Below are 115,343 nucleotides of genomic sequence, written 5' to 3' on the forward strand. Positions count from 1 at the left end.
ATAGTGGCTCAAAACTCGAAGCCCATGCCAAAACATTGAACTCATTTATTTTACATATTCCTCTCAATGTCGGCGGACGTTTTTCCGTTTTAAGTGCCGCAGGTCTTGCACCATTGCTTTTGGTGGGTGTGGATATTCAACGCTTACTAGATGGTGCCAAAGCGATTAAAAAAAGCTTCTTTGAAGATGGTTACATCAAAGAGACACTGTTGAAAAAAGCGACCTACTACGCTAAAAATTCGATGCACTACAACATCAACACCCTTTTTGCGTACTCCGAGAGTTTGGACAGTTTTACCGACTGGTATGTGCAACTTTGGGGAGAGAGTTTGGGTAAAAAACAAAAACACAGCAGCTTTAACGTGGGTCTTACCCCTGTTGGGCTTATTGGCCCCAAAGATCAACACTCTTTTTTACAGCTCATTGTTGAAGGGCTTCGCGATAAAAGTGTGACCGTGCTTAAAATCGAAAACTTTGATGACAAAATCAAGATTCCTTCCATTACACTCAAAGAGCTTGAGAGCTTGGATTTGATGAATGGTATTGCGTTTTGTGACCTCATTAACATGCAAGCTGATTCAACGATTGAGGCACTTTTGGATAAAAAAGATATTCCAATCGACACCATTACCCTTCAACACATTGATGAAGCAAACATTGGAAAGTTAATTTTCTACTATGAGCTTTTAACCTCGCTTGTTGGTCAAATGATGAATGTCAATACCTACGATCAACCCGGTGTTGAGAGTGGTAAGAAGATATTGGAAGGTAAATTGATCGAAGAGAGAAAGAGTTTTCCTAAAAAAGGAAAATAATAGTGCAAGTCCCGTGTAAACGCCCAAAGGCGTTTACACTTAATCTGCTGTAAAAACCATCGCTTGTTCGTATAGCGCTGAGCCCATTTTCCCCCACATCGAAAAAAGGTGCATCTCTCTTTCTGAAATGTTGAAAATATGTGCGATTTTATCCATTGTTTTATGCTCATAAATGCCAAATTTGTCATCAACATGCACCAACACCATTAACGCTAGAATGGTGATTTTTCGGCTTTGCATCGATCTAAAGGTCTCCAACGTCTCTTCTAAATTGAAGGATTCTAAATTAATTTCCATATTTTCAATGCCCATCTCGGTACAGTATTCATCGACCAATTCGCGCTCTTTGAGCCCATATTCCCCATCGAGTTTCGCAACATACTGTGCGAGTTGTAAAAAAGCAAATTTTTCTTCAGCTTTTAGTTTCATAAGTAACAATTCGTACTCCTTTGAGATTCAATCAGAGAAATTATAGTCAAACATTTTAAATGAATATTAATAAAGATGGTAAAATAAGCAAAACGACACTTTGGAAGGATCACACACGTGGATAAAAAATTACGCAAAAGTGAAAAGATTTTAGATGCGGCGTTAATGCTCTTTTCAACACGAGGTTTTTATGCCACAACGATTCCCGACATCGCCAAAGCAATGGGCATGAGTGTGGGGAATATGTATAACTATTTTTCCTCCAAAGAGATGCTTGCCAAAGAGATCATCAAATACTCTTCCGATATTTTAGGCGCTGAGATCCGCCTCGTTAATGAAGAAGAGGGAAACGCGAAGGAGAAGATTCGAAAGATTGTGGCACTCTATTTTGAGATGGCTTCTTCAAAACCACAACACATCAACTACTTTTTACGTGTCTACCTTGCCAATAGGGAAGTCTTCAAAGAGGGATGCGAAGGGATGCTGTGCGTCTCATCGTTTGTGACCGAACTGATGATCTTTTTTGAAGAGGGAGTGGCGCGTGGGGAACTTCGCAATCAAGATTTTTTCTCTGCATTTGGGCTGTTTATGGGCTATTTGGGTGGGTTTGTTTTTTTAAGTGGGGAAGGTGTTTTGGAAAAAGATCTTAACCATTATGTCGATGAGATTGCGCTCAATATCTACAACGCGCTCAAACACTAATGTCTCAAAAATCCACTATTATCTGGCTTCAAGGTCTTACATGTAATGGTAACAGCCACTCCTTTTTTAACTACCCACAGATGCCAAGTTTCGCCGCTTCCTTTGAAATGCTGTATCATCCGCTTTTATGCGGTGCAGAGGATTTTCTAAGCTTCCTTAAGAGCGATACAAAGTTTGATTTTTTGATATTAGAGGGTGCTTTGAGCCACGATGAGAGGCTTATTGAGCGCTTTGGGATTCCGTTTCATGAAATCCTCGACACTCTTGCCTCTCGTGCCACGCATATCATCTGCGCAGGTAGTTGTGCGAGTTTTGGCGGTGTTTTTAGACTACGTGATCCACAAAAGATTACAGGCGCACTGTTTAGCGGTAAAGAAAAAGGCGGTTATTGGCTGGAGAAAAACAATGTCATTAACATCTCCGGCTGTCCCGTACATCCACGCTGGTTGGTGGAGACACTTTTAGCGTTGCATGTGGGTGAAAAAGTACTTCTAGATGGCTTCTTGCGCCCCAAAGAGGTCTTCTCTTATCTTGCCCATCATGGGTGTTTGCGCAACGAATATTTTGAATGGAAGGTCGATAGCAAACAGCTTGGAGAGAGAGAAGGGTGTTTGTTTTACGAACACGGCTGTTTGGGGCCAATGAGCCATGCCAATTGCAATAAGATTTTATGGAATGGGGTGAGCTCCAAAACAAGAGCAGGTTCGCCCTGTTTAGGGTGTACAGAGTTTGACTTTCCTAGAGTTGCATTGTATGAAACCCAAAAAAATATGTCTTTGCCTCAAACGCCTTTTGGCATCTCAAAGCGTGCGTATTACAGCCTTGCAGGTGTGGCAAAAAGTTTTAAAATCGAGAGACTTGAAAAGAAGCTGATAGATGAAGATAACTAAAGAGATTATACAGCGCATAGAGGGCGAAGCGACCTTGGAGTTGGAGTGGGAAGAGCAGAGAGTCAGCTTTGCTCGCATTAAATTTTTTAATTACCGTGGCATTGAAGAGATTTTGCAAAAGCGCCCTATTTTAGATGCGTTGGCTTTAACGCCCAGAGTGTGTGGTATCTGTTCTCATTCGCACGCCATCGCCTCTGTACATGCCATTGAAGCGTGTTATAAAAATGCAGGCGAGCGTTTACATGTAAGCCAAAAAGCCAAAGATATTCGTGAAATCGCCCTCAATGCTGAGAAGATTCACAACCACATCAAATGGTATTTTTTCACTATTTTACCAGAGCTTAAACGCGTTTCTAACCCAACCTATCACGGCAATGCTTTTAAAGAGAAGCAGTGGTTCCACGCACAAAATGCGATTATGGAGACGCTTAAAATGAGTGCTCATTTTACAGGGCAGTGGCCGCATGGCTCGTTTGTGATGGCAGGAGGCGTGACGTGTGATCCCCTTAAAAGTGATGTTCTCAGTGCACTTGGCTGTTTAGATGCGGTGATTGCTTTTTGCGAAGAGCATTTTTACGGGATGCGTTTGGAAGAGTTATTGGAGTTTGATTCTGCCTTGCAGGTGATGTCGGCACCTTCAGCGCTCTCTCACGGCATTGATGAGATGCTCAAACACGGTTTTGATCGTTTAGGACGTAGTTTTGATCGCTTTTTAGCGTTAGGTGAGTCTTACATGTACGAAGGAAGTCTCAAAGCCTCCAAAACAACCGTACTGAGTGCGGATGTCAAATACGTACATGAGAGTTTGGAACACACTTTTTTTGAAGACAAACACAAAGGCTATACCTATTCCAAAAGTGCGATGTACAAAAAGAGTTTTTGTGAAGTAGGCCCAATGGCACGTTTAATGGTGGCAAAAGAGCCGCTGATGCGTGATTTTCACCGCAGATTTAAAGACGCATCACTCACACGCGTGGTGGCACGTGCCGTTGAATGTGCCCATTTGCTCTGGCGCACCAAGCATCTTTTAGAGCGTTTAAACCTCAAAGAGCCCTCTTTTATTCCACCCAAAAAAGAGATTCACAGTTTAAGTGGCGAGGGAATGGGCGTGGTCGAAGCACCACGTGGATCACTCATCCATCATGTAAAAGTGCATCAAGGGATGATTCAATCGTATGATATTATCACGCCAACGGTTTGGAATTTAGGTAACGGTGATAAGCAAAATCCATCCACGGCACAAAAAGCACTTATTGGTCTACATTCGTTTACCAAAGCCGACTTTATCCTCAAAAGTTTTGACGTTTGTTCGGTCTGTACCACCCAATAGCAAGATGGTTCCATGTGTGACAATTTAGCCATTTTTAATACAATACACTTTTTATCTTCTTTTTTTGTTACCTTTCTACTCCGTTGATTTAAAATCTCCTGAATAATGTGCCTTACTAGCATAATATGAAATATTTTTTGATTTAATACTAAATGAATACTCATTCAGGTAAAGAAAATTTGTCTATTATCTGAATGATACCTTAATGTTTTGATCTTGGAAAATTTACACAGGAGAAATTTATGGAACACGCGAAACTGTACGAAAGGCTTGCTGAGAGACTGAGCAATCTTGAGAAGTTCCCCCGTATTAAGGAGGAAAAATCTATTGCGGCACTGATGGAAGAACATGGCATCAACCGTAGAGATTTTATGAAGTGGGCAGCAGGCGTTACTGCTATGTTGTCGTTACCTTCAACATTTACACCATTGATGGCACAAGCGGCTGAATTGACGGATCGTTTGCCAGTTATTTGGTTGCATATGGCTGAGTGTACGGGCTGTAGTGAGAGTTTGCTTAGAACGGATGCTCCTACCATTGATAGTTTGATTTTTGATCACATTTCACTCGAGTACCATGAGACATTGATGGTCGCCTGTGGATGGCAAGCAGAGCACAATTTAGAGAGTGCGATTGAGAAATACAAGGGCAAATATATTTTAATGGTTGAAGGTGGTATTCCTGCGGGCAGTAGTGAATTCTTCTTAACCGTTGGACCTCATGGTCAAACAGGACAAGCAAGCGCTAAAAAAGCTTCTGAATCAGCGGCAGCTATTTTTGCCATTGGCTCCTGTTCAAGTTTTGGTGGTATCCAAGCGGCTCATCCAAACCCAACCAATGCACAACCACTGAGCAAAATTACCAATAAACCCGTTATTAACGTTCCAGGTTGTCCTCCAAGTGAGAAAAATATCGTCGGTAACGTGCTTCATTACATTCTTTTTGGCACACTTCCAGCACTCGATGCGTATAACCGTCCAAAATGGGCTTACGGTCTTAGAATTCATGATCTTTGCGAAAGACGCGGTCACTTTGACGCGGGCGAATTCGTTCAAGAATTCGGTGATGCCGGTGCTAAAAAAGGCTTCTGTCTTTATAAAGTGGGTTGTAAAGGCCCTTATACGTTTAACAACTGTTCACGTGAGAGATTTAACCAACATACTTCTTGGCCCGTTCAAGCAGGTCATGGCTGTATCGGTTGTTCCGAACCAGGATTTTGGGATAACATGGGACCATTTGAAGAACCTCTAGGGGATAGACTCTATCATACCGTTTATGGTGAAGGTGCTGATAAAACTGCTGATAAAGTAGGCGTAGCGCTTTTGACAGTAACTGCGGTAGGTATTGCGGCTCATGCGGCGATTGCTGCGGTTAAGGGCAGTGGAAAAACTGAAGAATAAGAGAAGGATAAGTAAATGAGTAAAAGAATCGTAGTCGATCCAATAACCAGAATCGAAGGGCATTTAAGGGTTGAAGTTATCGTTGATGATAACAATGTTGTAACAGAAGCATACTCTTCTTCAACACTTTGGAGAGGTATCGAAACCATTTTAAAAGGTAGAGATCCAAGAGATGCTGGTTTTATGACCCAAAGAATTTGTGGTGTTTGTACCTACTCACACTACAAAGCAGGCATTGTGGCGGTTGAAGATGCGCTTGGAATTGAGCCTCCACTTAATGCAAAATTGACACGCACGTTGATGAACTGTGCGCTTTTTTTACATGACCATCCTGTTCATTTTTATCATCTCCATGGACTTGACTGGGTCGATGTTGTCTCAGCACTTAAAGCCGATCCACACAAAGCAGCCGCTGAGTCATTTAAATACACCGATGCGCCTATTGCATGTGGTGCTGATGATCTTGTTGCAACCCAAAAGAGAGTAGCGGAATTTGTTAAAAAAGGTCACCTTGGACCATTCGCAAATGCGTACTGGGGACATGCAACCTATAAATTAACACCGGAACAAAATCTTATTGCCGTTTCTCATTACTTAAAAGCACTCGAAATGCAACGTGTTGCGGCACAAATGATGGCAGTATTTGGTGCCAAACAACCGCATCCACAAAGCTTAACTGTTGGTGGTGTTACCTGTGTTATGGACCTTCAAACCCCTTCACGTTTAGGTGAATTTATGACGAAATTCAAAGAAATTGCGGATTTTGTGAATCGTGCGTACTATCCTGATCTTGTTATGGCGGGACTTGCCTATGCAGGTGAGCCAAGTGTTACTGGTGGTCTTGGTGTTGCAAACCTTTGGACGCATCAAGAATTCCAAATTAATGCAAAAGAGTTTTTGTTTGAGAGCGGACTGATGATGGCTGAAGATGTGGTCAATTTAATTACAGGGAAACCTTTCAAAGTTCAAACACTTGATGAAAGCAAAATTACCGAAGAAGCAACCCACGCATGGTACAAAGACAATGCCGCTTATCATCCGTATGAAGGTCGTCAAGAGCCTAACTATACAGGCTTTAAAGATGCTCAAACCATTAATGACAAAGGTGTTTTGGCTCCGACTAAAGTTATTGATGAAAAGGGTAAATACACATGGGTGAAAGCACCTCGTTATGATGGTAAACCACTTCAAGTAGGACCATTGGCAAACATTGTTATCAATTATGCGCTTGGCAACAAACGTGTTAAAGCCGTTGTTGATAAGTTCTTAAAAGATACAGGTCTTCCTATTACTGCCGTTGCATCAACACTCGGTCGTACAGCGTGTCGTATGCTTGAAGCCAAAGTAATTGCAGATCATGGCTTGGAAGCATTTACCGCATTGATTCAAAACCTTAAAGTCGATGATTCTACATGTACAAGTTACAAGATTGATAAAAACAAAGAGTACAAAGGTCGTTACATTGGCAACGTGCCAAGAGGTGTTTTGAGTCACTGGGTCAAAATCAAAAATGGTGTGATCGAAAACTATCAAGCCGTTGTTCCAACCACATGGAATGCAAGTCCAAAAGATGCAAAAGGTGTTAGAGGTTCATACGAAGAGTCTTTGATCGGCTTAAAGATCACCGATCTTTCTCAACCACTTGAAATCGTAAGGATTATCCACTCTTATGATCCATGTCTTGCATGTGCAGTACACGTCATGGATACCAAAGGGAATGAGATGAGCAGTTATAAGGTCAATGTTAACGGTGCGTCTTGCTAAAGAGAAAGGGAGTCTAAGATGAAAAGAGATATAGAATTTGAGTTCTCAGCAGGGCTTCGTTGGACGCACTGGCTTAGAGCAATTGCTATTTTTGTATTAACGGTGACAGGGTTTTATTTAACCTATGTGTTCATTGCACCTGAAGCATCAGATGAGCCTATCCTCTTCTTAAATGCAAAATTCAGAATGTGGCATGAAATCGCAGGATTTTTACTCATCGCCATTACGCTATTTAAAACATACCTCTTTTTTGCTGATCGTATCAGTTCAAAGGAGAGGGTATCGTTTTTAGATTTTGTCAGTCCAAAAGTGTGGTTTGGGCAGCTTAAATATTACCTTTTTATGGGGGAACATCCTCAGTTAAGAGGTGTGTATAATCCGTTGCAGTTTATTGCATACGTAGGTCTGTATACAATGATTTTTATCATTAGCATCACAGGTCTTATTTTGTATGTGCATTCGTATCAAGCAGGCGGTATTGGGGGCTTTTTATATGACTATATGCGCCCCATTGAAGCGATGCTTGGTGGACTTGCTATGGTAAGAGAGATTCACCATATCGTTATGTGGGGTATCTTGATCTTCTTACCGATTCACATCTATATGGCGATCTTTAACTCCATCATGGGAAAAGAAGGTTCAATGGATGCGATTATTAGTGGTTATAAATTTCATAAACAACACCCAAAACACTAAGCGAGTTTTGGCTTGAAAGTGTTGATTTTAGGCATTGGCAATGTGATGTTCTCCGACGAAGGCGTCGGAGTGCATCTGTGCCGTCTTGTTGAACAAAAATATCAGTTTTCTTCGCCTGAGCACACGATCACGTTCGTTGATGGTGGCACCCTCGCAGAAAGATTAATCCCCGTTATTGCTGAATATGAATACCTTGTCGTTCTTGATTGTGTGGATGCTCATGATGGAAAGATCGGTGATGTCTACTTTTTTGATTTTGACAATGTCCCCAATACCATCACCTGGCAAGGAAGCGTACATGAAGTTGAGATGCTTCAAACACTCACGATGATGGATCTCGTTGGAGATCGCCCTACCACAAAAATCGTTGGTATTATCCCAGAAGTGGTTGATGATACAACACTGGAACTCACACCTGCTGTTTTAAAAGGAAGCGTCGTGATGGAGAGTGTTTTACTGAAACATTTGGTAGAATTAGGCTTTACGTATGAGCAAATGAGCGATATTGACATCCAAAGTGTAGCCAACCTGTCTTGTCTGGAGGATCGATGATCTTAGCCTTTGAATTTAACTATGTCTCGCATAATGGAATTTTAGAAAATTTACTCAAAAAAATCGCGAGTGATTGTGGGATTATCCATAAAATCATTCGTAAAGAATCGATTGTAACGCTTTTTGTCGAAGCCGAGGAGACAACGTTAGGCGCGTTTGCCGATACGCTCTCCGCCTCACTACCTCTTTCCATTTTCTTTAAATCCTCCAGTGTTGAAGTTGTGGACGCCATGCCAGATGAGGCAGAAATTTTACCTCCTCTATCGTACAACGTGGAATTTACCCCTAAAAATTTAGCGTCGGTTGATTCGCCAAGTTCGCCACAGTATCTCTCACCGATTTTGGGTGAAAAAGAGTTACATGTAAGCCTTTTTCAAGATGATAAAGAGCTTTTACATGTAAACACATCGGCGGGTTATAAAACGCTTTATAAAAGCGTTGCTGAATTGATTTCAAGCGGTGAAAATGTGTCGATTCAAACCAAAAATGGCTCGTTTGTCTTTGGTAAAATTGAAAACAGCACTGAGTGTAAAGCCTTTGAAGTGATCGCGACCGATTTGTCGGTTGTTGAGCGCATGGTTGTGTGTAGGGAAAATGAGATCAAAGCTTTGGCTTCGTTGGAGCGTCCTGCGATTCGTTTCAAAGTCAATGCGCTGTTTGCACAAAAAGAGATTATTTCACAAGCGCGCGTGACCTTGCGCCTTGCCGATGATCTTTTCCTTTATCAGCTTTCTAAACAGCTGTTTGCAAAAGGCATTCAGTTCCTTTTCAAAGCGTCAACCTGCAAAGCACGTTACCGTGTTACATTGAATGTAACACAACAGGCTATAGAACCACTCACCATCAGTGTGCTTGAAAATGGGGCGATTCTTATCCTCAAGGGAAGTGATTATGCTTCCACTGCCCTTAAAGCCAGTTTGAAAAAGTTTGATGAGCCTTCGCATGCAGCGTTTGCGTCCATCATGCAAGAGCATCAACTTTTTGATGCCACAACAAGCTGTTTTTACTTTAGCACCCTTCACAATGATCGCATCATGCACTACTCGAAAGAGCATGGTATGCTCAATCTTGTGGAAATTTCACTGCCTTCTTCTTTTGAAGAACTCTTTGCCGAAGTCGAGCGCAGTAGCCCAAGTGCTGAGCGTTTAGTGGCACATTATAAAGAGCAGTTTCCTGAAATTTACGCCAAAGCAGTTGAAATTACCATTCCAAGCGATACACCAAAAAGTGTCTATTCTCTTTGGAAAATGATGGCGATAGCGTTAGGATTATGCGATGATTTTGAGCGTGCAGGTGAGCAACTTTTGGAAAATGCAGAAGATTTTGGTGGACTCAAAGGACCACGCATTGACTACTTTTTGCAAAAAGAGGACGCTCTTAGTTCCGATCTTGATTACGTCAGAATGCTTCGCAGCGGCATGAGCTTTAAACTTGCAGGTACCGATAACACGACGCTGAGTTTTGGGTACATGGAGAGTCTTTCGTATTTTATCTCCGATCTTGCGGATGCGCATAAAGAAAATTTAATGAGCATGAAGATTGCATTGTGCGGTTCACTCTTTGGGTATAAACGCTTTTCAGAGATGCTCATCAAAAATCTCAAACCCAATCACACGATCTGTTTGAATAAAGAGTTGCCGATTGATCAGTAAATCGCGTCTGATTTATCGTATAGAAGGTATTGTCCAAGGGGTTGGGTTTCGCCCCTTTGTCTATACGTTAGCCTCGCGTTACGCTCTTAGCGGGTTTGTGTTGAACAACTCTTTGGGTGTTGTTATCGAGATCGAAGGATTTGAAGAGAGCCTTAAAGCGTTTGAACTGGCTTTGTTTAAAGAGCTTCCACCTCTGGCACGCATCGATATTTACACAAAAGAAATCCTTACATGTAAAGACGATACCACGTTTGAAATCCGCCACAGCGATGAAGCAAGCACAAAATCCTCACTGGTACTTCCTGATATGTCAATTTGCGAAGCATGTCTCAAAGAGTTGCACGACCCAACCAATCGACGCTACCACTACTTTTTCACCAACTGCACCAATTGTGGGCCTCGCTATTCCATCATTAAAACTGTTCCATACGACCGCCCTTACACGTCGATGCAGCCTTTTGAGATGTGTGACGCGTGCAAAGAGGAATACACCAACCCGCTAAACCGTCGTTATCACGCGCAGCCCATCAGCTGTCCAAAATGTGGCCCGACACTCTCACTGCGTTCGATGCACGGTGAATTATTGGGCGTCAATGAAGCGGCGATTCAAAAACTAGCCGAGCTGATTAACACAGGGCATATCGTTGCGATGAAAGGCATGGGTGGTTTTCATCTGATGTGCGATGCGACCAATGACGCAGTGATTGAACGTTTAAGAGAACGAAAACACAGACCTTCCAAGCCGTTTGCCGTGATGTTTAAAAGCCTTGATGCTATCAAAGAAGTGTGTGTATTAAGCCCCAAAGAAGAGGAGGGCATTGTCTCACTGCTTCGTCCAATTGTGCTCGTGAAGCGTCAAACTACCACTTCCAAAATGAGTCCACGGATTGCGCCACGTATCGATCGTCTCGGTGTTTTTTTGCCGTACACACCTTTACATGTAATCCTTTTTGAGTACCTCAAAAATCCCATCGTGGCAACCAGTGCCAATCGTTCGGGTGAGCCAATTATCAGTGAAGCGTCTCTTCTGGTGGAAAAATTAAGCGACGTGGTGGAGTATTATCTGGATTACAATCGCGAAATTGTCAATTCAAGCGATGACAGCGTTTTACAATACTTGGGCGATAAAACACTCATTATGCGCGCATCGCGAGGTATGGCACCGCAGAGTTTTCGGGTGGACTCAAAGGATGAACGCAAAATTTTAGCCGTTGGTGCGCATCAAAAAAATGCGATCGCGATTTACCACCACCATCAAATCATCGTCAGCCCCTACATCGGCGATTTGGATAACATCGCTTCGATTGAACTGTTTGAGAAAATGATAGAGAATTTCGCCCGTTTTTATGACTTTACACCCGATCTTATTGTGGGTGATCTGCATCCCAATTACGCCTCAACCCAGTGGGCAAAGAAGCAGAAAATTCCTTTTATGCAAGTGCAACACCATTATGCGCATATTCTTTCAACGATGTTTGAGCATCATCTGAGTCAACCCGTACTGGGCATTGCGTGGGATGGTACGGGGTATGGGGATGATGGTACGATTTGGGGTGGCGAGTTTTTGGTGTGTGATCAAAATAGCTATGAGCGTGCTGTCTCGTTTGAGCCTTTTTTACTCTTGGGAGGGGACGCGAGCATCAAAGAGATCAGACGCATTTTAGCCTCTTTGTTGTGGGACGTGTTAGGCGATGATGCTGATGCGCATCTGCTGGATTATTTCGATGAAAAATCACTCAAACTTCTTAAACAGGTTTATACCAAAAAGATCAATGCCCCACGCTGTTCTTCTGTAGGAAGACTCTTTGATGCGGTGGCTGTTTTGTGCGGTATGGAAGGCAATGTGAGTTATGATGGCGAGAGTGGTTTGCTTCTTGAAGCGCTGTATGATCCTTTAATTACGGAATTCTATGAAGTCGAAATTGACGATAAAATAGTCTATTATAAGCCCATGTTTGCTCAAATGCTAAGAGACCAAGAACCTCGCTTGATTGCTTCAAAATTTCTCAATACTTTGGTCAAAATTCTCTGTGAGGTGCATTCGCGCTATCCATACCCCGTGGTACTAGGTGGTGGAGTGTTTCAAAATCGCACACTTATGGAACTAATTCTTCAAAATGTCACACAAAATCTCTATTTTCCGCTACAATTAGCAATCAATGACGGCGGAATTTGTGTTGGACAGCTCTCTAAATCCCTTTTAAAATAATATTAATATTTGTACCTTTTAATATTTAAAGATTAGTAAGATTAGAATGCAGATGAAGTCTATTAAGAAAGGATATACCATGGATAAAATTATTCGTTTTAGTGTTTCATTACCCGAAAAATTGCTAGAAGAACTTGATAAAAAAGTCGATGCACAAGGGTATGCCTCACGCAGTGAATTTACCAGAGATCTTATTCGTGAAAAAATCGTTAAAGACGATTGGCAAGACGATAACAGCGATGTCATCGGCGTTTTGACAATGATTTATACCCATCATCAAAATGAGCTTGTTCAAAAGATTTTAGAGATTCAACACGATGCGAAAGTGAATATTATGTGTAACACACACGTACACGTCAGTCACGAAAACTGTTTAGAAACCGTTATGGTGACAGGAAAAGTTTCTGAAGTCAAAGACTTTGCACAAAAAATTGCAGGGCTTAAAGGGGTTAAATTCTCCAAACTTGTAGAGGCATCCATCCCCGCTTCTTAAGCTTTTTTAACGAGAGTGAGTAAACGTTTTGTTTACTCACGTATCTTTACATGTAAAGCATACTCCTACAAAATACTAATACAATTCCACTTTATAATTCAAACGAACAATGCGAGGAGACCCCGCCGCAAGGCGCGTGCCACCTGCTGCCCAATACTCTTTATCGGTGACATTATCGACATTGATTTGCCAGATGTTTTTCTTACCATAGAGTTTGGTGACATAGCGTCCGCCTACACTGAAAATAGTCACATCATCCAGCCATGCTTGGTTCAGGTCATTCACAGGACGACGACCGGTATAGTAAGCCCCTCTGTTAATCGAAAGCCCAGCAACACTGCTTAGGTCATAGCTTAGAAACAGACTCCCTGTGCGACGTGCCGCGTTTTCAGGCAATTTGCCGTTCAGTGCGGTCGCATCACCCTCCATATCTTCAAAACGAGGATCTAACCATTGTGTGGAAGCAAGCCAACTGAGTTGTTCTGTCAGTTTTCCCTGAAGCGAGAGCTCAACGCCACTGTAACGTTTATGCCCACCTGCAACATAATAGTTCGCCGCATCGGTGTAGTATCCAGGACTCTCTATATCACACACCGCCGCTGATACTAGTGTTCCCGTTGGCATCAGCCAATGCGCGCCTAACTCGTACTGCTTGCTAATGCCAGGATTTAGACGTTCGGCTTCATTTTCGCTTCCTGTTGGTGCCGCTTCGCCTTCTTCCAACCCTTCAGAATACGAAGCATACAACGATACGCTGTCCAAAGGTTTGTAGACAAGGGCTACCATCGGCGTGGTTTCGCTCGCCTCATAGCGCGTTACATCTTGATTGCTCTCATATTTGGAATGCCGCAATCCTGCGATCACTTGCCACTGCGGATCAAGTGTGACACGATCCATCGTATAAAAACCAGTATCTTTCGTGGTATACGAAACGCCTGTGGTCTGTGTGAAAACCGTTGGGGGTGATCGTATGAGGCGTATAGAGATTTTGAGCAAGTGTTGAAGAGCTACTGCTTGAAATAGGCTTTTGGTTTTTTCAGTGTAGCTGGTACCAAAGGTGATGTCATGTTGAATATCCCACGTGTTAACAACGCCATAGAGTTCCGCACGCAACAAATCAGAAGTGTATTCGTACTCTTGATGATTGACTTTGACCGTTCCAGTACCTGTATTGAGCGTGGTTGCTTGAGGGTTTGAAAAGGTAAAAGTCGCAAGGTTGCGTTCGCGTTCCGTCTTCGCTCGTCCTGCTTCAAGCCCAAGGCTCCACGTATCGCTGAGTGCATAATCGGATCTGAGTAAAACATTGGTCGTTTCCGTTTCAAACTTTGTAGAATCTGGTCCAACCAAGGTTTTTGGATCGACGGTGTGGGGTAAGGTGATGACGCCATTAACCGCTTTTGGAAGAGTAATGCCCGCTTGTTCTGTCACTTTGCGACGATCATGCTCTACATCGGCTTTGATGGTTAAGCGATCATTCACTTGCCAATCCAGCGCCATGGAGACGAAGCTACGATTTCCATTGTCCACATCATCCAGATACGATCCCAACGTTCCTCCTGCGGCATTGACGCGTACACCGACTTGTTTTTCTTCTCCAAAACGTTCACTCACATCTGCGGACGCCACGGCTGAGCCGTAATTATCCATCATCAGACCAACAGTTGCCATAGGATCATTCGTTGGGCGTTTGGTAACGTAATTAATAATGCCAGCAGGGGAAGTAAACCCATAATAGAGTGCCGATGCACCTTTAAGCACTTCCACGCGCTCTTTGTTTTCCAGTGGAACTTGGCTAAAGTTCATGAGTGGCAAGGAGCTATTGAGTCGGTAATTGGTACGGTTTTGCACTTCAATGCCCCGAATAACCAGCTGATCCCACGTCTCACCACCGTTTTGTTGTTTGGTGACACCTGCGGTATTGCGAACCGCATCATACGTGCCCGTAGCCGCTTGCAAATCCAACGCCTCTTTGGTGATGACATTCACGGTTGAGGGCACATCCATAATGTTGGTTCCTCGAAATGAACCCGCTTCAACCGTCTCAGGTCGAAGTCCTTCGGCACGTATATCTTCGACTGTAATGCCTAAGAGGACTGACGCTTCATTTTTTTCTGTTGTATTATCTATATTTTTTGCAGACTCTGCAAGTGCATTGGCTGCCATTAAGCTCAAAAACACGCTTATTAGCGCATGTTTTTTGATGCAAACACCGTTCATACGACTCCTTCATTAATACCTAAATATGCAATTTTTTAACTCGAATTAATCAGAATTTCCGAGAAGATTGTGATTAATTGAGAATCATTATATTTATTTATCGTTTAAAGTTCACGTATGTTATGACGTAAAAAAGAATATTTTTAGCTATTTAAAAGGTTTTAAACACGGAGGTAATCAAAATTTGAAGATAAAAACCTTTACATGTAAAGCGTTTAGCGCAGTACTTTCCACGCTAAAAGAGCAATGATACCAAGCACCATCCAATGCGCACTGAAAAGCATACAGGCAAAGACGATCGTTAAAAAAAGTGCAGTGTAGCGAATGGTTTTCGTTGTTGCGAGTTTGTACGCGGCAAGAAGTGCAATCGTTGCATTGGCGATAAAAAATCCATCCGCCAAGGCGACTAAGTCTTGCATTGTAAAGACGTTTAAAGAGACTAAGCCTAAAACAATGGCATTGATGGAGCACAAAAAAAGTGTTGCACCGAGAGGTGCGCCATTTTCAAGTCGCTTGTTTAAAAGACTGCGTATCCCTTTTGACTCAGCGGCCAGTCCACAGATGAGTCTTGAAACACCACCTACAAAGAGTAAAACCGTGCTCAAACACAGAAGCATCGCTAAAATACCCATAACAAATGCACTGGCTGTTCCAAACAGAGGATAGATAAGCTCAGTGATGGCGTTCGTACGGTCTAGAGAAGCACATTGGATGGCGCAGACGACTAAAAGGTAGATGAGCGAGATAATGACAGCGCTGATCTTCACCGCTTTGGGAATCGTTCGCTTTGGATCATGCACTTCGTTAGAGTAGTTACCCACTACTTCCCAGCCCACAATTGCCCAAAAAGCAAGCAGCAACGCCCGTGAAATCAGTGTCATATCAAACGGTGAATCCACAGAAAAAGTGGTTTCGTGCCCTATCAAAACAGCAATGCTCCCAAGACTTAAAATAATGCCGATGATCGTCGTGACGATTAAAGAGAGCGTTCCCAAAAAATGAACAGGCCGCAAAAGGGCAAAAAGCGTGAACAGTAACATCGAAAATGCAAGCGTGTTAACGTTGATGCCAAGAAGAGGTTGAAGAAAATGAGCGCCTATGAGATAAACGGCAACGGGCCCAAAAAAAACGGCGCTGATCAGATAGTAAGACGTCAGGAATTTGAGTTTGGTGCTAAAGGCTTCTTGTACCGCGTTCGTCACCCCTTCGTCGCCTGGAAATTTGATGCTTAAATTCCCAAGAACAAGCGCAAATGTAAATCCAAGCGCTAAGATAATAAATCAAACTAGAATGGAAAGATTGCCCGTGAGATCATAAACAATGGGTGGCAAAAGAATGATACCTGAGCCTAAAATAGGTCCTATCATCAAACCAGTGAGTGTTACGGTATTGAGCTGTTTTTTCATGGGATTCGCTTTAAAAATAGTAAAAAAAGAGTGTAGTACGCTAGAGCTTTAAGTCCGCTTTTTAGGTGCTAGATGGGGTTTTAAATGTTTACATGTAAAGAAAAAAGAGGCTATTTTTCACGAATCATCTTTTCCAAAATTAGCCTCTGTTCTTCTTGCGTATAATTAAATTTAAATTCCGCTTCTTTGAGATAATAGATAAAATTCTCTTTTTTAATCCCTTTGAAATGATCCATCCATCCTTCTAAAAAATACCAAAAATCGACTAAGGCGTTGTCAAAACTCTCGTAATGTGCCACTTTATGCTGGTTGAGATAGCGTGCATAGGTCTCTTTTTCGATGGAATCTCCTTCTAAATTTTTCAGATGGGCGAATTGATCGGGGAGCAGAAGGGTGTGAATGCGTTTGCCATAGAGCATGCCTAAAATGCCGATAGCATCGAAGAGATACGTTGGTTTTCCTCGTTTACATGTAGGCAGGAAATAGTACTCATCGTACTGTGAAAACGTATCTGTTTGCTCTGCGTAGAGGGCCTCGGAGTGTGCTATGAGCAAAAGGCGCAATTTTTGGTAGGTTTTGGTGACGGTGAGATAATTGAGCCCTAAACGTTTTGCACATTCATGGGCACTGTGATTGGCGATAAAAGAGGCGATAATGTCTCTTTTTTTCTCCTGTTTTGCATGGCTAAAGGTGTGTTTACATGTAACGCAGCGATACTGTGTGGAAGAGACTTTGTAGAGTTTCGTGTGTCCACAAAAAATGCACGATTTTTCTTCTGTTTTCATAGACGTATTTTTCCTAAAAATAACTAAGAAACTTCTTTTTTTAGCTCCCATTTAAAGAGTTGCTCTATAATAGATCAAAAATATACCCAAGGATTTCAAAATGTGTAAAGATTGCGGTTGTTCAATCACTCCTACTCAATGGTCTGCGCATGCGCACGAGCACACTCACGATGGTCATACGCATAGCCATTCACACGATCATGACGATCATACAGAGCACACGCATCCTCATGCGCATGACCACGATCATCATGAGCACAAACATCACGATGAGATTCACGCCAATCCTCAACTAAACGATAAAAAAACCATCGCAGTCATCACCAAAATATTAGATGCCAATGACAAACAAGCAGGGCACAATCGCAAACATTTTGAAGAGCATGGTGTTTTGGCGATCAATCTTATGAGCAGCCCAGGAAGCGGAAAAACCACGCTTTTGGAAGCGACGATTGACACGAAGCAAATCAAATTGGCAGTCATTGAGGGGGATCTTGAGACCAACCAAGATGCCGATCGCATCATCGCAAAAGGGGCATTGGCGCATCAAATCACCACAGGTCAAGCGTGTCATTTGGATGCGTTTATGGTGCATGAGGGACTTCATCATTTACCAATCGAAGGGCTTGATGTTGTGTTTATTGAAAATGTGGGCAATCTGGTTTGTCCCGCGAGTTATGATGTCGGTTCACACCTCAATGTCGTACTTCTCTCCGTGCCAGAAGGCGATGATAAACCCGCAAAATACCCAGTGATGTTTAGAAGTGCAGACCTCTTTTTAATCACCAAGTGCGATTTGTTGCCTCATTTTGATTTTAGTGTTGAAAAAGCGATACGCGAAGCGCGCAAACTTAACCCAAAAGTCGATGTGATCGAGATAGACAGCAAGTCTGGCAAAGGGATTGATCAGTGGATCAATTACCTTAAAATGAAAAAAGCATTGAGATAACCATGTGCCTGTCCATTCCTTCAAAAGTCATTGAAATTGACGAAAATAATTATGCAACAGTCGACACCATGGGTGTTAAGCGCAAAGTCACGCTTGATTTGATCGCCGAAAAAGTAAACATTGGCGATTATGTGTTGATTCACGTCGGATTTGCGATGAATAAGATCAGCAAAGAGCATGCCGAAGACAGCATCGCTGCGTACAATGAAATCGCAGAAGCGATGCGTGATGGTGAGATTAGCGAAGATGAGGGAAACAATAACTATGTCTGAGGTCGATCTCATCGAGGGATTTCGTGACCCTGAGCATATGAAAGCCTTGGCGGCACTGATCAAAAAAGAGTGCAAGTCTAAGATCAACATTATGGAAGTGTGTGGCGGTCATACGCATACGATTATGAAGTTTGGGCTTTCTCAAATTTTGCCAGAGCTTATTGAATTTGTGCACGGTCCTGGATGTCCTGTGTGTATTATGCCTAAAGAGCGTATTGATCATGCGATTGCTTTGGCTTCGATGCCCAATACGATTTTAGCCACTCTTGGCGATATGATCCGCGTTCCTGGAAGCAAAACCTCTTTGCAAAAGCTTCGTGCGGAAGGCAAAGATATTCGCTCGTTGTATTCGCCGCTGGATGTCATCAAAATTGCGCAGGAAAATCCCGATAAAAACGTGGTCTTTTTTGCCATTGGTTTTGAAACCACGACGCCAATGAGTGCGGTTTTAATGCAACACGCGATCGAAAATAAACTCACCAATGTCTTTTTCCACATCAACCATGTCACCGTGCCTGAAGCGGTTGAGGCGATTATGAGTAGAGGTGACGCTTTGATAGACGCTTTCTTAGGACCTTCACATGTGAGTGTCATCACCGGCTATAAAATCTATGAGCCGATTGCTGAAAAATACCATACACCGATTGTCGTCGCTGGTTTTGAGCCGACCGATGTGATGGAGTCGGTTTTGCGCATTGTGCGTCAAGTTAATGAGGGTCAAAGTGTTGTTGACAATGAATACGCCAGAGCCGTTTCGCGTGAGGGAAATCTTAAAGCACAAGCGTTGGTGAACACCTATTTTGAAAAACGAAGTCATTTTAGATGGCGTGGCATTGGCGACATCCCCAACAGTGCACTCAAACTCAAAGCCGAATATGCAGCTTATGATGCGGAAATTGTATTTGATGACGTGCTTCCTAAAACGGAGTTGAACGACCATAAAATGTGTATTTGTGGCGACATCCTCAAAGGTCGTGCTAAACCGTTTGATTGTAAAGTCTTTGGCAAAGCCTGTACCCCAACCAATCCGATGGGATCGTGCATGGTCTCAAGCGAAGGGGCGTGTTCAGCCTACTTCAAATATGGAAATTTGAACCTCAAAGGAGCCAGAGCGTGAGCAAAAAGATACTTCTCTCTCACGGAGGTGGCGGTGAAGAGACCCAAAACCTTATTAAAGAACTTTTTTTTAAACATTTTGATAATGAAATTTTACTCCGCATGGAAGATGCCGCAAGTCTGGTGATGCAGAGCACAAAAATCGCGTTTACGACCGACTCGTTTGTGGTTTCACCGCTTTTCTTTAAAGGTGGAAACATCGGAAAGCTTGCCATTGCTGGAACGGTAAATGATCTTTCGATGATGGGTGCAAAACCCAAATACTTGACCTGTTCGTTTATGATCGAAGAGGGATTTGAGTATGCAAAGTTAGAAGAGATCGTTATTAGTATGCGCGATGAGATGGCAAAAAGTGGTGTTAAAATCGTCGCAGGCGATACGAAAGTTGTACCCAGAGGTGGCGTCGATGGACTGTTTATCAACACCGCTGGCATTGGCGAAATCCAGTATGAAGGCATTTCAGCGCATAACTTAGCACAGGGTGATGTCATCATTGTCTCCAATGAAGTGGGCAATCATGGTGCGTGCATTTTAGCAACGCGTGAAGAGATAGAGTTAGAGAGCGATCTTCAAACCGATTGTGCCAGTTTATGGAAGCCCGTGGAAGCGCTTATTAACGCAGGTGTGAAGATACATGCGCTTCGCGATGCAACCAGAGGAGGGCTGAGTGCCGTTTTGAATGAATGGGCGGAGACATCCAAGGTGTGTATCGAAGTAGACGAGGCGAAAATCCCTGTGGCGCAAGAAGTCAAAGGGGTATGTGAGCTTCTGGGTTTTGAGCCTTATGAGTTTGCCAATGAAGGAACGATGGTGATTTGTTTGCCTCAAAGCGAAGCAAAAAAAGCCCTTGACGTGCTTCAAAAATTTCCTGAAACCGCCAAATGTGCGCTCATCGGGAAAGTCACCACTGCCTTTACATGTAAAGTTGTTTTACACACACCATGGGGCTCGGAGCGCTTTTTAGAGCCCCCCAAAGGTGAGTTACTTCCAAGGATCTGTTAATGCACGAATTTTCGATTGTCACGGCACTTTTAGAGATGTGTGAAAAAAATGCTAAAGAAAATAATGCCACTAAAATTACCAAAGTAGAGATCAAAATCGGCAAGCTCAGTGGCGTTGAGCCGTATCTTTTGGAAACTGCGTTTGATACGTTTAAAGAAGATGGGATTTGTGCAGGGTGTGAATTTATCGTTCATCTGCAAGAGATTGTGGTGCATTGTGAAAGCTGCCACACCGAAGCAACGCTGACACAAAATGAGTTTGTTTGCCCTACATGTAAAAGTACCGATCTTCGTGTGATTGATGGTGAAGAGATGTACCTGATGCACCTTGAGATGGAGTAAAGCGAATCTTATAAATCTGTAATGTATAATCAGTGATTACATTAAAATATGGTTAAGGATGCTAATGCTAAACGAGTTACGACGTGCAACCCTTGAAGACTTACCCGAGATCATCAAGATCTACAACGAAGCCATAAAAGACGGCATCTCCACGGCAGATAGTAAAATCGTCAGTGTTGAGGATAAATTAGAGTGGTTTCACGCCCACGACGCATCGCGTCCTATTTTGGTCAAAGAGTATCACGGGCGTATCATTGCGTGGATCAGTTTGCAACCCTTTTATGCCAACCTTTTAGCGTATGCCAACAGTGCTCGTATCAATATTTACATCGATAAAAACTTCCAAGGTAAAAAATTGGGGCAACAGTTTTTAAGTGAGGCGATTGAGCAAGCCAAAAGCTATGAGATCAAAACGCTTTTAGCGCTGATCTTCTCAGAAAATGCGCCAAGTCTGAAGCTGTTTAAGAAGCTTGGCTTTAAAGAGTGGGGCAATCTGAACCGTGTTGCGACGATTGAGGGTGTGGATAAAGACCTTTTGATTTTAGGTCTTCGCATTGGAGCGTAAGTGAGCACAAAAGCGTCGATTATTTTTGATATGGATGGCACGCTCATTGATTCGAGTGCTGCCATGACGAACAGTGTTAATTACGTGCGACACAGTTTAGGACTAGAACCCATTGGGCAAAAATATTTAGAGTATCATATCAACCAACCCGATCAGCATCTGCCGAAGATTTTTTACAATACCGAGGCGTATGACCCCGATCATCGCGCGTTGTTTAAAGAGCATTATATGCAAAATTCTCCCTCTATGATAGCGCTCTATCCCGATGTTATGGCGATGTTGCAGCTACTTTCCCAAAAGGCACATTTAGCCATTGCGACCAATGCGAGTGATTTTTTTGCGCGCCATATGTTGGAGAAAATGGGCATTTTGGACTATTTTTCTGCGATTGTGGGTGCCAATAATGTTGCTGAGCCCAAACCAAGCCCTTTAATGGTTCATCATCTTATGCAACTTTTAGAGAGTGAGCCTTCCAAAACGATTTTAGTCGGGGATAGCATCAAAGATGAGGGTGCTGCAAAGAATGCGGGCATTGCGTTTATCTTTGCTGGATGGGGTTATGGTACGAGTGAAACAGCAGAGCGAAGAGCGGGGAATATTCATGAACTTTTAGCTCTTCTGAACACGTTTATTTAAAAAGCTCAAACGGAGCTTCTAGGGTTCGTTTGATGATATTCATCGGCGTCTTGAGTGTGTCTAAAATGAGATGCGTCTCAATCTTTGGATCGCTCAGAGAGCCTGTGACATCGACATTGGTCGCAATCCGCTTATCTTCCCCTAAAATAATGCCACCCACGATCGGAATCATATCAATCGCGTTACTAAAGCTTTTGAGCGTCTTGATTTGGAGTTGAAGATTGAGGGTGTCTTTCGCCAAATCCACTCGTCCTTTGCCTAAAATGTCGGCACTTTTACCTCTGAGTTGAAGATCTGTAATGTTCATCGCCTCTTTAGTTTGGTTAAATTCCACATAGCCATTGTCCACAAAATAGCCCTCTTGATTAAAGCTAGGGTCACTAAAAACAAGCAGCGAAGGGATGGTGTTGATCGTTGCCATCAGGTTATTGAAAAATTTCAGATCTTTGATGTAGGTTTGGTGCATAATGAACGTGCCTTTCATTGTGTCCGCATCGGTACCATCAATGTTGAGTGAAAAATCGCCTTTATGAAAGTAGCGTTTGTTAAACAGCGCATTGATCATATCAGCATCAAGCGCCGTTCCATTGATACCAAGATTGCCCTTGCGTGTTTCATATTCAAATGTCGATTTGCCTCGCTTGGAAGTAAGGTGAAGCTTGTCTTTGAACAGATTCATCGTATAGCGCTCGCTCAGAAGTGTTTTGTTGCTTTCCATGTCAATAAAAGAGGAGTTTTCGCCAAAAAGAGTCACTTTAATGGGAATATCCAACGGCGCATCATTGTGGGGTATTGAGATGTTAAGATCTTTTACATGTAAGGTTATCTCTTTGTCCAAATGAAGCGAAAGTTTCGTGTTGGTGGTGCTTGCATCGAGTGTTTTCGTATTGGTCGTGAGGGCTATATCAAAATTTTGTACAGGCTCACCGTTGTCTAAAAGTGGGGTGGTAACGTTTTGGAGATTGATCTTGGCATCAAAATCTTCAAACGTTTTGGTTTGGACACTCACAGAGCCTTCAGTGAGATTGGCATCGTGCATCAAAGGTGAAAAAGGAGCGATTTTGGTAAGGTTGCTAAAGAGAAATTGGTTATTCTCTTTGGAAAATAACAGTGTGGCATCAAGGCTGGGGAGCGTCATTTTAGTGATGTTGTTTTCAATTGCAAATGAAGCGTTAAGATCAGGAAGATTGGCAATGTTTAGAAGCTGGGTACCGCTAAAATCAAGCAACAAGGCATTGATATCGACCAATCCATCAAAGCGACTCTTCCTTGCATCAAAGAGTCCTGTGGCGTTAATATCAAACAGATTTTTATACCGTAAATTTGTATTTTCAAGGGTGATTTTAAAATTATCAAGCCGAATCTCACCATAATTGGTGGACATAGGAACACCGCTGAGCGTAAAGTCACTTGGGGAGAGTTTAAAGGTTCCTGAGGCATTAAGGTCGTACGGTAAAAAACGAATGTTAAGTTTTATATTTGCATCCGTTTTACCCGAAGTTTGGGTAATGGGCACATCGATTTTAAACGCATGTAAAATATTATGTATGGGCGCATCGAGTTTGGATGTGGCGTTTAGATCAACAATGATTCCTGTACCTTTGTTGATCAAATTATAGATAAACACATCGGCTTTTTCAATGGGGCGTTTTTCATAGGTGGGCTCATGAATGTCAAACAGGAGTTTATCCTCTTTAAATTCGATGCCGACTTCTTTAACAAACCCAGGCGTCACATTGGGTGCAAAAGTGACGGTTGCATTTTTCACCGTTGCTGCCGCGTGGAGTTGCATTGGATAATAATCCAGCGTTTCTATATCGAACTTGCCTTCAATGAAATGGAGAAGATACGATTCGCCGACGATGTTTTTATCGATCCAGTCTTTGGCTATCGGGTCTAGCTCAACCTGTGTGACCACAAAATCCATCAGATCTTTAAGCTCTTTATTGGTAAAAGGTTCGCTTTGGAGATGATAGGTTAAAAGGGTCTCTTTAAGATCCAAAAGGGCAATGCCTTTGAGCCCAAATGTCTCAAAATTGCCTTCAAACGTATGGTTTTTGGTCTTAAAATCCATACGCGCTTTTCCGTTTACATGTAAAGCATAATCTTTCAAAAATGCCTCTTGAATCTCAACCTCGATATTCCACTTCTCAATAGGCGTGATGATCAGATTGACACTTAAATGTTTGCTGTCAAATTTAAAGGTGCTCTCTTCGTAATGCAAGGAGAGCGTTTCATTGGCATAATGGATCAGCTCAATGCTGATTTTACTAAAAAATTGGTTCAAATAGGGGAAGTTTTTAATAAGTTGTGCAATCTCTTCAATCGACGTATCCGTCTGTGTCTCTTTTTGAATATCAAGAGTTTGGATACTAACAATCAATTTTTTATCTAGTTTAATATATAATTGATCAATTTTTATCGTCGGTAAGCTTATTTTATCGATCGAAATGCCATTTATTAGGGTTGCCATTAATGCTACGAAAAAAAGAACCATGAACAGTAAAAATATCCAGATCTTCCTAATCGTATGTGATGTTGCTTTCATAATCATCTATTCACTTCTCTTTCACTTGAGCAGACCCATGGTTTCAAGCTCGGTTGCGTTTGTGCCACAAGGCTCAATAAGCCAAATTATATCATATATGGTTGATAAAAATTTTGACCTCCACGAGAAGGTCGATAAATACATGCTCTGGATGATTGGCAAGCCTCAATCGGGTTGGGTGAACATCAACCAAAGCCCACTGACACGGGGTGACTTCCTCTACAAGCTATCACACGCAAAGGCACCGCTTAAGGTGATTACCTATATTCCCGGTGAAACCAAAGAGCTTCTGTTTGTTCAGATCGCTTTGGCATTTGATCTCTCTTACGAAAAACTGATGCAAGAGTATGCCCTTGCCACACCGTATGTGGATGGATTTATCGTGCCTGAGACGTATTATATTCCTGTGGGGATTAGCGAAAAGCATTTGGTGCATTTTTTACTCGCGCATGCTAAAAAGTACCACAAAGATGTGTTTGAGAAGATCTTTGGCGAATTTAATGAAACAAAGTGGCAAAAATTTATCGTGATTGCTTCGATCATTCAAAAAGAGGCGGCCAATACGGATGAGATGGCTCTGGTATCCTCAGTGATCTACAATCGTTTGAAAAAAGATATGAAGCTTCAGATGGATGGCACGCTCAATTACGGGCAGTATTCGCATCTGAAAATTACCCCTCAGCGCATTCGCGAAGACACGTCACCCTATAACACGTACATGTACAAAGGGCTACCGCCCAATCCCGTGTGTAGTGTGAGTAAAGAGGCGATATTTGCCGCTATTTTTCCAAAAACAACCAATTATCTCTATTTTGTTAAAAATAAGAACGGAACGCATACGTTTTCCCAAAATTATGAGACGCATTTGGAAAATATAAAAAATTAATAACCTTTATTTAATAAAGCGAAATAAAGAAACTAACTGGTAGCATTAACAAAATCTAGTCTATCAAAAAAAGGGGTAATTATGGTTCAACAAACAAGTAAAATCATCTATACGAAAGTCGATGAAGCTCCCGCTCTTGCAACATACTCTTTATTGCCAATCGTTCAAGCCTTTACCGCAAGTTCTAACATCGAAATGGAAATCAGAGATATCTCGCTATCGGGTCGTATTTTGGCGAATTTCCCTGAAAATCTTACCGCTGAGCAAAAAGTCAATGATGATCTGACCTATTTGGGTGAGCTTGCCAATCAGCCAGAGGCGAATATTATCAAACTTCCAAACATTAGCGCTTCGTTACCACAACTTCAAGCCGCAATCAAAGAGCTTCAAGATAAGGGCTATAATATTCCAAATTATCCTGAGAACCCTACAAATGAAGCTGAAAAAGAGATCAAAACACGTTATGCCAAAGTCTTGGGAAGTGCGGTCAATCCAGTGCTTCGTGAAGGAAACTCGGACAGACGAGCACCTCTTTGTGTCAAAGAGTACGCCCGCAAAAATCCACACCGCATGGGCAAATGGACGAGTGATTCTGCATCACACGTTGCTTATATGAACGAGGGCGATTTTTACGGGAATGAAAAGGCTGTCACGGTGCCAGAAGCGACCACCGTTCGCATTGAACTTCTTGGAAAAGATGGTACAACGACGGTTTTAAAAGAAAAACTTTCCCTTTTAAAAGATGAAATCATCGATGGCACGTATATGAGCAGTAAAAAACTCTCTGCCTTCTTTGAAGCGCAAATGCAAGAGGCTCAAAAAAGTGGAATTTTACTCTCGTTACACCTCAAAGCAACGATGATGAAAGTGAGCGATCCGATTATGTTCGGATATGCTGTGAAAGTCTTTTTTAAAGATGTGTTTGAAAAATATGCAACCCTTTTTGCCGAGATTGGAGTCAATGCCAATAACGGACTAGGCGATCTTTATACTAAAATTGCCACACTTCCTGAAGCGCAAAAAGTAGCCATTGAAGCTGACATTATGAACACCTACACCAAGCGCCCTAAACTTGCGATGGTGAATTCCGATAAAGGCATCACCAATTTACATGTACCCAGTGACGTGATTATTGATGCGTCTATGCCAGCATGTATCAGAGAATCAGGCAAAATGTGGGGTGAAGATGGTGCCCTTCACGATACGAAAGCGTTGATTCCTGATCGTTGTTATGCACGTATTTATGAAGAGACAATGAACTTTTGTAAGAAAAATGGCGCTCTTGATCCTAAAACAATGGGTTCCGTTCCCAACGTAGGTTTAATGGCACAAAAAGCCGAAGAGTACGGTTCTCATGATAAAACGTTTGAGTGTGCCACCGAGGGTATTGTGCGTATTGTTGACATCAAAAGTGGTAACGTTTTGATGGAACACAGCGTTGAAAAAGGCGATATTTACCGTGCGTGCCAAGCCAAAGATGCGCCGATTCGTGACTGGGTCAAATTGGCGGTGAATCGTGCACGTTTAAGTCATACACCTGCGATTTTCTGGCTTGATCCTGCGCGTGGTCATGATGCACAGATGATTCTAAAAGTTGAAAAATACCTCAAAGAGTACGATATTTCTGATCTTGATATTAAAATCATGACACCAGAAGAGGCGATCCGCGAGTCTTTAGCGCGCATTGTTAAAGGCTTAGACACGATTGCGGTCACAGGTAACGTTTTACGTGATTACCTCACCGACCTTTTCCCTATCTTAGAAGTGGGAACGTCTGCTAAAATGCTCTCCATTGTCCCTCTTATGAATGGTGGTGGTTTGTTTGAAACAGGTGCGGGCGGATCTGCACCGAAACACGTGCAACAATTTGTCGAGGAAAATCACTTGCGTTGGGATTCTTTAGGTGAATTTATGGCACTCACAGCTTCATTAGAGCATCTTGATAACGTTGTTGGGAACAAAAAAGCTTCTGTATTAGCCAAAACACTCGACGCGGCAACGGGAAAATTCTTGGACAATAACAAATCGCCATCCTCAAAAGTAGGTGAATTAGACAACCGTGGAAGCCATTTTTATTTAGCAATGTACTGGGCAGAAGCTTTGGCAGCACAAAGTGAAGATCAAGCACTCTCTGCGCAGTTTAAGCCACTGTTTGAAACACTCAAAGCCAATGAGCAAAAAATCGTTGCAGAGCTTGCAGTGGTTCAAGGCAAAGCAGTGGATATGGGCGGATACTACATCCCTAGTTTTGAAAAAACAAACCAAGCCATGCGCCCAAGCGCGACATTTAATAAAGCGTTGGACGCGCTCAAAGCATAGTTTTTTGATTTACATGTAAAGAAGGAGTCTCTTTGTCACAAGGGAAAAAAGTTTCGATTATTGGTGCAGGAAATGTCGGTGCAACGGTCTGTTATTGGCTTGCGATGCGCAAACATTGTCGTGAAATTGTGATGATAGACCGTTATGAGGGTCTTGCCCAAGGCAAGGCTCTCGACATCCTCCAAGCGACCAGTCCTGAGGGGAGCCATACGCAAATTTCAAGCTCTTCTGATTATCACTCGATTGCCAACAGTAACATTGTGGTTATCACAGCAGGAAGTCCCAGAAAACCTGGTATGAGCCGAGACGATCTTTTGATGATTAATGCGAACATTACCAAAGAGATCATTGAAAAAATCACACACTACGCTCCCAATGCCATCATCATTATTGTCTCCAATCCACTGGATGCCATGACCTATGTTGCACTAAAAGTAGGGCATTATGCACGCAATCGTGTCATTGGTATGGCGGGAATTTTAGACAGTTCCAGAATGGAAACCTTTATCTCTCAAAAGCTTGGATTTGGTTATGGGCAGGTGACGGCAAGTGTGATGGGTGGACATGGTGATGACATGGTTCCACTTCCTCGTTACTCTTCCGTTAATGGTGTGGCGCTTACCGATTTACTCACTGATGTGGAAATTGAAGAAATTATTGAAAAAACACGTCATGGCGGAGCAGAGATTGTGAGCTATATGGGAACATCTGGGTATTATGCGCCTGCAAATTCTACGGTTAAGATGATCGAAGCCATTTTGAGTGACTCTCGCTCCATTTTCCCCTGTGCTGTTTTGTTAGAAGGCGAGTACGGTTACCATGACACGGTAAACGGTGTACCCGTTGTTTTGGGCGCTAATGGTGTGGAACAAATCGTTGAATTACCCCTCAATGAACATGAGAAAAAGCAATTTTCAAAGAGTGTCGAATCGGTCAATAAATTATTAGAAACATTGCATAAAAGTGAGTTTTTTGTTCAGTAGATGTGTTTTTTAGAAACATTTCTATTTTTTAAACTTTATATGTAAGGAATTTGAGAGAAAGTTAAGAGAAAAATTTTTTACAGTCTAAAAAATAGCATACAAAAAGGGTTTTCTTTGACAAATGCACTCTCTTGTAAACAAATGCTTTTCGTAGAAGATGATGAAGAATTATCTTACATGATGATACCCATCTTCAAAGTCTGTGTTAAAGAAGTCTTTTATGCTTCGACATTAGAACAAGCACTTACACTATATCATAATCAATCAATTGACCTTATTTTTACTGATATTCATCTTCATAATGAAAATGGACTTGATTTTGTTAAACAAGTAAGAAAAAGTAATGAAGAAATTCCTATAGTCGTTTTAAGCGGCTATAAAGATGAAACATTACTTTTAAAAGCGATTCCTCTTGGTTTAACTGATTATTTAATCAAACCAGTGAATTACACACAACTGACACTAGCATTTGAAAAATGTCTTTCAAAATTTTCTAAATCTTCAAGTCAAAGTATCCCATTAAGTAATGGTTTTTTCTATTACAGTGAGGAACAAGTACTCTTTAAAGATGGGCAATATTATGAACTCAAAAAAAAAGAGATTCTTTTTATGGAGTTATTGAGAAAAAATAAGAATCGCTTGATTACTAAAGATATGATTCAAGTATCGGTTTGGGAAAATGAAGATATGAGTGATGCAGCTTTATATAATTTTATTATGCGGATTCGTCATCGCTTTGGAAAAGATTTTGTTCATATGGTTTCAAATTTGGGGTACCGTTTGGGATAAAAGAAATCTTTACATTTAAGCCATTAGGTATCGTATTATAGAGTATTTTTCCACCATGTTTTTTTACTAACTCAATACACATATAAATGCCTAATCCCATATCGGACTCGTTAGTTAACGAAGGCATACCTCCAGCATTATCAAAAATATCAATTTCATCGTGAGAAAAAATAATTTTAAAATAGGGCAGTTTAACGTTGTTTTTCAAAGCTGCATTAATAGTATTATCAATAAGATTTAGCCAAACGTGTACCCATTGGTTTCTAATACCTATCATTTTGTGATGATTTTTGCCTTCAATTATAAAGGTCAAATGGCTTCTTTGTATTTTTGGTTCGAGGATACCTCTTGCATGGTTTACAGTTTCAATCAATAAAAATTCTTCGATATTTTTAGAGGGTTTATAAAATTCCAAAAAATCTTGCATCGTATTAGACATAAAATCAAGTAACTTTCCTATCTCTTCAGACTGATTTGTAATAAAGGCTCTATCAATTGGTTGATTGTTTTTGAGTTGAACCAATGTAAAAAGATTAAGCGCGCCGATTTTGGCTAATATACCTCGCCATTGGTGCGATATATTGGCAATAATCCTACCAATCTCGGCTTCTTTAGAGGCTTGAAAAAGTTTGTTTTGAATAGCTTGACTTTTTGCAACTTCTTGTGCAATTTTTTTTCTTAAGTAAGTATTCCATAGGACAAATGTGGTCAGAACAAAAAAGAAGAGAACGATTCCTAAAATAATGTATTGAATCACATGTTTACTAATACCTTTTTCGATAACAATGGAAATATGTTTGTTTACAATAAGTTCTTTCTCTTCCATACTGATGGTTGCGATGGCTTTATTGAGAAGGCTTAAAAGCAATGTTTCATTATTCGTAATGGAGAGTCGAATGGTATTTTCATGGTATTCAAGATTCCCAGAAATTTTAAGATTGAATAGCCTCTCTTTCTTAATAGCATAGGCAGCAGCAATCATAGGGTAGATTGTCATATCAGCTTTTTGCATAGAGACCATATTAAGAGCTTCTTCTTTATTACCTACAGGAATAACTGCTAAATTGATGTATTCTTTATTGATACGTGAAAATAAATCGGAAATGATTGGGATAACGATACTTTGATCCGTTAATGTGGACAAATTTTCAATATAAGCGTGATCTTCTCGCGTAATGATGACATTAGGTTCTGTAAAGAGTGGTTCCGAAAAGAGTAACCATTTGTTGTCTTCTTCTGAGGGTGACATAAATGTTAAGATATCACATTGACCGGATTTAGCAAGTTTTAGACTATCTTCCCATGTCAGTACGTGCTTAACTTCTAAAGAAAAGCCTATACGCTTAGCAATTTTATAAATCAAATCAGCTGTGATGCCCTTGTAAATTCCATCGGGAGTAATTTCTTCAAATGGAGCAGATCTCGGGTCAACACATAGTTTAAAAATTTTTTTTTCTTGAAGATAATGAAATTCATCGTTTGTAAGCAAAAGAGATGATCCTGCATTTACATATAAACAAAATAGAAACATGTAAAGAAAAAATTTGAACATCTACACTATCCTCTAAAATTTTTCAAGCCATATTTATTATAACATCTTCATCTATTTGTTTACTAATGCAACATCTATTTAGAAACTTTTTTTCATTGTTCTATTTTTGGCATAAAATGGCCAAGAGAATTTTATAATCCATTCTAGACAATGGGAGCAAAGATATGATTTTAAAGTTTTTATGCACATTTCTATTATTGATATTATCTTTAACCACTATCCTCCAAGCCTCTATTAATCCAAAAAAATATGTTATCGCTACTGCTAGTACTGGAGGAACATTTTATCCTGTAGGTGTTGGGCTTGCAAAGCTTTTATCTTTAAAGTTAAATGAGAAAGAGAGTATGTCTTTTTTAGCAATTAGCAGTGACGGAAGTTTTGATAACGTTAGAATGTTAGAGAATAAAGAGGTGAATTTTGCAATGATTCAAGGACTTTGTGGCATGATGGCATGGAATGGTACACATGTTTATCATAATAAACCCTACAAAAATCTTCGTTCAGTATCTTTGTTATGGCAAAATGTAGAACACTTTATGGTACGGAAAGAAATTGCTACCACAGGTAACATACTTGATCTAAAAAACCTCTATGGTCAAAATTTTTCGATGGCAGAAAATGATTCTGGTAGTAAAGTTTCAGCTGAAATTATAATGGATACATTAGGGATAGATTATACCAAAATGAATTTGTACTATTTCGGGTATAATCAAAGTGCAGTTGCATTACAACAAGGTAAAATCAAAGGTATGAATACTCCAGCAGGAGCACCTGTTGCTGCTGTGACATCAGTGTGCAATGCAATGGGTCCACTCAAAGTATCTTTGTTGGAATTTAGTGATATAGATTTAGAAAAGATTCAAAAACAATTCCCCATTTGGAAACGTTATGTTATCAAAGCGAACACCTATCCTAGGCAAACCAAAGATATTAATACGATTGCTCAATCTAATCTTCTCATTACCGATGTTGATACTCCTGAGGATATTGTCTACCTTGTGACGAAGACATTATACGAGAATCTCTCTTTTTTTAATTCTGTTAATAAAGGCACCATCTCTCTTTCACTCCAAAATGCCATAGATGGACTCAATATTCCTTTACACAAGGGAGCTATTCGTTACTATCAAGAAATGGGTATCACGATACCTTCCCATCTTTTACATGTAAGCCCATAGTCTCTTAGAATTCTCTCAAAAAAATGCTTTCTACACTCTTTTTTTAAGAGATTGTTGATAGAGCAAAACAGTAAACTTTCCTTAGATAAAATTTAACGTAGGAGGTTATGGTGTTTAGTAGAAAGAAAATGGTTTTTATACTTCTTGCTTTGGCTGCGATGCTTTCCATGATTTATCTCACTCCCGAAATGGTTGGATTGAGTTATAAAGGAAAAGTAGCGCTTGGGGTTGGCATCTTTGCCATTATAGTGTGGATTACCCAAGCACTTGATGATGCACAGAGTGGTTTTTTAATCATTACTTTCTTAGTTCTTTTTGGGGCAGGAAAAATGGGAGAAGCACTGATTGGTTACTCTTCAACGGGAGTCTGGATTGTCGTGCTTGGCATGATTATGGCTGCTTGTATGGGTGATAGTGGGCTTTCTAAAAGGCTTGCCTTAGTTGTTGTGAGTAAAATAGGTAAATCGGCGACCAATTTATATTGGGCGATTTCGCTAGTTACGCTTGTTATGACCTTTTTTATCCCTTCCCTTGCAGCGAAAACCCTTTTAGTTTTGCCAATTGTTACCTCTATGGGATTAGCTTTCGGTGCAGAAAAAGGGGAAAGTTCTTTAGTGAAAGGTTTGATTTATATTGTCACCATTGCTGGCACGATGTACTGTATGGGCATCATGACTTCTCACGCCGCAAATCCAATATCTGTAAGTCTTTTAAAGAATGCTACGGGCATTGAAGTAGGTTGGATGGAATGGTTTAAAATCGGTATGCCTCCTGCATTGCTCATGGGTTTAATTGCAACGTATATTATTATTAAGTTGTTTCCACCAGATATTATAGATATATCCGCTGGTCGTGATGTGATGAAAAAGCAATTGAGTGCTATGGGGAAAATGAGCTCCAAAGAGATTTATGCTTTTATCATTTTTATCGCAACACTTCTTTTGTGGGCTACAGATAAACTTCATGGATTAGATACTGCTCTTGTTGCTTTGCTTGCCGTTACCGCCATGATAGCACCGGTTCCTGCTCAACTGATGACATGGAAGGAAGCCGAGAGAAAAGTTCCTTGGAATGTCTTTATTGTTTACGGTGCGGGTTTATCTATGGGTTCGTTATTGGTTAAAACAGGAGCCGCTACATGGCTTGCAAGTACATTTTTTCATCCTTTGTTAAATTTGGATGTTAGACTGCAAGTTGTCATTTTCATTTGGCTTATGCTTGCTCTTCAGGTTTTATTTACTGGTGCTGGTCCAAAAACAACTGCCCTTACACCCGTGGTAATTGCCCATGCGATTGCCATTGCGGCACTTCCAGCCAATGCGGGTATGCAAGTCACAGCGTTCGTCATTCTAATCAGTATGAATATGCTACATCAATATCTACTCCCTGTCTCCAATCTCCCCAATATCATTGGTCTAGCCACAGGAGAAATCACTTCTAATGAGTTGATTAAAGTCGGTGCAGTTATGAGTTTATTTGGTGCTGTGTTTAGTACTATTATGGTCTACACCTATTGGAGTTGGATAGGTTTATTTTAAATCATAAAATGAAATTATCAATATTTGTTGCTAAAGAAGATAAAAGGCTAAAAATGTTTAAAGAATTAAGTCTATTAAGGAAGAACGCAAGACATTTTCCATTAGTTACAGAACTTAGTTTAGGTATGGATAATCTTATTCATACCTTTTTCATTAAATACAAAGAATGTATTATAACAATTTTAAATACTGAAGATAAACGACGCTTCAGTAAAACGGTGTAAATGATGTTTAAATTTAACGTAACGAGCGATGCCTGTGTCAAGTGTGGCAAGTGTATACCTGTGTGTACGATTCACGAAGTTAACCGTGATGAAGTCACGAGCCCTAGAGGTTTTTTAGACCTTTTAGGCGCGTACCAACGAGGTGAACTTGAACTCGACAAAAACGCTAAAAACATTTTTGAGAGCTGTTTTTTGTGTACTAACTGTGTCGATGTCTGTCCGAACGATCTGCCTGTGGATATGCTCATTGAGCAAGCGCGCAACGACATACGTAAAAAGTTTGGTCTCGCGTGGTATAAAAAACTCGCCTTTTTCTTACTTCGTAACCGCAACATCATGGACGTTCTCGCACGTTTTGGTTTTATGTTCCAAACCTGTGGTTTCAAAATGGTGGGAAAACAAAGCTCGATGTATCTCAGAAATTTCCCGATCATCAAGATGGACAGACTTTTCCCAAGTCTTGCCAAAAAGACCTTTTTGAACTCCCATCCCGATGTTATTCTTAACGGTGGCAAAGGCAAAGTGGGCATCTTCATCGGTTGTTTAGCCAATTACATGTACACCGACATCGGCAAGTCATTACTTGAGATATTAAAAGAGTTACAGATAGACGCATACCTCATCAAACAACAAAAATGCTGTGGCGCGCCTCAGTATTTTACGGGCGATTTTGATAGTGTGGATTTTCTTGCTAAATTTAATATCGAATACATCGAAGGTTTCGTAAACGAACTCGACGCCATCATCATTCCCGAAGCGACCTGTAGTGCTATGATCAAAGAGGACTACGCGCATTTCTTTCACGATCAACCTGAATGGAAAGGAAGAGCTGAAGCGATCAAACCACACATCTTTATGGCGACGGAATACTTAGAGAAAAAGACCAACTTAGCGCAAATCCTAGCCACAAAAGCACGTCAAAGTGAAAGCATCACCTACCACGACCCTTGCCACGCACGCAAAATGCAAGGTGTGTGGCAAGAGCCACGAAACTTACTCTCACAAAATTATGTGATGAAAGAGATGAGCGACCCGAACCGCTGTTGCGGTTTTGGTGGTGTCACCATGCAAACCGAAAAATACCGCTTCGCCAAAGCCGCAGGACTCCCAAAAGCGGCAATGATCAAAGAGACGGGTGCAGAGTACGTGAGTGCAGAATGCAGTGCGTGTCGTATGCAACTGAGCGACGCCATGCACGGACAAAAAGTTGATGTTGTGTTTAAAAACCCGATTGAATTGATTGCTAAAGCGTTGAGAGAAGGGTAATGATAACAACTTACATGATAAGAATATTGCATGGTAGGTAGCATTTAGAAATTGAAAATTCGTTTTGTTACGCGTTTCAAACATAATGAGCATTCAATCTTTAAATGTAGTGAGTGTTAAATTAGAAAAGCATCATGATTTCGTTGGAGTATTTTATAGGCTTCTAAGTAATATGAAATCTATAAATATTTACAAATTCATGTCAATGTTTTAAAATAAAAAGGATACCTTATGGAAATAAAACATATTGCCTATTTTAAAAACTTTATTGGCGCTGAGAATGTTTATGATGACAAGGCGCATTTGATTGCGTATTGCTACGATGCAACCCGCGCACGTTACGAACCCGATGCGGTTTTGTTTCCAAGAGATGAGAGCGATGTCAGTGAGATTTTGAAGTATTGCAATGAACACCGCATTATCATCACGCCTCGTGGAGCTGGAAGTGGCTTCACAGGAGGTGCTTTGCCTGCAAACGGTGGCATCATCCTAGCGTTTGAAAAACACATGAACAAAATCCTTGAGATCGACATGGAAAACATGGTCGCTGTGGTACAACCTGGCGTCATCAACATGGCATTGCAGCGAGCCGTTGAAGCACGAGGACTTTTTTATCCGCCCGATCCTGCCAGTGAAGAGTACTCAACACTGGGTGGCAATGTCAGTGAAAATGCAGGTGGTATGCGAGCAGCAAAGTATGGCATCACGAAAGATTACGTGATGGCATTGCGTGCTGTTTTACCCAATGGCGAGATCATTCGTGCGGGAAAACGTACCATTAAAGATGTCGCAGGCTACAACATCGCGGGCATTCTTATCGCCAGTGAAGGCACGCTTGCTTGCATCACCGAAATCACTTTAAAACTCATCGCTAAACCTAAAATGGCGCAAACGGCTATGGGCGTTTTCCCTAGCGTAGATGATGCAATGAATGCCGTGTATAAAACAATGGCGGCAGGCGTTACACCTGTTGCGATGGAATTTTTGGACAATCTTTCGATTAACGCGGTTGAAAAGAAGTTCAACAAAGGCTTGCCAAAAGATGCAGGGGCGATTTTAATCACCGACGTGGATGGCAACACCCAAGAAGAACTCACAGCGCAACTTGACATCATCGAGCAAGCGTTTTTGGAAAATGGCTGTAGTGGCTTAAAAAGAGCAACCACGCCTGAAGAGTCTAAAAATCTCTGGTTCGCCAGACGTAATGCCAGTCAATCCATCACCATTTACGGCAGCAAAAAACTGAACGAAGACATCACCGTTCCTCGCAGTAAACTGCCTGCCCTTCTTAAAGCCATTGGTGAAATTGCGCAAAAATACAACGTCACCGTGCCATGTTTTGGTCACACAGGTGATGGCAACGTTCACACAAACGTCATGGTCGATGGCAGTGATCCTAAACAGCTTGAGATCGGGCATCACGCGATCGAAGAGATATTTAAAGCAACTGTAGCCTTGGGTGGCACGCTCAGTGGAGAACACGGCATCGGGCTGAGTAAAGCACCGTTTATGCACCTCGCCTTTAGTGAAGGTGAAATGGAGCTTTTCCGCTCGGTCAAAAAAGCGTTTGACCCCAATAATATTTTGAATCCTGCCAAAATGGGACTCTGATGTGATCGATTGCAAAGCGTCTTGACATCTCTTCTTTTAATGACTATAGTTATCAGAGCTATTATGGGGTTTTTGATTTAATATATTTTTACTAGAATGTGAGATTTTTGGTGGATTGGAATGCTACACTATGAAACTTAAAGATGTAACAAAAAAAAGATATAGTTGATATTTTAATTGACTAAAGTATTCGTTTCTCAATACAGTCTTAAAACGCAAATAAAAAAATTCTGAAATGGAGGTTTTATGAATATTCATGAGTATCAGGCCAAAGAGATCTTTAAGAGATACAATGTTCCCACGCCAAGTGGCTATGTCGCCTTTAGTGTTGAAGAGGCTGTTGAAAATGCAAAGAAACTGGGTGGCTCTATCTGGGTGGTTAAAGCGCAAATTCACGCAGGTGGACGCGGTCTTGGTGGTGGCGTAAAACTTGCTCGAAGCTTAGATGAAGTCAAAACACTTGCAAACGAAATTCTTGGTATGACCTTGGTCACTCACCAAACTGGACCTGCGGGCAAACTGGTTCAGAAAGTCTATATCGAAGAGGGTGCTGATATTGCAGATGAGCTTTATTTGGGTATTGTTTTAGACCGCGCTCGTGAAATGCCAGTGATTATGGCATCACGTGAAGGCGGAATGGAGATTGAAAAAGTAGCCGCAGAAGCACCTGAAAAGATCATCAAAGTGGCAGTAGATCCTTTTATTGGATTTCAAGCCTTTCATGGTCGTGAGTTAGCGTACGGTCTTGGTCTTGCAAAAGAAGAGATCAGCAGTTTTATTAAATTTGCAGCAGCTTTGTATAAAGTTTATATGGAAAACGATGCTGAGATGATCGAAATCAACCCACTGGTCAAAACCAAAAGCGGCGCTTTTATAGCCCTCGATGGTAAAATGGGCTTTGATGATAACGCACTTTTCCGTCACCCAGACATCGAAGCAATGCGCGATGAGAGTGAAGAAAACCCCATTGAACGTGAAGCTTCAGGCTATGGGCTGAGCTACGTCAAACTCGATGGCAATGTTGGCTGTATGGTCAATGGCGCTGGTCTTGCGATGGGTACGATGGATACCATTAATCATGTGGGTGGGAATCCTGCAAACTTCTTAGACGTGGGCGGCGGAGCCAATGCTCAAACCGTTGCTAAAGGCTTTGAGATTATCCTCAAAGACCCCAACGTCAAATCAATCTTTGTCAATATTTTTGGTGGAATCGTACGATGTGATCGTATCGCCAATGGCATCTTAGAAGCGACAAAGCTTGTGGATGTGCATGTTCCTGTCATCGTTAGATTGGATGGAACGAACGCCAAAGAGGCCGCTGAAATTTTGAAAAATGCAAATATTAAAAATATTATTACGGCAAGTGATCTTAACGATGGTGCGATTAAAGCCGTCGCTGCTGCTAAAGGAAACTAATTATGAGCATATTGATTGACAAAAATACAAAAGTAATCGTTCAAGGTTTTACGGGCAAAGAGGGTAGTTTTCATGCGGAACAATGTTTAGCATACGGTACGAAAATAGTCGGTGGTGTAACACCAGGTAAAGGTGGCACAGAGCATTTGGGTCAACCCGTATTTAATACCGTTCGTGAAGCCGTTGTGGTAACAGGCGCAACCGTGAGTATGGTATTTGTTCCACCTGCCTTTGTGGGTGATGCTGTCTTAGAAGCAGCCGATGCGGGCATTGAATTGGCGGTAATTATTACAGAGGGTTCACCCGTACGTGACATGCAAAGAGCTAAAGCGTACGCCGTTAAAAAAGGGATGAAAACCATTGGACCTAACTGCCCAGGTATTATCACTGCAGAAGAGTGTAAGATCGGCATTATGCCAGGCTCCATCTTCAAAAAGGGCAACATCGGACTGATCAGTAAATCAGGCACATTGACCTATGAAGGTGCGAACCAAGTCTGTAACGAAGGCTTTGGCATTACGACGGCCGTTGGTATTGGAGGCGATCCTATTATTGGACTCTCTTACATTCAACTTCTTGGCATGTTTGAAGCAGACTCTGAGACTGAAGCGATTGTCATGATCGGTGAAATCGGAGGTGATCTTGAAATCCAAGCTGCCAAATATATTCAAGAGCACATCAAAAAACCTGTTGTTGCCTTTATCGCAGGTCAAAGTGCGCCCAAAGGTAAACGTATGGGCCATGCAGGTGCAATTGTGAGTGGCAGTGCAGGAACAGCAGCGGAGAAGATGGAAGCGCTGAGCAATGCAGGCGTACACGTTGTAAAATCTCCTGCTGAAATTGGAAAAAAGATAGCTGAAGTTTTGAAAAAATAATAATGATTAAGTGAGCTAGATGGTGCTCTATTGTACAATCTAGCCACTATTAAAAGATAATTGCAACGAAAAGATTTAGGATAAGGAGAGAGAAGAATGGGTTTAATTACCGCTCCAAGTAATACACCAGTATGGGTTAATGTCTCCAGGTGTAAAGCTTGTGATATTTGTGTCAGTATGTGTCCAGCAGGTGTTTTAGCAATGGTTCAAGCACCCAATTCGACACTGGGTTCGATGATAGAGGTTGTTGTTCCAGATGCCTGTATTGGATGTCGGGATTGTGAATTACATTGTCCTGATTTTGCTATTTACGTAGCGGATAAAAGCGAATTTAAGTTTGCAAAACTTTCTGAAACCTCTAAAGAGAGAGCCGAGAAAGTCAAACAAAATAAATTTAGAAAACTGAGCGAATAAGGATCATTGATGGCAAGAGAAGTAATATCAAGCGGCAATGCCTTAGTAGCAAAAGCGGCAGTAGAATGTGGATGTAAATTTTTTGGAGGCTATCCTATTACGCCTTCAAGTGAAATTGCAGAGGATTTAAGCAAACTTCTTCCACGTGTGGGTGGAAAGTTTATTCAAATGGAAGATGAAATCGCAGGTATCTGTGTCGCCCTTGGCGCTTCTATGAGTGGAACAAAGTCGATGACAGCCTCATCAGGTCCTGGTATTTCACTCAAAGCGGAGCAAATTGGTTACAGCTTTATCACCGAAGTTCCTTTGGTGATCGTCAACGTTATGCGTGGTGGCCCTTCAACGGGTCTTCCAACACGTGTTTCTCAAGCCGACATTGGTCAAGCAAAGTACCCAACACACGGTGATTTTGCCTCTATTTCACTCTGTCCAGGCAGTCTTGAAGAAGCGTACACTGAGACGATTAGAGCATTTAATATCGCTGAAAAATACATGACTCCCGTTTTTGTTCTTTTAGATGAAACGTTAGGACACATGCACGGAAAAGCGATGCTTCCTGATCTTGCAGAGGTTGAAAAAAGCGTTGTCAAACGTGCTGAATTTACAGGCGATCCAAAAGACTACAAACCTTATGCCGCAGGCCCAACTGAGCCAGCCGTACTCAATCCTTTCTTTAAAGGGTATCATTACCACGTCACAGGTTTGCACCATGGTGAAATGGGCTTTCCAACGGAAGATGGCGCGATTTGTGAGTACAACATCGAGCGTCTGGTCAATAAAATCAATACCAAATCAGAAGATCTTGTCCATTACGAAGAGTTTATGCTGGATGATGCTGATGTCTGTATTATTGCATACGGAAGCATTAGCCGTGGTGCTAAAGAAGCGGTAATGAAACTTCGAAATGATGGCATCAAAGCGGGTCTGTTTAGACCGATTACGCTCTGGCCAAGTCCTGTTGCTAAGCTTCAAGAGATCGGTAAGAAATTTAAGAAGATCATGGTAACAGAACTCAATATGGGACAATACTTAGAAGAGATTCAGCGCGTTATGAAACGAGATGATTTTGCGACACTGCACAAAGCAAACGGTCGTCCAATCGCTCCACTTGAAATGGTTGCTAAAGTTAAGGAGATGATGTAATGGCATTTAATTACGATAAATATCTACGTGTAGATAAAATGCCAACCTTATGGTGTTGGGGTTGTGGTGATGGTGTTATTTTAAAATCCGTTATTCGTGCCATCGATAAAATGGGTTGGGATATGAACGATGTGTGCATCGTTTCAGGTATTGGGTGTAGCGGACGTTTTAGCTCTTACATCGACTGTAACACAGTCCATACAACGCATGGTCGCGCGATTGCGTATGCCACAGGTATCAAACTTGCGAACCCTGAAAAACATGTCATTGTTGTCACAGGCGATGGCGATGGTCTTGCAATCGGTGGTAATCATACGATTCATGGTTGCCGAAGAAATATCGATCTGAATCATATTTTGATCAACAACTTTATTTACGGTTTGACCAACTCACAAACCAGCCCAACGACACCACAAGGGTTTTGGACATCAACGGCAAATTACGGTAATGTCGATCCAACCTTTGATGCTGCCAAATTAGCCGATGCTGCAGGCGCTACCTTTGTTGCGCGTGAGTCAGTCCTTGATCCACAAAAATTGGAAAAGATGTTTGTTGCAGGCTTTACGCATAAAGGGTACTCTTTCTTTGATGTGTTCTCAAATTGTCACATCAACCTTGGACGTAAAAATAAAATGGGCGAAGCGGTACAAAACCTTGAGTGGATTGAAAACCGTATTGTCGGTAAAAATAAATTTGAACTCCTCAGTGAAGAAGAGCGTGTGGATAAATTCCCAACAGGCATCCTCAAGCAAGAAGAGGGCAAACTCGAATACTGTGAAGCGTATGACAAAGTCATTTATGCTGCACAAAATAAAACAACCGTTGTGCTATAAGGAGCCCCTGATGAGAAGACAATTACGTTTCGTAGGTGTAGGTGGTCAGGGTGTTATCTTGGCGGGTGAAATTTTAGCGGTTGCAAAAATCAAAGAGGGCGGTTATGGCGTCAAAGCTTCAACCTATACCTCTCAAGTACGCGGAGGTCCAACAAAAGTTGACATTTTACTCGATGAGAGCGAAATCCTTTTTCCTTACGCCAATGAGGGTGAAATTGAGTTTATGATCGCTACGGCGCAAGTGAGTTTCAATCACTTCAAAAATGGTGTCAAACCCGGTGGTATCATTGTTGTTGAGCCAAACTTGGTAACCGTCAACGAAGAAGATCGTAAAAAATGGAAGATCATTGAAATTCCTATTATCACGATCGCCAAAGAAGAGGTTGGTAATGTTATCACCCAATCTGTCGTTGCACTTGCCATTACAGTCGAGATGACACAAGTACTAGCACACGACTTGGTACGCGAAGTTATGCTCTCCAAAGTGCCTGAAAAAGTTCATGTCGCCAATAATAAAGCGTATGAATTGGGTGTCAAATACGCCAAAGAAGCACTCGCTACACTTTAAAACTTCAAGCTCTTCGGGATCATAACCCGAAGAGCTTACTGCTTTACATGTAAAACTATTTTAGAAAAATAACCACACGAGTAAAACCACACCAAAGCCAAGATTAAACCAACTCATACCATCTTCAAAGAGATAGATGAGCAGTTCGTAGTTGTAGCTTTCAAGCGTTGTTGGGTGCATTGATAAACCATTTTGAGCAAAATGGACAATGTCAGTGGCATAAAAATAAGCGATGATCTCAGGAGCGATAAAAAAGAGTATGACGCCTACAATGCCCCAGAGTGTTTTTTTGGGTTTCATATCCATGAGGGCTTTTTGTGTGGCAGGATGGCGTGCGATTTTTTGGAATTTTTCTTTCAAAGGAAACCTTGTGATGTGGAGCGGGTGACGAGAATCGGACTCGCTACTTTCAGCTTGGGAAGCTAACACTCTACCAATGAGTTACACCCGCATTTTCAAGCAGGCATTATAGCATAGGAAACGCTTAAGAGGAGTATAATTCGGTAGAAAATCCAAAGGAGTCGTGATGGCACATACGTTACATGTAAACAAAGCATTGAAGCAACAGCAAAATGAGATAGACGATTTTACGATCTATTCAATGCTTTCTCTTTCCGATAAAAATAAATCCAATCAAACCATTTTTCGCAAAATTGCCAAAGAAGAGCAAGGGCACTACACGTATCTGAAAACCTACACGCATCAAGAACTTCAACCTCGCCGTTATGTCGTTTTGTTCTATCTTTTCCTTTCAAAAATTGTGGGCATCTCGTTTACGCTCAAATTTTTAGAGGGACGCGAGGAGGGTGCGAAGGCATTTTACAAAGAGCTCATACTCACTGACCCCAAAGCACAAGAGATTTATGAGCAAGAGATTCACCATGAAATAGAGCTTATCGACATGTTGCATGACAAAAAACTGCTTTACGCAGGTGCGATTGTTTTGGGAATGAACGATGCCTTAGTCGAACTTACGGGCACGCTGAGCGGCATTGCATTAGCGTTTGATAAAAGCATGGTGGTGGGAGTTACGGGACTTATTATGGGCATTGCCGCCTCGCTTTCAATGGCTGGGTCTGCTTATTTGGAGTCCAAGGAAAATGTCGGTGATGATGTGAATCCTTTGACCTATTCACTGTACACAGGTGTTTCGTATATTTTAACAACCGCCATTTTAGTCGCACCTTTTTTCATCTTTGAGAAAATCTCTATTGCCATTATTTGGATGTTTGGTTCCGCACTTGTGGCAATTTTTCTCTATAATTTTTACATCTCCGTTGCCAAAGATTTGTCCTTTTGGAAACGGGTGCGTGAGATGTCTTACATCACCTTTGGGGTTGCCCTTATCTCGTTTGGCATCGGTTATGTGGTCAAACATTACTTTGGCATTGAGATCTAAAAAAGCTAGATTAGGTTTTACATGTAATTTAAAAAGTGCTATTTTTTTCAAACTCCGCTGTGCCATAATGAATGAAATGAAATCAAGGAGTCATTATGGATTATAGAATCGAAAAAGACACTATGGGTGAGATCAAAGTTCCCAATGAGCGTTACTGGGGAGCTCAAACAGAGCGTAGTTTGGAGAACTTTAAAATCGGCACAGAGAAGATGCCCAAAGAGCTTATTCGCGCCTTTGCACTACTCAAACGCTCTTTAGCCACGGTCAATCAAAAGCTAAACAAACTCGATGCCAAAAAAGCAGGCGCTATCATCCAAGCATGCGATGAGATTCTTGCAGGTAAATTTGACGGTGAATTTCCCCTCGCCATCTGGCAAACGGGCAGTGGCACACAGACCAATATGAACCTGAACGAAGTCATTGCTAATCGCGCGACAGAAATATTAGGAGGCGATTTTAGAAAAGAGAAACTCATTCACCCCAACGACCATGTCAATATGTCTCAAAGCTCTAACGACACCTTCCCCACAGCCATGCACATCGCCAGTGTCATCGAAATCGAAGAGCAACTGCTTCCTTCTTTAGAAAAGCTCAAAGAGACACTGGAAGCCAAAGAAAAAGAGTTTGCTGGCATCATCAAAATAGGTCGAACGCACCTGCAAGATGCGACACCACTTACATTGGGGCAAGAGTTTAGTGGCTATCGTAGTATGTTGGAGCACTCTTCTTCACACATTCTCTTAGCGCTTCAATCCTTGCGCGAGCTTGCCATCGGCGGAACGGCTGTGGGCACGGGCATCAACGCGCATCCAAAACTGAGCGAATTTGTCAGTGAAGAGCTTACGAAACTCACAGGCAAAACCTTTGTCTCTTCTCCCAATAAATTTCACGCCTTAACGTCGCATGATGCGCTCGTTTTTGCCAGTGGTGCAAACAAAGGACTAGCGGCGAACTTGATGAAAATCGCCAATGACATCAGATGGCTCGCTTCGGGTCCACGGTGTGGCATTGGTGAGCTGAACATTCCTGAGAATGAGCCAGGAAGCTCCATCATGCCAGGCAAAGTGAACCCTACGCAAGCCGAAGCAGTGACGATGGTTGCATGCCAAGTGTTTGGTGCCGATACGGCGATTGCATTTGGGGCAAGCCAAGGTAACTTTGAGCTCAATGTCTTTAAACCCGTCATCATCCTCAATTTCTTGCAACAGGTCAGGCTGTTAGGCGATGTGATGGAGTCGTTTCGGATTCATTGCGTGGAAGGCATTGAAGCCAACAGTGAGAAGATCGCATCCAACCTTCAAAATTCGTTGATGCTGGTCACGGCACTCAATCCGTACATCGGCTATGAAAACGCCGCTAAAGTTGCCAAGCTCGCACACAAAGAGCATCTCAGCCTCAAAGAAGCATGCATCAAACTCTCACTTTTAACCTCTGAAGAGTTTGATCGTTATGTGATTCCCTCAGAGATGATTCACCCCAAAGCGTAAAAATGAGACACGTAGCGATCAAAATGCGGTCGCTACGCTTTACATGTAACACTTTTGTGACGCATGGTATGGCTTTTGCATAAACTCCTTAAAATCTTCAAGGAGTTCTCTTGGAAACAATCGTTAAAGGTATCAGTAAACCCTTACTTAAAAATGAGCGAAAAATGGGCACCGAAGCTCCTGCTATCAGCCTTACCATGCAAAGTGGCGAAAGCAAAGTCATCGGTATGTTGGCAACCAAAGTTCAAGTGATGATCACCTTGCCGTATCACGATTCTCTAAGCCCCGCACTTTTTGAGATCACACAAAAATACCACGAACAAGCGTTTATCTACTTTATCGGTCCACAGCCGTTAGATCAATCAATCAATCCTGCCTGTACTTCGGTTGATTTTGAGGAGTTCACCAAAAAATTTGGTGTCTACATCGATGAAACACTCTGTGCAAAATCTATCTTCATCATCAATAAAGATGGTCAATTTGTCTACAAAGAGATCACGAGCGATGTTGAAGATGCGTTTGACCTTGAGATGTTTGAGACGAAGCTTCATGAAGCGATCCATTTTAAGAAAAAAGGGCATGTGCACGAAAATTGGATGGGCGCATGAGTGAGCAAACCCTGTTTTGGCTCTCTTCCAATGGGTACGATGCAAATGATCTCAATCTCGTTGGCAAGTATGGCAATTCTGCCCTGATGAAAGCGGTGCGCGAAGGCAATGCGGCTGTGACTACGGAACTCATTGAAGCAGGTGTGGATCTGGAACTTAGAAATATCGATGGCAATACCGCCATTTGGAATGCCTGTTTTGGTGGGGATTTTACCTGTGTAGAGCTTTTGGTGAAAGCGGGCATTGAGCTCAACAGCCAAAATGACAATGGCGTAACGGCGTTAATGTACTGTGCTAGTTCAGGAAAAGAGGCGATGACACGGCTTTTATTAGACTTTCATGCCGATACAACCATCGCTAATTTGGATGATTTTAAAGCGATCGATCTTGCGAGTACGCCTACTATTTACAAGATGCTCAAAGCAAGCATCTCGTAAACAGAGCGTTACATGTAAAGGTTAGTGTAAAAAGTTTTTAATGCCTGTAAAGATGAGTTGCGCCGAAAGTGCTGAGAGCACAAGCCCTGTGACTTTACTAAACACGATCAGTCCTGTTCGCCCGATCAGTCGTTCGATGTGCCCAGAGAGATAGAGCAACACACCAATGCTAAAAATCGCTCCTAACAGTGCGCTTGAACCAAGCACCAAGTCTTCAATACCCTCCATATCGGCACCCATAACCATCAGCGCACCCACGGTTCCAGGTCCTACGGTGACGGGAATCGCCAAAGGCACAACGGCATGTTTGAGGATGTCAGCTTTACATGTAGGCTCAGCATTGACATCTTTTTGCACCAAATCAACAGCGGTAAGAAACAAAAGTGCGCCCGCCCCAATGCGAAACGCATCCAGCGTTATGCCAAAAAGTTCAAAAATGTATTTGCCAAAAAAGAGAATAATCATACAGCTGATCGCAATCGCCAAGGTTACTTTGATTGCAAGGCGTCTTTTGTCACTTTCACTGATCCCTTTGGTCATCGACAAAAAGATGGTCGTGACAAAAAAGGGCGTCATAATAAAAAAGAATTTGACATAAATCGCAAAAAAAGCAGAGAGGTGAATCATGGTGTCTCCTTAAAAAGAGTTGGCATTATAGCACTTTTTCAGTTGCGCTTTGGCAGAATGGAGGCATGAAAAAAGAGATCCTTTACCTAACCGAATATTTAGCCAAAAGTCAAGGCGAACAAGAACGCGCTTTTTATGAATTACTAGTGCAAAACCTTACTTCCTTAGAGCTTTACACGCCCACTAAATTTACGCAAGTACAGATCAGCGCTTTAATGTCCCGACAAGGGTTTTGTGCTCCTTCTGGCTTTATTGAGGGAACAAAAGCGCTAGATGCTGCTTTTGAGTCTGCTCTTCCTAAACCACTGCAAGAAGCTAAGAAAAGCCTTTTTATGACACTGTTAAGCGTCAATTTTCCTAAAAAGAAAGGGTTTTTGAACGTCTCATTAGACCTTTTTCTTTCCCAACTCGAACCCGTGGAAAAAAGCATCTATGAAAACCTTTTAGCCTATGTGTCAGGACTCAATCGCGCCCTTGCGCTATTTTTTGTCTTAGGTAAAGAAGATGTGCAAAACTTCACACCAGAGCGGTTAGTGGTTTTTGGAGAATCTTTACATGTGAAGCTTTTGGAATTTCTCTTTAACGAAGAAGAAAACGCTTTGCTGAGTCAAGGACTGAAAGAGTTACTTGGGGTTTACCTGAGCCTTTATGGCAAATATCTTTACATGTAACCCTAAACGGTCAATTTTAGTCTTTCGTTTACGTTATAATTGTCATTATAAATTCTAAAGGTTTAGACAATGAATAAAGATGAAAAAGAGCTCAGTTGTGCTGAGTGTGGAACGCTGAACTGCCATAAACACGAGAGCCGTTACCCTAAGTTTTGTTTGACGACCAATGTTGATGAGGATATGCTCGAAGAGTCTCTTGAGTGCTACCAAGAAGAGGGGATTGACCGCAAAATTGCCATGGCGGCGGCTGACATTGAGGGTGAGTATTATGGACAACTCACACGTGTCGAAGAGATACTTGCTTTTGCAAGACGCATTGGTGCTAAAAAGATTGGCATAGCTTCGTGTGTTGGATTAGCGGCTGAGTCTAAAATTTTTGCTGAGATTCTCAAAGTCAATGGCTTTGATGTTTTTATGGCAATCTGTAAAGTAGGCTCACGCGATAAATGCGAAATAGGACTCAAAGAAGAGCAAAAAATTCGCCCTAATACGTTTGAGCCGATGTGCAATCCTGTCCTTCAAGCCAAGTATTTAAACAAAGCCAAGACGGATCTCAATGTCATTATGGGGTTGTGTGTCGGGCACGATTCACTGTTTATCAAATACGCCAAAGCGACGACAACCTATCTTGTCGTAAAAGATCGTGTTTTAGGGCACAATCCTGTTGCAGCACTCTACACTACAGGTACTTACTATAAAAAGTTACTCAGTCCAAAAGAGTATTAATTTTTTACATGTAAAGAGGAGAGTACCTAGAATTTGTATTCTCTTATTATTTAATATCCGCCAAAAGTTTTGCAAAATAACGCGATTTGATCTGCTCACTTGCCATGATCTGTTTGATGGGTGGAAGTTTAAGCAGCACGCCCAAAATTGCTGCCATTGCGCGGTGATTCCAGAGTGCGTGGTTATCAAAAATAAGATCTTGCAGTTTCCCTCGCTCTATCGCCATCATCACTGTTTTATGCGCAGCGTTAACGGGGGTAATGATGCGTTTAGCACGCTCTTTTAAAGAGATGACATGATCTTTGCATGCAGTAACACAAATACCGCAACCCAAACAGCGACTCTCATCTAACGTAGCTTTTAGTCTCTTTGGCTTTTGCGGATCGTGTGCTGAAACCATTGAGATAGCCTCTACGGGACAGGCTTGAGCACATTGGCTACAACCATGACATGTAATAAGATCCATTTGGGGTAAAAAATTGGTGGTTTCTACGGGATTTAAAAAGGCAAAACGGCGCGCGGCGGTGAGTGCTTCGCAACAACAGCTGCAACAATTGCAGATAAAATTGACCCCATTTTGTGCATTTTCACCAAATTGCACCAGTTTATATTCTCTGGCTTGCTCTAAAAGTTCTAACCCTTCGCTTTTTTCTACGAGCCTTGTATAGCCATGTTTGGAGAGCGAGTGTGCTGTGTGACCAAACGTCATACAAATCTCCAGCGGAGCATCACAAGCCGTTCCTAAATGTTGCTTTTTATGACGACAATAACAGAGTCCCACACCCATAAATTTAGAACTCTCAATGATATGCGAAGCACGCTCATAATCAAGCACATACAGACTGTTTTGAGGCGAGAGCGCATTTTCATTGACAAAAGTACGCCCTGGTTTGGTTTCACCCGTAAAGAGCGCTTTGATGAACTCCTCTTCAACACTGAGGTATTGGTAAAAAAGTTCTGAGATCAATTTTTGATCAACATGTCCGCCTGTGCGCATCAAGCTAAACTCAAAAAAACCAGCCATCGGAGGAGGGAGCACATAGGTAGAACTTCCCTCTTGTTCAATATCGATCAAAAGTGCTTTGGAACAGAGTGTATCGAGTATTTTGTGGGCTTCCAAAACACTGACGCTCCAGCTTTGCGCGGCGATTTCTGCTTTAAAAGGTTTGATGGGAAGGAGAGCAACAAGTTCGGCTTCTTTGGGCGTAAAAAGAAGGCTTAGAATTTTATGGAGGGTTTGAGAGGGAGGCGCACCCAAAGGAAAGTGGTTGAGCCGCTCAATGAGGTGCGTGTAACCTTCTCGTGAAGTGAGGTGTGACATGTGATCATCTCCTTTAAAAAAGGTAGAGAACTTATTTAAATAAAAGCGCCAAGGGTGCGTGAGCTTTCCGCTGAGGAAAACCCAGTGTTAACGTAGCTTAAGAAGCTTTGCTTTAAAAGCGTGTTAAGAGTTCTGTAAAGAACTCTATTTAAATAGGATACTTCCTAAACGAACCATATTTGACCCACAAGCGATGGCAAGTTCAAAATCCCCACTCATGCCCATAGAACAGTATTTTGCACCATGACCTTGGAGTGATTCAAAAATTTTATGGGTGGTTTCAAAACTCTTTTGAATGATAGCAGTCTCTTCGCTATGCGCGCCAATGCTCATGACACCTTTAAGTTGAAGGTGTTTACATGTAAGCGCGATTTGTTCATACACTTCTACTGCCTCTTCAGGCATAACACCCGCTTTTTGCTCTTCATACGCACTGTTGATTTGAAGTAAAACATTCATTGTTTTATTCTTTACATGTAAACGTTTGTCGATCTCTTGCGCGAGTTCTAAGGAGCTTAGAGAGTGCATTAACGAAGGCTCTAAGTCGATGAGCTGATTGATTTTATTGGTTTGTAAACGCCCGATAAAATGCCATTCGAGTGGAAGATGAGCGAGTGCATGAACTTTGTCACTCATGTCTTGGATTTTATTTTCGCCAAAACAGCGTTGCCCTGCGTTATACATGGCTTCGATCATCGAAGGATCGGCACTTTTACTCGCCGCAACGATCTTCACAATCAGGTGTTGATCGACACTCAAACGCGCTTTTTCAACGCGTGTGAGAATTTCATCCAGTGTGGTTACGAAATTTTTAGCTTCCATTGGTTAGCCTGTAAATATCATTAAAAATGCTCAATGCCATCAGGCTTAAAAGCAACATCCATCCCGCGGTTGTCATACTGGTAAGAACCCGCTCGCTCGGTGCTCGTTTAGTAATAAGCTCGTACAGATTGAACATAATGTGCCCGCCATCAAGGGCAGGAATCGGCAAAAGATTGAGCACGCCAAGGTTGACTGAAATAAGCGCTGTTAACGCAAAAAGTGCGACAAGACCCGCGGCACTCGCTTCAGACGTGACTTGAACGATAGAGATGATGCCACCTAACTCTTTGGGAGAGACAACGCCTTCGATCAATTTTTGAAGACTGGTCAAAATAAGCGTGGTTGATTTAACCGTCTGTTCCCACGCAAAGTTTGGAAGTTCGCTGATGCCATAGACGACTTCCATTGTTTTTCCACTCGGTGCAATGCCGATCATCTTTTTCTGTTTGGTCTCGCCAAACATATTTTGGTATTCATTGATTTTTGGGGTTAAAAGAAGAGTTTGGACACTGCCTAAACGCTCGATTTTGACTTCGAGTTTGCTCGTGCTCTCTTGGATCAGCTGACTCACTTCATCCCACGCCTCAATGAGCGTGCCGTTGATCATCACAATGCGGTCATTTTCTTGAAGACCTGCTTCAAGTGCGGGTGAGCTTGGGCTAATTTGACCAATAATCGGAGCAAATTTGGTAACACCCATGGAGCCAATGGCGATGAAAAGTAAGAAGGCGAGTAAGAAATTTGCAAAGGGACCTGCAAAAAGGATGATGATGCGCTTCCATGGCGTTTTGGTCGTGTAGCTATCGGCGTCATAACTGATTTTGGTTGGATCGCGATCGTCTTGTCCTTTCATCTGCACGTAACCGCCTAGAGGAATGAGAGAAAGGCAATACTCCGTCTTTCCAACCACTTTTGTGAAGACTTTTTTGCCAAATCCAATGCTAAAAACTTCGACATGCACGCCAAAAAAACGTGCCGCTAAAAAGTGACCCAATTCGTGGAAAAAAATGAGAAACGAGAGAACCAGAATGGAGGTAAGTGTTCCCATTAATTGGTTCCTTTTTTGGTATAGCCGATGATGTATTCATAGCCAGAGTAAAGTGTCAGTGCCACAGCTGCCCACAAAAGGAGGTTCGCATATGGCCAGTTCATCATTAAAAAACCAATGGCGATCATCTGAAGAACGGTTTTGACTTTGCCCGCCATACTGGCTGCAATGTCTTTGCCTTCACCCATCGCAGCCACACGAAGTCCTGTGATGAAAAATTCACGTGTGAGGATGAGAAAAATCGCCCAAGGATTAGCACGATCGATCATCATTAGTCCTAAAAAAGCGGCTAGAGTGAGCATTTTATCGGCCAATGGATCTAAAATAGCACCGAGTTGTGTTTTTTGATTCCAATTGCGTGCGATGTAGCCATCAAAAAAGTCCGTCGCACTTGCGATGACAAAAATGAGTGTCGCAAAATAGTCTATCCAGCTTACATGTAAACCTGAAAAGAGACTCAAATCGCGATTGACTAAAAAAATAAACATAAGGGGTGCTAAGGCGATCCTCATGCTTGCAAGTGCGTTAGGTAGGTTCATCATTTAAACGTCGTTCCACCATCAATAAGCATGGTATGCCCTGTGATCCACGAAGCTTTATCTGAACAGAGAAACAGACATGCACCCGCTAGGTCTTGTGGTTGACCCATGCGTCCCAAAGGAGAGAGTTTTGCGGTAACATCACGTACCTCTTCGTAGTTGGTAAACGCTCTCAAAGCATCGGTTTCGATGGGGCCACCGCTGACCGCATTGACACGAATGCCTTTACAGCCAAGTTCCGCTGCGGCGTAACGTACCATCGTCTCAACCGCCGCTTTGGCGGTACCATGACCTGCATAGTTTTCGATGTAAACCAGATTGCCCGTAGAGGAGAGAGAGATGATGCTTCCGCCACCCACTTTTTCCATACGTTTGGCGGATTCTTGTGCTCCCACAACAAAAGCATTAACAGTTGCGGTGAAAATGTTGTTAATACCACGAGGTTTGAGTTTCATGAACTTCGTGTATCCGCCGACAGCAGGGCGCCCCGAGATGATGGCATTGGAGATAAAATAATCGACACGATCAAACTCTTTATCGATCTCTAAAAAGAGGTCTTTATAGGTCTCTGGCTCTAAGATATTAAGGGCGTAGGCTCTGGCTTTAATGCCATAGTTTGCCTCCAAATCTTTGACTTGCTCCATTGCAATCTCTTCATTGGAGTTATAGGTAAACGCAATATTTACACCCGCTCTGGCAAATTCATACACAATAGCTTGTCCGATACCTCTCGTACCGCCACTAATGACAAGTGTTTTTCCCTTCATTAAAATCCTTTGATCGTATATTTTTTGAGCGTATTTTCAATACGTTTCATGTTCTCATTACTCGGTGCGCACAGGGGTAAGCGGTACTCTAAGCTCTCCAATAATCCTGCAATGTACATCGCCGCTTTAATCGGAATAGGGTTACTCTCACAAAAAAGTGTTTTATTGATCTCATAGAGTGAGTCATTGATGGCTTTTGCACCATGAAAATCACCTTTGAGTGCTAAATGCGTGAGCTCTGCAATTTGGTCAGGCAAGATATTGGACGTAACTGAAATAACGCCTGATCCACCATTGGAGAGAATAGGGTAGTTAATCGCATCTTCACCGCTAAAAACGGAAAGTTTGGGTTGGTGTGCGAGCAAATCAACACAACGATCAATCGAACCTGTGGCTTCTTTTACCCCGTAAATATTGGGGCAGGCTTCAAAAAGTCTAAAGATGGTATCGGGAAGTAAATCACACCCTGTTCGTCCTGGAACATTGTACAACAGCACAGGAATATCTACAGAACCCGAAATCGCTTTGTAGTGCTGAAACAGCCCCTCTTGCGTTGGTTTATTATAGTATGGTGTGACGGAGAGAATGCCGTGTGCGCCATGGGCTTGGGCAAATTTTGCCAAACCAATCGCTTCATGCGTTGCATTGCTTCCAGCCCCTGCGAGCACTTTAACATCGCTGTGTGAACAGACATCAACGGCTATTTCGATACAGCGACGGTGTTCGTCATGATCCAGTGTTGCACTCTCTCCAGTCGTTCCTACAGGAACAACAACGTCGATGCCATTTTTAATCTGTCTTTCTATCAGTTTTGCGTATTGAACTTCATCGAGTTTTCCATTTTTAAACGGAGTGATAAGCGCGGTCATCGCTCCTAGTAACGCCTGTTGCATGTTAGTAATCCTTTCTTAATATCACAGTTGTGGATGATTGTGGAACCAAATAGGTCGTGACAGCTTTGATAATATCCTCTTTTTTCAGCGCATTGATGCCTTCTTCATAGGTTAATAATGGGGAGATGTTCCCCTTGGCATAATATGAGCCAAACAACGTTGCAAGCTCGCTTGAACTCTCTAAATTGTGTATGAAATCGGCTCGTGTGTTGATCTTAATCTTTTCAATATCGCGATCACTCACATCGCCTTTTTTAAGGCTTTCAATGATGTTTAAAATCTCTACTTCAACGCTCTCCGCTTTCACACCAGGGTTACAAACGGCTAAAAACAAGAAGACAGAAGGGTCTTTGGCTTCCATCGCATAACCATAGATTTGATTGACCAGTTTTTTTTCATCAACCAAAATTCGGTGAAGTTTACTGCTCTTTCCACTGCTTAGAAGTTCGCTTAAAGCAGATAATGCGACTTGATCTTTGTGTGCAAAGTTAGGGATTTTGTAGGCGATTGCCACCATTTCCACTTCGCTCTCTTTTTTAATGAGCAGACGTTTTGCGCCATCTTGCTGTGGCTCGACTTGATGATGCGCTGCTGGAACAGAAGTCGCGTTTTTAATCTCACCAAAGTATTTGGTAACGTTGCTAAAAACCTCTTCAGGTTCAATGTCGCCTGCTACAACAACGATAGCATTTGAGGGTTGATAATACTTAGCGTGAAAACTACGAATGTCTTCAATGCTCCAGTTTTTAATGTCGTCTTTAAACCCAATTGGTGTCCAGTGATACGGATGATAGGTAAATGCGTTATTAAAAAGTCTGAAGTAGAGATACCCAATCGGAGAGTTATCGGTTCTCCAAAGGCGCTCTTCGAGTACCACATTGCGCTCTGGTTGAAACTCTTCATCGGAGAGTTTGAGATTTTGCATCAGTTCTGCAAAAAGTTCCAACGATTTTGGCAAATTCTTGGAGGAACTTTTGATGTAGTAGTGTGTAAAATCAAACCCTGTAGAGGCGTTATTCACCCCTCCAAAGCCTTTGACAATTTCGTCAAATTCACCCGTTTTGAGGTTTTTGGTGGATTTAAAATTGAGATGCTCCAGCATGTGAGCAATGCCGCTTTTTCCCATAATTTCATTACCACTGCCGACTTTGTAAAAAATGTCTGTTGTGATGACATCACTTTTATTGTGCATGGGAATGACAACGATTTGTAGACCATTCTCCAAGGTTTTGGTAAAGTGCTCAGGAAGTGAATTAGCCATCAATGCTCCTAAAAATGTTAAAAATAGTAGTACCTTTTTCATCTGTTATCATCTCCTGTCGCTTCCTATAACTTCGTTAATATGCGTAAATCCATCTCTGTCCATACGCTCTAAAATGCCTAAATTGATCGCTCGATTGAGCGAAGGTCCTTTGAAAATGAAGGCTGAATAGACTTGGATCAAACTCGCTCCCGCTTTAAGCCTTCGGTACGCTTCATCGGCTGAATCAATGCCACCGACGGAAATGAGGGTTGTTTTACCGTAAAACTCTTTAGCGAGTGCTTCAAACATCGCAAAACTTTTCTCACACAACACTTTACCACTAATGCCACCAAAATCTTTGGCGTTGGGAAGCAAGGAGTAGTCAATCGTTGTATTCGTTGCCACGATACCCGCAGCACCATTTTCAAGCGCAGTTGAGCTTACATGTAAAGCATCATCCATCGCAAGATCAGGCGCAATTTTAAGTAAAACAGGTTTACATGTAAGCTCTTTTGCCATTACAAAAAGATCTTTAATAAACTGCTCATTTTGCAAATCTCTAAGACCTGGGGTATTAGGCGAAGAGATATTGATGACCAAATAATCGCTCAAATCTTTAAAACGCTGAATCAACTTTTCGTAATCTTTAAGCGCATTTTCTGCCGTTGTTATTTTGTTTTTTCCAATGTTCGCACCCAAAGGCGTTGCAAAAGGGTAGAGGGTTTCCAGTCGTTTGCCGACCTTGTACATGCCTTCATTGTTAAACCCCATCGCATTTTGGATGGACTCTTGCTCGACAAAACGAAACAGGCGTGGTTGTGCATTACCGCTTTGTGGCTCAGGCGTAATCGTGCCATACTCGATATGTCCAAATCCAAGGGCAGTGAGCATTTTAATCATCGTGGCATTTTTATCAAAACCAGCACCGAGACCCAAAGGATTGAGAAAGGTTTTACCAAAAAGCTGCTGTTCAAGGCGTTTATCGTGGATGAGAAAGTGCTCTGCTAAAGGTGTAAGGATAAAAGGTGTTAAATTAGCACCCTGTTTAAAGAAAAATTCTGCGATATGGTGTGCATTCTCTGGCGAGAAGTTAAACATACATTTTTTCATCAAACCAAAATAATCAACCATCTTCGATTTCCTTCAATATTAAGTACGCGATTATACCCCATTAAAGATAAAAGATGGTTGATTTTTGGGCAGTTTTAGTGTTGCAGACCTTTTAGATTGAGGTACTCTTTGGAGCTGTTTAAGAGCTCTTCGTCGCTGCCAATGGCAGAAATTTTACCGTGCTTGAGCAGGACAATTTTATCTGCTTTTTTAATCGTGCTCAAACGGTGCGCGATCACAAAGGTAATCTTGTCTTTAATCAGATATTCAATCGCTTCGGTGATTTTTTGCTCACTGTGTGAATCAAGTGCCGAGGTGGCTTCATCCAAAATAAGCACTTGAGGATTGGTGTAAATGGCGCGTGCAATGGCGATGCGCTGGCGTTGACCGCCTGAGAGATTGGTGCCAAATTCATCCAAATGGGTATGAATTCCCAGCGGCAGATTTTGTACAAACTCGTACGCATTGGCTTTTTGAAGCGCATCAATGACGTTGGCTTCATCAACCTCTTTGCCATACGCCACGTTCGCTGCAATGGTGTCGTGAAAAATGTAAACGCGCTGTGTGACCATCGCAATATTATGGCGAAGATTGTGCAACGTGAATGTTTTAAGATTCTTTCCATTAATGCAAATACTCCCCTCGCTCGGGTCGTAAAAGCGCATCAGCATGTTCATAAGCGAACTCTTTCCGCCACCGCTATCACCAATGAGTGCGATCATTTCGCCCGATTTTGCCTCAAGTGTTACCTCTTTTAAAGCCTGTTTTTCGCCGTATGAGAGCGAAACATTCTCAAAGGTGATGGTCTCAATTTTGGAAGGAATTTCTTCTTTCCCATCGGTAATAGAAGGGATTTGATCCAACAAGAAGAAAATGCGCTCGCTTGCCACAATGGCATCTTGCATCTTATTGTAAAGCCCTGAGATCTTTTTGATAGGGGTGTAGAGCATAAAAAGAGCCGTTAAAAAGGAGAAAAAGGAGCCCACACTCATCGTACCATCGATGACTTCATTGCCACCAACGATAATGACAACTGCAACACCAATGGAGCCTAGTGTCTCCATAATGGGGCTGACGAGTTCATTGACTTTAACCGATTTCATTGTAAGTTTAAAATAGCGTTCGTTGTCTTTTTTAAAGAGTGAATGTTCGTAGCCTTGGGCATTATTGGCTTGAATGATTTCAATATTGTTGAAAATTTCACTCAGTTTTGCGGTAATGTCTGAGACTTTTTCTTGGGAAGCGCGTGAAACTTTTTTCATGCGTTTTGAAAGTTTGCTGAGCGGATAAATAGCCAACGGCATGATAATCAACGCATAAAAAGCAAGCTCAGGGCTTTGATAAATGACAACGCCCACAAGCCCAAAAATAGTCAATGTCTCGCGTAAAAATTCAGGAATAAGATTGGAAACGACGGTTCTAACACGCTCAACATCATTGGTATTACGACTGATAAGCTCGCCCGTTCGGTACTCATGAAAAAACGTGAGGTCGAGTTTTAAAAGATTTTCTAAAATGTTTTCACGAAAACGTTTGATAATATCTTGCCCAATATACGCCGTAAAGTAAACTTGCATATAACGCCCCGCCTCTTTGGTTGCGTAAACGGCGATGATCGCATAGGGTAAGAGTTGCAGCATCTCTTTATCTTTGGCGATGAAAATTTCATCTAACAGAGGCTTCACCAAATACGCCGAATACGCCGTTCCACCACTGGAAAGCACCATGCCTAAAATGGCTAAAAGAAAGTAGGGAATATAGTCTTTAAAAAAAGGAAAAAACCGTGCGAGAACACCTTTAATACTGAGCATTTAGTTGACCTTTTCCCATTGTGTTCCTTGTGCTGTGTCCATGAGTTGAATCGCTTTGGCTTCCAAAAGCGTGCGAATCTCATCCGCTTTGGCAAAATCTTTCGCTTTTTTAGCAACAGTGCGCTGTTCGATCAATGCTTCAATCTCCTCTTTTTCGGCCTCACTCACCCCAATTTGAAAATACATGTAAGGATTGTACAGTCCAATGCCCAAAAGGGATTCGATCCACTGTAAATTGGCATGGGTTGTGGCTTTGAGCACTTTGTCTTTGGGATTGGTATCAAGCGTTTCATTGGCTGAGGAGATCATCTCATCCAAACTTGCTAAGGCTTTTGAGATGTTGAGATCATCGCTCAAAGATTCAAGCATTGCCTCTTTGAAACTCATCAAAACTTCACTTGGCGTGCTTTCAAAGACTCGTTTTTTGAGACGGTAGAGTTTATCAAGACGTTTTTTTGTGTTGAGAAGATCCTCTTCTGCAAAGTTGAAATTAGCCCTGTAATGCGTTGCAAGCAGGTAAAAACGAAGCACTTCGCCGCTGTAAATCGTTAAGGCATCTTTGAGAAAGAAGCTATTGCCAAGAGACTTGCTCATCTTCTCACCGCTAATCGTTACAAAGCCATTGTGCATCCAGTATTTTGCCAATTCTTGACCACTTTTGCACCTCGTTTGCGCCGCTTCATTTTCATGGTGAGGAAAGAGGAGATCTGCGCCTCCTGCGTGAATATCGATCTGAAAATCACCACTGCTAGCAAGGTGTTTTTCAATCATCGCTGAACATTCAATGTGCCAGCCAGGACGTCCCACACCAAAAGGAGCAGGGTAGCTTGGTTCATTGGCTTTGGAGAATTTCCACAGTGCAAAATCTTTTTGGTCTTTTTTCTCCTCTTTTTGTTTTACCCGTGATTGGGAGGCATCATCTTCAAGGATTCGGTGGCTTAAGGAGAGGTACTTAGCATCTTTTGCCGTATCAAAATAGATACCATCACTGGTTGCATACGCGACTTCTTTATCCAGCATTGAGGTGACAAACGAAATGATTTCCGCAACGCTCTCCGTCGCCTTTGGCTCAATGTCGGCATCGTTTACATGTAAAGCGTGCATCTCGTTTTTATAACGCTCAATGTAAAAGGAGGTGATCTCTTCGAGTGATTTACCACTCTCTTTCATTTTATGAATAATTTTATCATCAATGTCGGTGAAGTTTTTAACAAACGTGACGGTATACCCTAGTGCTGTAAACACGCGACGCAAAAGATCAAAGGCAATCGCACTTCTAGCATGTCCTAAGTGCGCATCATCATAGACCGTTGGTCCGCAGACATAGATTTTAACTTCGTTTTCTTTAAGGGGAATAAACGGTACCTTTTTCTTCTGTACCGAATCATATATAAACATGAATAAGTTCCTTTGCATAGCGTAAAATGCCCCATTCCACAAGAAGGAGCGCTACTAATATAAGTGTTTTTTTACTATACAGTATAGCAAAAAACTTCGCTAGCCCAAACGAGCGAAGGGTAAAAAAGAGCAAAACAAACGCCGACAAGGAACCGGCAAGCGCTAGTCCTGCGGCGCCCATGGGCTTGATCAGCGAAAAGGAGAAGATGAGATTGGCAGCAAGCGCGTACATCGCGATGATGGCCGCCTCTTTTTGGCGCATCCTCGCATACAGCCACAATGAAAAAAGTTTAGAAAACCCAAAAGGGATCAGTCCGATCATGTACATCCCAAGCACAAACCCTGTATTGGCGGTATCTTGCTTTGAAAATGAGCCATGCTCAAAGAGTAACCAAACGATTTCATCGCTGAGCATAAAGCCTCCCAATGTGGAGGTCGTGAGTAAAAACGCTAACAGCCAAAAACCTTGAGAAAGAAGGTTGGAAGCTTCTTCTTCTTTGTCTGCTTTGAGTAAGCGGGTCATTCTAGGAAAAAGTCCCGTCGTAAGCGCAATCGCAAAAAGAGCCAACGGAAGTTGAAAAATACGGTTCCCATAGTAAAGATAGCTGATACTACCTGTCACGAGAAAACTTGCCAGCGTGGTGTCAACAAACGAGACGATTTGCGGTGTTGAATTGCCAATAACTGAGTGCCAAAAGGAGCGGTTAAAGCTTTTACGACTCTCTTCTAATGCCGCATCTTTTTTGTGGCGGTACTTAAACCCAAGGGCTAAAAATTTGAAAAAGCGATCTTTTTTAAGCGCCAAAAGATGTGCGATGACTTGCAAAAGTCCACCGACTAAAACACCGTAACTTAAAGCATACACAATTGTTTTACGGTCATAATTTTGAAATAAAAGCAGTGCTGCTATCATGCCAATGTTCAGCAGTGCTGTTGAAAAAGCCGTGACCGCAAAATGGTGTTTGTACTGCAGCAATGATCCAAAAAGCGTGACACAAAAAATGAGCGGCAGATAATAAAAGTTAATTGCAACAAAAGGGGCGGAAAGTGCTACGGTTTCATCATCAAAACCAAAGGCAATCATTTTGGCAAAAAATTCACTAAAAATTGTGACAATTAATGAGAAGATAATGAGGAAAAGTAAAAATCGTGAAAAAATGGTATAGGTAAAAAGTGCCTTGCGCGGTGATTTGATAAAACTGGGAATAAAACTTTGTGTAAACGCACCTTCGGCGAAAATACGACGAAAAAGATTGGGAAATTTAAAGGCAACAAAGAAAATGTCGCTGTAAATATTAGCCCCTAAAATAGAAGCACTCAGCATATCTCGGATAAATCCAAAGATACGTGAGACCAGTGTTCCGATACTGTTTGTGAAAAATGATTTTATAAGCATTTAGAATTTTATCTAAATAACGTTTAAACGAAATTTTTATCTATTTTTCGCTAAGATAAGCAACATTTATATCACATTTGTCGATATTTAATTCAGAGCATTATTAGGGCTCATACAAAAACTGAGGTACATAACATTGGGGCTATTTGACAAAATCAAGGGAACTCATACTGACGGGGCAAATCAAAATGATGGTGGAACCTCTGAATTTAAATCCATCGTTATCGACACCACAAATGTCATCAAAGAAGTTAAAAATGTTGCTATTGCGAACCATCTGAAAGTAACGGATCTTGCGTTTACGCTGCTTCGTACAACCACTTACTACAGTGATGAAAAGAGCGAAAACAATGAGATGAATGAAGATGAGCTCAAACTCTTGCACGATGATGGTTTTTTACTCAATCCCAATCTTAAACTCACACAACACTACCGCATCGAAATTTATAAAATTGAAGATCAAGAGGACGATCACACGTCACTTCCTGATATAACACTAAGCGGTAATAAAAGCCTTACCAAGATTATTGCTATGGTTGCGAAAAGCAATGATGTGCGATTTACCCCAAAACTTGAAGAGAAGATGATTGAAGATATTCAGATCAAAAAGATCAAAGCGGGTATTTTGGTAGGCATTCGTGACCAGAACATGTACAAAGAGGTCAAAAAAATTGTTGCCAATATTCGCGTTAATGGCATCATTGATCAAAATCAGACCTTTGTTGTGTGTCAAGGTGTGGATGAAGTACCGTGTGTGAATGACGATCTGATCTTTCATTATAAAAAGAAAATTAATGCGAAAAGCAGCGATGGAAAAGTAGACTATTCCAAGCGAGGGTTCGTTTTAGCAGTGGACAAAGATGAGTGTATTATTGAGTACATTAAACCGCAAGCTGGTACCCCTGGGCGCAATTGTAGGGGTGCTTTTATTCCTGTGAAAGAGCCTCGAAAAGCCAATGATGCCCCTGTCTTGATCACCCCTAATTTGACGAAAAAAGAGAGCGAAACGAGCATCAAATACATCGCCAGTCGTGGTGGTTATGTCAATTTTGACAAAGGTACCTACGATATTCAAGATCAGATGGAGATTAACGAGATTAGCTTTAAATCCACGGGATCTATCGATGCAAGCTTGGGCTCAAACATCAAGATCAACATCAAAGAAAAAGACATTTTAAAAGATGCCATTGGTGCGGGAATGAGTGTGGAGACCACTGAAGTGCATGTGGACGGTAACATCGGAAGTGGCGCTAAAATTAAAGCCAAAATCGCTGAAATTGGTGGGCAAACCCATCAAAGCTCTTACATTGAAGCCGATAAAATCATCATCGCAGTTCACCGTGGTGAAGCCAATGGTGTTGATGTTGAAATTGACCGCTTAGAAGGCGGGAAAGTAGTTGGCGATACCGTACATGTAAAACATATGATCGGTGGTGAAATCATCGCCAAAATTGTCAAAATCGACAATCTTATGTCTAACGCTAAAATAACGGCTTCGGAAATTTTAGAAGTGACGGAGCTTAAGGGAACCAATAACAAATTTATCATTGATCCAAGTGTGACTAAAGAGTTTAATGAGCTCATTGAGTCGATCAATAAAAAGATCGAAAAGCTTGAAGAAGAGCTCAAAGCATTTCCAAGGCAGCTCAGTTCTAAAAAAGAGTTTATTGATAAAAATAAACCAATGGCAGAGATGGTCAAAGAGAAGATTATGGAGCTTAAGCGAACCGGCGTTGAGCCTCCTGTGACACTTTTTGCTAAGATCAAAGATTTTCAAGAAAAAGTGATTGATTACAACACCTTTTTACAAACGTTTAAAGATAAAAAAGAGGAGTTGCAAGAGTACCGAGAAGAGCTCAATCGCGTTCAAAATAAGGTATTCTCCGCCAAAATCATCAACCATTCGGCGTGGAAAGAGTTTAATGAAGTACGCTTTAGACTGATTTATCCGCCAAAAGATGTCACGTACAACCCTAAAGAGCGGGAAATCGCACGTGAAATTACGCTTAAAGATATGGGAACGGGTGAACACAGAGTGATGCGTTCAACGGAGTACAGCAACAAATGATAGTAGGAATTGAAGGACACGTCGTTAAAAAAGAGGTGACGTTTGTTCATATTAAAACAGCCTCAGGACTGACCTATAAAGTCTTTGTCTCCTTGGTCTGCATTGGAAAGATTACCACCGATGTGATAGCGTTACATGTAAGCCAAATTATCCGCGAAGATCAGCACAGTTTGTACGGATTTATCGATGAAAATGAGAAAAAAGTGTTTGATACATTGATTAAACTCAATGGCATTGGCCCTTCAACGGCTTTGGCGGTTTGCTCCACTTTAAGTCCTGATGATTTTGCGCAAGCCTTGGTGAGTCAAAATGTGCAAGCCTTTCAAAAGGTTCCGGGCATTGGCCCTAAAAGTGCCAAGCGTATCTTAGTGGAACTCAGTGATTTTTCATTGCAATTAAACTATGATGATCACAGCTCTGGAAGCATGATCGAAGCCTCTTTGGCACTTGAAAGCCTTGGATTTAAGAAAGAGATGATTAAAAAAGTCCTGAGCACCTGTCAGGGAGTTGATACCCAAACACTGATCAAAGAAGCTCTTAGAAAGCTTAGTTAACAAAGGAAGAAAATGACTGTAGCCGTTTTATTTGGCGCCCAAAGTTTTGAACATGAGATTAGCGTGGTGAGTGCCATCGCGCTTAAAAAAGTCCTAAAATGCGACATTGTTTATATTTTTTGTGATTATGAACGCAATTTTTACCTGATCCCGACCGATAAAATTACCTCCAAACGCTTTAGCAGTGGTGAGTACAAAAAAGACAAAACGCTTTTTCTCAAACAGGGTGGTTTTTACGCTAAAAAGATGTTGGGTGAAGAAAAAGTTGCCTTTGATGTGATGATTAACCTTGTGCATGGAAGAGATGGCGAAGATGGAAAACTTAGCTCCATGCTTGATTTTTTTGGTGTGCCTTACATTGGTCCACGCACAGAGGGAAGTTGCATCAGTTACAACAAACTTTTTACGAAACTCTACGCTGGGGAAGTGGGTGTCAATGTGCTCGATTACCAAGCGCTTCGCAAAGGCAGTGATGAGCTGATTCGTATTCCGTATCCTTTTATTGTCAAACCGCTTCGTCTTGGAAGCTCCATTGGTATTGGTATTGTCAAAGAGAAAAAAGAGCTTGAGTATGCGCTCGATGTTGCCTTTGAATTTGATGACACGGTTTTAATTGAGCCTTTTATCAGTGGCGTTAAAGAGTACAATCTTGCAGGGTGCAAGACTGATACGTTTCAATTTTCGATCATCGAAGAGCCTCAAAAAGAGGAATTTTTAGACTTTGATAAAAAGTACTTGGACTTTTCACGTACCAAAAGAGTCAATGAAGCCACGCTTGATGCCCAAGAAGAAGCAGGCATTAAAGAGGCATTTGAGAGGCTTTACGATCCACTCTTTTTAGGCGCACTCATTCGTTGTGACTTCTTTGTCGTTGAGGGCAAAGTTTATTTGAATGAGATCAACCCCATTCCAGGAAGCATGGCAAATTACCTTTTTGATGATTTTGATAGCGTGATTAAAGCGCTTTCAAACTACTTACCCAAAGATATTACGATGAGCAAAGAGTACCGTTATATTAACTCGATTCAAGCCGCTAAAGGGAAGTAACAGTGTTGTTTATGTAAGATATTACATAAAATTTTGCACAAAGGTATGGAATGACCTACGCTAAAAACGAGATAATGACAGCAACCGACATGGTGCGCAACTTTAGCTCCGTCTTAGGAAGCATCAGCAAAGGCGAAAACAAACGTATCGTCATCGTGAAAAATAACCGTTTTGAAGCGGTGATGATCACGGTGGACGAATACGAAAAAATGAGCGAAGCGGTTCATATTTTGGAAAAAATCTACGCTAGCACGAAAAAGAAGAGTGATGGCTAAGAGAGAGATTGTATTTCAAAATAGCACGTATGCGCTCTCCTACGAGCTACTCAATCAACATCAACCTCAAACGATTCTGTTTCTACATGGCTGGGGAAGCAGTAAAGAGATCATGAAGCAGGCGTTTGGCAAGTGCTTTCCCGCGTATCAACATCTCTATCTAGATCTTCCTGGATTTGGAGCTTCTTCCATTAATGATGTCATTGAAACAGGAACCTACGCAGATATTGTTCAGGTTTTTTTAAAAGCGTTACATGTAAAGCCTCTTATCGTTTTTGGACACTCCTTTGGGGGAAAAGTCGCAACCTTGCTTCAGCCAGAGGTGTTGGTGTTACTCTCCAGTGCTGGCATCCTTGTGCCAAAATCCTTGAAAATCAGAGTAAAAATAGCGCTTTTTAAAATGCTCAAACCTTTTGCTCCACGCTCGTTCTACCGTTTCTTTGCAACCAAAGATGTGGAAGGAATGAGCAACGTGATGTATGAAATTCTCAAACGCGTTGTCAACGAAGACTTGAGTGCGCAATTTCTTACATGTAAAGCCAAAAGCTTTCTGTTTTGGGGAAAAGAGGACACCGCAACCCCTCTTTCAAGTGGCGAAAAGATGCACTCTCTCATTAAAGGAAGTCATTTTTATGCGATGGAAGGCGATCACTTCTTTTTTATCAAACAGGCAAAACAGATTGAAAAAACACTGGGAGAGTTTGGATGGTGAATACCTATCTGCTCAATGTCACAGGGCATGTTCAAGGCGTAGGGTATCGTCGTTTTGTGCTCAGTGTGGCAAAGGCTTTGGACTATGTCGGGTATGTGAAAAATCTTGAAGACGGCAGCGTTGAAGTGGTCATCAACACTGAATTTGAAGAAGAGTTGGAGTTTTTTATCAGCAAGCTTTACGATGGAACACTGTTTTCAGCGGTTCATGACGTTACATGTAAAAAGATCGATGCAGTGATCTTTGATGATTTTGAAAAGAGATAAGGGTTATGGATCAAATGGTTTTAAGTGTGGTACATCTGTGTTTTATTTTAGGAATCGGGTTTTATTTTATCACCGCAATGCAGTGGTACAGCTACAGGCTTGAGCGCATTTTCTTTCATTACAACCGTTACGACTGGCATCTATACTTCTTTGCGCTCCCTTTAATCGGTTACTATCTTTTAGAAGGCATTTTTCTCTACGCGTTTGTTGCACTCTTTTTAGCACTGCTGTTTGTTTGGCAAAAAAAGATGGACAAAAAATTGGTTTGGACGGCACGCGTCAAACGCTTTTTCCTTTTTTTAATGGTAGCAACCTTGTTTCAAGATCTTTTATGTTTAATGCTTGCCTCATGTTTCAAACTGGGCATCATCATTCCTTTGGCGGTGGCTCAATGTGCAAGTATGGTGTACGAAAAGATCCTTTTTGAAGGGTTTAAAAAAGAAGCACAGCACACATTGATGAATAATCCAAAGCTCAAAGTGGTTGCCATTACTGCCAGTTACGGAAAAACGAGCATTAAAAATTTTCTGGCACAGATTTTAAGCAGCCAACTCAAGGTCTACAAAACGCCTCGCAGTGTCAATACTCTTGGAGGCATCATCAAAGACATTAATGAATCACTACCTGATGTATGCGATGTTTACATCGTTGAAGCAGGAGCACGTGTGCGAGGTGACATTGATGAGATTGCGCGACTGGTTCATCCGCATATCGCCGTGGTTGGGTGCATTGGAGAACAGCATATTGAGTACTTTAAAACGCTTGAAAACATCCGCAATACCAAAATGGAGATGATCAACTCAACGCGACTTGAACACGCTTTTGTGCATGAGAGTGCCAACATTAAACCAACCTCGATGATCCTCTCATTTGGCTCTGAGTTGAGCGATATTGAAGCCTCATTGCACGGTTTGAGCTTTTCTATGATGCTTGATGGCGTTAAAGAGCACTTTACATGTAAGCTTTTGGGCGCGTTTAATGCTATCAATATTGCCGCTGCGATTCACGTTGCGCGTGCGTTGGGGTTGGAACTTTCTGTGATTAAAGAAGCGGTTGCAAATCTGCAAGGCGTGGAGCATCGTCTGCAAAAAATTGAAGCAGGTGGAAAGCTTATTATTGATGATAGTTACAATGGTAATTTAGAAGGCATGCTGAGCTCATACGATCTTGTTGCAACGCACGTGGGGCGCAAAGTGATCATCACGCCAGGCATTGTTGAAAGCAGTGAAGAGGCCAATGCCGCTCTAGCGCAAAAAATAGACGCTGTTTTTGATCTGGTGATCCTCACAGGCAAGGCTAATGTTGAGATCTTAGACTTACATGTAAAAAAAGCGCAGAAGATTATACTCAGTGATAAATCAAAACTCCAAGAGACCTTGGCGGAACAAACGCATGCGGGAGATGTGATACTTTTTTCGAATGATGCTCCAAATTTTATCTAAAAATCCTATTTTATTATACGAATGTTATACGATCTAAAGTATGATAGGGGATAATTTAAAAGGAGTGAGATGAAAACGAAGAGTTTATATATCTCATCGCTTGCGCCAGCAGCGGGCAGTCTGATCGTAGCGATGGGTATTATGGAGCTGTTAAAAAGCCGTCTTGGGAGAGTTGCTTTTTTTCGCCCTGTCATTTTAGATGGCAGTGGAGCCGATAAAGATATTAACTTTATGTTAGAGTATTATGCACTGGGTATGGAGTATAAAGATGCCTATGGTTATACGGTACATGAAGTTGAAAGCTTAATTGCAGAAAATAAGTTCAATCACGTTTTAGAAAACCTTATTGATAAACTCAAAATCTTGGAAAGCCAGTATGATTTTGTTCTCATTGAAGGGCTCAATCAGTCTAACTTTTCGCAAGCACTTGATTTTGACATCAATCTCTCCATTGCTAAAAATCTCAGTAGCCCTTTTATTGGTGTCCTCAAAGGCAAAAATAAGAGCGTCAAAGAGGTGATGGATGAGATTTTGATTGAAGCAGAGGCGATTAAAGGTGCAGGCTGTCAACACTTTGCAACCTTTGTCAATCGTTTAGGCGAAGACGAAGCTGAAGAGCTCAAAGCGCTTTCAAAACAAGATGCTTTACAATGCGCACCGCTCTATTTTTTACCCGAAGTTCCAGAACTCGACACTCCAACCGTCGCTGAAATCAAAAAAGCGCTTGGCTGTATGCACATTTACGGTGAAGAAAAAGATCTCAGACGTGTGGTCAAACAGAGCAAAATTGCAGCGATGAAACTCGATAATTTCTTAGAATACATCGAAGATGGCGACTTGGTTATCACTTCAGGTGATCGCTCTGACATTATTGTCGGCTGCTTGAGTACGGTTTTTTCTAACAATTACCCGAACATCTCAGGTATTTTACTGACCGCTGGTATGATGCCTCACAAATCCATCAACAAGCTTGTTGCAGGCTTTAAAGATCTCTCCATTCCTATCTTAAGTGTGGAAGATGGCACCTTTAATACAGCAGTCAATGTTGCGAAGGTTCCTGCAACCATTACCCCGCAAAGTGTGCGAAAAATTGCGCTGGCTATGGGACTTTTCTCTTCCAATGTCAATATCACAGAGATTGAAAAGTGTATCGACACCGAATCAGCCACAAGCGCTATTACCCCTATTATGTTTGAGTATGCACTTTTTGAGCGTGCGAGAAGAGATCGTAAAAAAATCGTCTTACCTGAGAGCAATGATGAGCGTATTTTGCGTGCAACAGAGATTTTGTTGCGTCGTGATGTTGCTGATATTATTCTTTTAGGTGTTGAAGAAGAGGTTCGCCAAAAAAGTGCAAGTCTTGGACTAGACATTAGCAAAGCGACCATCATCGATCCGTTAAATTCTCCGCTTATGGATGAGTTTGTGACGTCGTTTTACGAGATGCGAAAAGCCAAAGGGCTTGCGCTTGATGTGGCACGCGATAGCATGATGATGAAAAATTACTTTGGAACGATGATGGTCTATCTTGGACATGCAGATGGCATGGTTTCAGGCGCTATTCACACGACACAAGAGACGATTCGACCTGCGCTTCAGATCATCAAAACTAAGCCGGGTATTTCCATTGTTTCGAGCCTTTTCTTTATGTGTTTGGATACACGTGTGTTGGTTTATGGCGATTGTGCTGTCAATCAAGACCCAAATGCGGAAGAGCTTGCGCAAATTGCTATCTCCTCTGCCGATACCGCGAAAATGTTTGGCATTGAGCCAAAAATCGCGATGCTCTCTTACTCTACGGGTGATTCAGGCAAGGGTGAAGAGGTTGAAAAAGTTCGCCTTGCAACCAAAATTGTCAAAGAGACACGTCCTGATTTATTGGTCGAAGGTCCGATTCAATACGACGCTGCCATTGATCCAAGTGTTGCTAAAACCAAACTGCCAAACAGTCAGGTCGCTGGTAAAGCAACGATCTTTATCTTCCCCGATCTTAATACAGGCAATAACACCTACAAAGCGGTTCAAAGAAGCTCAGGTGCGGTTGCCATTGGTCCCGTTTTACAAGGCCTTAGAAAACCAGTTAACGACTTAAGCCGTGGATGTTTAGTCCCTGATATTGTCAATACCGTAGCCATTACAGCCATTCAAGCACAAACCAATGATGGAGATATTAAGTGAAAATTTTAGTCTTAAATGCGGGTAGTTCTTCTGTTAAATACCAACTCTTTAATATGGCAAATAATGCCGTTCTCGCCAGTGGTATGATTGAGCAAATCGGCGAAAAAGAGTCGATGGCTAAAATTAAGTACAAAGATGCGGACGATGTTGAGCATAAACGGGAGCAAAAATGTGCTATTCCTGATCATGATGAGGCACTCAAATGGATGAGTCAAGCGTTGATTCACTCGGGTGTGATTGAGGATCTGAATGAACTTGATGGCATCGGGCATCGTGTCGTTCAAGGAGGCGCTTCGTTTCAAGAACCTGCGATGGTCAATGAGTATGTCATGTCGGAGATTGAGCGGCTGATTCCTCTAGGACCCTTGCACAATCCTGGACATTTAGCAGGAATGAGGGTCGCGGTGCACCAAAGCCCTAATGTGCCTCAAGTGGCCATTTTTGACACTGCTTTTCATTCAACATTGCCAAAATACGCTTACATGTACGCGATTCCTTACAAATATTATGATGATTTACGCATTCGTCGTTATGGTTTTCATGGAACATCCCATCGCTACATTGTGAAAGAAGCCGCCAAATACCTGAAGCAAGATGTCAATACCCTCAATGCCATTACGCTTCACTTAGGCAACGGTGCGAGTGTTGCTGCTATTGAAAATGGTAAAAGTGTGGATACGTCTATGGGCTTAACGCCGCTTGAAGGGCTCATTATGGGAACACGCAGTGGCGATATTGACCCTGCTATTTTGTTCTATTTGGCACGAAAGCGTGGGCTGACACTCGATGATCTAGATAAAATGCTCAATAAAGAGAGTGGTTTAAAAGGGATATGCGGAAGCAACGACATGCGAGAAATTACACAAATGGCAGAAGAGGGCGATGAAAAAGCTCAGCTTGCGCGTGATATGTTTAACTACCGTCTGAAAAAGTACATTGGCTCTTACAGTGCAGTACTTGGTCGTGTTGATTGCATCGTATTTACGGGAGGTATTGGTGAAAATGATAGCGGGGTTCGCCTTAAGTCGTGTGAAAATTTAGAGAATTTTGGCATTATAATTGATCCACTGCTCAATGAAATGCGCTCAAGTGATATTCTGCAAATTAGCGCACCAGATAGCAAGGTCAAAGTATTAGTTATCCCTACAAACGAAGAGTTGGAAATCGCAATGGAAACGATGGAGATGATCGAAAAACATCACTAAAATTAGTGTTTACATGTAAAGAAAAATCTTTACATGTAAACCTTCTTTATTAACAGAGTTTTTAAAGCTTTGCTTTAAAAGCGTGATAAGCGTTCTAATAGAATTCTAAATTAAAAGTTCTTTGGCAATGGCGTTGATGCGTTTACCATCTGCCACACCTTCGCATTCCGCAAGGACTCCTGCCATAATCTTTCCAATCTCTTTCAGACTCGTGGCACCACTGGATTGAATGTGCTTTTGAACGATGATTTTAAGTGCTTCATCATCCAATTGTTGTGGCAAATACGATTTTAAAATAGCCGCTTCTGCCATCTCTTTATCGTAAAGATCCATTCGGTCTGCTTCTTTAAAGGCGGTTGAGGCGTCATCGCGTTGTTTGAGTGATTTTTGGATGATTTTCATGATGTCCGCATCACTCAGCTCTTTGCGCTCATCGACTTCGATTTGTTTGAGTGCACTCATCAAAAAACGAATCACATCACGTTTAAAATTGTCTTTGGTTTTCATTGCCTCTTTGAGATCATCTTGGAGTTTTGTTTTGAGTTGTGACATCTTTTTTCCTTGGGAACTTAATTTGCTTTAGAGGCGTACATTTTATAGTATAATGGTAAAAAATAGAATAAAATGGAGTTGTATGAGAGTTCTTACATGTAGCTTTGTAGCTGTTTTGGCTTTAGCGGGTTGTTCTGCACATCCTGCGAGTCCTCAAATTAGCATGAAAGCGCCTGTTTATGTCGATGAAATTCCTTCGCGCGTGAATGAAAATGTGACCCCTAACCCTGGAAGTCTTTTTGGTCAAGGGGATAATCCTCTCTTTGCCGATCTTAAAGCAATGCACATCAATGATGTCGTAACCGTGACGATTACAGAGAATACAGCCCAAAGTTCTACAGGGAAAAAAACACTTGAAAAAGAAAACTCAAGTAACCTTGGTGCAGGTATAACAACTGCTGGTGGGGGCGTGGCTGGTAATGCGGCGAGGCAACTCAATAAAGTAGGCAACATTGGCTTTACCGCAGGATCAAGTAACTCTTTTACGGGATCAGGAACAAACACCCGAAATGAGAGTTTTTCCACGACGATTTCAGCACGTATCATTAAAATTTTAAATAATGGCAATTATTTTATTGAAGGGAGTCGTGAGTTATTGATCAACGGTGAGAAACAGATGATTCAAGTGAGCGGTGTGATTCGCCCGTATGATATTGATCAGTACAATAACATTGATTCTAAATACATTGCTGAAGCGAAGATTCTCTATAAAACAGAAGGCGATATTGATCAAACGAACACAAAACCATGGGGTACCAAATTTATGGAAACCATTTGGCCATTTTAATGTATTTATGACAAAGGACAGTGATTGGAAAACGTTAACGCACCTAAATTTATCGAACGAGATAAAATTTTTAAAGCCAAAGATATTATTGTAGCCCTCAAGTATTTTGGCGTCAGTTTTGATAAACTAAAAACCGCTACCCCTGAGCGTGCTAGAGCTATTGTGATTGGCTACAAAGCATGGCGATTAGGGCTGAATGAGACGCAACTACGCTCCGTGATTGAGCGCAAAATTGATGATAAAGAGATTATCGATCTTTTAGGGTATAAAGAGAAAAAGAGTATTCGTAGTTGGAGCATTTATACGAAAGTAAAAGAGGATGATTACCGCATCAAAGTAGAGCGTTTATGGTGTAAAAAACTGGGTGCTTTATGTTTAATCGCCAAAATAGGGCAAAAAGAGCTCATTATCTTAGCCAATGAAACGTTTAAAGACCAATTGGATTGTACGATTCCTAAAGAGTTTTAAGCGCTACCCTTGCCTTACATGTAAGGCAAGGGTTTTGATTACGATTTAACCGCTTTTGCCATATCCCACATTGGCATAAAAATACCAAGTGCCATTAAAAGAACCATCGCTGCAATAAATCCAAGCAAAATAGGCTCAATATAACTTGCAATATTGTCGATAATTTGGCTAAAGCGTGACTTGAAATATTGTGTCACTTTTTCCAGCATTTTATCCAGTGTACCACTTTGCTCACCTGCTTGAATCATCTGAATTAACATTCCCTCAAAAAGCCCTGTATCACGAAACGATTCGGTTAGCGAGATACCACGCTGAACGGAAACTTTAACCGCCGAGAGTCTTTTTTTAAGATGGGTGTTATCCAGCGTTAACAAGGCTGTATCCAACGCATCAGCGATCGGAATACCTGCACGAATAAGCTCGGTAAAGACAAGGCAAAAACGACTCAGAGTGGCATAAAAGATGATGTTACCAATAAGATAAAGCTTGAGAATATATTGATCATACTTTTTTTTGAACTCTTCGTTGTGCACTAGAAGATATTTAAAGAGAACAATGGTAATAAAAATCGCCGCAAGAAGGTAGAGACCATAATTATTAATCAGATTTTCCATAAAAAGAAGGATCTTCGTAGGTAGGGGAAGTTCCGCCTTGAGCTTTGAGAAAATATCTTTAAATTTGGGAACGACATAAACCATTAAAATTGAAAAAGCAATGGCAATGGCAATGACGACGGTAATTGGATAACGCATCGCTTTTTTAAATTTTTGTCTATTTTCTTCAATTTCTTCCAAAATTTCTGCGAGTTTTTCCAAAGATTCTGCCATGTTACCGGTACTTTCACCCAGCTCAACAAGAGCCAGTGTCACATCGCCAACCTCTTCACGGTAACTCATTAAGGCTTGTGTGAGGCTAAGACCCGAGTTGAGATCGTCATTGACACTGTTAAAGATTTCTTTGAGTGATTTGTCAACAGTGGCATTGGCAACTTCTTTGACGCTATCGTGAATAGAAATCCCTGCATTGGTCATAACGCTGAGTTGTCTGATTGCGGCAATGAGGTTTGGCATCTTGATTTTTTTACGAAAAAGCGCGCCTAAAAACTGCGTTTTTAATTCACTCAGTTGGTCTTCAAGGGGTGCGGAAGTCTCTTTAACATTTAAAATAACACCAGGAATTTTAACTTTTGCAATGGCAATAGCATCGCTACGGTTCGGTGACTTAACAACAGTTTTAGTTTTTTGACCTTTAAAAAGGTAATTCACTTCAAAATATTTCATCCTTTGGCCACCCTTGCAATCTCATCCAGTGAGGTAATGCCATTGGCTGCACGCGTAATACCATCTTGATACATATCAAAAAATCCCTCTTTGAGGGCTTGCTCTTTAATTTCGCTTTTAGACGCACCTTGGGCGATCATGCTGGAAATTTTCTCACTAATAGGTAGAATCTCTGAGATCATTTCACGCCCTAAATAACCCGTTTGAGAGCATTTTTCACACCCATTATGTTTGTAAAATTGATACTCTGCAGGAAGCAATGCTTTTATTTCATCATAGGCCGTTTTAGGAAGGGTATATTTTGTTTTACAATAAGGGCAGAGTTTACGCACCAATCTTTGGGCTTCAATAGCAATGAGTGAACCACTGATCAAATAGGGCTCAATACCCATATCCACAACCCTTGTAACGGCACTAATGGCATCATTGGTATGGAGTGTTGAAAAGACCAAGTGACCCGTAAGTGCTGCTTGAACAGCAATACGCAAGGTTTCAGTATCGCGTACCTCACCAATCATGATAATATCAGGATCTTGTCGTAAAATAGAACGCAGGGCCGAAGCAAAGGTAAGGTTGGCTTTTTCATTCACTTGGACTTGCTGTGTTAAGTTCAGTTGGTATTCCACAGGATCTTCAACGGTAATAATCTTACTTTGCACACTTTTAATCGCATTAAGCGCTGCATAAAGTGTGGTTGTTTTACCGCTACCCGTAGGCCCTGTTACAAAGATAATACCATAAGGAGTACGCATCGCTTGCGCAAACTTAGCATACGTGGCGGGTTGCATTCCCAAATCTTCAATCTTAATCATTACCTTGGATTTATCCAAAATACGAATAACAATCGACTCTCCATTGATGGTAGGAAGGGCTGAAATCCTAAAGTCATACTCGCGCCCAAGGATCGTAGCAGAAAAGCGACCATCTTGAGGTTTACGCTTCTCGGCAATATCCATGTTTGAGAGTAGTTTCATGCGTGATGCAAGGGGAGGGTAAATATCTTTGTCAAAAATGAACGTTTCTGTAAGCATTCCATCAATTCGGCTACGGACAATACAGTTATTCTCCGTAGGCTCAATGTGAATATCACTTGCACGGGCTAGAATCGACGTTTTAAGAATGATTTCAATCAGTTTTAAAATACCTGAAGACTCTTGAGGATTTTCAGCAGCACTGGAGGTGATCTCTTTGCGAATCTCGCCAATCAAGCCTTTAATGCTCTCGCCAAGCTCCATTTTAATGAGGTATTTATCAATTTGTGAAGGCTCAGCGATGATGACTTTGAGTAGTTTTCGTGGGAAAATTCGTTGAACACCCTCTTGGGCATTAATATCCAGAGGATCTTTGAGCGCTACAAAAATATTGATCTCATCTTCGCGAATTGGCAATGCTTTGTATTTTTTGAGCTGTGTAAAAGGGAGTTTAGAGGCGAGCCGATAGTCAATGTCAATCGAGTCAAGATCAAGATACTCATAGTTAAGATTTTTAGCTAAAGCTTGTAAGAATTTTTCACTGTCAATGGCAAAATTGGCATTCACATCTTCTAAATTCAAATACCCTTTTTTAAAAAACTCTATCACTAAAATAAGCAGATCTTCTTTGGTGAAAAAGTTGTTCTCTAAAAGAATTTCACCTAAAACCTTATGACTGTTTTGTTTTGTCTCTTCTTTGATTTTGGCAGCACTGTTTTCATCGATAATACGGTTATGAATAAGATAGGTTAAGAGGGTTGTTGTAATATCGTTCATTGTCTCTGCCATAGTTGATAAATTTTGGCTATTGTACCATTTCTCATACAAAGAAACCAACTCATTTTAATCAATAACTTCTCCTACGGCGATTTGGTTTAGCAGACTTTGCGCCGCTTGCGATTTATTATTTTTCAAATAGGCTTTAAGCGCTAGTGCCGCATCTTCTTTATGCCCCAATTTGATTTTGGATTTCGCAAACCAAATCCAGCTTTTTTCATTTTCAGAATCAACATTATTGGCAATCAATGCCCATTTATTGCTTTCATTATAGTTTTTAGCAAGATAGTACTCTTCAGCAAGCATCAATGCAAAGGTAATGCTATGCGTTTTTTCAAATTTTTCTTTGAGATACTGGATGGAGTTAACCTCATGGGTTTCAATTTTAATAACCCCTTTTTGCTTAGGCTCTTCCAAAAGAGGTGGGGGCAGTAGCATTGTATCGATCTTTTCTTCTTTGCTACGATAAAAACTCTCATCATTAATGGTGTTAGGTGTTTTTCGTGTAAGAATTCTGTTTTCAAGTTCTTCTTCTTGAATTCCAAAAGCGCTCTTTTTCTCTACGGGTTCAGGCAGGTAGGATGACTTTTTATCAGAACTATTTTTTCCAATGATGGGTAGCTGAAGCGTAAGTGTTTCATCTGCTTTTTGCTCGTTATTGGATGTGGAAGGCATGTATTTTGCTGTGCTGTTATTGGCTTCAACGACAGTAGTTGTTGAAAGATTATTGTCCATAGCTGTAATTTCATTTTTCATCAGTGTCGCGGTTGCCGACTCTTTTTCTTTGGAATTGAAAACATCTAACACTAAAGGGTAAAAGAAGAGTCCGACCAGTACAAAGAGGAATACGGATGAGCCGATAATGAGATAATGCAAACGCTGCTTAAGTCGGTACTGAAAAACTTTTTTTTCAAGCTCAACAATTTCAACAGTACTAAGCATGGATCATCCCTAGACTAATGCCAGCCATTTCAAGGTATTTTACATGTAAAGCATTACTCTTAACAACAGAGGGTTTATGCTCATCATAATACTCTAAAATTTCAAAAAGTTTATAGAGAAGTTTGTTGATCGTTCTCAAATTTCCACCAGTAAGTTTTGCAATTAATTTATAGTGTTTATCTCTAAAAAGATTCAAAAATTCAAAACGATTATGAAACAGGAGTTTTTTTTCGATATAGGTTTTAATCTCATTTTGTGATGCATTGTCTATCTCAATCGTCTCCCAAATGCGCGTTTGGAAGTAATCTTTTGCAAGTAAATCCTCTTTTTCTGTTTTATGAACCGTAAACAAAAATTTGAATAAACGAGAATCTGCCATCAGACGAATTTTCTCAATCAAATCGGTTGGATAAAGCTGCGCCTCATCAATTAACACCGTAATGGCTTGATCCGTAGACGTAATATGTTTACTAAGCAATGCTAAAAATTCATTGTAATTGGAAAACTCAGGAGATGTTCTTCCAAAAATATGTTCATAAAGTGCTTTAATGAAGACTTTCTCTTCAAAAAAAGGACGTGGAAAAAAAATAATACGTTTTTTTGGCTTTAAGTCATTGTAAATTTTTTGGAGCAAAAACGTTTTACCTGTGCCTGGTTTTCCATAAAACAAGATCAGCTTTAAAGGCTTATCTAAGGTTTGCACCAATTTGTCATAGGTTATTGCCGATTTGTCCAAATTCACATAATCAAAGATTTCACCATCCACAAAGATAGTTTTAAGATCGCTGTATTGGTTATTCATATATTCTTTGACTGTATCCAAGATCTTTAAGCGTTGCTTTATCGCTTCCTTTTACCCCTATGATGCGCGGTGTAATGACAAAAACAAGCTCATTAGTTGCGATGGTATCCGCAGAGTGTTTAAAGGCTTCCCCTAAGAGAGGAATGCTGCTTAGCAGTGGTACGCTGCTCTCTTCTTTCCCTTTGGTTGAGGCAATCAGTCCTCCGAGGATGATGGTACTGCCATCTTTCACTTTAACAACGGTGGAGAGTTTTTTCTCTTGGGTATCTGGGGCAATCTCTCTAGGATTGGTTTGCTGAGAATCATCATCGGAATATTTAAAATTACTGACAGAAGGATTGATACGTAAAATAATTTCATTGTCTTCTGAAATTTCAGGGGTGATGTTAAGAAGCACGCCAATAAAAATAGAGTAGTTGGTGTAGGTTGTCGCTATACTTGAACTCGTTTCAGTAGAGCTTGTTTCTTCAGGGATTCGGTAATTGATATTATCACCAACCGTAATCAGTGCTTGTTGATTATTCATTGTTAAGACTTTTGGACTTGAAATCACTTTGGTATCGCCACTTGATCCTAGAAAATCAATTACACCTGACACTGAGAAAAGGGCATCATTAACAACGGTTAAACTATTGAGATTACTTGATGCATTAGCCGTACCTGTACTTGAAGAGTTGTATAAAGTATTTGGGTTACTTGTTGACAAAGCCCCTTGATTACTATTATTGAAAATAGAGTTACTACCAAAGCTTAAAGAAAATTGACTCCAATCTACACCTGTTTTATTGCTGCTACTGAGTGCAACGGAGATGATAGAGACGTCAATCAACACTTGCCTATGAAGCCTATCTTTCAAAAGATCAATATAATCAGAAACACGATCCAACTGCTTTTTAGTTGCTGTTACAGTGATCATGCCCGCATTTGCGTTGATAATAGGCGAAGATGCTATATAATTTTCCCCGCCTGTATTTAAGACGGAAGTAAGCTCTGCTGAAATCGTCTTCCAAAAATCAAATGATTCATTGGATGAGATAGAGTTTTGACTTTGGGTTGTTGTGTTTTTGGTTCCAGTCCCTGTTGCTTCAACAGGGGTGGCATCTACAGAAGCGTTAATAACGGCTTTACCCTCACGAATGGAGGAGATATAATCTACTTTAAAAGACTTGGTGCTGAGGGCTGAAACTTTCAAATAATTTTTGTCATACGTGTAAAAAAGATCATTGTCTTGAATAATCAATTGAAAAACCTCATCTAAAGAGAGATTTTTAATATTGACACCGTTTAAGTTTTTTGCAAGTGCTTTTTCTGCTTCGGTATCTTTAACAACAATACTAAAATCACACACTTCTCCAAGTTCAGCAAGTAGCTCGGCACTTGTAGCTTTGTTATTGGTTTTGATATTAAACGTGCGATATTCACATGGCTTACTTTTTTCAGCAGCGTGAACGGGCGAAAGAGCGATCGCTAATATCGCTGCTATTGCAATAATGTTATTTGGAAAATATTTTAACATTGCTCTCATCTTTTGTCCTTATTACAAGTTCTTTTTTTTCAATTTCATTTTGGAGAATAACACTATTGTGCGTAATTTTTGCCAGCTTGTAGGAGCCTATCGTCTCATTTCGTTTATACCAAGTGCCACTAATTTTTGCTTTTTGATCAAAGGTTGCTTCTAACGTATAAACTATGGGTTGTGCCGTTTCATTGCCATCGCTATTTTGTTGATCGGCCGTGATACTAATAAATGGATTTTCAAGCTTATCTATCATCATGACATCAGCACCCACTCTACGCTCAGCAATACGTTCAAAAATTTTGTCATACTCTTTGACCTCACTTCCCAAAGACAAAGATTCTTTTGCGTTTATTATGGTGAGATAAAAACATAACCCTATAACCGTTTTTAGTAATGTTTTCAATACTTCATCCCCCAAACAGCGATATTAAATTGTCCATCAATATTTTTCTGGCCAGTGCAATTAAGCTCATAAATATCAACAACCAATTCACTTTCTTCAATGGCATTCATAAATTTCATTGTATTGGCAAATGAACCACTAAAATCAACTTTGAGGGTTAAAATTTGTTCAATTTTCTGAATACTTGGTTCATTGATTTTGTTTTCAATGACCTTAATGCGCACAGCGTATTGTTGCGCTAATTGTGCAATCGAGTGTAGAAAATTTGCCCAATTTTCATCATTAAAAAGAAGGTATGAGAGCTCTTTGAGCTTGCCATCAACATAGGCATTGGTAAACGTCGTTTTTTCTAAAAGAAGTTTTGCATTTTCAATATCAGACTTTACTTTTCTGATTAAAAAAGTCGAATCTCCATCGCGTGAAACAGAAGCCAAATAGGCTTGCTCATTGTGTAGCTTTTTTTCAACCTCTTTAGCATTGCGCATGGTTTGATTGAGCATGGTTTCGGTAATAGGAAAGAGATAGCTGTAAAATACAAAGCCAATCAGGGTAAAAACCATAGCAAAAATAAGATACGTCTCACTACTTTTTTTACCTTGGAAGTAGAGATCTATTTTATCCATAAGCGTATCAATACTATTCATCGTTCAATCCTATAGAGATTTTACTGGTATAGAGTTTGATTTTATCATCTTGAATAATTTTATCGGTTGTGATCCTGTATTTTTTTAACGCTGTCAAATCTTGAATAAATTCCGTAATCCTTTTTTCACTTTGATTACGAACGAAAAAGTTGAGTTGTTTTTGCTTAAATTCTATGGCTTCAACTTTGCAGCCATTTTGGTTTGAAAGTTGGAAGATTTCTAAAAGCATTAACGCTTTCATTGGGTACGAGATCTTTTTATTATAGATTTCACTTAAGAGTTTTTTTCTAAATTCAAACTTAGTGGTCTCATTGTTAACCAAAGTATCCACTTTCTCTTTTTCAGCTTTGAGCTGAGCTAACTCTTGTCTAATTGCAGATGTTTTTTGAAAAATCTCATTGTATTCACTTGTCTCTTTTACTGCTTTGAGGCTTAGAAAAGAGTGGTATGCAAATTGATATGCAGGGTAAGCAAGACTTAAGATAATACTCGCAGCCATGATGCCTAAAAGTTTACCAGAGGCTCTGTATTTAAGAGGTGGAGGTCTTTTGTAGATTGAAAAATTGAGATTATCGTCTTGATTTTCCATATAAAGCTGAGCACTCAGCATCATTAAAATATGAATTTGATCGATGTACCACTCTTTCGAGTTAATAGCGATGCTAAAATTGAACTCAAAAGATTCTAATCCAAGGTAACTTTTACCATACTCTTCAATGCCTGAAAATGTACCAATTTCAGATCCTAGATAGATACGATCAATAAAATCGATGTTATAAGAGCGTTTTGTAAAGACTAAAACATCGCTAATGTATAAGAAAATTTCTCCAAAAAGTTGCATTAAACTTTGTTGGTATTGGTTATTGGTTGCTCTAAGCCCTTCGTTGGTTAAGAGTTTGTAAAAATCTTCTTCATCGATGCGCTCACCGATGAGTTCACAAAATTTTTCGTTGATCTCTTTGAGTGAGTAGTGCAGTGATTTCGAGTAGATATATTCACCGCCTTTATAGATGGTTAAAAAGGCATCTGCTTTTTGAAAATAGACAAAACAGTGTGTTCCCTCAGCTTCAATAAAATTTTTACGGTAAAGCGCTTTAATTAAAAAAGGTGCAGCGGTAACATAATCAATATAGCGTGTTTTTTCTTTAATAGGTGTGAGTTTGGAATGAATAAGGGTTGCATCAATAATAAAGATATTAAAAGAGCGATTTTTAGAATCTTTTGATTCAGTTTCGATATAACTTATAGAATATTCAATAGCAGAATCTAGGGCTAATTCATCATACACTTTTATTTCAATAGCATCTTTAAGATCGCTGTCAGGAATATTACGACTTACATCAATAGTAGCACTTATAACATCACGCGTTTGCAGATACGAGGTATAAAACGCATTTTTATCACTTTTTTCTAGCTTGTTAAGTTTGATTTCATTTTTTGAATAGGTATAGGAGACGAGCGATAAAGGGTCTATTGATACAATTTCTGAGCTCAAACGTCTATCCTCAGTTACGGCCATTTTAAAAACCCCTTTTAAATAATTATATCTCTATGATAACGATGATATTACAGTAACTTTATTCTACTATATAACCAATTTTCTTCAACATTTCTTTATCTTGACTCCAACCCTGCTTCACCACAACAACAAGTTTCAGAAAGACACGTTTTTGTGACAAGGATTCAATGAGCAAACGAGCGCTAGAACCGATTCTTTTGATCGTTTGACCTTCTTTACCAATTACAATACCTTTCTGACTTTTTTTATCAACAATAATAGTAGCATAAATATTATCGATTGTCTCTTTTTCATCTACTTTATCAATGATTACATCCGCAAAATAGGGGATTTCATCACTCGTATTTTCGAAAATTGCTTCTCGAATCAGCTCTTTATAAATGTCACGTGAGCGCTCTGTTGTAAGAATTTCAGGGTCATAAAGATAAGGATGCTCTGGCATATATTTTGAGATCGCTTCTAAAAGATAGGATTGTGAGATTCCTTTTTTTACTGAAACAGGGATGAGTGCCACAAATTTATCTTGATAGGCTTGATATTCTGTAATCTTGTCAAAAAGTGCTGTTTGGGAAACACTGTCTGTTTTTGTAAGGAGAACCATATGGGGAATATTGTTTTTATTAAGGGATAAAAAATCTACATAATGCTGAAGAGCATCGCTTGCTGGAGCTAAAAAGAGAATGAGATCACAATCACCCATAGCTTTCATTGCTTCTTCAAGCATAAATTGGTTTAACAAACGTTCTTGTTCATGAATACCAGGAGTGTCAATAAAAATAATTTGTGTATTTTCGTGCATTGCGATGATATTTAAACGTTTTCGTGTCGCGTTGGCTTTATGTGAAACCATTGCAAGTTTTTCACCTACAAGCCAGTTGAGTAGGGAACTTTTACCCGCATTGGGTCTGCCAATAACGGCTACGTACCCTGTTTTTGTTTTTTCAGTCATTTGTCTTCTTTACTTATAAAATATAGCGACTACTATCTTCGCTTTCTACAATGGCATCGAGTTTAGCATGGACTAGTTCTTTTGTGACATGTAATATCTCTCCAAAATGCTCATCGGCTGTATAACTGATATCTTCTAATACTTTTTCAATAATGGTATGCAATCTTCTTGCTCCAATATCTTCTGTTTTTTCATTGGTAATTTGCGCAATTTTTGCAATCGAAGCAATAGCATCATCATCAAAAACAAGTTCAACACCTTCAGTTTTTAGAAGTGCTTGGTATTGGCGTAAAAGTGAGTTTTTAGGTTGTGTTAAAATTTGGTAGAGGACCTCTTCTGTCAATGAACTGAGCTCTACGCGGAGAGGGAAACGCCCTTGTAATTCAGGGATAAGATCACTTGGTTTACTCAGATGAAATGCACCTGCTGAAATAAAGAGAATATGGTCGGTTTTAATGCTTCCATATTTGGTATTGACATCACTACCTTCAACGATAGGGAGAAGATCGCGTTGAACACCTTCTTTACTTGGATCACTTCGGTGAGATTGTGAAGAGCTTACGGCAATTTTATCGATCTCATCAATAAAAATAATACCACCATTTTGAGCTCTCTCTCTGGCTTCACTTTTGACAGCTTCCATATCCAAAAGTTTTTCGCTTGCTTCAATTCTAAGTGCCTCTTTGGCATCTTTCACTTTCATCTCTTTTTTAATGTTCCCTTGACCTGCGCCTAATATTTTAATAAAAGACTCTTGTACTTTAATCATTTCAGGTGGTAATGAAGAATCCCCTAAATCATTACTGTTTTGCGAAATCTCTACTTCAATTTTAAGATCATCGAGTTCACCATCACGAAGTCTTTGTCGCATTTTCTCATAACTTTTTTCATAGTCTGCTTTTTTTTCTTCACTCACACCTTTTGGAAGAGGGGGAAGTAGTTTTTCAATGATGGCTTTTTCTACATGTAAAGCAATATCGTCTTGATTTTTTTCTTTATGTTCTGCTTTGACAAGATTAATGGACGCCATCATAAGGTCACGCACCATTGACTCAACATCACGTCCTACAAAACCCACTTCGGTATATTTGCTTGCTTCCACTTTAACAAAAGGAAGAGAGAGCATTTTTGCCATACGACGTGCTATTTCTGTTTTCCCTACACCTGTTGAGCCAATCATTAAAATGTTTTTTGGCATCACTTCTTCTGCCATTTCACCTTCAAGCTTCAATCTTCGATATCGATTTCGAAGGGCAATAGCAATAGATTTTTTTGCATTAAATTGCCCAATGATATACTCATCTAAGTAGGCAACAGTTTGTTTGGGTGTTAAATTCATGCTTCTTTACTCTCTAAAACATATGTTTTGATGTTATCATTAGTATAAATACAAAGCTCACTAGCAATTTTTAAACTCTCTTTTACGATCGTTTCTTCGTCAAGATTAGTGTGGCGATCCAGTGCACGTGCAGCTGATATGGCGTAGTTTCCACCGCTTCCAATTGCTGCGATTTTACCGTCCTCTGGTTCCACCACATCTCCATTACCACTCAAAATGAAAATGTGATCACAATCTAAAACAATCATCATCGCTTCTAAACGACGCAACATTTTATCTTTACGCCACTCTTTGGAAAATTCAATGACCGATTTGTACAAATCGCCTTTTTTCTGCTCTAAAATACCTTCAAACATATCAAAAAGGTTAAACGCATCAGCAGTACTTCCTGCAAAGCCTGCTAAGATTTTGCCGTTATAGAGTTTGCGAATTTTCGTGGCATTACTTTTAAGCACGGTATTGCCAAAAGTGACTTGCCCATCACCGCCAATAACCGCTTTTTTGTCGCCGCGACACGCAAGGATGGTGGTTGCTTCAAACATTGAATTTATTCTCCAAGAATAATAAGCGCCAATGTGGCGTGAATACCGTGTCCTAACTTAATACTTACATCAAAATTACCCGTCGTTTTGATCGCATGTTCAAGCTCAACGGTTTTTTTATCGATTTCGATTTTGTGTTGCTCTTTAAGTTCATGCGCAATTTCCTCTTTAGTCACTGCACCAAAAAGACTTCCATTCGCGCCAAGTTTACGTTTGACTGTAAGTTTTAATTCACCAAGTTTTTTCTCTATCGCTTTAAGATTGGCGATTTCTTCCGCTTCTGCAGCTGCTTTTTTGCGTTGGTCTGATTCGTATTTTCGCATCACTTCATTGGTCGCCAAAAGCGCAAAGCCTTTACCAATGAGGAAGTTTTGACCGTAACCGTCTTTAACCTCTTTGATTTCGCCTTTTTTACCCAAATCTTTAACATCTTTAATCAATAAAACTTTCATATAAAATCCTTTAGTTTTCTATTTCATCGTTTTTGGAAGTGGGGCATTTTTCAGTTTTTCACCATGAAAGGCATCAATGCCACCACTGAGTTGGGCAATGTTTGAAAAGCCCATTCTTCGTAAAATAAATATCATTTGTGTTGTGCGTCCACCAATATGGCAGTAAAAAATCAAAAGCTTATTGGCGAGTTTTTTAAGTTCGTCCATGTGTTGATGAATGGTTGAAGTTGGCATAAGAATGTCTGTTCCTCTGATACTTGACTCAGAATACTCATACATCTCTCTGATATCAATAAGTACAAAATCGAGCCTTTTTTGCGCTCTGAGATTTAGCATTACATGTAACTCTTCTCCACTGACTTCGCAGCTTTTTGTTACGGTTTTGACTAAATTCATCATCGCTTCTTCACTCCATTCATCGTTAATTGGCTTATCCACTGGGGTTTAAGCTTTGCCTTGATTTCTTTTATTCTTCCCACTAATGATAAAACGTAGGGCATTAAGTTTAATAAAGCCCGCTGCATCTTTTTGGTTATACACTTCATCTTCTTCAAAGGTGCAGAATGCTTCACTGAAGAGATTGTTGGTCTTAGAATCTCTTCCGATGACCGAAACATTGCCCTTATACAGTTTAAGTTTTACGGTGCCGTTTACGGTTTCTTGCGATTTATCAATGGCTGCTTGCATCATCTCACGCTCTGGAGAGAACCAAAATCCGTTATAAATGGTTTTCGCATACGTTGGCATGATCTCATCTTTAAAATGTGCCGCTTCACGATCTAGTGTAATGCTCTCAATCGCTCTGTGTGCGCGAAGCATAATCGTACCACCCGGTGTTTCGTAACAACCTCTACTTTTCATTCCCACAAAACGGTTTTCAACGATGTCGATACGACCGATGCCATGTTTACAGCCAAGCTCATTAAGTTTGGTAAGCATTGTGGCAGGACTTAATTTAACACCGTTTAGTGCGACTGGATCACCCTTTTCATAGGTAATTTCAATCACTTCGGATTGATCAGGCGCTTTTTCAGGGCTGACCGTCCATCGCCACATGTCTTCTTCTGGCTCTGCTGCTGGATTTTCAAGCACGAGTCCCTCATACGAGATATGAAGCAAGTTTGCATCCATAGAGTAGGGCGATTTACCTGGTTTTTTCTCAATTTTGATACCGTTTTTCTCTGCATACGCAAGAAGTTTTTCACGAGAGTTTAAATCCCATTCTCTCCAAGGTGCAATGATGACAAGATCTGAATTCATGCTCAAATATCCCATCTCAAAACGAACTTGATCATTGCCTTTACCTGTAGCACCATGACTGACGCCATCAGCACCCACTTGTGCTGCGATTTCTGCTTGGCGTTTTGCGATCAAAGGTCTTGCGATTGAGGTTCCTAGAAGGTATTCACCCTCATAAATGGCATTGGCTCTAAACATAGGGAATACGTAATCTTTAACAAATTCTTCTTTTAAATCTTCAATAAAAATATTTTCTGGCTTAATGCCTAAAGAGATGGCTTTTTTGCGCGCTGGCTCTAACTCTTCACCTTGGCCAATATCCGCTGTGAACGTGACTACTTCACATTTATACTCATCTTGGAGCCATTTTAAAATAATACTGGTATCAAGTCCACCTGAATAGGCTAAAACTACTTTTTTAACATCTTTTTTCATAATACGAATCCTCACAGAATTTATAGAATTGTGTGATGGTAGCGCAAGTTTGTAAAAACTTTGCTTATGCTTTAGGCAGGGTTTTACATGTAAAGTCAAAAAAGCAAGTTTAAATATTCTTTTGATAGAATGAGCGTTAAATCCTAAGGATGGGGTATGAGAGTCGATAAATTTTTAAACAGCGTGAATATCACCAAACGTCGTGCCATATCGGAAGATATGTGCAAAAATGGCGTTGTTTGCATCAACGATGCCGTTGCAAAGCCTGCAAAAGATGTCAAAGTGGGTGATATTATTACGATTAATTATCTTGAAAAAGCAGTAAAATACGAGGTTTTGCAAATTCCTGAAGCCAAAACCATTCCAAAAACGAAACAAAACGAATACGTAAGGGAAGCGTAATGAATTACCAAGAGGCCTATGAACAGTTTAATGCGCTCTTTGAAAATGAACTAAGTTCCGAAGCAGCAGCACAATTTTTAGTCGAACTCTACGATCGAGGTGAGAGTTTTGAAGAGATCGCAGCCGCGGCAAATGTGATGCGCGAACACAGCATTAAGCTCGATATTCCAGCACACTTGAAAGCTGAATTGATTGACATCGTAGGTACTGGCGGTGATAAAAGCGGAACGTTTAACATCTCTACAACAACATCCATCGTTTTAGCCGCACTTGGGTGCAAAGTTGCCAAACATGGCAGCGGTTCTGCCACTTCACTCTCTGGCAGTGCCGATGTACTTAAAGCCTTAGGACTCAACCTGAGTTTAACACCTGAAAAACAGATCAAAATGCTTGAAGAGTGCGGCTTTGTTTTCATGTTTGCAATGAATCACCATCCGTGCATGAAGCATATTATGCCCATTCGAAGAAGTCTCTCACACCGTACGATTTTCAATATGTTAGGACCTCTTGCCAATCCTGCGGGTACTCAAAAACAGATGGTTGGTGTTTTTCATGTCGATTACATTGATCGTTTTAGCAAAGCGTTACGCGAGCTTGGCACAATGAAAAGCATGGTGGTAAGTTCTCTTGATGGTTTGGATGAAGTGAGCATTACGGCTCCAACGCGTTACACGATGATTGAAAATAAAATCATCACCGAAGGCGAAATCAACCCTGAAGCATTTGGCTTTACCTTTGCTCCACTTGAGGCAATTAAAGGTGGTGATAGCATCCAAAATGCTGAGATTACGCGCTCAATTTTAAGAGGTGATGAGAAGGGGGCAAAACTCAATGTTGTACTCTTAAATGGTGCCTGTGCTTTAGTGCTAGATGGAAAAGCGAGAGATATACAAGAAGGAATTGCGCTCATGAAAGATGCCATTGAAAGCAAAAAAGCATGGGATAAACTGGGCGAAATTATTAAGCTCTCTTATCTTATATGAGTCAATGTTATGAAAAAGTGTGTGATTTAGCGCACTTAATTGCTTTTGCTGAAGAGATAAAAAATAAACTTGGGAATTCAGGTGTGCTTTTATTACGAGGGAATCTCGCAAGTGGAAAAACCGCTTTCGTTAAAGCGTTTGCTAAAACACTAGGACTTGAAGAAGCAATCTCATCGCCAACCTTTTCGATTTTGCATGAGTATGATGAAAAACTGTTTCATTATGACATTTACCAATGTGGAAGTAATGGTTTTTTGCAAAGTGGATTGATCGAAAAATTAGATGTTGAAGGTTACCATCTCATTGAATGGGGTGATGCTGAGTTTGAAAAATTACTGCACCATTTTGGTGTTGAGTATAGTACAATCGATATCGAAACAATGGATTTAAAACGCAATTATAAGGTTCACATTAATGCATACGCTTAAAGTTCAAGAATTACAAAAAGTGATTAAAAAAACAGAAATTATTAAAGGGGTGTCCCTTGATGTTCAAAGTGGCGAAGTCGTAGGACTTTTAGGTCCCAATGGTGCGGGTAAAACAACCATGTTTTATATGATTTGTGGACTTATCCCTCCAAGCTCTGGCGTTGTTTTTCTAGATAATCAGGATGTCACTCAAATACCTTTACATGTAAGAGCAAAATTAGGTATTGGTTACCTTCCTCAAGAATCAAGTATTTTTAAAGACCTGAGTGTAGAAGAGAACATTATGCTTGCCGCTGAAATTGTTTATCCTAATAAAGAGGATGCAATGAAGCGCGTGGAAGAGCTTTTAAATTTGCTCAATATTGAACCTATTCGTAAACGCAATGGTGTGAGCCTTAGTGGTGGTGAGAGGCGTCGTTGCGAGATCGCACGCTCTTTGGTCTTAAAACCAAAATTTCTCCTTCTTGACGAGCCTTTTGCGGGTGTTGATCCTATCGCTGTATCCGATATTCAAGGTATTGTTCAAGAGCTCGCAAAGCTGGATATTGGTGTTTTGATTACGGACCATAATGTACGCGAGACTCTCGCCATTTGTGATAGGGCTTATGTACTTAAAGATGGGGCTCTTTTGGCAAGTGGTGGTAGTGAAGAAGTTGCTCAAAACAAACTGGTGAAGACGTATTATCTTGGTGAAGATTTCAGGTTTTAATAGATAAGGAGATTGGTTTTGAAACTTAGGGTTTCTAGCACACAAACAACCAAACAAAAGTTCTCCTCAACGCTAAGAGGTTGGCTTCCTATACTTCAAGCCAATTTAGATAGTTTGGTGGAAACACTAGAACCCTTTGTGCAAGAAAATCCTTTTATTAGTGTCAAATCAGGTTCAGAAACACCCGATAAACATTTTGAAAAGAAAAGTTTTTTCTCCGAAGTGGCTAAAACATCGGTTTCAGATACCATTGAGGCACTGACTTTAGATAAAAAATCGCTTTATCAAGTCCTTAATGAACAGGTCAATCCTCCACTTTTTCCTACTGAAAAATCGCAACAAGTCGCGTATGAAATCATTGAAAATATTAATTCCGAAGGATATTTTGAAATAGCAGCATTAAGTGAAATTGCAAAAAAGTTAGGCATTAAAGTTGAAGAAGTTGAAAAGATACGGCAGCGCTTTGCTTATCTTGAGCCTTTGGGTATTGGAGCTCTTGATTTAAAAGAGACCTTCTTATTCCAACTTCAAGACCTTTCATTAGACAATGAACTCTATAACATGGTAGAAATGCTGATTATCAACTTTGAAACTATCGAATCCTTTAGTAAAGAGCCACTGTTTCATGATGCCCTCGCTATTATTAAACGATTTCACAACCCTCCTGCAATTGATTTTATGGAAGATGAAAAAGAGGTTATTCCTGATATTTTTATCTATGATCTTGAAGGGGCAATTGAAGTCAGGCTCAATGATGCGTATTATCCTGAAGTGATTCTCGACACTGAAGGACTTGATGAAAATCATAGTTTTGTCTCTCAAAAAATTAAAGATGCTAAAGATCTTATTGACGCTCTTGAGATGCGCAAAGCAACGCTCTATAAGATTGGATTGATGATTGTGGAGTATCAGTACGATTTTTTCTTTGGCAAAGCGATAAAGCCGATGAAACTTAAAGACTTAGCTGATGATCTAGGACGTAATCCCTCAACCATTTCACGTGCCATTGCGGGTAAATACCTCTCGTGTTCTCGTGGCGTTATCCCTTTAAAACAGTTTTTTGCTACGGCGCTTGAAGAAGATATTTCCAATAGTGCTATTAAAGAATATATGATTGAACTTGTTAAAAATGAGAGTAAAATAAAACCTCTGAGCGATATTAAACTTCTAGAACTGATAGAAGGAAAATTTAACATCAAAATGGTACGAAGAACCATTACAAAATACCGACAACAGTTTAATATCGCAAGCTCATCTGAACGTAAAAAACTCTACACTCTTAAATTTTAAGCACTCTTTGCATCGGCATGTCTGAAGTGCATTTTGAGCATTTCATAGGCATTTTGAACCTCTTGAAACTTTGCCACATACTTTACATGTAAATCACCATCATAAAGGCCACAACTATCTGGATGATATTTTTTTACCAGTGTAAGATAGTTACTGCGAATCATATCAAAAGAGTCTTCCATTTTACATCCAAGCACACCGAAATACTCTTCAAGTAAAGAGAAGAGGGCGTTATGTCGGCTTCTCTTAGCACGTTTTGATACAAAACTCTTTTTGTAGGCTAAAAAATCGTCCATAGAATAAGAAAACTCTACAAAACAACCAAACAACTCTTTTTGTGCCAAGAGTTTTTCTAAAAGACGCACAGTAATATCTGAGTTCGGATAGAGCGTAATCGTGCCATTTTTTGGGCGAATTCTGACCAAATGGTCTTTAAAATAGCTTTTCAGGTAGGAAGCAAAAAGCGTATTGTGTGACCCCATGTAAAAGACAACAGCATAATTGTCTTCAATGGAGAGATTAATGCTCATTTTTTGAAGGACTTGATTGGATTTGAGAAGCGAAATCTTGATGCTTTTATCTATTGTATTTTCGATGATACGTGCTTGTTCGACATTACCTGTTTTTCGCAAATAAATTTTACTGATCAATTTTAAAAAGTAACGGCGTTGCACTAACTCATCTTGCTCTTTAAAAATAATCATTTTATCTTTGCGTCCAATCTTTTTTTGAAAGTTTTTATCGGCAATATTTTGCAAAAAATAAAAGGTTTTTGAATCTTCTTGTATTGTAAGTGCGAGCATATCATGAGAGAGAGAAAGGTGCATCTATCCATCCTTTTTGTATCAAGTTATTTATCTTGAAGCAAAAAGAATTCCAAGTTTTAAAAAATTATATCCAAATGGCATCTTCATCTAAATTTGGATTGCCTTGAAGTGTCTGATAAGGGGTATAAGACGCTTTATATTTAAGGCTTTGACACTCTTTGACATAATAGCCAAGGTAGATCCATTCAAGATCATACTCTTTTGCCAAAATGATCTGCTCGTAGATGGAAAGTCTTCCTAAAGAGAGTTTTTCAAAATCAGGGTCGTAGTAAAAATAGATCGAGGAGATGCCATCGTCTAAAAAGTCAATAAGATCAACACCAATAAGCTTCTCACCCTGAAAATAAAGTACCTCTTTTCCAAAATTATGTGCGCCACTTACATAGAGTTCGTGGTAACTTTGTGGCTTCAGGTTGTAGTATTGCCAGCCTCGTTTTTGTTCCATATGACGATGATATTTATCATAAAGCTCAAGATGTTCCGTGCTAATGGTTGGTGCTTGAATGACATAACGAATACCTTCTGCTTTTTTGAAAACACGCTTAGCAGAACGTGAAAAATTGTAATTTCTAACATCAATACGTAGGCTTAAACACAATTTACAGTTTTGACATTGTGGTCTTGAGTAGTAGTTTCCAAATCGTCTCCACCCACGTTCAATGAGTTCTTGATTGAGCTCCATTGTCGCATTTTCAATGTACTTATATTCCATGCGTGTTTTACAGTCATCAAGGTATGAACATTTCGTTTCTAATGTTGAAAATTCAATAATGCGTGAAAATGATCTCATGGATTAGTCTAGTTTTCTAACTCCAGAGTTTTGCATAAACTTTTCAAATTGGTCATGAAGTTTTTTTTCTTTTTCTTGCTTTTGTTCTGTAATAAGTTTTTCTTGAACATTTTTTTCTTCTTGACTTATTTTCTCTTTGAGTGATTTAAGATCATCAAATAAAATTCCTTGCATTGCGTATGCCTTTACATGTAAAAATAAACAAGGTTTGATTATAGCAAAATTTCGTATGAAGAAGTTGCAATACATTCTGACAATGTTTAATGGATTGCCAAGCGAAGTACAGAAATCATTAGTTTTTTAAATCAGAATACTCCCAATCAAGCTCTCTAAACTATGCATATCCTAAATCATAGTTTAGAAATATTCTGAAAAATCAGTGCGTTTGAACTTTTCAATCACCTTTTTTAAATGATCCATACGCATTGTGACATCGGGTATGTACTTTTCTTATTGAGAGCAGGATAGGAAAAGAAAGTTAGGAGTGTCGCGGAATAAAAGCCTACTTGTAAGAGAATAAGCTATACCGAGAGGATGGTTACAAAGAGAGAAGGAAGAAGCAGTGATTTAATAAGCATTAACTTCTCATTGAGGTATGGTTTAAGCTAAGAGTCTATACTTTCACTTGTAACACACATACCTCCTTTCTGTAAATAACCTACCAATTTTTAAGATGAACGCTCGAATTGCCCGGTTCGAGCGTTTCTTTTTCTTAAAAACATCCCAAATCCTTCTTTTTTCATCATAAATTTCCCTTCACGTGTATTAATCTTTGCTATAATCGAATGAATTAATCATAAAGAAGTATCGTGAAACTGATTCATTTTTCGGACACGCATTTAGGCTTTAACGATTTAGACATTATCAATGAGCTTGGTATCAACCAGCGCGAGGCTGATTTTTACGATGCTTTTATGCAAGTCATTGAGCAAATCAAAGCGATAAAACCAGACTACATCATCCACACAGGTGATCTTTTCCACCGTCCATCTCCCAGTAACCGAGCTATCACCTTTGCCCTTGAGCAATTTAAAATCATCGAAGCACTGAATATCCCTTTTATCATGATAGCGGGCAATCACAGCACGCCACGCACCAATCTAAGCTCACCAATACTCAAAATATTTGAAAACTTTAAAAACGTTTATGTCTCATACAATCAAGAGTACAAAAAGATAGAGTTCGATGATGTTATCTTTCATACCTTACCTCACATGCACGATGAGAGCAAGGCGCTTTCTCAAATCGAGCTGTGTGAAGCAAACATCGATACAACCAAACGCAACATCATGATGCTTCACTGCTCTGTCGGTGCGCACTATCTCATGGCTGAGTTTGGCGAGTGGGTCTATCCACACGATAAAGAGAGCCTTTTTTCTAAAGTGGATTATGTCGCTCTTGGGCATTGGCATGGCTTTGGAAAAGTCGGTAAACACGAAAACGTTTACTACGCAGGCTCAACCGAGCGAACCAGTTTAAATGACAAACGAAACTCCAAAGGATATATCGAAGTCACACTGGATGAGTCTTTACATGTAAACTACCACGAGATACAAATTCGCCCCATTAAAACCTATGAGATTGATTGCGAGGACTACGAGCACTCAGTTGAGTCTTTACATGTAAACGATACAAAAGACGCTCTTGTCGAAGTCAAACTGACCCATCTTACCCCGTTGCAGTCCATCGACATACAAACCCGTGATATCAAAAATCTCTTTGGCGAAGCTTTACATGTAAGCATCAAACGAGAGTTCAAACAAACCAACGGTGAAGCCACACTAAACGACATCGAAGCACTCTCTTTGGAAGCGTACTTTTTAGAACACATCAAAGAAGAAAGCCAGCCTGAAGAGTTTGAACGACTCAAAGGCAAAATCCAAGGCTTGTTTAGTGCCTACGAAGAGGTGAGCGATGATACTCTCTAAACTTCACCTTGAAAACTTCAAACGCTACACCTCTTTTGATATAGAGTTTGGCGAGGGGCTTATCGGCATCATCGGTAAAAATGGCAGTGGCAAATCGACCCTTTTTGAAGCGATACTCTTTGCCTTGTATGGCGAGCTGAAAAATAGAAAATACAAAGAAGTCATACGAAACGCTAGTGCGAGTGACAAAGATGCTGTTTTGGTTGAGCTTGATTTTGAGTTTGAAGGCATAGCGTACAAAGTCATTCGTGAGTTTCGTGGAAAAGCGCTAAATGCCAATGCTAAACTGTATAAAAATGGTGAGCTGACTACCAGTGGGGCGAGAGAAGTCACCGTGGCTATCACGAAGCTAACGAAGATGAGCAAAGAGGCATTTTTGCATACACTTTTCGCTTCTCAAAAAGAACTTACCAGCCTCAGCACGCTTAAAAATGAAGATCGAAAAAAGATGATACGCAAGCTTCTTGGGCTTGAAAAGATAGACTTTGTGGAAAATGAACTTATCGAAAAAAGCAGGGAACTCAAACGAGACATCGCAGCAAGTGCCGAGTTTTTATTAGGAGAGGAAGAACTCAAAAGTAAAACAGCGTTGATAAAAGAAACTACCGCCATAAAACAAGCGTTTGAAAAAGAAGTCAAAAGCAAATCCACGGAACTAGAAACCACCAAAAAACAAGAGTTACATGTAAAGCAAGAACTGGAACTTTTTGTCAAAACAAAAGAGCAGAAACAAAAGCTCATCAGCGAACTCTCACTCATCAAAAACTCTATAACTTCAAACCTAGCTACGCAAACCAAACTCACCGAAGAGCTCAAAAACTTAGAAATAAAAGCCAAAGAACTTAAAGGTTTAAGTACCGTTAAAAAAGAGTACGAATCTTTGTCAACAAAACTCAAAGAGCAAGAAAATCTCAAAAACATACAGATCAAAAAAGAGGGCTTAGAAAAAGAGCAAACCCAGTTACGTGCCCAGTACACCAAAGCCAAAGCCGACATCGCAATTTTGGAAGAGCAAACTAAACCGTATGAGACACTTTTAGGGCAAAAGAAAGAAAATGAAGCTTTACATGTAAAGCTAAAAACCGAACTTGCAGGGAAGCAAACAGAGCAAAAGCAACTCCAAAATGAACTCTCAGCCGAACAGCGAATTGTCTTAGACACGCAACAAAAGATAGCCAAGATACAAAGTCTAGGTCGAGAATCAAACTGTCCTACCTGTACAAGACAACTCCTTGACGAATACGACAATGTCATCGCATCCCTAAACGACATCGTGCAAAAGACGCAAACTCAAAAGATAGACAAAACCAAAGAAAAGCTTGACATCCTCACCAAACAGATAGAACAACTCGAAAAAGAAAAAGAGCAAACCCAAAAAGCCTTACATGTAAACGAGACGGCGCTAAGTTTGATAGCAAGCAAGCAAAAAGATTTGGCAAGTGCTAAAGAGCATTTTACAAAGGTCAGTGAACAAGGCAAACGCAACAAAGATGAACTTGACACACTCTCAAAACACGTTTACGATGAAGCCTTACATGTAAGCCTACAAAAAAGCTTTTTGGAGCTAAAACCAAAGTACGAAGCTGTCTTAAGTCTTGAAGCAGAACTCAAACGAGAGCAGGGCGTGAGGGAGGATCTCGCACTTACAGTAAAAAGTGCAGAAGCTTTACATGTAAAGGCAAAAGAGAAAGAACTGGAAGTTTCAAAAACACTGTACGATGAGCCAAAACACACCGCAAAACAAAGCGAGTACGACGAACTTCAAAAGCAAAAAGAGAAACAATACAGCGTTATCTCAGAGCTGAAAGAAAAGATAGCCAAACATGAAGGCGAGATAAAAACCTTGCAAAATGCTCTTGAAAATAACGACATACAGCTTAAAAAAGTACAGAGTAAAAAAGACGATTTGCAAGACTATGAGAAAATCAAACTAAGCCTTAGTGAGTTTAAAACAAAACTCAACTCAAAAATAGCACCACGCATCTCACAGATCGCCTCCCAAATGTACGCCACCATCACCAAAGGCAAATACCAATACATCGAAGTGAACAACGACTTTGACTTTTTCATCTACGATGAGGGCAAATGCTACCCCATAGAACGCTTCAGCGGAGGTGAGATAGACCTTGCCAACTTAGTGCTTCGCATCGCCATCTCCAAAACACTGAGTGAACTGAACGGTGCCAGTAGTGTGGGATTTTTAGCCTTCGATGAAGTCTTCGGAAGTCAAGATGAAAACCGAAGAATGGAAATCTTAGAAGCGTTTCATACCATAAAAGAACAGTACAGACAGATATTTTTGATAAGCCATGAGATGGAGATAAAAGAGATGTTTGAGAGAGTTGTAGAGTTGTAAAATAAATAAATTGGAGGATTCTTATGCGTGATTTTAATAGAGGCTCAGAATGGAGAAAATGGGATTTACATTTTCATACCCAATCATCTTATGATTATAAAGATAAAAGTCAAACAAATGAACAAATTATTGAGAAGCTCATAGAAAATAATATTTCTGTAGTAGCAATTACTGATCATCATATAATAGATATTGCGCGGATAAAAGACTTATCTAGGCTTGCTGATGGACGTATTACAATTTTGCCTGGCATTGAATTTTTATCTGAGACAAGAGGAAATGAACCAATTCATTTTATTGGAATTTTTCAAGAACAATCAAAGTGTAAGTTAGACTATATATGGGGACAGCTTGAAAATAATACAGCGATAAAACATATAAAAGGTGAAAATAAAGAAGAAAACGAAGTGTATTGTGATTTGGAAGAAACTGTAAAACTGATACATAAACTAGGAGGAATAGTTTCTATACATGCAGGAGGAAAGCATTCAAGTATCGAAAATATAACGCATTGTTTACCACATGCTGCAGCACAAAAAACTGATATTGCACATGCAATTGATATTTACGAATTAGGGAAAGAATCTGATCAAGATGGATATAAAAAAGTTGTTTTCCCATCAATAAAGAAAGTAATCCCTATGATTATCTGTTCCGATAATCATGATATTAAAAATTATACATTAAAGCAAAATTGTTGGATTAAAGCAGAACCAACTTTTGAAGGACTTAAACAAATTATTTATGAGCCAGAACGTGTAAAAATTCAAGAAGAAAAACCTGAAATAAAGACTGCCTATGAAGTTATCAAAAGTATTAAGATCATCGATGCTAAAAATGTTTTTACCACTGAAAAAATAGGATTTAGTAGTAATTTAAATTCTATCATAGGTGGAAAGTCATCAGGAAAATCTTTATTATTATTTCTTCTGGCAAAAACTGTTTTATCTCCAGAAAAATTTGAAGAAATTAAGAAATATAAGAATTTTGTAGTATATGATAATTTAGAAGGGATTGACTGTGAGGTAGAATGGGAAGATGGGCAAATATCTAAATTGTCAAGTAATGACAATAAACGTCATATTGATTATATCCCTCAAATGCATCTAAATAATATTGCTGAAGATAAGGAGAAGAATATTACATTTAAACAAACAATTGATGAATTGCTGCATAAAAAACTAGGATATACCAGTGAGTTACATGAGTTGCAATCAAAAATTTTAGAAAAAAATCAAACCTTGAGCAATGAAATAGATAAATATTTTGACAATGAAAAAGAATTAAAAAGATTAGAAAGTGAATTAAGTCTTTTAGGGGATAAAAAAGCTATTGAAGCTACTATTGTTATGTATAATGCAGAATTGCAAGAATTAAAATCCAAATCTAATTTAACTCCCGAAGATGAATTGGAAATCAAAAAAATAAATGATTTAATATCAGAGGAAGAAAAAAAGAAAACTACTCTGAATAATGATATAGTACTCTTTGAAGGGACTAAAAAAGTTTTTGAAAATTTAAATCTACGAGTCAGTAATTTTATTGACGAAGAATTTGCTAATGTTGTGACTACGTTAGAAAATAAAATTCTTCTTGAAACCATTAAAGTTAATTTGTCTAAACAATTAATTTCCACAATAGATAGTTTTAAATCAGCCAACCCTTTCAATACAGAAACTTTAAGTACAAATATTTTACAGATAAATGAAAATATTGATAAACTGAAACTGTCGTTAGAGCCATATAATGAAAAGTTTAACGATAAAAAGAAATTTTTAGATACTCAAAAAAAACTAGCTGATGAAGAAGAAAAATTAAAGAAAATTTCACAAAAAGAAATAGAAATTGTGTCACAAAAATCAAAGTTAAATTTAGAAGTTTTTATTTCTAGATATGGTGAGCTTTTTGACTCTTATAACAAAATAATAGAATTGAATGAACCTTATAAATTAATAGGTAAAGATTTGGAGCTAATTACTGAAATAAAATTTGATACAGAAAAATTTTATTCAAATTTTTCATCTTTCATAACCAAAAATCAGACTTTAGATAAACTTTTCAATGCCACTATTTACACTAATAAAAATGAATTTTTGTACGATTCAGAGAAGCATATCGAAAAAATTAATGGTATTTTACTAAAGTTATTTGAGGGGACTCTTTCTTTTAATCAATATAAAATTCTAAAAGAAATGGTTACCTACTTGTTTGATGATTATTTTAAAGTCACCTATGATTTAAAACAAGGATATGATAGATTGGAAAGTATGTCACCAGGAAAGAAAGGAATTATTTTATTTCAATTATTTTTAGAAATAAGCTCAACAAAAACACCTATTTTAATAGATCAACCAGAGGATAATCTTGACAATAGAACGGTTTATAATACGTTGAATGAATTTATAAAAAATAAAAAACTTGATAGACAAATTATTATGGTTTCGCATAATTCAAATTTAGTCGTATCCACAGATTCTGAAAATATAGTTGTTGCAAACCAAAATGGACGAGAAGAGGGGCAAGTAAGATTTGACTATATTAACGGGGCATTGGAAAATACTTTTAAAAGTCAAAGTGTAAGTACATCAGTATTAAAATCGCAAGGCATTAGAGAGCATGTTTGTGAGCTGTTAGAAGGTGGCGAAATAGCATTTAAAAAACGTGAACAAAAATATAATATCAAGAAAGGATAAATATGGGATTGTATTATAAAAACTTGGATGAAGCTACAAGGAAATATATGCTTCTTGAATTTGAAAAAGGTGAATTTTATAAGAGCGAAAGGCTTAATGAGAATAAATTTGAAGAGTGGAAAAAGATATTACATGAAGGACTTGAATTCCATGATGATGATTGGATTGCTCATCAACTACAACTCAAAGGGTTATTAAAAACTCATGAACTCCGTAGAAAACCTAATGGAGGTATGACTGAAGTTAAAGTTCCGTCAAATGCTGCACAAATGCTAGCAGAAGGAGAATTTAATAAATTTTACTTGAGAGGTATTTGTAGTAGAGCTATTGAAAGTCATGATACTCATGTGCGAATTTATAGAGGAAAAGAAGTAGCTTCACCTCGAATAGAATCTGAAAGAAAAATAGGTACAACGTTAGAGGTGGTTGCATTGCTAGAAGAATTAAGAAAAGATACTCTAATTGATAGTGTGTTAGGACTACCAGCAGGTCCTAATTCTGGGTTGACAGCAGAAATTGTTTTTGAATAAAGAAATACTAAAATGACCCTCTCCAAATCCCTCTACACAAGAGCCATCCAATGCCCAAAATCTCTTTGGCTGAAAAAGTACAAACCAGAGGTTTTAACCCCTCCTGATGCCAGTGCCAAAGCACGGTTTGAGACGGGCAATATCGTAGGAGATTTGGCGTGTGAATTGTTTCCTGATGGGCGTGAGATACCTTTTGATGCACACGATTTTAAAAGTATGGCGAGGCTAACCCAAGCGTATCTTGATGAGGGTGTGGAAAACATCTATGAGGCGACGTTTATTTACGAGGGTATCGTGGTGATGGTGGACATCTTGCGCCAAACTCCTCTTGGCTTGGAGCTGTATGAAGTGAAGAGTTCCACCGATGTGAAGCCTATCTATCTGCATGATGTTTCCATTCAGCTGTATGTTTTAGAAGCCCTTGGGTTTAGGGTTGGGGCGTGTCATGTGGTGCATATCAACTCAGGTTATGTGCGAGAAGAAGCGTTGGAGCTTGAAAAGCTTTTTGTGGTGGTCGATGTCACAGGTGAAGTGCGAGATTTGCAAGGCGCAATTCCAAAAAAACTTGAAGCGTTTGAGGCGTATCTGGACGATAAAGTCCATGAGCCAAACATCGACATCGGAAAACAGTGCAATGACCCGTATGAGTGCGATGCAAAGGCGTATTGTTGGAAAGTTCAGCGACATATACCAGAATACAGCATCTTTAACATCTTCAACCTTGGCAGTAAAAAACAACAAGAACTTTATGCCCAAAATATCGTGGCGATTGAAGCTATACCCGAAGACTTTGCAATGACACCCATCCAATGGCAAAAGGTCGAGAACTGGAAAAATCAACAGACTTTCATCGACCATGAGGCAATCGCTGAGTTTTTAGAAACACTTACCTTTCCCATCTATCATCTTGACTTTGAGACCTTTCAACAAGCCGTGCCACAGTGGAACGGTGTCAGCCCTTACAAACAGATACCGTTTCAATACTCTTTACATGTAGAACACGAAGATGGCACTTTAGAGCATAAAGAATTTCTAGCTGAGTCAGGAGTTGATCCAAGACGTGCTTTAGCGGAGCAGTTGACGAGAGACATACCTTTACATGTAAACATTTTGACATACAATATGAGCTTTGAAAAAGGCGTCATCGCCTCACTTGCGCAGCTGTTTCCAGACTTACATGTAAAACTGATGCACCTACACGACAACATCAAAGATTTGATGCTTCCTTTTCAAAAAGGACACTATGTCACCCCAAGTATGCAAGGCAGTTACTCCATCAAATACGTTCTTCCTGCACTCGTGCCTGAGATGGAATTAGCCTATAAAAAACTTGAAGGAATTCAAAATGGTGGGGATGCGATGAACGCCTTTGCATCTTTACATGTAAAGCGTTTGGACGAGCAAATGAAAGTGCGTGAGCAGTTGTTGAAGTACTGTGAGTTGGATACTTTGGCGATGGTTAGGGTATTGCAAAAATTGAGAGAGGTTTTAAATGATAGATTATAAACAAAAACTAACCACCGATAGAGAATTTTACCCCATTGAAAATTTGGAGTATTCCATCGAAAGTGATCGTGGGCGCATTCTTTCTTCTCCTGCCTTTCGTAGGCTTCAAAAGCGCACACAAGTCTTTGCACTTGAGCTCAATGCTTCCATTCGCACCCGTTTGACGCATTCGTTGGAGGTTTCGCAAACAGCACGTTTTATTGCCAAAAATATTTTGTCAATACTCCAAAAAGATGGGTTAGTAACGTATGGCTTAGAAGGGTGTGAAAACGCATTTATTTCAACCGCTGAAATGACCAGTTTACTGCACGACATCGGCAATCCTCCCTTTGGGCATTTTGCAGAGCAAACCATCAATAAATGGATAAAAGAAAATGCACTACCTTTCATTGAAACATTTCCTGCAATATCTGATAAGACAAAAGAACTAAAAGTGACGCTCTCGCAAGACCTGTGTAACTACGATGGCAACGCACAAGCCATTCGTGTCATTACTAAATTACAGCGACTCAATCTCTCTTATACCCAAATAGCCTCTGTGGTTAAATATACACGTGGTGCATATGAAGCAAAGCCTCAAAAAGGTGAGCCGTTTGATTACCTGATGAAAAAACCAGGGTTTTACTACAGCGAGAAAGGTTTCATTGAAAAAATTCAAGATAAGCTTAATATCAAACATGGTTGTAGATTTCCTCTAACCTACATTATGGAAGCTGCAGATGACATCTCTTATTTAACCGCTGATTTGGAAGATTCTGTTGAAAAAGGCATTTTGAATCTGGATAAAGTCTATGAGCTTATAAAAGCAGAGTGTGAGAAAGAGGGGGAAACCTATCTTTTAGAAGTTATTCAAGAGAGATATGACCAAGCAAAGAAGAACGATGAGCCATATCAATTTAGTATGTTTTTTACATTAGTGCGTGCAAAGCTAGTAACCTCTTTGGTCTATCACGTAGTGGATATTTACATCAACAATCACGAAGCGATTTTTGAAGGATCATTTAATAGTGCTTTACTTGAATATGACAAAGAGAGTAAATACTACAAAGCGATAAAAATCTTACAAGCGATTTCTGCGAAGCATATTTATCAAAATAAAGATGTTCAAACGCTAGAGTTGCAAGGCTATACGATTATCAATGAGCTTTTAAATATTTTCAAACCCTTATTGGAGCTTACATGTAAAGATTTTGAAGCACTGCTTCATGATGAAAAAATAGAGTGCTTTATTGCAATGAGGTTGATTAAGCGTATTTCTTCCAAGCAGATCGTAGCGTATCAAAATGATGTAAAGGCGTTGGATCGCGTAGATGAAGAGCAATTTGAACTTCTTGAATGGTATCATAGAGTACGCCTTGTCATTGACTATATTAGCGGCATGACTGACGATTTTGCATTACATGAATACCAAACATTGTTAGCACTTTAAGATCATAGATTATAGAATGAAACAGATGAAGTCAATCGCAATCATTAAAGTTTAAGGTTGGGAATATCGTATTTTAGGAAGTTAGGGTGGTACTGAGGCCGGACTAAAATATATGCTTCAACTACAGTAATATCAGTCTTTAATTATTTTAATGTGGACAAGTACTGTCAAAAGTACTGTTATTTTAAAGTGTTTCAACTATCAGCTTATGCGTGATCTAGTTTTTAGGATGGGAACATAATTGTTATATTATTTTAATAGTAAAATACAAAAATCACTTCATTCAGTTAAAACAATATAATCTGCGATTCGTTTTATAACCCCAAATTAAATACTTTTTCTGAACCAATACTCATTTAACTATAAAATATTTTAATTAATAAAAAAAATTGAAGTATTTAAAACTTATCTACAATTTCCCTACAACTTAAATGTATATTTACCATGAAAATATATAAATTTAGATTAATAAACCCAAACTGCTAGTTAAACAGAAGGGCTTTTTTGTGATCACTAAGCTTCAAAAAGCAGTTGATAGCATAAGCAGTGATGAAGAGTCTAAGCTTTGTTAAAAAGCCACCAATGGTTGTAGCCTTGATTACTTTACCAAATTTAGCAGTTATCATAGAAAAGGCAGTTTCTACACCTTTTCTAATTCTACGCTTGGTACAATACTCATTAAAATCTTCTCTTGGCATATTGCTACGTCCAATAGGCGATAGTACAATATCAAATCGTTTTAAAAAAGCTTCTAACTTTGATGAAATATAACCTTTATCTCCAATCGTAATCGATTCTTTGGGGAGATTGTGCATGAATTGATACCCAGCCGTAACATCGTGTATAGAGCCTTGTGAGATATGAACCATCACAGGTTCTTTATCTGTCGTCACCACCATATGGACTTTAAGCCCATAAAAGAATCTCCCTTTGGATGCATTGTAACCTTTCAAAGATGGATCACTCCACAATCTGACTCTGCTTTGCCTCGTTATCTGACACAATTCAACAGGAAAAGAATCTACGGAGTAAATCTTGGCACCGTTTAATCGCTGAAACAATGAGCCTAAAAACAAAAAAAGTGTGGACAACACGTCATTGATTTTTACTAAGCGGCGCAAAAATCTCGTGTAGTCAATCTCTTTCACCAAGTGCATCATCTTAACATACTGATGTGCTTTGAAATAGTTGCCATTAAAATCATTCACTGCCATATACCCGATAAGCAGCACTTCTGCATTACTAATCTCAGCTCTAACATCATCTTTTATCCCTGATACCTTCAAATACTCATCAATTAAACAATAAACGGTTATAATATCTCGCTCCATAATCTCGCCTCCCACGGCTTTTTATGGAGTTTAAAGCAACTTTCAAACCATCTTCTCAACTAGCAGTTTGGGTTAATAATGATGAAAAATAGTTAGAAGGAGGATTATATAAGTTCGGTTAGTTATTGTTTTGTTGACTTACTGTTTGTAGTTTGCTCTCTTTAATTTTAGTGTTTTACTATTGATTAAGAGTATTGGTGACGTCTTTTTGTTTTGCTGTATGTTACCAATTGTTAAAAAACGAACAAGTAACTTTTTTTATGGATCTGTGGTAGTTACAATTATCATAGGTCTTCATGTTAGCGTTAATAAATATTTATTAGCAAATAAATACAAAAATCAAGGTGCTAGCCCTATTACTTTCAGATATATATCAAAGTAAAGGTTAATTTAAGATTCAAATGAGATTTTAATTAGAATATGTTTTTATACTAGTTGAAACAAAACTATTTTTAGGAGGAGTTTATATGAAATTAGCAAAGTTAAGTTTGGCGACATTGATCGCTATGAGTTCAGTTGTGTATGGCGCGGATACACTGGAAGATGCATTTAAAAATGGTAAGGTTAACGGGGAAATTAGAGCATTTTATTTTGGTCGTGATTATGATGCTGCTGCACATGGTGGTCCTGGAGCAACAGATTCTTCGTTAATGGCTTTTGGTCTAAGACTAAGCTATGAGGACGGCTGAATTAAAAGGATTTAGAGTAGGATTAGGTTTTCAAGGACAAAGTACTCCATGGGCTGATACTGATACGAAGCTGGACCATATGTTACCATGGGATTTAGGTGCATCAGGTGCTATTTTATCTGAAGCATACCTTTCTTACACTATGAATAAAACAGTCGTTAAAGTTGGTCGTCAGTACTTTGATAAGCCACTTATGAGCAGCGATAATCATGACGTAATAAAACAAGCAATTGAAGGTGTTACAATTGTTAGCAATGACATTCCTGATACAACACTTTATGCAGCGTATGCATGGAGAATGTCTTGGATGAAGGATAATGGGGTTAATAATGATTTTGCAAATTTTGGCAAGTTTGGCCTTTTGTATAATGTTATTCCTGGTGCTGAAGGTGGCGACTATGCTTATGTGGTGGGTGCGATCAATAAATCACTTCCAGATACAACATTGACATTGGCTTATGGTGAGGAAGATAAATCTCATTCTCTTTTTTTAGCACAAGCTGATTATATGCCAAAGATTAATGATAGCGTAACGTTAGTCACAGGTCTTCAGTTCTGGAATACAGAATTAGATGAAAGAAGTGTGGCTTGGGCAGATTCAACGGTTTACTCAGCCAAACTTGGTCTTAATGTTGGACCTGTTGGGGCTTATGTAGCGTATGCTAAGATTAATGATGGACGTGGCGCTTGGGGCGTTGGTATGACAGATGATCGCCCAAGACTGTATACTTCAACACTTACAGATGCTGGACAATTTGAAGCGTCAACTCAGTATGCTGTTGATGTACATGCATTTGTTCCTCAAATCGCAACCGTTCTTGGCGTGCGTTATGTCAATATTGATTTAGATGAAAAAGGTGCAGCATCATCACAGGTTGGTATTGGAAAGATTGATCAAACAGGTTTCTATGCTATACACAACTTCAGCGGTTCACTCAAAGGTCTCTACTGTATGGGCTTTTATGAAATTGCAAATAATAGTAATGATGCATATAGCAGAGATGAAATCCGTTTTAGAGTTGGTTACGAATTTTAATAGCAATATATTTTTTCTAACGAAACAAGTATAGATCTCCTTGTAATAAAATGGGTTTTGCATGTAAGTATGCAACGCCCATTTTTTATTTACATGTAAAGCTTTAAATGTATGGCTTTACATGTAACTAAAAATACATGCTCAAGGATTACAGATATGAAATTGCAACAGAAGATTACACTTTCTATTGTGTTAGGATTGGTCACTGGATTTGTTGTTTTTTTAGTCATTAACCATTCGATGATGAAAGAAACGACAAGTTCAGAAATTTATGAAAAGCTTAAAGATAAGTCATTTGGGTTGACTCAAAACATACAAAATTGGTTTGAATCAAAGCAACAAATCGCAAGTGCGTTAGCAGATGTTGCGCAAAAGATTGAAGATAGATCCCCTGAAAATTTACGAAGCTATTTGAATCTTGTCAATAAATCTGCGAAGATAGATGCTTCTATGGTTTACTATAAAGGTATGCCACTTCGTCATACCGATCCTAACTGGGCACCTTCTCCTGAGCAAGAAGAAGCCAATATGCCATATCAAATGATGCTCTCCAAAAAATTTAAAGAACAAGCGATCAGTCCTATTATTAAAAGTCCTATCGATAAAGTGACTGATTTGTTGGTTATTGTCTCTCCTTTTAATGGTGACAGTGAAGTGACCTTGGTTGTTGAGATTAAAGATATTAATGAAAAAGTACGTGAGAGTAAGTTTGAAGGTGGTTATGCTGCGTTGATAGGGGCTGATCACAAAATTATTGTTGATCCAAATGTAAAGATGCAAGGGAAGTCACTTTCTGAAAATGCTCCTGAATTAAAGTGGCTGGAAGAGGAAATTTTTTCTAAAAAATCAGGTTTAGCTGACTATAAAATGGCGGGGAAAGAATGGATAGCAGTATTTGATACCGTTGAAGCTACCGGCTGGAAAGTTGTCGTGACCGTAGACAAAGAAATTGCTTTTTCTAATCTAAATGCGCAAACTCAAAAATTACTCTTTATTAGTTTTGGCTTTTTCTTGTTAGGTTTGATTGGAATTTATGCTCTTTTAAAATGGCAGTTTAAACCACTGCACGCATTGCAGACGATGGTGAAAGATTTGTCATCAGGAGAAGGGGATCTCACTCAGCGTTTGAAAGTGCAAAGCAAGGATGAGTTAGCGGATATTGCTACTTCAGTAAACCTTTTTATTGAAAAGATTCAAATTTTACTTACCAACTCAAAAGAAAGTAGCAGTGAAAATGCATCGATTGCGCATGAACTTTCTACCACCTCTTTATCGGTAGGGAAACGCTCAGAAGAAGAGAGTTTAATCGTTTCCGCTTCCGTTACAGAGGGGCGCAATGTTTTGCAAGAAGTACAAAACGCTGTGAGTATTATCAAACATAACAGTGAACAATTAGATTTGGCAAATGTAAATTTTAAAACTATTCAAAAAGAGATGGATACAGTCAATTCAATACTACAAGTGGGTTCGAAAAAAGAAATAGAATTAGCAAAAAAACTTCAAGTTACTTCTGAGAATACAGAAGAAATAAAATATGTCCTAACCGTTATCGCTGATATTGCGGATCAAACCAACTTGCTTGCACTTAATGCCGCCATTGAAGCTGCACGAGCTGGAGAGCACGGACGAGGTTTTGCTGTGGTCGCTGATGAAGTTAGAAAATTAGCAGAACGCACTCAAAAAAGTTTGAGTGAAATTAATACCACCATTAATGTTGTTGTTCAATCAATTGCTGATGCAAGTGGAGAGATGGATTTTAACTCTAAAGAGATATTTAAACTTGCAGAGTTATCCTCAGAGCTCAAAACTATTGTAGGTGATAATGCAAAAATACTTGAATCTACAATTGCGAACAATCGTCAAAGTGTTCAAGACTTTGTACACGTCAATGAATCAGTCGATACTATGATTAAAAAAATACAAGAAGTAGATACTATTGCAAGTGCTAATGCTAGAAGTATTGAAGAGGTAGCAAGTGCTAGTGATCACCTCTCTTCGATGACTAATAAACTCGATAATGAACTTAAAAAGTTTAAAGTTTAAGCATGTCAGATATGTCTTCATTTTTGTGTCAAGACTGTATTGTTGATTTTAAGCAAGATGTGATGAATATGCTAATTCACACCATAGAACTAAAAGATATCTATACATCAGGCCATTCAGAGCAAGTGGCTCGTTATTGTTGTTCAATTGGTAATGCTCTTAACTTAGGGTTAAAGGATACAATTCTTTTATACCAATCTGCTTTTATGCATGACATAGGAAAAATTCTTATTGATCCTAAAATTTTGCAAAAAAATGATTATTTGACGAAAGAAGAATATGAGAGTGTTAAAAAACATTCTACTTTTGGAGCTCAAATGCTTCAAAATATCAATTTATTTCAAGAGCATGCTCAAATCGTTAAACATCATCATGAAAGATGGGATGGAACAGGCTATCCAGATGGTCTTACAAATAAAAAGATACCATTTTTTTCCAGAATCATTGCGATAGTTGATGCTTTTGATGCTATGACATCTATGCGAAATTATAAAAATAAATGCACATTTGATGAAGCTCTTAATGAGTTGGATCGTTGCAGTGGAACGCAGTTTGATCCGGAACTTGTTTCAATTTCCGTGAAAGTCCTCAGTGCATTTATTAACAACAACGCATTCAATAAAAAAATATGTTAAAGTTTAATAATGACATATAATAAAGTTTGATGAATAAAGGAAGACTATGTTAGATGAAATAAGAACAATTACCATCAAAGAATTAAAAGAAGAGATCAAAGAAAATCTAGAATATGCTCATCCCGAAAAAAATGAAAGTGTAGCTGCTGCCAATGCCTTTGGTGTACACTATGGATTTAAACCCTATGTAAATGATATTTTTTTTGCAACAGAAGATGAAGCGGTTGCCTATACGTTTAACACAGAAACAATCTATCAAAACATTAAAGAGCTTAATGATAGTGCAAAAGTTATTGAAAGTTATGATGATACAGAAGATACCTTGTGCTATGCTATTTTTAATGATATTGATAAAATTGCTCTTAAACAAGTCTTTTTTAGCCCCAAATCACAAAATGAAATTACAATCAAATTTCTCTTTGAAGAAGAGCAACTTTGTGTCTCTGATGAGAGTTCTCTAATGTTTACATGTAAACTAATGGATAGCGGTGAGACTGTATGGAACGAGGAAGAAAGTATTGAATTAATGTTCGAAAAAGAAGGGATTTTATACCCTGAGAATATTCGTAAGTTAGTAGAGGGCTTGTGGCTTTCTTGGAGAAACTATGAAAGAACTCTTGAAGAACTTGAAAAAGATCTAAATGCTTTAGTAGCATGGATTAATGCAATGACAAAAACAAAGCCCAATTTTATAGAATAAGTTGAAAGTTTTTATAATTCATGAGAAAGGAAAGCTAAATGAAGTTGGAAAAAAAGATTATCCTTTCTATTATGGGAGGTATGCTCTTAGGATTTACGGCATTTCTTAGTATCAACTATTCTATGATGTATGAAACAACCAGTACAGAAATCTATGATAAACTTAAAGGTAAATCTGCTGATTTAACACGAGATATTGAAGAATGGTTGGGAGATAAGCAGCGAACAGCTCTTGCTTTGGCTCGGCGTGCACAGAATCTTCAAGATAGATCACCTGCTAATGTACGAAACTATCTCTACCTCGTCAATCAATCTGCCAATATTGATGCTTCTATGGTTTACTACAAAGGTCAAACCCTCATTCATACAGAACCTGACTGGGCACTTACTCCACAAGAGGAAGAAGCCAATATGCCTTATCAAACGATGTTGGCTAATGGTTTTAATCCTACAATCAGTAAAGTTTTTAAAAGCCCTATTAATAAAATTGATAATATGGTTGCGGCGATTGCTCCTTTTAATGGAGATAGTGTGGCAACGTTGGTTGTTGAGATTAAAGATGTGGAAGAAAAAGTTTCTTCGAGTAACTTGGATGGAGGTTTTGCAGCACTTATCGATGTAGACCGAAGACTTCTTGTTGATCCAAATCCTAATTTTATCGGTAAGAAAATTTCTGAATTTAATCCAGAACTTGGCTGGATGGAAGAAAAAATATTTGCACTAAAGTCAGGATATATTGAATACCTTGTAAAGGGGAAAGTTTATTTGGCTTTTTTTGATACGATTGAATCTACAGGATGGAAAGTGGTACTCACGTTAAAAAAAGAAACTGCTTTTGCAAATTTGACGGTGCAAACAAAGAAGTTGATCTTGATTAGTGTAATCTTTTTTATTCTAGGTGCTATATTTATTGTTATCATTAATATTTTACATGAATATTGGAGACGCGAAATTGAGCTGAAACGAGATGAATATGAGTTTATTTTAGCACATCGTTCTCGCATCAGTGAGATAGGTGAACTCATCTCTGGGATTAATCATCAATTGCATCAACCTTTGAATTCTTTAAGTCTTTTATCCTCTTCAATGCTTTCCAAATCAAAAAATAAAACACTGACTTCTGAAGTTTTAGAAGAGAACCTTATCATGTCTCAAAAAGCTATTGCGCTTATGTCTACGACTATTGGGATGTTTCGAAACTTTTATAGGTTTGATGGAAATGCCACTACTTTTTGCTTAAAACAGTGTATAGACGGGGTTTTACAAGTTCTTTATATTGATTTTTCTCGTCACAATATCAGTGTTGAGATTGACTGTGATAGATGTGACATGTTAAACATTACTTCTGTAGATAACTTCATTCAACAAGTATTACTGGTTCTGCTTCAAAATGCAAAAGAAGCATTACTGATGACGAATGACAGAATAGATAATAAAATACAAATCCATGTTTCTCTTGATGGTGAATTAGTCAACGTTGATATTGCAGATTGGGGAGAGGGAATTAGTAAAGCGATTGAAGAAAAACTTTTTGACAATATTAAAAGTTCTAAAAAAACTTTAGGCAGTGGTATTGGGCTTTATTTTGCAAGAAAATTAGCCAGAGAAAAACTCAAAGGTGATCTTGTATTGGTGCAATCTTCAATGCCAACAATATTTAGATTTTCTTTTAAAAATTATTTATCTCCAAAGGAGCAAAACGATGCATCTGCAAACGCTTAATTTACTTAATGATATCTGTGTACTTATAGTCGAAGATGATGAGATTGCAAGAACGACGATTAAACAAGATATTAAGCCCTATTGCAAAGCTTGCTATGAAGCGGCAGATGGACTAAGTGGATTGCAAAGTTTTAAAGAACATCATATTGATGTTATTATCACGGATATTCATATGCCTGGTATTAATGGACTGGATATGATTAAAGAGATATTAAAACTCAAATCCGAACAATTGTTTATCGTTATGACTTCTTATGATAATGATAAAAACTTGATTGAGAGTATGAAAGAGGGAGCGTGTAGTTTTTTGCGTAAGCCTTTAGATATAGAAGAGTTACAAACAGCTCTTATAATGAGTTTAGGAAGAATCAAATATACGACAAAAATTCTTAGTGAAAGTGTTTATATTGATTACCAAAAAGAGATTATATATATAGATAATCAACCTGTTTTTCTCTCACATACAAGCAATAAAATATTTTGGTTATTGTCTTACAATATAGGTCGTTTGGTTTCTTATAATATGATAGAAGATTACATTTACGATGGCGAATCTGTTAATAAAAATATCTTACACAATGCTATCCTGAGAATTAAAAAACAACTTCACTCTATTGATATTGAAAACATCCCAAGTGAAGGATATATTTTAAAAGTTAAAACATTGTAATTAGTTTTAGCGAGTCAAATTAACTATCAAAAAATTTATTTCTGAAGCAAATGATTAAATGTACAGGACAGAATAGTGTTTTTGTTTGTGTACAAGGATATTTTATAAAGTAAAACTACTTCATTACATGGTTTACATGTAAGCATTTTCTATCTTCAACACCTCCTTTAATTTTAAGTTTTTTTTAATTTTCAGATGAGTTCTCTGATAGTGTATTGCTTTATACTTAAACTTAGAAATTAAAAAGAAAGGTTGTAACGTGAAAAGAGTTTTTCCAATACTTGGCATCTTTCTTTTTTCCATTGTGTTACTGTGTATCTCTGTACAGGCTGTTGACAATGCTATGTCACCTACTACTACAGCCAAAGAGGCTACACCTGTGATAGAAGTAAGCAAGGAATTAAGAGACCAATACCCAATCAAATCGCACCATGCGAAGTTATCCATAGATTGTATTCACTGTCATGATGACCAAGGACGTGTTCCTGCTAAATTTGAATACATTGGGGATAAAGGGTGTCTTAGCTGTCATGGAAGTAAAGAAAAAATGGCCAAACGAACAGGATTTATGGATATGTTCCATACCAATCCTCATAATTCCTATCATGATGGCCCAACATTATCATGTGATGAGTGTCATAAAGAACATGAACCTTCACAAAATAGATGTATGGAGTGTCACGAAAAAGAGGTTCCTAATTGGATGAAGAAGGTAATGCCATGATAAAAAATATTTTTACGTCTATTAAAAAGAAAATTCCACTTCTTTTAGTTGTAGGAATTGTTGTAGGCTTTATCGTTTCTTATACATCCTATGAAGCAATATCAAGAACAGGAACGCCTCAGTTTTGTGTTGTTTGTCATGAAATGGCGCCGATGAGAGCATCATATGATAACGATGTTCATGGTGGCAACGGTAAAACAGGCATAAGAGTCAATTGTGTTGATTGCCATCTTCCTCATAATAATCTTGTCAATTATGTTTTTACAAAAGCAAAAAATGGAATGTCTGAAGTAGGTACTCATTTTTTTGGAAATCCAGATGCTATAGACTGGCAACAAAAGAGAGAAGAGCGAGCTAAATTTGTTTATGATGATGGATGTATTAAGTGTCATAGCAATTATGCAACAAATGAAAAAATAAGTCCAAAAGCTCGACAAATGCATGAGCATTATAATGGACTTCTTGGTACAAATAAAGAATTGGGTTGTGCAAGTTGTCATGCAGAGATAGGACATAACGGACTTAATAATATGTTAAATATTTATAAGCCAGAACACGCTCTTTATGAAAAAGGCTCTGCAAAAGAAAAAATTAAAATAAATGAAAAATTATACGGAAAAGGAAGTTCTAATTAACAAAGTATCCCCTAAAACAAAAATAAAAAACAGAACAGAATAAGGTGCTCGCAAGAGTCAATACATACGAAAAATCAAAAAAGGAAAAAAGATGACAAATCAATCAAGACGAAATTTTTTTAAGACCAGTGCAATTGGTACAGGAGTTGTGGCATTAGGTGCAACAGGAATTGGTTCAAGTTTGAGTGCTGCAGAAAAAGGTCCAGATTTAGATAAAGCAGCTGCGCAACCTTTTATCACTGAAAGAGGAATTGCTCCTTCAAAAAATCCTGCATATCCAAATACTTTACCAAAAGTTGATGCAAGCCAAGTTAAAGAGACTGTTGAAGCTGATATTATCGTCATTGGAGCTGGTTTTGCAGGTATGTGTGCAGCTATTTCTGCTGTAGAAGTTGGTGCAAAAGTAATTGTGTTGGAAAAATATAAAAGACCAGGTGCCCGTGGTGGCCATATTACTGCATTTGGTTCAGATTTTCAAGATAAACACGGAATCACTAAAGATATTCATCCAAGACAAATCGCGAAAGAACTTGAACGATGGGGACAAGGACGTGTTGATGAAGACTTACTAAGACTCTTTATTGAAAAAAGTGGCGCATGTATGGATTGGCTCGATAACACATTGAAAACAAAAGGCTTTCAAAATGGTCAATGGTTTGAAGGTTGTAAAGATCCATTCTATTATGAACACCCAGTAACACATATGTTTAGAGATAAAAATGGCGTACCTGGTAACGCACCTGTGGTTGATGCTCTTGTTGAAATTGCAAAAGAGAAAGGCGTAGATGTAGTTTTTGAAGCGAGAGCACTTAAACTTGTTAAAGATGGTAATAAAGTTACAGCAGTTATTGCTAAAACCAAAAAAGGTTATGTTCAATATGCAGCTAAAAAAGCTGTTATTATAGCATCAGGCGATTATGCTTCAAATCATGATATGGTTTCTTACTACTCTCAAACATCATCACTTGCAGATGCTCAAATTTATTTTCCAAGTAAATCCAATACCGGTGATGGTCATATGATTGCTATGGATATTGGTGGTGCTATGCAAAGAGATGCAAACCATGCTGCAGTTATTCACTTAGAAGCAGGTGCAAAAAGTTATAACTTTTTACATGTAAACGCATATGGTAAACGTTTTAAAAATGAAGATATCAATACACAATCAATGAGTTGTGGTAAATTGTATCAAAAAGATGGCATTGCTTGGTCTGTTTATGATGCAAACGGTCTTAGCTATGCAGAAGAGATGATGAAGAAAAAAATTGGTGGTGGTTTATTCTTTGGCCAACAAGATAAAATTGTAGGCGTTAAAGAATGGAGCATGGACGATGAAAAACATATGCTTGAAAAACATATTTCTGAGGGAAAAGTTGTTGTTGCTAACACTCTCGAAGAACTTGCAGATAAAATGGGTGTTCCAAGAGCAGAATTTGTTAAAACTGTTAAAAGATACAATGAAATTGTCAAGGTTAAGAATGATACAGATTTTGGTAAAAGATCTGAATGTCTTTATCCTGTTGAAAAGGCACCTTTTTATGCTGGTAAGCTTTTGGCAACATTACTTACAATGTGTGGCGGTCTTAGTACGGATGATAGAATGCTTGTTCTTGATAAAGATGATAAAGCATTTGATAACCTCTATGTTGCTGGTGCTGCACAAGGTAACTTCTTTGCAGGCGATTACCCAACAATCTGTCCAGGTATTGGTCATGGACGTTGTATGACATTCGGACGCCTTACTGGTCTAGTTGCTGCAGGTAAGAGTGTTAATGATGTTAAAACAAAAATGACACTATAAGTTACATTTTTGAGATAGGTCTGCTTGTAATAAGCAGACCTTGTATGTACCCTTGCGAGGTTATATACAAGGTCTTTTATCTTATATCTCTACATAGCAATAGATAAAACGTTATTAAAGGATATGGAATGAACATTAAAATCTCAAATATTGCTAATCTTCCATCCAAATTTGGAAATTTAAAAATCCAATCTTTTCAAGAAGGTATTAAAGAGCATTTAGTGATTTTCAAAGAACCTCTTGGGCAGATTCCATTGGTTAGAATTCATAGTGAATGTTTAACAGGGGATGCACTTGGCTCTTTAAAATGCGATTGTGGTGAACAGCTTGAGTTTGCATTGCAGAATATCTCATCACTTGGTGGAATGATCATTTACTTACGTCAAGAAGGACGCAATATTGGTTTGTTTAATAAAGTAAATGCCTATGCGCTACAAGATCAAGGGTTCGATACTATTGAAGCAAATCATCAGTTGGGTTTTAAAAGTGATGAACGTAGTTATGAAGTGGTAGAAACTATTTTAGAGCATTTTAAAATTGATAAAATTCGTTTGCTTACGAATAACCCTAAAAAAATGAGTTGTTTAAAAAACATTATGATTATTGAAAGATGGCCAATTATTATACCTTCAAATAATCATAACGTTGATTATTTGAAAACTAAAAAAGAAATGATGGGTCATTTACTTTAAAGGAAAAACATGAATGCAATATTAAGCGATCAAAAAACATTCCAGGCTATTATCCGCGTTAATCAAGCGATTGAGGATATTAGACAAGGCAAGATGGTTGTTATGGTAGATGATGAAGATAGAGAAAATGAAGGTGATTTAGTTTATGCTGCTTCTTTTTCTACACCACAAAAAGTTAATTTTATGGCAAGTCATGCAAAAGGGCTTATCTGTGTTGCTATTTCAAAAAAGATAGCAAATAGATTGCAATTAGAGCCTATGGTCAAAAAAAATGATTCATCATATGAAACCGCTTTTACAATTACAGTCGATGCAAGAACAGCAGCAACGGGTATATCTGCAGGTGAGCGTGATATGACCATAAAAATTTTAGCAGATGGTGGATCGCATGAATCAGAACTCGTTCGTCCCGGCCATATTTTTCCATTGATTGCTAAAGAGGGTGGTGCATTAGTAAGAATAGGTCATACTGAGGGTTCTGTAGATTTATGTCGTTTAGCAGGACAGGGTGACTCTGCCGTTATTTGTGAAATCATGAAAGAAGATGGAACAATGGCTAGACGTCCTGATCTGGATATCTTTTGTGCGAAGCATGAATTAAATATTGTCTATATTTCTGATATTGTAGAGTATCGCATGATGAATGAATCACTTATTCGTGTTATTGCCGAATCAACAACGCAATTTTTAGGCAAAGATGCCAGACGTTATGACTTTGTGGATCATAATGATAACCATCATATAGCCTATGCGTTTGGAAA

The 115,343-nt window shown here is 39.6% G+C and carries 111 protein-coding genes and 1 tRNA gene (2 of these 112 only partly in view); 72 read left to right on the top strand and 40 right to left on the bottom strand.

What is annotated here, in order from left to right; genetic code table 11:
- Nucleotides 1–815, top strand: partial view of a glucose-6-phosphate isomerase gene (locus SMUL_RS07040; RefSeq protein WP_025344554.1) — the 3' portion only. Its footprint begins 451 nt before the window's first position; the window shows 815 of its 1,266 coding nt (coding positions 452–1,266); its start codon lies beyond the left edge, outside the window; the stop codon is at nucleotides 813–815.
- Nucleotides 816–854: 39 nt separating this feature from the next.
- Here the strand turns inward: SMUL_RS07040 and SMUL_RS07045 are convergent, their stop codons facing one another.
- Nucleotides 855–1,244, bottom strand: a complete 390-nt coding sequence (locus tag SMUL_RS07045; RefSeq protein WP_223809808.1) for a TerB family tellurite resistance protein — start codon at nucleotides 1,242–1,244, stop codon at nucleotides 855–857.
- 117 nt (nucleotides 1,245–1,361) lie between these two features.
- Between SMUL_RS07045 and SMUL_RS07050 the strand changes: the two genes are divergently transcribed.
- The 10 genes from SMUL_RS07050 to nikR all read left to right on the top strand — a co-directional run bounded on the left by SMUL_RS07050 (nucleotide 1,362) and on the right by nikR (nucleotide 12,932).
- Complete coding sequence (locus SMUL_RS07050; protein WP_025344556.1) at nucleotides 1,362–1,946, top strand: TetR/AcrR family transcriptional regulator; 585 nt, start codon at nucleotides 1,362–1,364, stop codon at nucleotides 1,944–1,946.
- Nucleotides 1,946–2,836: an NADH-quinone oxidoreductase subunit B family protein gene (locus tag SMUL_RS07055; protein WP_025344557.1), complete on the top strand. Its 891-nt coding sequence runs from the start codon at nucleotides 1,946–1,948 to the stop codon at nucleotides 2,834–2,836. The genes SMUL_RS07050 and SMUL_RS07055 overlap by 1 nt, the downstream gene beginning before the upstream one ends.
- On the top strand, nucleotides 2,823–4,166 hold the full coding sequence (locus SMUL_RS07060) for a nickel-dependent hydrogenase large subunit (protein WP_025344558.1): 1,344 nt from the start codon (nucleotides 2,823–2,825) through the stop codon (nucleotides 4,164–4,166). Before SMUL_RS07055 ends, SMUL_RS07060 begins: the two co-directional genes overlap by 14 nt.
- A gap of 242 nt (nucleotides 4,167–4,408) precedes the next feature.
- The gene (locus SMUL_RS07065) at nucleotides 4,409–5,566 is read left to right on the top strand and encodes a hydrogenase small subunit (RefSeq protein WP_038533160.1); all 1,158 of its coding nucleotides are present in this window, start codon (nucleotides 4,409–4,411) and stop codon (nucleotides 5,564–5,566) included.
- A gap of 15 nt (nucleotides 5,567–5,581) precedes the next feature.
- Nucleotides 5,582–7,330, top strand: coding sequence for a nickel-dependent hydrogenase large subunit (locus SMUL_RS07070; protein ID WP_025344560.1), 1,749 nt, complete (start codon nucleotides 5,582–5,584; stop codon nucleotides 7,328–7,330).
- An 18-nt stretch (nucleotides 7,331–7,348) separates the two neighbouring features.
- The gene (gene cybH / locus SMUL_RS07075) at nucleotides 7,349–8,026 is read left to right on the top strand and encodes a Ni/Fe-hydrogenase, b-type cytochrome subunit (protein ID WP_025344561.1); all 678 of its coding nucleotides are present in this window, start codon (nucleotides 7,349–7,351) and stop codon (nucleotides 8,024–8,026) included.
- A gap of 12 nt (nucleotides 8,027–8,038) precedes the next feature.
- Nucleotides 8,039–8,578 (top strand): HyaD/HybD family hydrogenase maturation endopeptidase, encoded by a 540-nt coding sequence (locus SMUL_RS07080; protein WP_025344562.1) that lies wholly within the window; start codon nucleotides 8,039–8,041, stop codon nucleotides 8,576–8,578.
- Nucleotides 8,575–10,230 (top strand): hypothetical protein, encoded by a 1,656-nt coding sequence (locus tag SMUL_RS07085; RefSeq protein WP_025344563.1) that lies wholly within the window; start codon nucleotides 8,575–8,577, stop codon nucleotides 10,228–10,230. The genes SMUL_RS07080 and SMUL_RS07085 overlap by 4 nt, the downstream gene beginning before the upstream one ends.
- Complete coding sequence (gene hypF, locus SMUL_RS07090; RefSeq protein WP_025344564.1) at nucleotides 10,220–12,439, top strand: carbamoyltransferase HypF; 2,220 nt, start codon at nucleotides 10,220–10,222, stop codon at nucleotides 12,437–12,439. The genes SMUL_RS07085 and hypF overlap by 11 nt, the downstream gene beginning before the upstream one ends.
- Before the next feature lie 79 nt (nucleotides 12,440–12,518).
- Nucleotides 12,519–12,932, top strand: a complete 414-nt coding sequence (gene nikR, locus SMUL_RS07095; RefSeq protein ID WP_025344565.1) for a nickel-responsive transcriptional regulator NikR — start codon at nucleotides 12,519–12,521, stop codon at nucleotides 12,930–12,932.
- Between the two features lie 75 nt (nucleotides 12,933–13,007).
- Here nikR and SMUL_RS07100 read toward each other — a convergent pair whose 3' ends face one another.
- The 4 genes from SMUL_RS07100 to SMUL_RS07110 all read right to left on the bottom strand — a co-directional run bounded on the left by SMUL_RS07100 (nucleotide 13,008) and on the right by SMUL_RS07110 (nucleotide 17,340).
- Nucleotides 13,008–15,149, bottom strand: a complete 2,142-nt coding sequence (locus SMUL_RS07100) for a TonB-dependent siderophore receptor (protein WP_025344566.1) — start codon at nucleotides 15,147–15,149, stop codon at nucleotides 13,008–13,010.
- Between the two features lie 215 nt (nucleotides 15,150–15,364).
- The gene (locus SMUL_RS07105; protein WP_084613100.1) at nucleotides 15,365–16,426 is read right to left on the bottom strand and encodes an APC family permease; all 1,062 of its coding nucleotides are present in this window, start codon (nucleotides 16,424–16,426) and stop codon (nucleotides 15,365–15,367) included.
- Between the two features lie 3 nt (nucleotides 16,427–16,429).
- Complete coding sequence (locus SMUL_RS17665) at nucleotides 16,430–16,555, bottom strand: hypothetical protein (RefSeq protein WP_280938050.1); 126 nt, start codon at nucleotides 16,553–16,555, stop codon at nucleotides 16,430–16,432.
- A 110-nt stretch (nucleotides 16,556–16,665) separates the two neighbouring features.
- Complete coding sequence (locus tag SMUL_RS07110; protein WP_025344568.1) at nucleotides 16,666–17,340, bottom strand: hypothetical protein; 675 nt, start codon at nucleotides 17,338–17,340, stop codon at nucleotides 16,666–16,668.
- Nucleotides 17,341–17,440: 100 nt separating this feature from the next.
- Between SMUL_RS07110 and hypB the strand changes: the two genes are divergently transcribed.
- From hypB to SMUL_RS07145, 7 genes are all read left to right on the top strand, one after another.
- A complete protein-coding gene (gene hypB, locus SMUL_RS07115) occupies nucleotides 17,441–18,289 on the top strand; it encodes a hydrogenase nickel incorporation protein HypB (RefSeq protein ID WP_025344569.1) in 849 nt (282 codons plus the stop codon).
- A gap of 2 nt (nucleotides 18,290–18,291) precedes the next feature.
- The gene (locus SMUL_RS07120; protein WP_025344570.1) at nucleotides 18,292–18,561 is read left to right on the top strand and encodes a HypC/HybG/HupF family hydrogenase formation chaperone; all 270 of its coding nucleotides are present in this window, start codon (nucleotides 18,292–18,294) and stop codon (nucleotides 18,559–18,561) included.
- On the top strand, nucleotides 18,554–19,678 hold the full coding sequence (gene hypD / locus SMUL_RS07125) for a hydrogenase formation protein HypD (protein ID WP_025344571.1): 1,125 nt from the start codon (nucleotides 18,554–18,556) through the stop codon (nucleotides 19,676–19,678). Before SMUL_RS07120 ends, hypD begins: the two co-directional genes overlap by 8 nt.
- Nucleotides 19,675–20,679 (top strand): hydrogenase expression/formation protein HypE, encoded by a 1,005-nt coding sequence (hypE, locus tag SMUL_RS07130; RefSeq protein ID WP_025344572.1) that lies wholly within the window; start codon nucleotides 19,675–19,677, stop codon nucleotides 20,677–20,679. The genes hypD and hypE overlap by 4 nt, the downstream gene beginning before the upstream one ends.
- A complete protein-coding gene (gene hypA / locus SMUL_RS07135) occupies nucleotides 20,679–21,020 on the top strand; it encodes a hydrogenase maturation nickel metallochaperone HypA (protein WP_025344573.1) in 342 nt (113 codons plus the stop codon). The genes hypE and hypA overlap by 1 nt, the downstream gene beginning before the upstream one ends.
- Nucleotides 21,021–21,084: 64 nt before the next feature.
- Complete coding sequence (locus tag SMUL_RS07140; RefSeq protein WP_025344574.1) at nucleotides 21,085–21,585, top strand: GNAT family N-acetyltransferase; 501 nt, start codon at nucleotides 21,085–21,087, stop codon at nucleotides 21,583–21,585.
- Nucleotides 21,586–22,221, top strand: coding sequence for an HAD family hydrolase (locus SMUL_RS07145; protein WP_025344575.1), 636 nt, complete (start codon nucleotides 21,586–21,588; stop codon nucleotides 22,219–22,221).
- Here the strand turns inward: SMUL_RS07145 and SMUL_RS07150 are convergent.
- On the bottom strand, nucleotides 22,214–24,775 hold the full coding sequence (locus tag SMUL_RS07150) for a YhdP family protein (protein WP_025344576.1): 2,562 nt from the start codon (nucleotides 24,773–24,775) through the stop codon (nucleotides 22,214–22,216). The genes SMUL_RS07145 and SMUL_RS07150 overlap by 8 nt on opposite strands.
- On the opposite strand from SMUL_RS07150, the gene mltG reads away from it, so the two are divergent.
- The 4 genes from mltG (at nucleotide 24,666) to SMUL_RS07170 (ending at nucleotide 29,746) form a co-directional block, all read left to right on the top strand.
- Nucleotides 24,666–25,655 (top strand): endolytic transglycosylase MltG, encoded by a 990-nt coding sequence (mltG, locus tag SMUL_RS07155; RefSeq protein WP_407701813.1) that lies wholly within the window; start codon nucleotides 24,666–24,668, stop codon nucleotides 25,653–25,655. The two genes, SMUL_RS07150 and mltG, sit on opposite strands and share 110 nt — an antisense overlap.
- 81 nt (nucleotides 25,656–25,736) lie before the next feature.
- A complete protein-coding gene (locus SMUL_RS07160) occupies nucleotides 25,737–27,974 on the top strand; it encodes an NADP-dependent isocitrate dehydrogenase (RefSeq protein ID WP_025344578.1) in 2,238 nt (745 codons plus the stop codon).
- A gap of 32 nt (nucleotides 27,975–28,006) precedes the next feature.
- A complete protein-coding gene (gene mdh / locus SMUL_RS07165; RefSeq protein ID WP_025344579.1) occupies nucleotides 28,007–28,957 on the top strand; it encodes a malate dehydrogenase in 951 nt (316 codons plus the stop codon).
- A 114-nt stretch (nucleotides 28,958–29,071) separates the two neighbouring features.
- A complete protein-coding gene (locus tag SMUL_RS07170; protein WP_025344580.1) occupies nucleotides 29,072–29,746 on the top strand; it encodes a response regulator transcription factor in 675 nt (224 codons plus the stop codon).
- Here the strand turns inward: SMUL_RS07170 and SMUL_RS16590 are convergent.
- The gene (locus SMUL_RS16590; RefSeq protein ID WP_025344581.1) at nucleotides 29,673–31,298 is read right to left on the bottom strand and encodes a transporter substrate-binding domain-containing protein; all 1,626 of its coding nucleotides are present in this window, start codon (nucleotides 31,296–31,298) and stop codon (nucleotides 29,673–29,675) included. The two genes, SMUL_RS07170 and SMUL_RS16590, sit on opposite strands and share 74 nt — an antisense overlap.
- Before the next feature lie 164 nt (nucleotides 31,299–31,462).
- Between SMUL_RS16590 and SMUL_RS07180 the strand changes: the two genes are divergently transcribed.
- From SMUL_RS07180 to SMUL_RS07230, 10 genes are all read left to right on the top strand, one after another.
- Nucleotides 31,463–32,476, top strand: coding sequence for a TAXI family TRAP transporter solute-binding subunit (locus SMUL_RS07180; RefSeq protein WP_025344582.1), 1,014 nt, complete (start codon nucleotides 31,463–31,465; stop codon nucleotides 32,474–32,476).
- A 107-nt stretch (nucleotides 32,477–32,583) separates the two neighbouring features.
- Complete coding sequence (locus SMUL_RS07185) at nucleotides 32,584–34,014, top strand: SLC13 family permease (RefSeq protein ID WP_025344583.1); 1,431 nt, start codon at nucleotides 32,584–32,586, stop codon at nucleotides 34,012–34,014.
- A 227-nt stretch (nucleotides 34,015–34,241) separates the two neighbouring features.
- Nucleotides 34,242–35,504 carry a (Fe-S)-binding protein gene (locus SMUL_RS07195; protein WP_025344584.1) on the top strand — a complete coding sequence of 421 codons (1,263 nt, stop codon included), beginning with the start codon at nucleotides 34,242–34,244 and terminating at the stop codon, nucleotides 35,502–35,504.
- Between the two features lie 231 nt (nucleotides 35,505–35,735).
- A complete protein-coding gene (locus SMUL_RS07200; protein ID WP_025344585.1) occupies nucleotides 35,736–37,115 on the top strand; it encodes an FAD-linked oxidase C-terminal domain-containing protein in 1,380 nt (459 codons plus the stop codon).
- Nucleotides 37,116–37,361: 246 nt separating this feature from the next.
- The gene (gene sucC, locus SMUL_RS07205) at nucleotides 37,362–38,531 is read left to right on the top strand and encodes an ADP-forming succinate--CoA ligase subunit beta (RefSeq protein ID WP_025344586.1); all 1,170 of its coding nucleotides are present in this window, start codon (nucleotides 37,362–37,364) and stop codon (nucleotides 38,529–38,531) included.
- A gap of 2 nt (nucleotides 38,532–38,533) precedes the next feature.
- On the top strand, nucleotides 38,534–39,406 hold the full coding sequence (gene sucD / locus SMUL_RS07210) for a succinate--CoA ligase subunit alpha (RefSeq protein WP_025344587.1): 873 nt from the start codon (nucleotides 38,534–38,536) through the stop codon (nucleotides 39,404–39,406).
- Nucleotides 39,407–39,502: 96 nt separating this feature from the next.
- The gene (locus tag SMUL_RS07215; protein WP_025344588.1) at nucleotides 39,503–39,820 is read left to right on the top strand and encodes a 4Fe-4S dicluster domain-containing protein; all 318 of its coding nucleotides are present in this window, start codon (nucleotides 39,503–39,505) and stop codon (nucleotides 39,818–39,820) included.
- Nucleotides 39,821–39,829: 9 nt separating this feature from the next.
- Nucleotides 39,830–40,963 carry a 2-oxoglutarate synthase subunit alpha gene (locus SMUL_RS07220; RefSeq protein WP_025344589.1) on the top strand — a complete coding sequence of 378 codons (1,134 nt, stop codon included), beginning with the start codon at nucleotides 39,830–39,832 and terminating at the stop codon, nucleotides 40,961–40,963.
- Nucleotides 40,963–41,796 (top strand): 2-oxoglutarate ferredoxin oxidoreductase subunit beta, encoded by an 834-nt coding sequence (locus SMUL_RS07225; protein ID WP_025344590.1) that lies wholly within the window; start codon nucleotides 40,963–40,965, stop codon nucleotides 41,794–41,796. The genes SMUL_RS07220 and SMUL_RS07225 overlap by 1 nt, the downstream gene beginning before the upstream one ends.
- Before the next feature lie 10 nt (nucleotides 41,797–41,806).
- Nucleotides 41,807–42,364 (top strand): 2-oxoacid:acceptor oxidoreductase family protein, encoded by a 558-nt coding sequence (locus SMUL_RS07230; protein ID WP_025344591.1) that lies wholly within the window; start codon nucleotides 41,807–41,809, stop codon nucleotides 42,362–42,364.
- 60 nt (nucleotides 42,365–42,424) lie between these two features.
- On the opposite strand, the gene SMUL_RS07235 is transcribed toward SMUL_RS07230, so the two are convergent.
- Both SMUL_RS07235 and SMUL_RS07240 read right to left on the bottom strand, forming a co-directional pair.
- A complete protein-coding gene (locus SMUL_RS07235; RefSeq protein WP_025344592.1) occupies nucleotides 42,425–42,724 on the bottom strand; it encodes a hypothetical protein in 300 nt (99 codons plus the stop codon).
- Nucleotides 42,725–42,740: 16 nt separating this feature from the next.
- Nucleotides 42,741–42,815 (bottom strand) — tRNA-Gly (locus SMUL_RS07240).
- Between the two features lie 75 nt (nucleotides 42,816–42,890).
- On the opposite strand from SMUL_RS07240, the gene SMUL_RS07245 reads away from it, so the two are divergent.
- The 4 genes from SMUL_RS07245 to SMUL_RS07260 all read left to right on the top strand — a co-directional run bounded on the left by SMUL_RS07245 (nucleotide 42,891) and on the right by SMUL_RS07260 (nucleotide 46,295).
- Nucleotides 42,891–43,763 carry a VIT1/CCC1 transporter family protein gene (locus tag SMUL_RS07245; RefSeq protein WP_025344593.1) on the top strand — a complete coding sequence of 291 codons (873 nt, stop codon included), beginning with the start codon at nucleotides 42,891–42,893 and terminating at the stop codon, nucleotides 43,761–43,763.
- Nucleotides 43,764–43,858: 95 nt separating this feature from the next.
- Nucleotides 43,859–45,250 (top strand): class II fumarate hydratase, encoded by a 1,392-nt coding sequence (fumC, locus tag SMUL_RS07250; protein WP_025344594.1) that lies wholly within the window; start codon nucleotides 43,859–43,861, stop codon nucleotides 45,248–45,250.
- A 110-nt stretch (nucleotides 45,251–45,360) separates the two neighbouring features.
- Nucleotides 45,361–45,858, top strand: a complete 498-nt coding sequence (locus tag SMUL_RS07255) for a thioredoxin domain-containing protein (protein ID WP_025344595.1) — start codon at nucleotides 45,361–45,363, stop codon at nucleotides 45,856–45,858.
- A complete protein-coding gene (locus tag SMUL_RS07260; protein WP_038533172.1) occupies nucleotides 45,855–46,295 on the top strand; it encodes an ankyrin repeat domain-containing protein in 441 nt (146 codons plus the stop codon). The genes SMUL_RS07255 and SMUL_RS07260 overlap by 4 nt, the downstream gene beginning before the upstream one ends.
- A 21-nt stretch (nucleotides 46,296–46,316) precedes the next feature.
- Here the strand turns inward: SMUL_RS07260 and SMUL_RS07265 are convergent, their stop codons facing one another.
- Entirely contained in the window at nucleotides 46,317–46,922 is a 606-nt protein-coding gene (locus tag SMUL_RS07265) for a MarC family protein (RefSeq protein WP_025344597.1), read from the bottom strand.
- Between the two features lie 65 nt (nucleotides 46,923–46,987).
- Between SMUL_RS07265 and SMUL_RS07270 the strand changes: the two genes are divergently transcribed.
- Both SMUL_RS07270 and SMUL_RS07275 read left to right on the top strand, forming a co-directional pair.
- Nucleotides 46,988–47,593: a hypothetical protein gene (locus tag SMUL_RS07270; RefSeq protein ID WP_025344598.1), complete on the top strand. Its 606-nt coding sequence runs from the start codon at nucleotides 46,988–46,990 to the stop codon at nucleotides 47,591–47,593.
- A 69-nt stretch (nucleotides 47,594–47,662) separates the two neighbouring features.
- On the top strand, nucleotides 47,663–48,319 hold the full coding sequence (locus tag SMUL_RS07275) for a DUF1847 domain-containing protein (RefSeq protein ID WP_025344599.1): 657 nt from the start codon (nucleotides 47,663–47,665) through the stop codon (nucleotides 48,317–48,319).
- 46 nt (nucleotides 48,320–48,365) lie between these two features.
- Here SMUL_RS07275 and SMUL_RS07280 read toward each other — a convergent pair whose 3' ends face one another.
- The 11 genes from SMUL_RS07280 to murJ all read right to left on the bottom strand — a co-directional run bounded on the left by SMUL_RS07280 (nucleotide 48,366) and on the right by murJ (nucleotide 60,667).
- Nucleotides 48,366–49,640 (bottom strand): 4Fe-4S binding protein, encoded by a 1,275-nt coding sequence (locus tag SMUL_RS07280; protein WP_025344600.1) that lies wholly within the window; start codon nucleotides 49,638–49,640, stop codon nucleotides 48,366–48,368.
- A gap of 144 nt (nucleotides 49,641–49,784) precedes the next feature.
- Nucleotides 49,785–50,462, bottom strand: coding sequence for a YggS family pyridoxal phosphate-dependent enzyme (locus SMUL_RS07285; protein WP_025344601.1), 678 nt, complete (start codon nucleotides 50,460–50,462; stop codon nucleotides 49,785–49,787).
- Nucleotides 50,452–51,510, bottom strand: a complete 1,059-nt coding sequence (rseP, locus tag SMUL_RS07290; protein WP_025344602.1) for an RIP metalloprotease RseP — start codon at nucleotides 51,508–51,510, stop codon at nucleotides 50,452–50,454. Before rseP ends, SMUL_RS07285 begins: the two co-directional genes overlap by 11 nt.
- Complete coding sequence (pgsA, locus tag SMUL_RS07295; RefSeq protein ID WP_025344603.1) at nucleotides 51,510–52,052, bottom strand: CDP-diacylglycerol--glycerol-3-phosphate 3-phosphatidyltransferase; 543 nt, start codon at nucleotides 52,050–52,052, stop codon at nucleotides 51,510–51,512. Before pgsA ends, rseP begins: the two co-directional genes overlap by 1 nt.
- On the bottom strand, nucleotides 52,049–52,816 hold the full coding sequence (locus tag SMUL_RS07300) for an enoyl-ACP reductase (RefSeq protein ID WP_025344604.1): 768 nt from the start codon (nucleotides 52,814–52,816) through the stop codon (nucleotides 52,049–52,051). Before SMUL_RS07300 ends, pgsA begins: the two co-directional genes overlap by 4 nt.
- Nucleotides 52,816–53,709, bottom strand: a complete 894-nt coding sequence (gene dapA, locus SMUL_RS07305; protein WP_025344605.1) for a 4-hydroxy-tetrahydrodipicolinate synthase — start codon at nucleotides 53,707–53,709, stop codon at nucleotides 52,816–52,818. The genes SMUL_RS07300 and dapA overlap by 1 nt, the downstream gene beginning before the upstream one ends.
- A gap of 1 nt (nucleotide 53,710) precedes the next feature.
- Complete coding sequence (locus SMUL_RS07310) at nucleotides 53,711–54,970, bottom strand: M16 family metallopeptidase (protein WP_025344606.1); 1,260 nt, start codon at nucleotides 54,968–54,970, stop codon at nucleotides 53,711–53,713.
- Between the two features lie 48 nt (nucleotides 54,971–55,018).
- Complete coding sequence (locus SMUL_RS07315; RefSeq protein ID WP_025344607.1) at nucleotides 55,019–56,083, bottom strand: quinone-dependent dihydroorotate dehydrogenase; 1,065 nt, start codon at nucleotides 56,081–56,083, stop codon at nucleotides 55,019–55,021.
- A 74-nt stretch (nucleotides 56,084–56,157) separates the two neighbouring features.
- Nucleotides 56,158–57,873: an ABC transporter ATP-binding protein gene (locus SMUL_RS07320; protein WP_025344608.1), complete on the bottom strand. Its 1,716-nt coding sequence runs from the start codon at nucleotides 57,871–57,873 to the stop codon at nucleotides 56,158–56,160.
- Complete coding sequence (gene cysS, locus SMUL_RS07325; RefSeq protein ID WP_025344609.1) at nucleotides 57,874–59,271, bottom strand: cysteine--tRNA ligase; 1,398 nt, start codon at nucleotides 59,269–59,271, stop codon at nucleotides 57,874–57,876.
- Nucleotides 59,258–60,667 carry a murein biosynthesis integral membrane protein MurJ gene (gene murJ, locus SMUL_RS07330; RefSeq protein WP_025344610.1) on the bottom strand — a complete coding sequence of 470 codons (1,410 nt, stop codon included), beginning with the start codon at nucleotides 60,665–60,667 and terminating at the stop codon, nucleotides 59,258–59,260. Before murJ ends, cysS begins: the two co-directional genes overlap by 14 nt.
- 136 nt (nucleotides 60,668–60,803) lie before the next feature.
- Here murJ and SMUL_RS07335 point away from each other — a divergent pair, with 136 nt between their 5' ends.
- The 9 genes from SMUL_RS07335 to SMUL_RS07375 all read left to right on the top strand — a co-directional run bounded on the left by SMUL_RS07335 (nucleotide 60,804) and on the right by SMUL_RS07375 (nucleotide 70,414).
- On the top strand, nucleotides 60,804–62,735 hold the full coding sequence (locus SMUL_RS07335) for a flagellar assembly protein A (RefSeq protein ID WP_025344611.1): 1,932 nt from the start codon (nucleotides 60,804–60,806) through the stop codon (nucleotides 62,733–62,735).
- Nucleotides 62,732–63,289: a Holliday junction branch migration protein RuvA gene (gene ruvA / locus SMUL_RS07340; RefSeq protein WP_025344612.1), complete on the top strand. Its 558-nt coding sequence runs from the start codon at nucleotides 62,732–62,734 to the stop codon at nucleotides 63,287–63,289. Before SMUL_RS07335 ends, ruvA begins: the two co-directional genes overlap by 4 nt.
- Before the next feature lie 12 nt (nucleotides 63,290–63,301).
- On the top strand, nucleotides 63,302–64,336 hold the full coding sequence (locus tag SMUL_RS07345) for a D-alanine--D-alanine ligase (protein WP_025344613.1): 1,035 nt from the start codon (nucleotides 63,302–63,304) through the stop codon (nucleotides 64,334–64,336).
- Nucleotides 64,337–64,386: 50 nt separating this feature from the next.
- Entirely contained in the window at nucleotides 64,387–64,611 is a 225-nt protein-coding gene (locus tag SMUL_RS07350; protein ID WP_025344614.1) for a type II toxin-antitoxin system Phd/YefM family antitoxin, read from the top strand.
- A complete protein-coding gene (locus SMUL_RS07355; RefSeq protein WP_025344615.1) occupies nucleotides 64,604–65,323 on the top strand; it encodes an alpha/beta fold hydrolase in 720 nt (239 codons plus the stop codon). Before SMUL_RS07350 ends, SMUL_RS07355 begins: the two co-directional genes overlap by 8 nt.
- Nucleotides 65,317–65,589 (top strand): acylphosphatase, encoded by a 273-nt coding sequence (locus tag SMUL_RS07360; RefSeq protein ID WP_038533178.1) that lies wholly within the window; start codon nucleotides 65,317–65,319, stop codon nucleotides 65,587–65,589. The genes SMUL_RS07355 and SMUL_RS07360 overlap by 7 nt, the downstream gene beginning before the upstream one ends.
- A gap of 5 nt (nucleotides 65,590–65,594) precedes the next feature.
- Nucleotides 65,595–67,031 carry a Mur ligase family protein gene (locus SMUL_RS07365; RefSeq protein ID WP_025344617.1) on the top strand — a complete coding sequence of 479 codons (1,437 nt, stop codon included), beginning with the start codon at nucleotides 65,595–65,597 and terminating at the stop codon, nucleotides 67,029–67,031.
- Nucleotides 67,032–67,100: 69 nt separating this feature from the next.
- Nucleotides 67,101–69,209 carry a phosphate acetyltransferase gene (gene pta / locus SMUL_RS07370; RefSeq protein ID WP_025344618.1) on the top strand — a complete coding sequence of 703 codons (2,109 nt, stop codon included), beginning with the start codon at nucleotides 67,101–67,103 and terminating at the stop codon, nucleotides 69,207–69,209.
- A complete protein-coding gene (locus tag SMUL_RS07375) occupies nucleotides 69,206–70,414 on the top strand; it encodes an acetate/propionate family kinase (RefSeq protein WP_025344619.1) in 1,209 nt (402 codons plus the stop codon). Before pta ends, SMUL_RS07375 begins: the two co-directional genes overlap by 4 nt.
- Before the next feature lie 105 nt (nucleotides 70,415–70,519).
- Here SMUL_RS07375 and SMUL_RS07380 read toward each other — a convergent pair whose 3' ends face one another.
- Nucleotides 70,520–70,966: a GatB/YqeY domain-containing protein gene (locus tag SMUL_RS07380; protein ID WP_025344620.1), complete on the bottom strand. Its 447-nt coding sequence runs from the start codon at nucleotides 70,964–70,966 to the stop codon at nucleotides 70,520–70,522.
- Between the two features lie 82 nt (nucleotides 70,967–71,048).
- On the opposite strand from SMUL_RS07380, the gene flgH reads away from it, so the two are divergent.
- Nucleotides 71,049–71,753, top strand: a complete 705-nt coding sequence (flgH, locus tag SMUL_RS07385) for a flagellar basal body L-ring protein FlgH (protein WP_025344621.1) — start codon at nucleotides 71,049–71,051, stop codon at nucleotides 71,751–71,753.
- Between the two features lie 24 nt (nucleotides 71,754–71,777).
- The gene (locus SMUL_RS07390; protein WP_025344622.1) at nucleotides 71,778–72,221 is read left to right on the top strand and encodes a hypothetical protein; all 444 of its coding nucleotides are present in this window, start codon (nucleotides 71,778–71,780) and stop codon (nucleotides 72,219–72,221) included.
- A 38-nt stretch (nucleotides 72,222–72,259) separates the two neighbouring features.
- Here SMUL_RS07390 and SMUL_RS07395 read toward each other — a convergent pair whose 3' ends face one another.
- The 14 genes from SMUL_RS07395 to SMUL_RS07460 all read right to left on the bottom strand — a co-directional run bounded on the left by SMUL_RS07395 (nucleotide 72,260) and on the right by SMUL_RS07460 (nucleotide 86,034).
- On the bottom strand, nucleotides 72,260–73,501 hold the full coding sequence (locus tag SMUL_RS07395) for a type II secretion system F family protein (protein WP_025344623.1): 1,242 nt from the start codon (nucleotides 73,499–73,501) through the stop codon (nucleotides 72,260–72,262).
- A complete protein-coding gene (locus tag SMUL_RS07400; RefSeq protein ID WP_025344624.1) occupies nucleotides 73,498–75,249 on the bottom strand; it encodes a GspE/PulE family protein in 1,752 nt (583 codons plus the stop codon). The genes SMUL_RS07395 and SMUL_RS07400 overlap by 4 nt, the downstream gene beginning before the upstream one ends.
- Before the next feature lie 66 nt (nucleotides 75,250–75,315).
- The gene (locus SMUL_RS16595) at nucleotides 75,316–76,191 is read right to left on the bottom strand and encodes a hypothetical protein (RefSeq protein WP_025344625.1); all 876 of its coding nucleotides are present in this window, start codon (nucleotides 76,189–76,191) and stop codon (nucleotides 75,316–75,318) included.
- A complete protein-coding gene (locus tag SMUL_RS07410) occupies nucleotides 76,184–76,993 on the bottom strand; it encodes an ATP-binding protein (RefSeq protein WP_025344626.1) in 810 nt (269 codons plus the stop codon). Before SMUL_RS07410 ends, SMUL_RS16595 begins: the two co-directional genes overlap by 8 nt.
- Nucleotides 76,986–78,509: a pilus (MSHA type) biogenesis protein MshL gene (gene mshL / locus SMUL_RS07415; protein ID WP_025344627.1), complete on the bottom strand. Its 1,524-nt coding sequence runs from the start codon at nucleotides 78,507–78,509 to the stop codon at nucleotides 76,986–76,988. The genes SMUL_RS07410 and mshL overlap by 8 nt, the downstream gene beginning before the upstream one ends.
- On the bottom strand, nucleotides 78,487–78,915 hold the full coding sequence (locus SMUL_RS07420) for a hypothetical protein (RefSeq protein ID WP_025344628.1): 429 nt from the start codon (nucleotides 78,913–78,915) through the stop codon (nucleotides 78,487–78,489). Before SMUL_RS07420 ends, mshL begins: the two co-directional genes overlap by 23 nt.
- Complete coding sequence (locus tag SMUL_RS07425) at nucleotides 78,912–79,559, bottom strand: hypothetical protein (protein WP_025344629.1); 648 nt, start codon at nucleotides 79,557–79,559, stop codon at nucleotides 78,912–78,914. Before SMUL_RS07425 ends, SMUL_RS07420 begins: the two co-directional genes overlap by 4 nt.
- Nucleotides 79,552–81,078, bottom strand: coding sequence for a hypothetical protein (locus SMUL_RS07430; RefSeq protein ID WP_025344630.1), 1,527 nt, complete (start codon nucleotides 81,076–81,078; stop codon nucleotides 79,552–79,554). The genes SMUL_RS07425 and SMUL_RS07430 overlap by 8 nt, the downstream gene beginning before the upstream one ends.
- Nucleotides 81,079–81,136: 58 nt before the next feature.
- The gene (era, locus tag SMUL_RS07435; RefSeq protein WP_025344631.1) at nucleotides 81,137–82,027 is read right to left on the bottom strand and encodes a GTPase Era; all 891 of its coding nucleotides are present in this window, start codon (nucleotides 82,025–82,027) and stop codon (nucleotides 81,137–81,139) included.
- Nucleotides 82,028–82,040: 13 nt separating this feature from the next.
- Nucleotides 82,041–83,366 (bottom strand): HslU--HslV peptidase ATPase subunit, encoded by a 1,326-nt coding sequence (gene hslU, locus SMUL_RS07440; protein ID WP_025344632.1) that lies wholly within the window; start codon nucleotides 83,364–83,366, stop codon nucleotides 82,041–82,043.
- Entirely contained in the window at nucleotides 83,363–83,908 is a 546-nt protein-coding gene (gene hslV / locus SMUL_RS07445) for an ATP-dependent protease subunit HslV (protein WP_025344633.1), read from the bottom strand. Before hslV ends, hslU begins: the two co-directional genes overlap by 4 nt.
- A gap of 5 nt (nucleotides 83,909–83,913) precedes the next feature.
- On the bottom strand, nucleotides 83,914–84,360 hold the full coding sequence (gene rplI, locus SMUL_RS07450; protein ID WP_025344634.1) for a 50S ribosomal protein L9: 447 nt from the start codon (nucleotides 84,358–84,360) through the stop codon (nucleotides 83,914–83,916).
- 18 nt (nucleotides 84,361–84,378) lie between these two features.
- Entirely contained in the window at nucleotides 84,379–84,798 is a 420-nt protein-coding gene (locus SMUL_RS07455; protein WP_025344635.1) for a rhodanese-like domain-containing protein, read from the bottom strand.
- A 6-nt stretch (nucleotides 84,799–84,804) separates the two neighbouring features.
- Entirely contained in the window at nucleotides 84,805–86,034 is a 1,230-nt protein-coding gene (locus SMUL_RS07460) for an argininosuccinate synthase (RefSeq protein ID WP_025344636.1), read from the bottom strand.
- 156 nt (nucleotides 86,035–86,190) lie between these two features.
- Between SMUL_RS07460 and SMUL_RS07465 the strand changes: the two genes are divergently transcribed.
- Genes SMUL_RS07465 through SMUL_RS07485 form a run of 5 tightly spaced genes read left to right on the top strand, consistent with a single transcriptional unit; the run spans nucleotide 86,191 to nucleotide 89,846 of the window.
- On the top strand, nucleotides 86,191–86,436 hold the full coding sequence (locus SMUL_RS07465) for an RNA-binding S4 domain-containing protein (protein ID WP_025344637.1): 246 nt from the start codon (nucleotides 86,191–86,193) through the stop codon (nucleotides 86,434–86,436).
- Nucleotides 86,436–87,419, top strand: a complete 984-nt coding sequence (gene trpD / locus SMUL_RS07470) for an anthranilate phosphoribosyltransferase (RefSeq protein ID WP_025344638.1) — start codon at nucleotides 86,436–86,438, stop codon at nucleotides 87,417–87,419. The genes SMUL_RS07465 and trpD overlap by 1 nt, the downstream gene beginning before the upstream one ends.
- Nucleotides 87,416–87,847: a tRNA (adenosine(37)-N6)-threonylcarbamoyltransferase complex ATPase subunit type 1 TsaE gene (gene tsaE, locus SMUL_RS07475; RefSeq protein WP_025344639.1), complete on the top strand. Its 432-nt coding sequence runs from the start codon at nucleotides 87,416–87,418 to the stop codon at nucleotides 87,845–87,847. The genes trpD and tsaE overlap by 4 nt, the downstream gene beginning before the upstream one ends.
- Nucleotides 87,834–88,556 carry an LPS export ABC transporter ATP-binding protein gene (gene lptB / locus SMUL_RS07480; protein WP_025344640.1) on the top strand — a complete coding sequence of 241 codons (723 nt, stop codon included), beginning with the start codon at nucleotides 87,834–87,836 and terminating at the stop codon, nucleotides 88,554–88,556. Before tsaE ends, lptB begins: the two co-directional genes overlap by 14 nt.
- An 18-nt stretch (nucleotides 88,557–88,574) precedes the next feature.
- Nucleotides 88,575–89,846, top strand: a complete 1,272-nt coding sequence (locus tag SMUL_RS07485) for an RNA polymerase factor sigma-54 (RefSeq protein ID WP_025344641.1) — start codon at nucleotides 88,575–88,577, stop codon at nucleotides 89,844–89,846.
- Here SMUL_RS07485 and SMUL_RS07490 read toward each other — a convergent pair.
- The 3 genes from SMUL_RS07490 to SMUL_RS17240 all read right to left on the bottom strand — a co-directional run bounded on the left by SMUL_RS07490 (nucleotide 89,843) and on the right by SMUL_RS17240 (nucleotide 91,637).
- Nucleotides 89,843–90,673, bottom strand: coding sequence for an adenylosuccinate lyase (locus SMUL_RS07490; RefSeq protein WP_025344642.1), 831 nt, complete (start codon nucleotides 90,671–90,673; stop codon nucleotides 89,843–89,845). The genes SMUL_RS07485 and SMUL_RS07490 overlap by 4 nt on opposite strands.
- Nucleotides 90,674–90,737: 64 nt before the next feature.
- The gene (locus SMUL_RS07495) at nucleotides 90,738–91,463 is read right to left on the bottom strand and encodes an arginyltransferase (RefSeq protein ID WP_038533185.1); all 726 of its coding nucleotides are present in this window, start codon (nucleotides 91,461–91,463) and stop codon (nucleotides 90,738–90,740) included.
- A gap of 3 nt (nucleotides 91,464–91,466) precedes the next feature.
- Nucleotides 91,467–91,637, bottom strand: a complete 171-nt coding sequence (locus SMUL_RS17240) for a hypothetical protein (protein WP_169730522.1) — start codon at nucleotides 91,635–91,637, stop codon at nucleotides 91,467–91,469.
- Nucleotides 91,638–92,272: 635 nt separating this feature from the next.
- Here SMUL_RS17240 and SMUL_RS07500 point away from each other — a divergent pair.
- The 6 genes from SMUL_RS07500 to dgt are packed head-to-tail and all read left to right on the top strand — an operon-like array spanning nucleotide 92,273 to nucleotide 101,905.
- On the top strand, nucleotides 92,273–93,391 hold the full coding sequence (locus SMUL_RS07500; RefSeq protein WP_025344644.1) for a metallophosphoesterase family protein: 1,119 nt from the start codon (nucleotides 92,273–92,275) through the stop codon (nucleotides 93,389–93,391).
- The gene (locus tag SMUL_RS07505; RefSeq protein WP_025344645.1) at nucleotides 93,378–95,747 is read left to right on the top strand and encodes an AAA family ATPase; all 2,370 of its coding nucleotides are present in this window, start codon (nucleotides 93,378–93,380) and stop codon (nucleotides 95,745–95,747) included. Before SMUL_RS07500 ends, SMUL_RS07505 begins: the two co-directional genes overlap by 14 nt.
- Before the next feature lie 23 nt (nucleotides 95,748–95,770).
- On the top strand, nucleotides 95,771–98,440 hold the full coding sequence (locus tag SMUL_RS07510) for a TrlF family AAA-like ATPase (protein ID WP_025344646.1): 2,670 nt from the start codon (nucleotides 95,771–95,773) through the stop codon (nucleotides 98,438–98,440).
- 2 nt (nucleotides 98,441–98,442) lie between these two features.
- Nucleotides 98,443–98,970, top strand: a complete 528-nt coding sequence (locus tag SMUL_RS07515; protein WP_025344647.1) for a hypothetical protein — start codon at nucleotides 98,443–98,445, stop codon at nucleotides 98,968–98,970.
- A 12-nt stretch (nucleotides 98,971–98,982) separates the two neighbouring features.
- A complete protein-coding gene (locus tag SMUL_RS07520; protein ID WP_025344648.1) occupies nucleotides 98,983–100,476 on the top strand; it encodes a DUF2779 domain-containing protein in 1,494 nt (497 codons plus the stop codon).
- Nucleotides 100,463–101,905, top strand: coding sequence for a dGTPase (gene dgt, locus SMUL_RS07525; RefSeq protein ID WP_025344649.1), 1,443 nt, complete (start codon nucleotides 100,463–100,465; stop codon nucleotides 101,903–101,905). The genes SMUL_RS07520 and dgt overlap by 14 nt, the downstream gene beginning before the upstream one ends.
- Before the next feature lie 482 nt (nucleotides 101,906–102,387).
- Here the strand turns inward: dgt and SMUL_RS07530 are convergent, their stop codons facing one another.
- Entirely contained in the window at nucleotides 102,388–103,236 is an 849-nt protein-coding gene (locus tag SMUL_RS07530) for an IS982 family transposase (RefSeq protein ID WP_025344650.1), read from the bottom strand.
- A 467-nt stretch (nucleotides 103,237–103,703) separates the two neighbouring features.
- On the opposite strand from SMUL_RS07530, the gene SMUL_RS07535 reads away from it, so the two are divergent.
- The 12 genes from SMUL_RS07535 to SMUL_RS07590 all read left to right on the top strand — a co-directional run.
- Nucleotides 103,704–103,925 (top strand): hypothetical protein, encoded by a 222-nt coding sequence (locus SMUL_RS07535; RefSeq protein ID WP_025344651.1) that lies wholly within the window; start codon nucleotides 103,704–103,706, stop codon nucleotides 103,923–103,925.
- Nucleotides 103,912–104,961, top strand: coding sequence for an OprD family outer membrane porin (locus SMUL_RS07540; protein WP_084010810.1), 1,050 nt, complete (start codon nucleotides 103,912–103,914; stop codon nucleotides 104,959–104,961). Before SMUL_RS07535 ends, SMUL_RS07540 begins: the two co-directional genes overlap by 14 nt.
- Before the next feature lie 156 nt (nucleotides 104,962–105,117).
- The gene (locus SMUL_RS16600) at nucleotides 105,118–107,004 is read left to right on the top strand and encodes a methyl-accepting chemotaxis protein (protein WP_025344653.1); all 1,887 of its coding nucleotides are present in this window, start codon (nucleotides 105,118–105,120) and stop codon (nucleotides 107,002–107,004) included.
- Nucleotides 107,005–107,006: 2 nt separating this feature from the next.
- Nucleotides 107,007–107,639, top strand: coding sequence for an HD-GYP domain-containing protein (locus SMUL_RS07550; protein WP_025344654.1), 633 nt, complete (start codon nucleotides 107,007–107,009; stop codon nucleotides 107,637–107,639).
- Nucleotides 107,640–107,685: 46 nt separating this feature from the next.
- Nucleotides 107,686–108,339 carry a hypothetical protein gene (locus SMUL_RS07555; RefSeq protein WP_025344655.1) on the top strand — a complete coding sequence of 218 codons (654 nt, stop codon included), beginning with the start codon at nucleotides 107,686–107,688 and terminating at the stop codon, nucleotides 108,337–108,339.
- Between the two features lie 38 nt (nucleotides 108,340–108,377).
- On the top strand, nucleotides 108,378–110,060 hold the full coding sequence (locus tag SMUL_RS16605; protein WP_025344656.1) for an ATP-binding protein: 1,683 nt from the start codon (nucleotides 108,378–108,380) through the stop codon (nucleotides 110,058–110,060).
- Entirely contained in the window at nucleotides 110,041–110,730 is a 690-nt protein-coding gene (locus SMUL_RS07565) for a response regulator transcription factor (RefSeq protein ID WP_025344657.1), read from the top strand. Before SMUL_RS16605 ends, SMUL_RS07565 begins: the two co-directional genes overlap by 20 nt.
- 259 nt (nucleotides 110,731–110,989) lie before the next feature.
- Nucleotides 110,990–111,454 (top strand): cytochrome c3 family protein, encoded by a 465-nt coding sequence (locus SMUL_RS07570; protein WP_025344658.1) that lies wholly within the window; start codon nucleotides 110,990–110,992, stop codon nucleotides 111,452–111,454.
- Nucleotides 111,430–112,089, top strand: a complete 660-nt coding sequence (locus tag SMUL_RS07575) for a cytochrome c3 family protein (RefSeq protein ID WP_223809794.1) — start codon at nucleotides 111,430–111,432, stop codon at nucleotides 112,087–112,089. Before SMUL_RS07570 ends, SMUL_RS07575 begins: the two co-directional genes overlap by 25 nt.
- A 91-nt stretch (nucleotides 112,090–112,180) precedes the next feature.
- The gene (locus SMUL_RS07580) at nucleotides 112,181–113,890 is read left to right on the top strand and encodes an FAD-dependent oxidoreductase (protein WP_025344660.1); all 1,710 of its coding nucleotides are present in this window, start codon (nucleotides 112,181–112,183) and stop codon (nucleotides 113,888–113,890) included.
- A 128-nt stretch (nucleotides 113,891–114,018) separates the two neighbouring features.
- On the top strand, nucleotides 114,019–114,582 hold the full coding sequence (gene ribA / locus SMUL_RS07585; protein ID WP_025344661.1) for a GTP cyclohydrolase II: 564 nt from the start codon (nucleotides 114,019–114,021) through the stop codon (nucleotides 114,580–114,582).
- Nucleotides 114,583–114,591: 9 nt separating this feature from the next.
- Nucleotides 114,592–115,343, top strand: partial view of a bifunctional 3,4-dihydroxy-2-butanone 4-phosphate synthase/GTP cyclohydrolase II gene (locus SMUL_RS07590; protein WP_025344662.1) — the 5' portion only. Its footprint extends 319 nt past the window's final position; 752 of the gene's 1,071 nt are visible here — the first part of the coding sequence; it begins with the start codon at nucleotides 114,592–114,594; the stop codon falls past the right edge of the window.

The organism is Sulfurospirillum multivorans DSM 12446, from assembly GCF_000568815.1.
GTDB lineage: Bacteria > Campylobacterota > Campylobacteria > Campylobacterales > Sulfurospirillaceae > Sulfurospirillum > Sulfurospirillum multivorans.

Coding starts and splice junctions, on each gene's coding strand:
- SMUL_RS07185 (WP_025344583.1), top strand. CDS start 32,584: ATGGTGTTTAGTAGAAAGAAAATGGTTTTTATACTTCTTGCTTTGGCT.
- hypA (WP_025344573.1), top strand. CDS start 20,679: ATGCACGAATTTTCGATTGTCACGGCACTTTTAGAGATGTGTGAAAAA.
- SMUL_RS07045 (WP_223809808.1), bottom strand. CDS start 1,244: ATGAAACTAAAAGCTGAAGAAAAATTTGCTTTTTTACAACTCGCACAG.
- SMUL_RS07400 (WP_025344624.1), bottom strand. CDS start 75,249: ATGAACGATATTACAACAACCCTCTTAACCTATCTTATTCATAACCGT.
- SMUL_RS07060 (WP_025344558.1), top strand. CDS start 2,823: ATGAAGATAACTAAAGAGATTATACAGCGCATAGAGGGCGAAGCGACC.
- SMUL_RS07580 (WP_025344660.1), top strand. CDS start 112,181: ATGACAAATCAATCAAGACGAAATTTTTTTAAGACCAGTGCAATTGGT.
- SMUL_RS07055 (WP_025344557.1), top strand. CDS start 1,946: ATGTCTCAAAAATCCACTATTATCTGGCTTCAAGGTCTTACATGTAAT.
- SMUL_RS07300 (WP_025344604.1), bottom strand. CDS start 52,816: ATGAAGGGAAAAACACTTGTCATTAGTGGCGGTACGAGAGGTATCGGA.
- trpD (WP_025344638.1), top strand. CDS start 86,436: ATGAATTACCAAGAGGCCTATGAACAGTTTAATGCGCTCTTTGAAAAT.
- rplI (WP_025344634.1), bottom strand. CDS start 84,360: ATGAAAGTTTTATTGATTAAAGATGTTAAAGATTTGGGTAAAAAAGGC.
- SMUL_RS07220 (WP_025344589.1), top strand. CDS start 39,830: ATGGCAAGAGAAGTAATATCAAGCGGCAATGCCTTAGTAGCAAAAGCG.
- SMUL_RS07430 (WP_025344630.1), bottom strand. CDS start 81,078: ATGGCCGTAACTGAGGATAGACGTTTGAGCTCAGAAATTGTATCAATA.
- SMUL_RS07245 (WP_025344593.1), top strand. CDS start 42,891: ATGGCACATACGTTACATGTAAACAAAGCATTGAAGCAACAGCAAAAT.
- SMUL_RS07200 (WP_025344585.1), top strand. CDS start 35,736: ATGGAAATAAAACATATTGCCTATTTTAAAAACTTTATTGGCGCTGAG.
- dapA (WP_025344605.1), bottom strand. CDS start 53,709: ATGCAACAGGCGTTACTAGGAGCGATGACCGCGCTTATCACTCCGTTT.
- SMUL_RS07495 (WP_038533185.1), bottom strand. CDS start 91,463: ATGAGATCATTTTCACGCATTATTGAATTTTCAACATTAGAAACGAAA.
- fumC (WP_025344594.1), top strand. CDS start 43,859: ATGGATTATAGAATCGAAAAAGACACTATGGGTGAGATCAAAGTTCCC.
- SMUL_RS07550 (WP_025344654.1), top strand. CDS start 107,007: ATGTCAGATATGTCTTCATTTTTGTGTCAAGACTGTATTGTTGATTTT.
- mshL (WP_025344627.1), bottom strand. CDS start 78,509: ATGTTAAAATATTTTCCAAATAACATTATTGCAATAGCAGCGATATTA.
- SMUL_RS07510 (WP_025344646.1), top strand. CDS start 95,771: ATGCGTGATTTTAATAGAGGCTCAGAATGGAGAAAATGGGATTTACAT.
- SMUL_RS07070 (WP_025344560.1), top strand. CDS start 5,582: ATGAGTAAAAGAATCGTAGTCGATCCAATAACCAGAATCGAAGGGCAT.
- SMUL_RS07540 (WP_084010810.1), top strand. CDS start 103,912: ATGAGGACGGCTGAATTAAAAGGATTTAGAGTAGGATTAGGTTTTCAA.
- SMUL_RS07380 (WP_025344620.1), bottom strand. CDS start 70,966: ATGTCACAACTCAAAACAAAACTCCAAGATGATCTCAAAGAGGCAATG.
- SMUL_RS07350 (WP_025344614.1), top strand. CDS start 64,387: ATGACCTACGCTAAAAACGAGATAATGACAGCAACCGACATGGTGCGC.
- dgt (WP_025344649.1), top strand. CDS start 100,463: ATGATAGATTATAAACAAAAACTAACCACCGATAGAGAATTTTACCCC.
- cysS (WP_025344609.1), bottom strand. CDS start 59,271: ATGTTTATATATGATTCGGTACAGAAGAAAAAGGTACCGTTTATTCCC.
- SMUL_RS07065 (WP_038533160.1), top strand. CDS start 4,409: ATGGAACACGCGAAACTGTACGAAAGGCTTGCTGAGAGACTGAGCAAT.
- SMUL_RS07530 (WP_025344650.1), bottom strand. CDS start 103,236: ATGGAGCGAGATATTATAACCGTTTATTGTTTAATTGATGAGTATTTG.
- SMUL_RS07425 (WP_025344629.1), bottom strand. CDS start 79,559: ATGAATAGTATTGATACGCTTATGGATAAAATAGATCTCTACTTCCAA.
- SMUL_RS07555 (WP_025344655.1), top strand. CDS start 107,686: ATGTTAGATGAAATAAGAACAATTACCATCAAAGAATTAAAAGAAGAG.
- SMUL_RS07275 (WP_025344599.1), top strand. CDS start 47,663: ATGAATAAAGATGAAAAAGAGCTCAGTTGTGCTGAGTGTGGAACGCTG.
- SMUL_RS07520 (WP_025344648.1), top strand. CDS start 98,983: ATGACCCTCTCCAAATCCCTCTACACAAGAGCCATCCAATGCCCAAAA.
- nikR (WP_025344565.1), top strand. CDS start 12,519: ATGGATAAAATTATTCGTTTTAGTGTTTCATTACCCGAAAAATTGCTA.
- pgsA (WP_025344603.1), bottom strand. CDS start 52,052: ATGATGAACCTACCTAACGCACTTGCAAGCATGAGGATCGCCTTAGCA.
- lptB (WP_025344640.1), top strand. CDS start 87,834: ATGCATACGCTTAAAGTTCAAGAATTACAAAAAGTGATTAAAAAAACA.
- ruvA (WP_025344612.1), top strand. CDS start 62,732: ATGATAGTAGGAATTGAAGGACACGTCGTTAAAAAAGAGGTGACGTTT.
- SMUL_RS07110 (WP_025344568.1), bottom strand. CDS start 17,340: ATGAAAACAGAAGAAAAATCGTGCATTTTTTGTGGACACACGAAACTC.
- SMUL_RS07320 (WP_025344608.1), bottom strand. CDS start 57,873: ATGCTCAGTATTAAAGGTGTTCTCGCACGGTTTTTTCCTTTTTTTAAA.
- SMUL_RS16595 (WP_025344625.1), bottom strand. CDS start 76,191: ATGCTTAGTACTGTTGAAATTGTTGAGCTTGAAAAAAAAGTTTTTCAG.
- era (WP_025344631.1), bottom strand. CDS start 82,027: ATGACTGAAAAAACAAAAACAGGGTACGTAGCCGTTATTGGCAGACCC.
- SMUL_RS07280 (WP_025344600.1), bottom strand. CDS start 49,640: ATGTCACACCTCACTTCACGAGAAGGTTACACGCACCTCATTGAGCGG.
- sucD (WP_025344587.1), top strand. CDS start 38,534: ATGAGCATATTGATTGACAAAAATACAAAAGTAATCGTTCAAGGTTTT.
- pta (WP_025344618.1), top strand. CDS start 67,101: ATGAAAACGAAGAGTTTATATATCTCATCGCTTGCGCCAGCAGCGGGC.
- SMUL_RS07150 (WP_025344576.1), bottom strand. CDS start 24,775: ATGATTATGAAAGCAACATCACATACGATTAGGAAGATCTGGATATTT.
- ribA (WP_025344661.1), top strand. CDS start 114,019: ATGAACATTAAAATCTCAAATATTGCTAATCTTCCATCCAAATTTGGA.
- SMUL_RS17665 (WP_280938050.1), bottom strand. CDS start 16,555: ATGAAAAAACAGCTCAATACCGTAACACTCACTGGTTTGATGATAGGA.
- SMUL_RS07215 (WP_025344588.1), top strand. CDS start 39,503: ATGGGTTTAATTACCGCTCCAAGTAATACACCAGTATGGGTTAATGTC.
- SMUL_RS07085 (WP_025344563.1), top strand. CDS start 8,575: ATGATCTTAGCCTTTGAATTTAACTATGTCTCGCATAATGGAATTTTA.
- SMUL_RS07460 (WP_025344636.1), bottom strand. CDS start 86,034: ATGAAAAAAGATGTTAAAAAAGTAGTTTTAGCCTATTCAGGTGGACTT.
- SMUL_RS07120 (WP_025344570.1), top strand. CDS start 18,292: ATGTGCCTGTCCATTCCTTCAAAAGTCATTGAAATTGACGAAAATAAT.
- hypB (WP_025344569.1), top strand. CDS start 17,441: ATGTGTAAAGATTGCGGTTGTTCAATCACTCCTACTCAATGGTCTGCG.
- SMUL_RS07100 (WP_025344566.1), bottom strand. CDS start 15,149: ATGAACGGTGTTTGCATCAAAAAACATGCGCTAATAAGCGTGTTTTTG.
- SMUL_RS07505 (WP_025344645.1), top strand. CDS start 93,378: ATGATACTCTCTAAACTTCACCTTGAAAACTTCAAACGCTACACCTCT.
- SMUL_RS07515 (WP_025344647.1), top strand. CDS start 98,443: ATGGGATTGTATTATAAAAACTTGGATGAAGCTACAAGGAAATATATG.
- hypD (WP_025344571.1), top strand. CDS start 18,554: ATGTCTGAGGTCGATCTCATCGAGGGATTTCGTGACCCTGAGCATATG.
- SMUL_RS07410 (WP_025344626.1), bottom strand. CDS start 76,993: ATGAATAACCAATACAGCGATCTTAAAACTATCTTTGTGGATGGTGAA.
- SMUL_RS07140 (WP_025344574.1), top strand. CDS start 21,085: ATGCTAAACGAGTTACGACGTGCAACCCTTGAAGACTTACCCGAGATC.
- SMUL_RS16590 (WP_025344581.1), bottom strand. CDS start 31,298: ATGTTCAAATTTTTTCTTTACATGTTTCTATTTTGTTTATATGTAAAT.
- SMUL_RS07565 (WP_025344657.1), top strand. CDS start 110,041: ATGCATCTGCAAACGCTTAATTTACTTAATGATATCTGTGTACTTATA.
- SMUL_RS07180 (WP_025344582.1), top strand. CDS start 31,463: ATGATTTTAAAGTTTTTATGCACATTTCTATTATTGATATTATCTTTA.
- hslV (WP_025344633.1), bottom strand. CDS start 83,908: ATGTTTGAAGCAACCACCATCCTTGCGTGTCGCGGCGACAAAAAAGCG.
- SMUL_RS07285 (WP_025344601.1), bottom strand. CDS start 50,462: ATGGAAGCTAAAAATTTCGTAACCACACTGGATGAAATTCTCACACGC.
- SMUL_RS07270 (WP_025344598.1), top strand. CDS start 46,988: ATGAAAAAAGAGATCCTTTACCTAACCGAATATTTAGCCAAAAGTCAA.
- SMUL_RS07310 (WP_025344606.1), bottom strand. CDS start 54,970: ATGGCTAATTCACTTCCTGAGCACTTTACCAAAACCTTGGAGAATGGT.
- SMUL_RS07360 (WP_038533178.1), top strand. CDS start 65,317: ATGGTGAATACCTATCTGCTCAATGTCACAGGGCATGTTCAAGGCGTA.
- SMUL_RS07345 (WP_025344613.1), top strand. CDS start 63,302: ATGACTGTAGCCGTTTTATTTGGCGCCCAAAGTTTTGAACATGAGATT.
- SMUL_RS07535 (WP_025344651.1), top strand. CDS start 103,704: ATGAAATTAGCAAAGTTAAGTTTGGCGACATTGATCGCTATGAGTTCA.
- SMUL_RS07225 (WP_025344590.1), top strand. CDS start 40,963: ATGGCATTTAATTACGATAAATATCTACGTGTAGATAAAATGCCAACC.
- SMUL_RS16605 (WP_025344656.1), top strand. CDS start 108,378: ATGAAGTTGGAAAAAAAGATTATCCTTTCTATTATGGGAGGTATGCTC.
- SMUL_RS17240 (WP_169730522.1), bottom strand. CDS start 91,637: ATGCAAGGAATTTTATTTGATGATCTTAAATCACTCAAAGAGAAAATA.
- SMUL_RS07355 (WP_025344615.1), top strand. CDS start 64,604: ATGGCTAAGAGAGAGATTGTATTTCAAAATAGCACGTATGCGCTCTCC.
- murJ (WP_025344610.1), bottom strand. CDS start 60,667: ATGCTTATAAAATCATTTTTCACAAACAGTATCGGAACACTGGTCTCA.
- SMUL_RS07490 (WP_025344642.1), bottom strand. CDS start 90,673: ATGCACCTTTCTCTCTCTCATGATATGCTCGCACTTACAATACAAGAA.
- SMUL_RS07365 (WP_025344617.1), top strand. CDS start 65,595: ATGGATCAAATGGTTTTAAGTGTGGTACATCTGTGTTTTATTTTAGGA.
- sucC (WP_025344586.1), top strand. CDS start 37,362: ATGAATATTCATGAGTATCAGGCCAAAGAGATCTTTAAGAGATACAAT.
- hslU (WP_025344632.1), bottom strand. CDS start 83,366: ATGAATTTAACACCCAAACAAACTGTTGCCTACTTAGATGAGTATATC.
- SMUL_RS07160 (WP_025344578.1), top strand. CDS start 25,737: ATGGTTCAACAAACAAGTAAAATCATCTATACGAAAGTCGATGAAGCT.
- SMUL_RS07395 (WP_025344623.1), bottom strand. CDS start 73,501: ATGAAATATTTTGAAGTGAATTACCTTTTTAAAGGTCAAAAAACTAAA.
- SMUL_RS07465 (WP_025344637.1), top strand. CDS start 86,191: ATGAGAGTCGATAAATTTTTAAACAGCGTGAATATCACCAAACGTCGT.
- SMUL_RS07265 (WP_025344597.1), bottom strand. CDS start 46,922: ATGATTCACCTCTCTGCTTTTTTTGCGATTTATGTCAAATTCTTTTTT.
- SMUL_RS07230 (WP_025344591.1), top strand. CDS start 41,807: ATGAGAAGACAATTACGTTTCGTAGGTGTAGGTGGTCAGGGTGTTATC.
- SMUL_RS07260 (WP_038533172.1), top strand. CDS start 45,855: ATGAGTGAGCAAACCCTGTTTTGGCTCTCTTCCAATGGGTACGATGCA.
- rseP (WP_025344602.1), bottom strand. CDS start 51,510: ATGGGAACACTTACCTCCATTCTGGTTCTCTCGTTTCTCATTTTTTTC.
- SMUL_RS07315 (WP_025344607.1), bottom strand. CDS start 56,083: ATGGTTGATTATTTTGGTTTGATGAAAAAATGTATGTTTAACTTCTCG.
- SMUL_RS16600 (WP_025344653.1), top strand. CDS start 105,118: ATGAAATTGCAACAGAAGATTACACTTTCTATTGTGTTAGGATTGGTC.
- flgH (WP_025344621.1), top strand. CDS start 71,049: ATGAGAGTTCTTACATGTAGCTTTGTAGCTGTTTTGGCTTTAGCGGGT.
- SMUL_RS07195 (WP_025344584.1), top strand. CDS start 34,242: ATGTTTAAATTTAACGTAACGAGCGATGCCTGTGTCAAGTGTGGCAAG.
- cybH (WP_025344561.1), top strand. CDS start 7,349: ATGAAAAGAGATATAGAATTTGAGTTCTCAGCAGGGCTTCGTTGGACG.
- tsaE (WP_025344639.1), top strand. CDS start 87,416: ATGAGTCAATGTTATGAAAAAGTGTGTGATTTAGCGCACTTAATTGCT.